99 protein-coding genes, 2 pseudogenes and 1 riboswitch (2 of these 102 cut by a window edge) are annotated in these 115,343 nt (G+C 58.0%); of the genes and pseudogenes, 67 read left to right on the top strand and 34 right to left on the bottom strand.

The annotated features are described in order from the left end of the window. The 5 genes and pseudogenes from IRT44_RS01320 to IRT44_RS01300 all read right to left on the bottom strand — a co-directional run. Positions 1–919, bottom strand: partial view of an MFS transporter gene (locus tag IRT44_RS01320; RefSeq protein ID WP_171565989.1) — the 5' portion only. It extends 365 nt beyond the left edge of the window; only the first 919 of its 1,284 coding nucleotides appear in the window; the start codon lies at positions 917–919; the stop codon falls past the left edge of the window. A gap of 271 nt (positions 920–1,190) precedes the next feature. Then, positions 1,191–1,837 (bottom strand): annotated as a pseudogene (locus tag IRT44_RS01315) (cupin domain-containing protein). 276 nt (positions 1,838–2,113) lie between these two features. Further along, on the bottom strand, positions 2,114–2,344 hold the full coding sequence (locus tag IRT44_RS01310) for a DUF1128 domain-containing protein (protein WP_171565992.1): 231 nt from the start codon (positions 2,342–2,344) through the stop codon (positions 2,114–2,116). 54 nt (positions 2,345–2,398) lie between these two features. After that, on the bottom strand, positions 2,399–4,891 hold the full coding sequence (locus IRT44_RS01305) for a U32 family peptidase (RefSeq protein WP_171565993.1): 2,493 nt from the start codon (positions 4,889–4,891) through the stop codon (positions 2,399–2,401). Positions 4,892–5,049: 158 nt separating this feature from the next. Then, positions 5,050–5,640, bottom strand: coding sequence for a TetR/AcrR family transcriptional regulator (locus IRT44_RS01300; protein ID WP_029098589.1), 591 nt, complete (start codon positions 5,638–5,640; stop codon positions 5,050–5,052). Positions 5,641–5,835: 195 nt separating this feature from the next. Here IRT44_RS01300 and IRT44_RS01295 point away from each other — a divergent pair, with 195 nt between their 5' ends. The 5 genes from IRT44_RS01295 to IRT44_RS01275 all read left to right on the top strand — a co-directional run bounded on the left by IRT44_RS01295 (position 5,836) and on the right by IRT44_RS01275 (position 12,449). Further along, positions 5,836–6,315 carry an N-acetyltransferase gene (locus tag IRT44_RS01295; protein ID WP_171565994.1) on the top strand — a complete coding sequence of 160 codons (480 nt, stop codon included), beginning with the start codon at positions 5,836–5,838 and terminating at the stop codon, positions 6,313–6,315. Positions 6,316–6,516: 201 nt separating this feature from the next. Continuing rightward, on the top strand, positions 6,517–8,601 hold the full coding sequence (locus tag IRT44_RS01290) for a methyl-accepting chemotaxis protein (protein WP_230077307.1): 2,085 nt from the start codon (positions 6,517–6,519) through the stop codon (positions 8,599–8,601). A 181-nt stretch (positions 8,602–8,782) separates the two neighbouring features. Then, on the top strand, positions 8,783–9,523 hold the full coding sequence (locus IRT44_RS01285) for a GTP pyrophosphokinase (RefSeq protein WP_230077306.1): 741 nt from the start codon (positions 8,783–8,785) through the stop codon (positions 9,521–9,523). After that, positions 9,510–10,946 (top strand): dipeptidase PepV, encoded by a 1,437-nt coding sequence (gene pepV, locus IRT44_RS01280; RefSeq protein ID WP_230077305.1) that lies wholly within the window; start codon positions 9,510–9,512, stop codon positions 10,944–10,946. Before IRT44_RS01285 ends, pepV begins: the two co-directional genes overlap by 14 nt. 102 nt (positions 10,947–11,048) lie before the next feature. After that, positions 11,049–12,449, top strand: a complete 1,401-nt coding sequence (locus IRT44_RS01275) for a DEAD/DEAH box helicase (protein ID WP_230077304.1) — start codon at positions 11,049–11,051, stop codon at positions 12,447–12,449. 205 nt (positions 12,450–12,654) lie between these two features. Here IRT44_RS01275 and IRT44_RS01270 read toward each other — a convergent pair whose 3' ends face one another. Then, positions 12,655–14,061 carry an RsmB/NOP family class I SAM-dependent RNA methyltransferase gene (locus IRT44_RS01270; protein WP_171566002.1) on the bottom strand — a complete coding sequence of 469 codons (1,407 nt, stop codon included), beginning with the start codon at positions 14,059–14,061 and terminating at the stop codon, positions 12,655–12,657. A 90-nt stretch (positions 14,062–14,151) separates the two neighbouring features. On the opposite strand from IRT44_RS01270, the gene IRT44_RS01265 reads away from it, so the two are divergent. Beyond that, entirely contained in the window at positions 14,152–14,916 is a 765-nt protein-coding gene (locus tag IRT44_RS01265) for a hypothetical protein (RefSeq protein ID WP_171566003.1), read from the top strand. Between the two features lie 336 nt (positions 14,917–15,252). Beyond that, positions 15,253–16,677 (top strand): hypothetical protein, encoded by a 1,425-nt coding sequence (locus tag IRT44_RS01260; RefSeq protein WP_212132055.1) that lies wholly within the window; start codon positions 15,253–15,255, stop codon positions 16,675–16,677. A 42-nt stretch (positions 16,678–16,719) separates the two neighbouring features. Here the strand turns inward: IRT44_RS01260 and IRT44_RS01255 are convergent, their stop codons facing one another. Beyond that, positions 16,720–17,409, bottom strand: coding sequence for a class I SAM-dependent methyltransferase (locus IRT44_RS01255; RefSeq protein ID WP_171566006.1), 690 nt, complete (start codon positions 17,407–17,409; stop codon positions 16,720–16,722). Positions 17,410–17,677: 268 nt separating this feature from the next. Here IRT44_RS01255 and hppD point away from each other — a divergent pair, with 268 nt between their 5' ends. The 6 genes from hppD to IRT44_RS01225 all read left to right on the top strand — a co-directional run bounded on the left by hppD (position 17,678) and on the right by IRT44_RS01225 (position 25,155). Then, positions 17,678–18,769, top strand: a complete 1,092-nt coding sequence (gene hppD, locus IRT44_RS01250; RefSeq protein ID WP_171566007.1) for a 4-hydroxyphenylpyruvate dioxygenase — start codon at positions 17,678–17,680, stop codon at positions 18,767–18,769. 447 nt (positions 18,770–19,216) lie between these two features. Beyond that, a complete protein-coding gene (locus tag IRT44_RS01245) occupies positions 19,217–20,938 on the top strand; it encodes a sensor histidine kinase (RefSeq protein ID WP_230077303.1) in 1,722 nt (573 codons plus the stop codon). After that, positions 20,913–21,695, top strand: a complete 783-nt coding sequence (locus IRT44_RS01240) for a LytR/AlgR family response regulator transcription factor (protein WP_171566010.1) — start codon at positions 20,913–20,915, stop codon at positions 21,693–21,695. Before IRT44_RS01245 ends, IRT44_RS01240 begins: the two co-directional genes overlap by 26 nt. A gap of 148 nt (positions 21,696–21,843) precedes the next feature. After that, on the top strand, positions 21,844–23,937 hold the full coding sequence (locus IRT44_RS01235) for a carbon starvation CstA family protein (RefSeq protein ID WP_171566011.1): 2,094 nt from the start codon (positions 21,844–21,846) through the stop codon (positions 23,935–23,937). Continuing rightward, entirely contained in the window at positions 23,934–24,146 is a 213-nt protein-coding gene (locus IRT44_RS01230; RefSeq protein ID WP_171566012.1) for a CstA-like transporter-associated (seleno)protein, read from the top strand. Before IRT44_RS01235 ends, IRT44_RS01230 begins: the two co-directional genes overlap by 4 nt. 178 nt (positions 24,147–24,324) lie before the next feature. Next, complete coding sequence (locus IRT44_RS01225) at positions 24,325–25,155, top strand: inositol monophosphatase family protein (protein ID WP_171566014.1); 831 nt, start codon at positions 24,325–24,327, stop codon at positions 25,153–25,155. Between the two features lie 46 nt (positions 25,156–25,201). Here the strand turns inward: IRT44_RS01225 and IRT44_RS01220 are convergent, their stop codons facing one another. Further along, positions 25,202–27,157 carry a glycoside hydrolase family 15 protein gene (locus IRT44_RS01220; RefSeq protein ID WP_230077302.1) on the bottom strand — a complete coding sequence of 652 codons (1,956 nt, stop codon included), beginning with the start codon at positions 27,155–27,157 and terminating at the stop codon, positions 25,202–25,204. 34 nt (positions 27,158–27,191) lie between these two features. Beyond that, positions 27,192–28,211: a LacI family DNA-binding transcriptional regulator gene (locus IRT44_RS01215; RefSeq protein ID WP_171566015.1), complete on the bottom strand. Its 1,020-nt coding sequence runs from the start codon at positions 28,209–28,211 to the stop codon at positions 27,192–27,194. A 455-nt stretch (positions 28,212–28,666) separates the two neighbouring features. On the opposite strand from IRT44_RS01215, the gene IRT44_RS01210 reads away from it, so the two are divergent. The 5 genes and pseudogenes from IRT44_RS01210 to IRT44_RS01190 all read left to right on the top strand — a co-directional run bounded on the left by IRT44_RS01210 (position 28,667) and on the right by IRT44_RS01190 (position 34,618). Beyond that, the gene (locus tag IRT44_RS01210; RefSeq protein ID WP_230077301.1) at positions 28,667–29,944 is read left to right on the top strand and encodes an extracellular solute-binding protein; all 1,278 of its coding nucleotides are present in this window, start codon (positions 28,667–28,669) and stop codon (positions 29,942–29,944) included. A 104-nt stretch (positions 29,945–30,048) separates the two neighbouring features. After that, positions 30,049–30,969: a carbohydrate ABC transporter permease gene (locus IRT44_RS01205; protein WP_230077300.1), complete on the top strand. Its 921-nt coding sequence runs from the start codon at positions 30,049–30,051 to the stop codon at positions 30,967–30,969. Between the two features lies 1 nt (position 30,970). Next, positions 30,971–31,798 (top strand): carbohydrate ABC transporter permease, encoded by an 828-nt coding sequence (locus IRT44_RS01200; RefSeq protein WP_171566018.1) that lies wholly within the window; start codon positions 30,971–30,973, stop codon positions 31,796–31,798. Between the two features lie 19 nt (positions 31,799–31,817). Further along, positions 31,818–32,912, top strand: coding sequence for a glycoside hydrolase family 15 protein (locus IRT44_RS01195; protein WP_230077299.1), 1,095 nt, complete (start codon positions 31,818–31,820; stop codon positions 32,910–32,912). A gap of 333 nt (positions 32,913–33,245) precedes the next feature. After that, a pseudogene (locus IRT44_RS01190) lies at positions 33,246–34,618 on the top strand (peptide MFS transporter). A 297-nt stretch (positions 34,619–34,915) separates the two neighbouring features. Here the strand turns inward: IRT44_RS01190 and IRT44_RS01185 are convergent. The 4 genes from IRT44_RS01185 to IRT44_RS01170 form a co-directional block, all read right to left on the bottom strand. Beyond that, complete coding sequence (locus IRT44_RS01185; RefSeq protein ID WP_171566024.1) at positions 34,916–35,656, bottom strand: amino acid ABC transporter ATP-binding protein; 741 nt, start codon at positions 35,654–35,656, stop codon at positions 34,916–34,918. A 16-nt stretch (positions 35,657–35,672) separates the two neighbouring features. After that, a complete protein-coding gene (locus IRT44_RS01180) occupies positions 35,673–36,371 on the bottom strand; it encodes an amino acid ABC transporter permease (protein WP_171566025.1) in 699 nt (232 codons plus the stop codon). Beyond that, positions 36,358–37,185 (bottom strand): amino acid ABC transporter substrate-binding protein, encoded by an 828-nt coding sequence (locus IRT44_RS01175; RefSeq protein WP_171566026.1) that lies wholly within the window; start codon positions 37,183–37,185, stop codon positions 36,358–36,360. Before IRT44_RS01175 ends, IRT44_RS01180 begins: the two co-directional genes overlap by 14 nt. A 223-nt stretch (positions 37,186–37,408) precedes the next feature. Then, complete coding sequence (locus IRT44_RS01170; protein ID WP_171566027.1) at positions 37,409–38,236, bottom strand: amino acid ABC transporter substrate-binding protein; 828 nt, start codon at positions 38,234–38,236, stop codon at positions 37,409–37,411. A 350-nt stretch (positions 38,237–38,586) separates the two neighbouring features. Between IRT44_RS01170 and IRT44_RS01165 the strand changes: the two genes are divergently transcribed. The 4 genes from IRT44_RS01165 (at position 38,587) to abc-f (ending at position 43,231) form a co-directional block, all read left to right on the top strand. Continuing rightward, positions 38,587–38,988 (top strand): Imm1 family immunity protein, encoded by a 402-nt coding sequence (locus tag IRT44_RS01165; protein WP_171566028.1) that lies wholly within the window; start codon positions 38,587–38,589, stop codon positions 38,986–38,988. Between the two features lie 31 nt (positions 38,989–39,019). Then, positions 39,020–39,958: an AEC family transporter gene (locus tag IRT44_RS01160; RefSeq protein WP_230077298.1), complete on the top strand. Its 939-nt coding sequence runs from the start codon at positions 39,020–39,022 to the stop codon at positions 39,956–39,958. Between the two features lie 104 nt (positions 39,959–40,062). After that, positions 40,063–40,848, top strand: coding sequence for a stalk domain-containing protein (locus IRT44_RS01155; protein WP_171566030.1), 786 nt, complete (start codon positions 40,063–40,065; stop codon positions 40,846–40,848). A 430-nt stretch (positions 40,849–41,278) separates the two neighbouring features. Continuing rightward, a complete protein-coding gene (abc-f, locus tag IRT44_RS01150) occupies positions 41,279–43,231 on the top strand; it encodes a ribosomal protection-like ABC-F family protein (protein ID WP_230077297.1) in 1,953 nt (650 codons plus the stop codon). A 126-nt stretch (positions 43,232–43,357) separates the two neighbouring features. Here abc-f and IRT44_RS01145 read toward each other — a convergent pair whose 3' ends face one another. After that, complete coding sequence (locus IRT44_RS01145; RefSeq protein WP_171566033.1) at positions 43,358–44,527, bottom strand: MFS transporter; 1,170 nt, start codon at positions 44,525–44,527, stop codon at positions 43,358–43,360. Positions 44,528–44,698: 171 nt separating this feature from the next. On the opposite strand from IRT44_RS01145, the gene IRT44_RS01140 reads away from it, so the two are divergent. The 6 genes from IRT44_RS01140 to IRT44_RS01115 all read left to right on the top strand — a co-directional run bounded on the left by IRT44_RS01140 (position 44,699) and on the right by IRT44_RS01115 (position 48,869). Next, complete coding sequence (locus IRT44_RS01140; RefSeq protein WP_230077296.1) at positions 44,699–45,100, top strand: hypothetical protein; 402 nt, start codon at positions 44,699–44,701, stop codon at positions 45,098–45,100. After that, positions 45,097–45,291: a YqgQ family protein gene (locus IRT44_RS01135; protein ID WP_171566035.1), complete on the top strand. Its 195-nt coding sequence runs from the start codon at positions 45,097–45,099 to the stop codon at positions 45,289–45,291. Before IRT44_RS01140 ends, IRT44_RS01135 begins: the two co-directional genes overlap by 4 nt. A 152-nt stretch (positions 45,292–45,443) precedes the next feature. Next, a complete protein-coding gene (locus IRT44_RS01130; RefSeq protein ID WP_311837529.1) occupies positions 45,444–46,067 on the top strand; it encodes a class I SAM-dependent methyltransferase in 624 nt (207 codons plus the stop codon). Then, positions 46,057–46,716: a DedA family protein gene (locus IRT44_RS01125; protein WP_230077295.1), complete on the top strand. Its 660-nt coding sequence runs from the start codon at positions 46,057–46,059 to the stop codon at positions 46,714–46,716. The genes IRT44_RS01130 and IRT44_RS01125 overlap by 11 nt, the downstream gene beginning before the upstream one ends. Continuing rightward, positions 46,685–47,386, top strand: coding sequence for a response regulator transcription factor (locus IRT44_RS01120; protein ID WP_171566038.1), 702 nt, complete (start codon positions 46,685–46,687; stop codon positions 47,384–47,386). Before IRT44_RS01125 ends, IRT44_RS01120 begins: the two co-directional genes overlap by 32 nt. Further along, positions 47,370–48,869, top strand: a complete 1,500-nt coding sequence (locus tag IRT44_RS01115; protein WP_230077294.1) for a sensor histidine kinase — start codon at positions 47,370–47,372, stop codon at positions 48,867–48,869. Before IRT44_RS01120 ends, IRT44_RS01115 begins: the two co-directional genes overlap by 17 nt. Before the next feature lie 27 nt (positions 48,870–48,896). On the opposite strand, the gene IRT44_RS01110 is transcribed toward IRT44_RS01115, so the two are convergent. Together IRT44_RS01110 and IRT44_RS01105 are read right to left on the bottom strand one after the other, a co-directional pair. Next, entirely contained in the window at positions 48,897–49,343 is a 447-nt protein-coding gene (locus tag IRT44_RS01110; protein ID WP_230077293.1) for an NUDIX hydrolase, read from the bottom strand. A 143-nt stretch (positions 49,344–49,486) separates the two neighbouring features. Next, positions 49,487–49,651 carry a hypothetical protein gene (locus IRT44_RS01105; protein WP_212133543.1) on the bottom strand — a complete coding sequence of 55 codons (165 nt, stop codon included), beginning with the start codon at positions 49,649–49,651 and terminating at the stop codon, positions 49,487–49,489. A gap of 106 nt (positions 49,652–49,757) precedes the next feature. Here IRT44_RS01105 and tkt point away from each other — a divergent pair, with 106 nt between their 5' ends. The 3 genes from tkt (at position 49,758) to IRT44_RS01090 (ending at position 54,899) form a co-directional block, all read left to right on the top strand. Next, on the top strand, positions 49,758–51,764 hold the full coding sequence (tkt, locus tag IRT44_RS01100) for a transketolase (RefSeq protein ID WP_171567611.1): 2,007 nt from the start codon (positions 49,758–49,760) through the stop codon (positions 51,762–51,764). A gap of 179 nt (positions 51,765–51,943) precedes the next feature. Then, positions 51,944–54,451, top strand: coding sequence for a transglycosylase domain-containing protein (locus IRT44_RS01095; protein ID WP_230077292.1), 2,508 nt, complete (start codon positions 51,944–51,946; stop codon positions 54,449–54,451). A gap of 100 nt (positions 54,452–54,551) precedes the next feature. Next, on the top strand, positions 54,552–54,899 hold the full coding sequence (locus tag IRT44_RS01090; RefSeq protein ID WP_171567613.1) for a hypothetical protein: 348 nt from the start codon (positions 54,552–54,554) through the stop codon (positions 54,897–54,899). A 126-nt stretch (positions 54,900–55,025) separates the two neighbouring features. Here IRT44_RS01090 and IRT44_RS01085 read toward each other — a convergent pair whose 3' ends face one another. Then, entirely contained in the window at positions 55,026–56,453 is a 1,428-nt protein-coding gene (locus IRT44_RS01085; protein WP_171567614.1) for a L,D-transpeptidase, read from the bottom strand. Positions 56,454–56,519: 66 nt separating this feature from the next. Between IRT44_RS01085 and IRT44_RS01080 the strand changes: the two genes are divergently transcribed. Then, on the top strand, positions 56,520–57,233 hold the full coding sequence (locus IRT44_RS01080; protein WP_212133537.1) for an AAA family ATPase: 714 nt from the start codon (positions 56,520–56,522) through the stop codon (positions 57,231–57,233). An 87-nt stretch (positions 57,234–57,320) separates the two neighbouring features. Here the strand turns inward: IRT44_RS01080 and IRT44_RS01075 are convergent, their stop codons facing one another. Both IRT44_RS01075 and IRT44_RS01070 read right to left on the bottom strand, forming a co-directional pair. Further along, positions 57,321–58,196 (bottom strand): YwqG family protein, encoded by an 876-nt coding sequence (locus tag IRT44_RS01075; RefSeq protein ID WP_230077291.1) that lies wholly within the window; start codon positions 58,194–58,196, stop codon positions 57,321–57,323. Beyond that, positions 58,193–58,432 carry a hypothetical protein gene (locus tag IRT44_RS01070; protein ID WP_371808920.1) on the bottom strand — a complete coding sequence of 80 codons (240 nt, stop codon included), beginning with the start codon at positions 58,430–58,432 and terminating at the stop codon, positions 58,193–58,195. The genes IRT44_RS01075 and IRT44_RS01070 overlap by 4 nt, the downstream gene beginning before the upstream one ends. A gap of 268 nt (positions 58,433–58,700) precedes the next feature. On the opposite strand from IRT44_RS01070, the gene IRT44_RS01065 reads away from it, so the two are divergent. Further along, on the top strand, positions 58,701–60,275 hold the full coding sequence (locus IRT44_RS01065) for an FAD-dependent oxidoreductase (protein WP_230077290.1): 1,575 nt from the start codon (positions 58,701–58,703) through the stop codon (positions 60,273–60,275). Between the two features lie 615 nt (positions 60,276–60,890). After that, the gene (ltrA, locus tag IRT44_RS01060; protein WP_230077222.1) at positions 60,891–62,150 is read left to right on the top strand and encodes a group II intron reverse transcriptase/maturase; all 1,260 of its coding nucleotides are present in this window, start codon (positions 60,891–60,893) and stop codon (positions 62,148–62,150) included. Positions 62,151–62,251: 101 nt separating this feature from the next. On the opposite strand, the gene trmB is transcribed toward ltrA (IRT44_RS01060), so the two are convergent. Next, on the bottom strand, positions 62,252–62,896 hold the full coding sequence (gene trmB / locus IRT44_RS01055; RefSeq protein ID WP_230077289.1) for a tRNA (guanosine(46)-N7)-methyltransferase TrmB: 645 nt from the start codon (positions 62,894–62,896) through the stop codon (positions 62,252–62,254). Positions 62,897–63,359: 463 nt separating this feature from the next. Between trmB and IRT44_RS01050 the strand changes: the two genes are divergently transcribed. Both IRT44_RS01050 and menC read left to right on the top strand, forming a co-directional pair. Beyond that, complete coding sequence (locus IRT44_RS01050; protein ID WP_171567495.1) at positions 63,360–63,863, top strand: C40 family peptidase; 504 nt, start codon at positions 63,360–63,362, stop codon at positions 63,861–63,863. A 160-nt stretch (positions 63,864–64,023) separates the two neighbouring features. After that, positions 64,024–65,139, top strand: a complete 1,116-nt coding sequence (menC, locus tag IRT44_RS01045; protein WP_171567496.1) for an o-succinylbenzoate synthase — start codon at positions 64,024–64,026, stop codon at positions 65,137–65,139. Positions 65,140–65,191: 52 nt separating this feature from the next. On the opposite strand, the gene ilvD is transcribed toward menC, so the two are convergent. Next, positions 65,192–66,868 carry a dihydroxy-acid dehydratase gene (ilvD, locus tag IRT44_RS01040; RefSeq protein ID WP_268255200.1) on the bottom strand — a complete coding sequence of 559 codons (1,677 nt, stop codon included), beginning with the start codon at positions 66,866–66,868 and terminating at the stop codon, positions 65,192–65,194. Between the two features lie 204 nt (positions 66,869–67,072). Between ilvD and IRT44_RS01035 the strand changes: the two genes are divergently transcribed. Beyond that, positions 67,073–67,543, top strand: coding sequence for a PaaI family thioesterase (locus IRT44_RS01035; protein ID WP_212133579.1), 471 nt, complete (start codon positions 67,073–67,075; stop codon positions 67,541–67,543). A 76-nt stretch (positions 67,544–67,619) separates the two neighbouring features. On the opposite strand, the gene IRT44_RS01030 is transcribed toward IRT44_RS01035, so the two are convergent. Next, the gene (locus IRT44_RS01030; protein WP_171567498.1) at positions 67,620–67,997 is read right to left on the bottom strand and encodes a hypothetical protein; all 378 of its coding nucleotides are present in this window, start codon (positions 67,995–67,997) and stop codon (positions 67,620–67,622) included. Positions 67,998–68,201: 204 nt separating this feature from the next. On the opposite strand from IRT44_RS01030, the gene IRT44_RS01025 reads away from it, so the two are divergent. From IRT44_RS01025 to cysC, 8 genes are all read left to right on the top strand, one after another. Continuing rightward, positions 68,202–68,978 (top strand): inositol monophosphatase family protein, encoded by a 777-nt coding sequence (locus IRT44_RS01025; RefSeq protein WP_171567499.1) that lies wholly within the window; start codon positions 68,202–68,204, stop codon positions 68,976–68,978. A gap of 273 nt (positions 68,979–69,251) precedes the next feature. Next, positions 69,252–70,043 (top strand): sirohydrochlorin chelatase, encoded by a 792-nt coding sequence (locus IRT44_RS01020; protein WP_230077288.1) that lies wholly within the window; start codon positions 69,252–69,254, stop codon positions 70,041–70,043. Further along, a complete protein-coding gene (locus IRT44_RS01015; RefSeq protein WP_171567501.1) occupies positions 70,027–71,643 on the top strand; it encodes a nitrite/sulfite reductase in 1,617 nt (538 codons plus the stop codon). Before IRT44_RS01020 ends, IRT44_RS01015 begins: the two co-directional genes overlap by 17 nt. A 22-nt stretch (positions 71,644–71,665) precedes the next feature. Then, complete coding sequence (locus IRT44_RS01010) at positions 71,666–71,899, top strand: DUF3906 family protein (protein ID WP_171567502.1); 234 nt, start codon at positions 71,666–71,668, stop codon at positions 71,897–71,899. 107 nt (positions 71,900–72,006) lie between these two features. Further along, complete coding sequence (gene cobA, locus IRT44_RS01005; protein ID WP_230077287.1) at positions 72,007–73,506, top strand: uroporphyrinogen-III C-methyltransferase; 1,500 nt, start codon at positions 72,007–72,009, stop codon at positions 73,504–73,506. Continuing rightward, entirely contained in the window at positions 73,490–74,233 is a 744-nt protein-coding gene (locus IRT44_RS01000; RefSeq protein WP_230077286.1) for a phosphoadenylyl-sulfate reductase, read from the top strand. Before cobA ends, IRT44_RS01000 begins: the two co-directional genes overlap by 17 nt. A 6-nt stretch (positions 74,234–74,239) precedes the next feature. Next, complete coding sequence (sat, locus tag IRT44_RS00995; protein WP_171567505.1) at positions 74,240–75,382, top strand: sulfate adenylyltransferase; 1,143 nt, start codon at positions 74,240–74,242, stop codon at positions 75,380–75,382. An 18-nt stretch (positions 75,383–75,400) separates the two neighbouring features. Beyond that, the gene (gene cysC / locus IRT44_RS00990) at positions 75,401–76,015 is read left to right on the top strand and encodes an adenylyl-sulfate kinase (protein WP_230077285.1); all 615 of its coding nucleotides are present in this window, start codon (positions 75,401–75,403) and stop codon (positions 76,013–76,015) included. 70 nt (positions 76,016–76,085) lie between these two features. On the opposite strand, the gene IRT44_RS00985 is transcribed toward cysC, so the two are convergent. After that, complete coding sequence (locus IRT44_RS00985; protein ID WP_171567507.1) at positions 76,086–77,339, bottom strand: hypothetical protein; 1,254 nt, start codon at positions 77,337–77,339, stop codon at positions 76,086–76,088. A gap of 183 nt (positions 77,340–77,522) precedes the next feature. Between IRT44_RS00985 and IRT44_RS00980 the strand changes: the two genes are divergently transcribed. From IRT44_RS00980 to IRT44_RS00965, 4 genes are all read left to right on the top strand, one after another. Then, complete coding sequence (locus tag IRT44_RS00980; RefSeq protein WP_212133569.1) at positions 77,523–80,348, top strand: DNA translocase FtsK; 2,826 nt, start codon at positions 77,523–77,525, stop codon at positions 80,346–80,348. A 518-nt stretch (positions 80,349–80,866) separates the two neighbouring features. Continuing rightward, positions 80,867–81,262 carry a hypothetical protein gene (locus IRT44_RS00975; protein WP_171567509.1) on the top strand — a complete coding sequence of 132 codons (396 nt, stop codon included), beginning with the start codon at positions 80,867–80,869 and terminating at the stop codon, positions 81,260–81,262. A gap of 138 nt (positions 81,263–81,400) precedes the next feature. Next, positions 81,401–81,958, top strand: coding sequence for a signal peptidase I (gene lepB / locus IRT44_RS00970; RefSeq protein WP_371808918.1), 558 nt, complete (start codon positions 81,401–81,403; stop codon positions 81,956–81,958). A 99-nt stretch (positions 81,959–82,057) separates the two neighbouring features. Continuing rightward, entirely contained in the window at positions 82,058–83,002 is a 945-nt protein-coding gene (locus IRT44_RS00965; RefSeq protein WP_230077284.1) for a hypothetical protein, read from the top strand. Positions 83,003–83,086: 84 nt separating this feature from the next. Here IRT44_RS00965 and IRT44_RS00960 read toward each other — a convergent pair whose 3' ends face one another. Continuing rightward, positions 83,087–84,040: a DMT family transporter gene (locus IRT44_RS00960; protein WP_409978430.1), complete on the bottom strand. Its 954-nt coding sequence runs from the start codon at positions 84,038–84,040 to the stop codon at positions 83,087–83,089. Positions 84,041–84,191: 151 nt separating this feature from the next. On the opposite strand from IRT44_RS00960, the gene IRT44_RS00955 reads away from it, so the two are divergent. The 5 genes from IRT44_RS00955 (at position 84,192) to IRT44_RS00935 (ending at position 89,280) form a co-directional block, all read left to right on the top strand. Next, positions 84,192–85,097 carry a LysR family transcriptional regulator gene (locus tag IRT44_RS00955; protein WP_171567511.1) on the top strand — a complete coding sequence of 302 codons (906 nt, stop codon included), beginning with the start codon at positions 84,192–84,194 and terminating at the stop codon, positions 85,095–85,097. A 68-nt stretch (positions 85,098–85,165) separates the two neighbouring features. Then, positions 85,166–86,146, top strand: coding sequence for a quinone oxidoreductase family protein (locus IRT44_RS00950; RefSeq protein ID WP_212133565.1), 981 nt, complete (start codon positions 85,166–85,168; stop codon positions 86,144–86,146). A 172-nt stretch (positions 86,147–86,318) separates the two neighbouring features. Then, positions 86,319–86,966 (top strand): pyridoxamine 5'-phosphate oxidase family protein, encoded by a 648-nt coding sequence (locus IRT44_RS00945; RefSeq protein ID WP_212133563.1) that lies wholly within the window; start codon positions 86,319–86,321, stop codon positions 86,964–86,966. A gap of 137 nt (positions 86,967–87,103) precedes the next feature. After that, entirely contained in the window at positions 87,104–87,931 is an 828-nt protein-coding gene (locus IRT44_RS00940; protein WP_171567513.1) for an aldo/keto reductase, read from the top strand. A gap of 605 nt (positions 87,932–88,536) precedes the next feature. After that, entirely contained in the window at positions 88,537–89,280 is a 744-nt protein-coding gene (locus IRT44_RS00935; RefSeq protein WP_212133561.1) for an IclR family transcriptional regulator, read from the top strand. Positions 89,281–89,787: 507 nt separating this feature from the next. Here IRT44_RS00935 and IRT44_RS00930 read toward each other — a convergent pair. Next, positions 89,788–90,375, bottom strand: coding sequence for a hypothetical protein (locus IRT44_RS00930; RefSeq protein WP_230077835.1), 588 nt, complete (start codon positions 90,373–90,375; stop codon positions 89,788–89,790). A 29-nt stretch (positions 90,376–90,404) separates the two neighbouring features. Next, the gene (locus IRT44_RS00925) at positions 90,405–90,827 is read right to left on the bottom strand and encodes a zinc metalloprotease (protein WP_230077282.1); all 423 of its coding nucleotides are present in this window, start codon (positions 90,825–90,827) and stop codon (positions 90,405–90,407) included. A gap of 22 nt (positions 90,828–90,849) precedes the next feature. Here IRT44_RS00925 and istA point away from each other — a divergent pair, with 22 nt between their 5' ends. Further along, positions 90,850–92,073 carry an IS21 family transposase gene (gene istA, locus IRT44_RS00920; RefSeq protein ID WP_230076769.1) on the top strand — a complete coding sequence of 408 codons (1,224 nt, stop codon included), beginning with the start codon at positions 90,850–90,852 and terminating at the stop codon, positions 92,071–92,073. Next, the gene (gene istB / locus IRT44_RS00915) at positions 92,070–92,837 is read left to right on the top strand and encodes an IS21-like element helper ATPase IstB (protein WP_230077281.1); all 768 of its coding nucleotides are present in this window, start codon (positions 92,070–92,072) and stop codon (positions 92,835–92,837) included. The genes istA and istB overlap by 4 nt, the downstream gene beginning before the upstream one ends. On the opposite strand, the gene IRT44_RS00910 is transcribed toward istB, so the two are convergent. The 4 genes from IRT44_RS00910 to IRT44_RS00895 all read right to left on the bottom strand — a co-directional run bounded on the left by IRT44_RS00910 (position 92,827) and on the right by IRT44_RS00895 (position 98,633). Then, positions 92,827–93,156, bottom strand: coding sequence for a hypothetical protein (locus IRT44_RS00910; protein WP_230077280.1), 330 nt, complete (start codon positions 93,154–93,156; stop codon positions 92,827–92,829). The two genes, istB and IRT44_RS00910, sit on opposite strands and share 11 nt — an antisense overlap. 570 nt (positions 93,157–93,726) lie before the next feature. Continuing rightward, the gene (gene acnA, locus IRT44_RS00905) at positions 93,727–96,456 is read right to left on the bottom strand and encodes an aconitate hydratase AcnA (protein WP_230077279.1); all 2,730 of its coding nucleotides are present in this window, start codon (positions 96,454–96,456) and stop codon (positions 93,727–93,729) included. Between the two features lie 439 nt (positions 96,457–96,895). After that, positions 96,896–97,921, bottom strand: coding sequence for a ThiF family adenylyltransferase (locus IRT44_RS00900; RefSeq protein WP_230077278.1), 1,026 nt, complete (start codon positions 97,919–97,921; stop codon positions 96,896–96,898). 4 nt (positions 97,922–97,925) lie between these two features. Further along, positions 97,926–98,633 (bottom strand): molybdenum cofactor biosynthesis protein, encoded by a 708-nt coding sequence (locus IRT44_RS00895; protein WP_230077277.1) that lies wholly within the window; start codon positions 98,631–98,633, stop codon positions 97,926–97,928. Positions 98,634–98,940: 307 nt separating this feature from the next. Here IRT44_RS00895 and moaC point away from each other — a divergent pair, with 307 nt between their 5' ends. The 9 genes from moaC to ltrA (IRT44_RS00850) all read left to right on the top strand — a co-directional run bounded on the left by moaC (position 98,941) and on the right by ltrA (IRT44_RS00850) (position 111,505). Next, positions 98,941–99,423 (top strand): cyclic pyranopterin monophosphate synthase MoaC, encoded by a 483-nt coding sequence (moaC, locus tag IRT44_RS00890; protein WP_230077276.1) that lies wholly within the window; start codon positions 98,941–98,943, stop codon positions 99,421–99,423. A gap of 6 nt (positions 99,424–99,429) precedes the next feature. Continuing rightward, positions 99,430–100,677 carry an MDR family MFS transporter gene (locus IRT44_RS00885; protein WP_171567349.1) on the top strand — a complete coding sequence of 416 codons (1,248 nt, stop codon included), beginning with the start codon at positions 99,430–99,432 and terminating at the stop codon, positions 100,675–100,677. A 329-nt stretch (positions 100,678–101,006) separates the two neighbouring features. Further along, positions 101,007–101,450: a MarR family winged helix-turn-helix transcriptional regulator gene (locus tag IRT44_RS00880; RefSeq protein ID WP_230077275.1), complete on the top strand. Its 444-nt coding sequence runs from the start codon at positions 101,007–101,009 to the stop codon at positions 101,448–101,450. Further along, a complete protein-coding gene (locus tag IRT44_RS00875; RefSeq protein WP_230077274.1) occupies positions 101,447–104,587 on the top strand; it encodes an efflux RND transporter permease subunit in 3,141 nt (1,046 codons plus the stop codon). Before IRT44_RS00880 ends, IRT44_RS00875 begins: the two co-directional genes overlap by 4 nt. Positions 104,588–104,600: 13 nt before the next feature. Then, a complete protein-coding gene (locus tag IRT44_RS00870; RefSeq protein WP_171567346.1) occupies positions 104,601–105,833 on the top strand; it encodes an efflux RND transporter periplasmic adaptor subunit in 1,233 nt (410 codons plus the stop codon). Positions 105,834–105,999: 166 nt separating this feature from the next. Continuing rightward, a riboswitch (SAM riboswitch) is annotated at positions 106,000–106,105 on the top strand. 103 nt (positions 106,106–106,208) lie between these two features. Then, positions 106,209–107,390 carry a pyridoxal phosphate-dependent aminotransferase gene (locus tag IRT44_RS00865; RefSeq protein ID WP_230077273.1) on the top strand — a complete coding sequence of 394 codons (1,182 nt, stop codon included), beginning with the start codon at positions 106,209–106,211 and terminating at the stop codon, positions 107,388–107,390. Between the two features lie 335 nt (positions 107,391–107,725). Beyond that, positions 107,726–108,196, top strand: coding sequence for a hypothetical protein (locus IRT44_RS00860; RefSeq protein WP_171567344.1), 471 nt, complete (start codon positions 107,726–107,728; stop codon positions 108,194–108,196). 200 nt (positions 108,197–108,396) lie between these two features. Next, a complete protein-coding gene (locus IRT44_RS00855; protein ID WP_171567343.1) occupies positions 108,397–109,599 on the top strand; it encodes an aminotransferase-like domain-containing protein in 1,203 nt (400 codons plus the stop codon). 646 nt (positions 109,600–110,245) lie between these two features. Further along, positions 110,246–111,505, top strand: coding sequence for a group II intron reverse transcriptase/maturase (gene ltrA, locus IRT44_RS00850; RefSeq protein WP_230077001.1), 1,260 nt, complete (start codon positions 110,246–110,248; stop codon positions 111,503–111,505). A 90-nt stretch (positions 111,506–111,595) separates the two neighbouring features. On the opposite strand, the gene IRT44_RS00845 is transcribed toward ltrA (IRT44_RS00850), so the two are convergent. Both IRT44_RS00845 and IRT44_RS00840 read right to left on the bottom strand, forming a co-directional pair. Continuing rightward, positions 111,596–112,444: a family 1 encapsulin nanocompartment shell protein gene (locus IRT44_RS00845; protein WP_171567342.1), complete on the bottom strand. Its 849-nt coding sequence runs from the start codon at positions 112,442–112,444 to the stop codon at positions 111,596–111,598. Positions 112,445–112,492: 48 nt separating this feature from the next. Then, the gene (locus IRT44_RS00840; protein ID WP_171567341.1) at positions 112,493–113,107 is read right to left on the bottom strand and encodes an IMEF encapsulin system ferritin-like cargo protein; all 615 of its coding nucleotides are present in this window, start codon (positions 113,105–113,107) and stop codon (positions 112,493–112,495) included. A gap of 252 nt (positions 113,108–113,359) precedes the next feature. Between IRT44_RS00840 and IRT44_RS00835 the strand changes: the two genes are divergently transcribed. Together IRT44_RS00835 and IRT44_RS00830 are read left to right on the top strand one after the other, a co-directional pair. Further along, positions 113,360–113,641 carry a DUF2325 domain-containing protein gene (locus IRT44_RS00835; RefSeq protein WP_171567340.1) on the top strand — a complete coding sequence of 94 codons (282 nt, stop codon included), beginning with the start codon at positions 113,360–113,362 and terminating at the stop codon, positions 113,639–113,641. Positions 113,642–113,704: 63 nt separating this feature from the next. Next, complete coding sequence (locus IRT44_RS00830; protein WP_171567339.1) at positions 113,705–113,851, top strand: hypothetical protein; 147 nt, start codon at positions 113,705–113,707, stop codon at positions 113,849–113,851. Positions 113,852–113,923: 72 nt separating this feature from the next. Here IRT44_RS00830 and IRT44_RS00825 read toward each other — a convergent pair whose 3' ends face one another. Then, positions 113,924–114,277 (bottom strand): S1C family serine protease, encoded by a 354-nt coding sequence (locus IRT44_RS00825; RefSeq protein ID WP_304415196.1) that lies wholly within the window; start codon positions 114,275–114,277, stop codon positions 113,924–113,926. Then, positions 114,217–115,343, bottom strand: the 3' portion of a protein-coding gene (locus IRT44_RS00820; protein ID WP_171567338.1) for a recombinase family protein. 328 nt of this gene lie beyond the right edge of the window; the window shows 1,127 of its 1,455 coding nt (coding positions 329–1,455); the start codon falls outside the window, past its right edge — the gene reads right to left on this strand; it ends in the stop codon at positions 114,217–114,219. Before IRT44_RS00820 ends, IRT44_RS00825 begins: the two co-directional genes overlap by 61 nt.

Genomic DNA, 115,343 nt, shown 5'->3' with positions numbered 1-115,343 from the left:
TGCCGACAGCTTCCAGACCCAATCCGGCGAGAAACCACCGCCCCACTTTTTTGGGGGAGAGCGTCCCGACCAGGATTCCGCCCAGCAGAAGTCCCAACGCGATGGAAGTTTCAAACCAGCCCAACATGCGGGCGTCCCCGTGAAATTCGCGTTGAATCAGCATGGGGGGCAGGACGTTGGTTGGAGCCAGGGCGACATTGGCAAGCGTCCCCAACAGCATGAGAAGCAGCACGATCTTGTTGTTTACCAGCCAGTTCAGCCCCTCCTTGATCTCGCTGTTCACGCTCTTTGCTGACGCGGAAGAGGCCGCAGGCTGGGCCTTGTCGTGGCGAATCCGCTGCACAAAAGCCAGAGACACCAGAAAAGACAGCGCATTGATTTCGATGGTCCCGGCAACGCCGATTATCGCGACCAAAATTCCGCCCAGCGTGGCCCCGATCATCCGCATCAACTGCATGGTTACGGACAGCAGGGCGTTGGCGCTCACCAACTCATGTCTGCCGACCAGATCGGGAATCAGGGAGGTTTGCGCGATGCGAAAGAGCGTTCCGGCCATCGACGCGCAGATCGTGATGACGTAGAGATGCCACATGTGAAACGAACCGCTTGCGATCAGCACGCCCAACAGCAGCATGGCAAGCATTTGGAAAAGGTCGGAGAACTGCATGAGACGTCTTCGGTTCAGACGATCCGCCAACACGCCAAAATAGAGCCCCACGAAAGGCTCGGGCAAAAACTTGAGAATAAACAGCAGTCCCGTTTGCAGGGCGGAATGTGTCTGCTCGTAGACGAACCACATCAATGCGACGCTGTACACATAATCGCCCAGTGCAGATACGGCACGGGCAAGCCAGAGGTTGCGCAGGGAGGAGTTGGTCGCAAGCATTCCGGTAAAGCGGGAGAGCGGCAGGCCATTCAAAACGAAATCACTTCCCCTGTATGGTGAATTTTCTGACACAAGCATCCGCTACATTAAAAATAGTGAAAAATGTGCGATTGTCAAGAAAATATTTCCATACAAGGGATGTTTTGCGGTTGTAGGTGACGCCGGAGAAAGGAGAGGGGACCTCTCCCCACAAAATGATAAGGAGAGAGGTTCGGTGTGCGGCTGCCAATATCCTTGTTGTCAAGCAAAATGGGCTGGGACTCTACATGGTCAGTAATTGAAACGATTTGGCAGCGCTGACACGTTACCAATACGGCTGCTGATGATACGGATGGGGAAGCGGTGCAGGTTGATATCCCTGCGCTTGCGGTGCAGGTTGATATCCCTGCGCTTGCGGTGCATACGGTTGATAGCCCTGTGGTTGATGGCAGCCTGTTGGAGGGCCGATGAAGAGCGAACGTTGGATGGGGGCCAGCGTATTTTTGACGCTGGACTCATTCAGGCAGTATGTGTACGCCCATATTTCGCTGGGTGTCAGTCTCAGGATATCGGACCCCAGGATGACTTCGGGGATGGGTGCGTTGAAGATGGCAAGCAGATGCGTGTTGTCAGCGGTTGCGATTTCCCAGTGCCACCAGCCTTGGGGATGTTGACCACTTGGCCCGGCGTAATCTGATAATGATGAAGGCGATTGGTAAATGGGTTGATGAAGGAAACATTGGCCGCTCCGGAAATGCAGTACACCAGCTCGGCGGCATTTTGATGGTAGTGAGGCTCCACGACGTTGCCCGCGCTGAGGAAGATGTCCAGCAAAGACACGTTGTCCAGCGTATTCAACTGTTGGGTGGAGAGGACGTTGATGTAGTTGCGGGGATCCTTTTGGACGAGCAGGTTATTGTTGACGTCAGAAAAGAATTGGGCTGACGTCGTGTAATCGATATACAAAGTCATGGTGCAATCCACCCCGTTTCCAGTGGAATTTGATTACGAGATATGCGTATGTCTCGGATGTACGGGATGTTCGCCCAAATTAAGCGGGGTGGGACGTGCCGTTTTTGCATCGAGGAAACAAATGAAACACGCCGTACCACTCTGCGGATACGGCGTGTCGTCAATCAGGAAGCAGGGCGAAAGCATGAGCCCCCGCACGGCGCGGTTGCAGCGATCCTCGCGCAGGTTTCCCGGGGGCTGGGCTCTAAGTCTAGGGCCTGACTATTGGGCCCCGGGTCAGGACTGCTTCCGCATGCTGCCCAGTTCTTCGACGATGGCGGTCATTTCGTTGATGCTGAAGCTCGCTTTTTTCTGCACCATGTTGTACAGGTACAGCAAGTCTTCGTAATGGGTCAGGTCGAAATCCTCCGGCCGCATGACGGCGGTGTTGGCCATGTTCAGTTTGGACTTGATGCCTTCAATAATCGTCGCCAGGTTTTCCGGCGTGGGCTGGGAAAGGTCCGCCATAATCAATCTCCTCCTCACAGGGTATGGGTAAGGCCGGGACGGTATCGACCGGTCCTATTTGGTGAGCTGGCCGCGGGTGACGCCCAACTGGTTGGTCGCTTTCAGCGTCCGCCAGACGTGGGTGCCGCTCACTTCGCCGCGCAGCGCCCGGCGGTAGAGGTCGATCACCTCTTTGACTCGCTCCGGCTCTTCCTCCAAAAACTCGACGCGGTAGCTGCCCACGCCCAATTTGATAAATTCATTCAGGTACTCCGCTCCCGACTGGTCGATGGCGTTGTACACCGTGTTGCGGCAGCCGGTATCGACGCGGACCGGATGGGAGAATCCGACGCGGTCGCGCAGCGAGACGCGGTGGGACTCGCACGGCTGGCCGCAGTTGGTATGGTCCGTGCCGGGGCTGAGGAACGTACAGTAGACGCAGTGCTCCGTATGGAACATCGGCAGGTGCTGGTGAATCACCACTTCGATTTTGGACGCATCCGTTTTGCCAAGCAGGTCCACCATTTGCTGGATGTTCAGATCGTACGAGGCGGTTACCCGCTTGAGACCGCACTCCAAAAACAGCGAGACGGCCTTGTGGTTGGCCACGTTGAGCGAGAAATCGCCGATCAACGGGATGTCCATCTCGCCGCGGCGGGACATGTAGTAGTACAGCGCGCCCGTGTTGCGGACGAGGATGGCGTCCGGCTTGCTTCTGGCGATCAGGGCCAGCACGCCGTTTTCATCCGGCATGTGGATGCGCATCGTGGCGATGCCGATGGGTTTGCCGTACCGGTGGGCCAGTTTGACCGCATCCGGATACTGTTTGACGAATTCAAAATCGGCGTACAGAAAGTCGACGTCGGTCTGGGCGGCCGCCTCCACCTGCTCCAGCGAACGGCAGAGTGCGGTCAACAGCGGTTTGTCCACCGGCTGTTTGGCAGGCACGTCGGCGTAAACGTCTACGCGCCGCTTCTGGTACACCGGCATTTTTGTCCGCAGGTGGAGAAGCTGCTCCACCGCTTCCCGCCGCATCCGGTTCAGTTCGCTCACGGGCAGGATCAGGTCGCCGTCCAGATCGGTCGTCAGGTCCTGGGCATTCAGGGAAAACAGGGTGCCCCCCAGCCGGCTCAACTGCTCGTACAGCAGTTCTGAGGTCAGCGGCCGTTTCAGCGCTGCTTCCAGCGGCATTTCCGACTTGACAGTCACGGCGTGGTCGGCCGTTTTGTCCACCCAGGTGACGGACAGCTTTTCGCCCAGCCGGCCGACGACGTGCACCGCGAGCGGGAAGGTGCGGTACGGCTTATCTGTCTCGAATGTTTTGCGCAGCCGTTTGTCCAGCTCGGGGTCGTTCGTCTTCCAGACGCGGTCGCCGACATTGATCCGCTGCAGGTTAACGTCGTTTCGTCCCATGACGATCTCGTAGAGGCCATTCTCCACTTCGCCCTCCACCTTTTTGCCGCGGCTGAGGATGTCGTAGACGCGTCCGCCTTCTTCTTTTTGCGTCGGATCGCCGGCGTCAAAGACGATGCCGTCGCCCCGTTTCAAAGGAGCGTTCAGCTCTACCAGCACCGCGTGCTTCAGCACTTTTTTCACCGTGCCGAGATAGACGCCGCGGCTTTTCGGGAAGGTGCCGTCCAGCAGCGTCTTGTTGTTGGTGCCTTTCAGGAACCCGTGTGTAAAGCCGCGGGAAAAGCTCTGCTGCAGCTCGCGGATGTCCTGTTCGCTCGGCGCTGCCTCCTCGCCGGCGAAGTAGCGGTCGATCGCCGCACGGTATTTGCTGACCACATTGGCCACGTACTCCGGCGATTTCAGCCGGCCTTCGATCTTGAAGGAGGTGACGCCCGCCTCGATCAGTTCCGGCACCAGGTCGATTGCCGCCAGGTCTTTGGGCGACAGCAGGTAGGCGACGTTGCCCATCTCCTTTTGCATCCCGTCCACGATCAGGTCGTAGGGGAGGCGGCAGGCTTGGGCGCATTCGCCGCGGTTGGCCGAGCGGCCGCCCCACATTTCCGAAGTAAGGCACTGGCCGGAGTAGGAGACACACAATGCGCCGTGCACGAACACTTCCATCGGCAGCTTGGCCTTTTCGCCGATCACCTTGATTTCCTTCAGCGAGTTTTCACGCCCGAGCACCACACGCTCCAGGCCAAACGGCTTGGTAAACTCCACCGCTTCCGGAGAGGTGATCGTCATCTGGGTTGAGCCGTGGATGGGAAAGTCGGGGGAAATCTCGCGGATCAGCTTGACGAGGCCGAGGTCCTGCACGATCACTGCATCCACTCCGGCGTCGATACAGGCTTCGATCAGCTCCTGAGCTTCCTTCATCTCATCTTCAAAGACGAGGATATTAAAGGTAAGAAAACCTTTGACTCCGTACATGTGCAAAAACGACATGATCTCAGGCAGTTCGGACATGTGGAAGTTCTCGGCGCGGGCCCGGGCATTGAATTTTTCCACGCCGAAGTAGACGGCGTTTGCCCCGTTGGCGACGGCCGCGCGCAGACACTCCCAGTTGCCGGCGGGAGCCAAAAGCTCAATATCTTCACGCTTGATCCCGTTTCGCATGTGTATGTGAATACCTCCAACGTGTTGAACAGCTTTTCTTCATCATCATAGGGAAATGTCCCCGACTCCGCAAGGAAAAGATGGGCCGCAGGCGGGCAGGCATTTCTTCCAGCGGTCAGCGCATCCAACATGCCAGAAGGGCCGGGCACATGATGAGCTCATGCGTCCAGCCCTTCAAACACGATGGAGACCTTCTCTTCCATGATTTCCTCCAGAGCCCAGGCTCCTTCGCTGCGCACCCAGTCGTACAGGGCGTTGTAATAGATGTTTTCCAGCATGTTTGCCGCGACGAGCGGATTGAACTTCGCCTTCAGCCGCCCTTTTTCCTGCGCTTCTTCGATCAGGTCCGCAAACAGCTGCCGAAGTTCGTAGTAGACGTTCTTTTCGTTTTCCAGGATCTTGCGGTGTTTCATCGAGGACTCGATCAGCACCTTGATAAAATCGTAATTCTGGATGTTGACCTCGTTCATGATTTTATAAATCCGCAAGACCTTCTGCTTGCAACTGTCTCCGTAGTCCCACTCTTCCCGCCGTTCTTCGATTTCCTGCAGCCGTTCGTATCCCCAGTTGGCGAGGATCGCTTCCTTTGATGTGAAGTGAAGAAAGATGGTGCCGCGGGCGACGTCCGCTTCTTCGGAAATCATGTCAATGGTTGTGTTTTCAAAGCCGTACTGCTTGAACAGCTTGATCGCGGCGTTGAAAATCTTGTCGCGCGTTTCCCGCTTTTTTCGCTCCCTGCGTGTCGTCAAAGGGAAACACCTCCGTTCTATTATTGTGATTATAGCACAATTGTTCCATTTAAAAGAAATGCGTTTGTCCGCCCAATAGCAAAATGACGGAAAAAAGGATAGACTTCTCTTTCGACTGGATGTATATTTATATATCATAATGAATAATTATTATGTGGATTGAGGCGTTGAGGAGATGGAGTGGGGGAGTGCAGAATGAGTGTCACAAAGACGTTGACCGTGCGTCAGGCAACCATGAGGGACGTCGACCAGATGCTTGAGATTATTAATCAATATGCACAACAGGGGCTGATGCTGCCGCGGACGAAACTCTCCGTCTGCGAACACCTGCAGTCGTTCGTCGTCGCCCACGACGGGGAAAGCGTCATCGGCGTGGCCGGCCTGCATATTCTTTGGGAGGATTTGGCGGAAATCCGTTCGCTTGCCATCGCCGAGAAAGCCAAAGGCATGGGCGTCGGCAAACAGTTGGTGCTGCATCTCGTGGAGCAGTGCCGTCTGCTGGGAATCAACCGGGTGCTGGCGCTTACCTATCAGAAGGCATTCTTTGAAAAGTGCGGATTCCGCGTGGTAGCCAAGGAGACGTTGCCGCAAAAGGTATGGAAGGACTGCATCAACTGCTCCAAACTGCCGATGTGCGACGAGATTGCGATGATCGTGGAGACGGCGACAGCGTAGGCGTCACCGTTCCCCGCCGGCAGGACGCGTGTGTGCGGCAGGCTGTATCAGCCGTCGTGCGGGCGCGTTTTTTTTTTGCCAATTTTTCTGACACGCACGGACAAAACTGGATATTTTTTTCTAGGTCTATGGTAATATATTTGTACCATTCATAGAATTTAGAATTTAGAAAACACAGGTCGTTTCAAGGGGGCTCATGTCATGAAATTGGGGGCGCGGGTATTGATCGCTTTGCTGCTGACCGGCGTTGTGCCGCTGACGGCAGCGGGGGTGTTTGCCTACACGGAGACCAAGCGGGGCCTGCTGGAGGGCAGTGCGGCGACGCTGGAGGCACTCCGCAACAGCAACAAGGAGCAGGTGGAAAACTACTTCCGCGAACGCTCCAAAAACCTGGAGACGCTGGCGGCGTCCGGTTCGGTGGTGCAGTCGCTGGCCGCCTTTGATGGCGTGTGGAAGCTGGGACGGGAGGCACCTGCCTACCAGGAAGCGGAGCAAATCTGGGGCAAGGAACTGAAGATGGAGGTGTCCCGCTACGGGTTTGCCAACGCGTACCTGCTCAACGCGAATGGCGACGTGGTGTACCAGACGAATCCGCAGGCCGACTTCGGCACCAACTTGTACGACGGTCCGTACAGCGGCACCCCTTTGGGGCAGACGGTAAAACAAGCGGCCAAGGGATACAGTCTGGAACTGTCGGACGTCAGCCGTTACGAACCGTCCGGCGGCGTGCCCGCCGTTTTCATGGCCGTGCCGATCTTTGATCACGGGACGGTGATCGGACAGCTCGCCGCAGAGGTTTCCCTGGACTATGTCTCCCGCCAGTTGAACCGGCGCGAGGGGTTGGGTGAAACGGGGAAAATCTACCTGATCGGGGCGGACAAGCTGATGCGGACCGAATTGGGGAACGGGCAGGAGACGATGCTTAGGCAGAAAGTGGAGACGCCGATTGCCGAACAGGCGCTGTCTTCCGGCAGCAACGCGGGCACAGCCCAAGCTGTCGACTATCGCGGGGAGGAGGTGCTGGTCGCCTACGACCGGGTACAGGTGGGCAAGCTCAACTGGGCCATCCTGGCGGAGATGAACATGACGGAGATCATGACCGGGCCTAATCAGATTCGAAATGCGATTATACTGTTTAACGGCATTGTGCTTGTGCTGGTGATGGCCATCGCCTGGGGGGCGTCTGCCGGTCTGCGCCGCTCGTTCGCTGGCCTTCTGTCCATCGCCGGGCAGATCGGCCGGGGAGATTTTACCGCGCCCTTTCCCGCGAGGTTGCTGAAACGCTCGGACGAGCTGGGCGAGCTGGCCCGTTCCCTGCTTGCCATGCGGGAACAGCTCCATGAGATTTTGCGGCAGGTGCGGCAGGCGGCTGCGTCGGTGACGGAATCGGTTCGCGAGATTCACGGCAATACCGCGGAGATTGCCTCTTCCGGCGAGCAGATCACCCGGGTCGTCGAGGACGTGTCAGCGTCGGCCGACAGGCAGGTAGACAAAATGGGGCACACGCTGCATTTGGCGGAGGAACTGACCGCCAGCGTCCACAGCGTTACCAGCCACGTGGAGCAGGTCACGCTTTCGTCGCGCGAGATGAAGGACGACGCTGAAGCGGGACGGCAGGCGGTGGAGGCGGTCATCGCCAGCATGGAGGAGATCGACCGGGCGGTGACGGCGACGACGCAGACGGTACAACAGCTGGAGCAGCGATCGCGTGACATATCACAGATCATCGCTGTCATCACGGAGATCGCCCGGCAGACCAACCTGCTCGCGCTCAACGCAGGCATCGAGGCGGCACGCGCCGGCGAGCACGGCAAAGGATTTGCAGTCGTGGCGGAGGAAGTGCGCAAACTGGCCGAGGGGACGAACGCGGCGGCGCAGCAGATCGTATCGATGATCAGCGAGATCCAGAAAAGCACGGCCGCCATCGTGGAGCAGATGGACGACGGCACGCGCACGGTGGCGGAAGGAAGGCGGACCGCCGGACAGTCGGATGAGATGTTTCGCCGGATTGAACACAATATCCGCCGCGTCTCTGCGGAAATGGAAGGTGTCAGCCAGGCGTTTGCCCGGATGGCTCCAGACGCGCAGCAGGTGGTGGCGGTCGCCCAGGAAGTATCGGCTGCTTCCCGGGAGGCGGCAGCCGGCGTGCAGGGCATTTCCGCCGCTGTCGAAGAGCAGAACGCGGCGATGGAGCTGATCGCCGCTTCCGCGGACCAACTGGCCGTGCTGGCGGAGCGGCTCACTAGCTCGCTGACGGCGTTCCGGCTGGACGACAGAAAAGAATAGCAGGAGCGGTTGGCAAAGGGACGGCCAAGGTTTTCTTGCCGCATTCCCCAAACCGGGCCGAGCCCTGCGATCCCTGTAAAAAAGACCCGGGAAGCGGGTCTTCTTTCTTTTTATGGGAGGATATCTCATTCAAAATGTTGAATCATAAGGACGATGGAGTTTCGGGCCGGAGGGGACCAGTGTGCACAAACTAGATTGGGAACTATATCTGCTACCGTTCGAACAAGCCGTGGAAGAAATCAAGGTCAAGCTGAAAAACATCCGCAACGAGCTGCGTAAGCGCAAGGAACACTCCCCCATCGAGTTCGTCACGGGACGAGTCAAGTCCATCCCGAGCATTTACAGCAAGGCGAACCGCCTGCAGTTTCCCATCGACGAGAACATCTGCTGGGAGCTCAGGGACATCGCGGGAATCCGGATCATCTGCCAGTTTATCGATGACATTCCGGCCGTCGTGGAAATGATACGACAGCGCAATGACATGCGCGTTTACCTGGAGAAAGACTACGTTTCCAAACCCAAGGAAAGCGGGTACAGAGGGTACCACCTGGCTGTGGAATACCCGTTGATGACGGCGCGCGGACAGGTCACCATCCCGGTGGAAATCCAGGTCCGCACGCTGGGCATGAACTTTTGGGCGACCATAGAACACTCTCTCAACTACAAATACGAAGGAATTATCCCGTCCGCCATCCGGCAGCGCCTGATCGAGGCGGCCAAAGCGTCCTACAAGCTGGACAGCGAAATGAACAACATCCGCGAAGAAATCAAGGAAGCGCAGGTGGAGTTCACCGCGCAGGAGGTGCCGATGGAGTCGCTTATTTCGCTGGTGGAGCTGGATTTGGATCTGGATGCGGCACAGGCGGCAAAAGACGACAGTACGACGACGGAAGGGACGAAATCAAACGATGACAAGGGTTGATTGGCAACAAGAGGCGGAAAAGCGAAAAGACGAACTGCTTGCCGCCGTGCGGGAATTTCTGCAAATCAAAAGCGTGCTCGATCCGACGACTGCCCGGGACGGCGCGCCGTTTGGAGAAGGCATCCGCCAAGCGCTTGACTACGTGCTTACGGTGTGCAAAGAGGCTGGCATGACAGTCAAGGATGTCGGGGGATACGCTGCCCATGCGGAGTTGGGCGAGGGTGAGGAGCTGATCGGCATCCTCAGTCACGTTGACGTTGTGCCGGAAGGGGACGGCTGGAGCTCGCCGCCGTATGCGGCCGAAATCGTGGACGGCAAAATCGTGGCTCGCGGCGCAATTGACGACAAGGGGCCGACCATGGCCGCCATCTTTGCCGCCAAAATTGTCAAGGAACTGGGGCTGCCGCTGTCCAAACGGGTGCGGCTCATCTTTGGCACGGACGAGGAGTCCAACTGGCGGTGTGTGAGAACCTATTTCCAAACCGAAGAAATGCCGACGATGGGCTTTTCGCCGGACGCTGACTTTCCACTGATCTACGCGGAAAAAGGACTGACCGACCTGATGCTGACGCAGACTGCGGCTGCGTATGCGGCGCAGCAGATTACGCCTGTTGACCGGCCTGACGCCAGACTGCTGACGCTGTCTGCAGGCCTGCGCATGAACATGGTGCCGGACAAGGCGGAGGCCGTGCTCGAGCCGCTCTCCATGACCGGCCTGGAACTGGCCGAGCGCTTTGGCGCGTATGTGCGGGAGATGGGGCTGAGCGGAGCGGCGGACGTGCGCGGCGGTCAGGTGCATGTGCAGATGGAGGGCGTTTCCGTTCACGCCATGAATCCGAGTTTGGGCGTAAACGCGGGTACGGAACTGCTGCACTTTTTGGCCGGGCTGACACTGGACGAACGGGGCCGGCAGTTCGCCCGCTTTGCGGATCGTTATTTCCATCGGCAGCACGACGGAAAGGCAATCGGCATCGCTTGCGACGACAAGGAAATGGGACCGCTCACCCTCAACACCGGCATCATTCGCTATGAGGCGGACGGGGATGCCGTGTTTGGCGTCAATATTCGCTATCCGCATTCCCAGCCGTTTGAGCGGTGGAAGGCGATTCTGGAACAGCGGCTGGCGGAAGCGGCATTTTCGTTGGAAGTGGTGGAGCACCTGGAGCCCCATCGGGTTGACCCGCAGCACCCGCTGATCACCACGCTGCAGCGGGTGTACACGGAGCAGACCGGACAGGAGGCCGAGATCATCGCCATCGGCGGAGCCACGTACGGCCGTTCGCTGGACGTGGGGGTGGCGTTTGGACCGCTGTTTCCAGGCCGGCCGGACAGCGCTCACCAGCGGGACGAGCACATTTTGGTGGACGATCTGATCAAGGCGACAGCGATCTACGCCCAGGCCATTTACGAACTGGCGAAATGATTGTGCAGGCGGCGCGTTGCGGAATTTCTGCAGCCGGCCGCCTTTTGTTGTTTTTTTGGCAAGACTGTCATACTATTAAAGGATGTGAAAGGAAGTGACACCATGGCGAAATCGTTTGCGATGTTTGGCTTTCGACCGGAGTTGATGCAGGGCATTCACGACCTGTTTTATAAAGAGCCGACGCCGATTCAGGCGGAGGCGATCCCGCTAATTCTCGAAGGGAAGGACGTGATCGGCCAGGCGCAAACGGGGACGGGCAAGACCGCCGCGTTTGTGCTGCCGATCCTGGAGCGGCTGCCGCCGGGCAAACGGGACATTCAGGCGCTGATCCTGACGCCCACCCGTGAGCTGTCGATCCAGATCGCCGAAGAAGTGGAGAAGCTGGGCAAATACCTGAACGTCAACGTACTCTCTTTGCACGGCGGGACGGATATTGAACGGCAGTTGAGCAAGCTCAAGCATGTTGTCCACATCGTCGTCGGCACCCCGGGAAGGGTGCTGGACCACATGAGGCGGGGCTCGCTTCACTTCGGCCGCATTTCCACGCTGGTGTTGGACGAGGCTGACAAGATGATGGAGATGGGCTTTCTTGAGGAGGTCCATGAGATTATCGAGGGGACGCCGCAGCACCGGCAAACGCTTCTGTTCTCCGCCACCATGCCGGATTCGGTGAAAAAGCTGGCTCAGTACTACATGAAGCAGCCGCCCCACATCCGAATCGAGGCAAAGCAGAAGACGGTGGAGAGCATTGAACAAATCTACTACGTGGTCAATCAGAGCGACAAGATGGATGCGCTGGTGGACCTGTTGGAAAATGAGAATCCGTATCTCTGCATCATCTTTGCCAACACCCAGGCGCGCGTCCAGCAGTTGACGGCCCGCCTGCAGGAAAACGGCTTTTCGGCGGAAGCGCTGTACGGCGACCTGTCGCAAAACAAGCGGGAACAGCTGATGAAGCAGTTCCGCGACATCAAGTTTCAGTACCTGGTGGCAACCGACATCGCTGCCCGCGGTCTGGACGTCGAAGGGGTGACACACGTCGTCAACTACGATGTTCCCAATGACGTGGAGAGCTACATCCACCGCGTCGGCCGCACCGGACGGGCGGGGCAGAAGGGAATCGCCATCTCTCTTGTCTCTCCCCGCCAAAAAAGCATCATGACCCGCTTCGCCAAGGCGACCAAGGCGCCGATTGAGGAAAAACTGCTGGTGGTAGGCCGCCATCTGGACGCCGGCCGCCGCAAGCGGGCAGAGGAGCGGGAAGCGTACTTTGCCCAACTGCGCGAGCAAAAGGCCAAAGAACAGTTGAAGGAAAAGGAAAAGCAGTACGCCCCCATCCGCGAGGCGCTGAAAAAGAAGATCAAGGTGAAGCCGGGCTACAAGAAAAAGCTGGAACGGGAACTGGAATCACTCAAGACCTTGTACGAGAAAAACCGCCGTCGCCAAGAGGCAATGGCGGCCCGCAAAGCGGCAAAGGGCAAAAAACCGCGCGGCAGGGGCTAACATCGGGCGGCAAACCGCCACGCGAAAGGCAGTCCATGTGGTATGGGCTGCTTTTTTGCATGGCCGGCAAACAGACAACGACGAGGCCGTCCAGGCGTAAAAAAGCGGAAAAAACGCAGCAGCCCACCGCGTGAGTGCCTGCTCTCCTGCGGTGGGCCGTTTTCGTTTTGCGGGCCGCGTAGGCTTCCCGACGGGTACTATATGATCACAGCCAGCGCAGCCCTTTGGGATAATGGTTTTTCAACTGGCCGTCCGCCTGCTTGCCCCAGCCGAGCGGAAATCCGTCCACGGTGACCAGCGTCCAGCCGTTTTCGCCGTCACGTGCCAACGCTTCTCCCTTCAAGTAGCGCACGAGCTCGGGGTCATCTGCCGCAAATGCAGCTGTGCGTGCGGCGGCGGCTTGGGGGACGGCCAGCGCCAGGGCGTGGGCAGGTTCCAGCCGATTCTTTTTCACGGTGCCGAGGTGGAGGCCAGCCCGCACCACTTTCAGACCGTCCAGATCAAGGTCAGGCGCCGGGGTGACATACAACTGGTCGCCAAACAGCAGGAAGGCCGCGTCGTCGATAAATTGTTCCGCGATGCCGGGCAGGGACTGGGCCGCAAACGTGCGCCACGCCCCGATCGCTTCCTTCCGTCCGGCTGCCGCCGTTTTCCCGCGCTTCTCCCTGCGCCGTCTGGAAGGGGCGTTCCCTTCGTCGTCCGCCTGCTTGCACAGTTTGGCCAGGTAGTGGCCTTCCCCGTCGAGGCGGTGCGGCCAGAGCCGCGCTGAATGCGTGAGTTCCGGCAGCGGCGGCTCGGCCCACTCGGGGACGCCGGGCGCGAACCACTCGGGATGGGGCAGGGGAGTCAGGGCAAACTCCGGATGGCGAGCGAGGAAGGACGCAATCGACTGTTCGTTTTCCAGCGGCGCAAAGGTGCACGTGGAGTAGACCAGCGTCCCACCCGGTTTCAACATGGCCGCCGCGGCGTCCAGTATCTCCTGCTGGATGCGGTGACACTCCGCCACCTTTTCCGGCGACCAGTCGTCAATCGCTTCCGGCAGTTTGCGGAACATTCCTTCGCCGGAGCAGGGAGCGTCCACCAGGATGCGGTCAAAGAAGCGGGGAAACCGCTCGGCCAACCGTTCCGGCGTCTCGTTGGTGACGATGGCGTTGGCGATGCCGAGCCGCTCCACGTTTTCCGAGAGCGCCTTGGCCCGTACGGGATGAATTTCATTGGCGATCAAAAGCCCCTGACCGCGCAGTGCGGCGGCAAGTTGGGTCGTTTTTCCGCCCGGTGCGGCGCACAGGTCGAGCACGGTCTCGCCCGGCTGCACCTGCAGCGCTTCGGCCGGCGACATGGCGCTGGGCTCCTGCAGATAGTACAGGCCGGCAGCGTGGTACGGGTGTTTGCCGGGGCGTTCCCCTTCGGCATAGCGAAAGCCCTCCGGACACCAGGGAACTGGTTCGAGGGCAAACGGGGAGAGCTGAACAAAGCGCTCCCTGTCGATTTTCAGCGGATTGATCCGCAGCCCCTGGCTGGGCGGCCGGTCAAAACCGGCGGCAAAAGCGGCGTACTCGTCTTTCAACAATGTTTTCATCCGCTCGACAAAAGCGGTGGGCAGTGATCTCATGGTCAGCCTCCGATGTCAGATTTCGACGGGCCCCGAGAGGAATAAGGGAGAATCGTGGCGAATCATAAACAGGATGTGAGGTGAGAACAATTGAGAGAATCCCGCGCAGAACGGCACCGCTCGCGCCGTCGCAACGACTCGGAAGTGAGCCGGTTCTGGATCATGGGCCTGCTCTTCTCACTGCTGGTGCTCGCCTTTGAGTTTCTGATCGAAATTCCCGCCAATGCAGCCTGGCTGCAGGATATGGAGATGGCGCTGTTCAGCGCCAGTTTTACGCTGCTCGCCTTTTACCTGCTGGGCCTGACGTTCGTCTTTTCCCGCCAGCAGGAAGCGGGCAAGGTGAATCATCAGGTCATCATTTACGCGTGGCTGGGAGCGATTTTGTTTCATCTGTTCCTGCTGATCAGCAACATGACCAACCAACACGTCTACAAAGCGGGGATCATTTTATTTTTGGGGCCTTTATTTTTAACTGTGTACCATTTTATCACGTACTTGTCCGCTTTGCGCGCGGCTCGTCGGGAGGAGGAACTGGCCACTGCGACTTCCCGCGAACGGGCGGCATACCAGATCATTCTGGAGGGGACCAAGGTGCACGGGGAGATCACCCGCCTAAAGTCCGCCTATCCTGAGGTGGAGCAGATGCTGAGGGCAAACGACTTCGCCGAAAAGATGGAGCGCTGCGTTCTGGAGATGCAGCAGTATCTGCAGGCCAAAACGATTACCCGCAAGGACGTGGAGCTGCTGGAAAGCCACTACTACTACCTGGAAAACCTGCTCGTCCTGGCCAAACAGCATCCCGGTGTGATGGAGTCCCGCGTGTTTGCGCACCGCGACGACGCTCATACGCTGTAGCGGCCAAAAGCAACAAATGTGAGAAACCAGCATAGAGAGCAAACGAGCACGCGCTCTTCCATACAGGAAGAGCGTTTTTTCGCATGGGTTGTCGCTTGGCAAACGGCGTCTTTGTTTTGCGCAGCACTGCTGTCTGCTTGGTTGAACCGTCCCATTTTTAAGGACAATGAAACAGGGAAGCGATGTGCTGCGTCATACAGAGGAGTGCGTGATCCCGTGGAGTGCGGCTGTTCCGGGGCGTGTATCAAAGGCCAGATGCACTTGTCTCAGCTGCCGTCCAGCGGCGATTGAAGTATGAAAACAGGTGACATGGACTGCTGGCGAAAGGAGGATTCGATGACCAGGTCCCGTATGTTGTTCGCGATCGTGTTGGCGACCTTTCTGTTCACCTTCCTGCTTCCCCCTGATGTCTCCACTCCTCAGACGGGGACTCCAGCGGTGACGGAGGCGAATCTGGTCCGGACATGGGGGACGATGCGCGAAAAAACTTACGATTTTCCCAATGGCGACCGCTACTGGGCCAAACGGTTGGAAGCGGGCGCAAACGACCAGCCGTACACGTTTTCCCTGTTCCTGCCGGGGCGGACGGGAACGTTTCGGTATGTCCGGTACGTCGACGACGACCCGCAAAAACCGGTCTGGAACGTCATCAACCTGGAGGAGACGGCCCAACTGCCCAACGCGCCCGGCTTTCTGGAAACGACCGATCGTCACGTCTGGATAGGGGCGCCAATTGTCTACAAGCCGTTGGGCAGGGGAACGATCGAAGCAAAGCAGGAGCATGTGCTGCCGATAGCCGTGCACAAACAGTGGGGCGGTTTTGCGCTGGAGATCAGGATGCCGGTCCAGGCCGGATTGGTCAGCGAGGTGTGGGCGCTGGAATCCAGTCATCCGCTGGTTCCCTGGGACAGGGAGCAGTTCGCCTCCGTCTGGCTGGCGCTTGATTTGCAGCGCAAGGCAAAGTGGCTGTACGACGGGTACTACTATCAATCTCCGAGCACCTATGTTCCCACTTCTCCAGCCGCGTACTGGCGCATCCCTGAAAACTACGTGCTGCGCTCCCTGCTGTTTACCGGGCAAAGCCGGGTGGCTGAGGATATGGCGTACGTCATGCTGGATGCGTCGGTGCAGAACCAGGAGGCGGAGGGGTACTGGAAGACACTGCCTCGTTCGGAATGGCTGTGGCAGGATTACGGCATCCCGGACGGGTATTATGACACCCGGTTCAACACGGGCGCGGCCGAACTGATGCTGAAGGGCTGCCAGCAGTACAGGGAGGAACGCTTTTGTCAGTCAGTGAAAAAGTACGCGGCATTTTTCCGCGATTATGCGGCCCGCCACCACTTTGTCGTCGACGGCGTCAATGTCGGGTGGCTGGTAGCCGACTACGCCCACCCCGGCGGTAACAAAAAGACCCACGTATCACTCAATCACCAGTTGGCGGAGATCAACTTCCTGCTGAACTTGTACCTGCAGGAAGGCAATCCGACCGACAGGGAACTGGCGGAGATCATGCTCAACGGCGTCGTCAATCTGGGCGCCAAGTGGGTGGCGCCAAACGGCGATCTCCACTATGCCCGATTCCCCGACGGATCGTTTGGCCGTACCGACTATCCCTATCTGACTTACAACGACCTCAGGGAGACGCAGAGATTGTATCGGGCCGTGTACGGCCGGGATGAGCCGGTGCTCGACCAGCTGATACGCAGCAAGCGGGCGTGGATGAACGCCAACGGAGTGGTCAATCCGTTTCCGGAGTAGGTGAGCAACACAGAGGTGCCACGAGGGCACCTCTGTTTTTTCTTAGCCAGGCACTTTCTCCAGCGCAAACAGGGTCAAGAAACTGAGAGCTTCCCGCAGTTCTGCCGAAAGACGGCCGGCCAGCTCGGCGGGTACGCCCTCCTTGTAGACCGGCTCTTCTTCCAGAAGCCGAAAACCGTTTTCCGCGGCCAACTGCTTGGCTTCCCACGGCATCATCGTGTTCTGGATCGTCTCTTCGCCGTACAGTCGCCGATAGCTGTGGGCCCGCGGGCCGGCCGTGGGGCCGAGTATGCCCAAAAGCAGCACGCCGCCGGGGATGAGCAGACGGTGCAGCTCGCGCAGGGCGGTCAGCGGCGATGGCGTAAACTCGGTTACATTGATGCAGAGAATGCCGCCAAAGCTGGCGTCGGCAAACGGCAGAGCCGAGACGTCACCGGTCTGAAACCGGACGGACAAATCCGTTCCGCGCACCCGTTCGTGTGCCAACCGAATCATTTCCTCGGCAATGTCCACGCCTTCCACCCGATAGCCGTTTGCGGCCAGTTTGCAGCTTGCGTAGCCGTCGCCGCAGCCGGCATCCAGTACCGGTCCCGCATCCGGCTGGACATGCCGCATAAACATCGGCAAAACGGTGCGTCGGCTGCCCGTTTCCCACATGGCTGTGCTGCGCGCATGCCAGTCAGCGGCAAATTGATTCCACTGTTTTGCTGCCTCCACGCTCCAGTGACTCATGACTTAACGACAACTCCTTTCACACGCAACGTTACTCCCCTTTGGAATTCGGAAAATTTCCCTACGGTCAAACGCTCTTCTTCTGGCAAATGCTCTTCTTCATTGTATCAAGAGCGGCTGCAATCGCGAACTTTATTGGATGAAAGCGTTTGCGCGTCTGCGCGTTATCCGGTGTTCTTGCGGGAGTAAACGCTTTCCATGTACGCTCAAGATAACGACAAAATCATCTCAATCGCTACAAAATTTTGAAAAATGGAGGGCGAAAGTGATGAGCAGCACCGATTTCTTTCCGATTCAAGACTGGGACTACGTGGAGTTTTACGTCGGCAACGCCAAGCAGGCCATGCACTACCTGACCAAGGCATTCGGGTTTCGGGCCGTCGCGTATGCCGGACTGGAGACGGGTTCGCGCGACAAGGTGTCCTACGTGCTGAAGCAAAACCACATCACCTTTGTCGTGACGGGAGCCCTCACCCCTGACGGACCGATCAGCGAGTTTGTGAAATTGCACGGCGACGGAGTGAAGGACGTGGCGCTGCGCGTCGATGACTGTGAGCAGGCGTTTCGCGAAGCCGTCTCCCGCGGGGCTGTGCCGGTGATGGAGCCGACGGAGTTCCGCGATGAGCACGGCACGATCAAAAAAGCGGTCATCGCCACCTACGGGGACAACGTCCATTCCTTTATCGAGCGAAAACAGTACAGCGGGCCGTTCTTGCCCGGCTACGTCGCCTACGAATCCCCGGTGGAGGCGGAAGGCACCGGCCTGATCGGCATCGACCACATCGTCGGCAACGTGGAAGTAATGGACGAGTGGGTGCAGTACTACCAGAAAGTGATGGGCTTCACCGCCGTGCAAAACTTCAGTGACGAAGACATCTCCACCGAGTACTCCGCGCTGATGTCCAAAGTGATGCAGAACGGCACCGGACGGATCAAGTTTCCCATCAACGAGCCGGCGGAAGGGCGCCGCAAGTCGCAGATTCAGGAATTCCTGGACTTTTACCGGGGACCGGGCGTGCAGCACATCGCCCTGTTGACCAACGATATCATCGACACGGTTTCCAGGCTGCGTGCCAACGGCGTCGACTTCCTCCACGTGCCCGACACGTATTACGAAGAGCTGAAAGACCGGGTCGGGGAAATCGACGAGGATATTGATGCGCTGCGCCGGCTCCACATCCTGGTGGACCGCGACGACGAAGGCTACCTGCTGCAGCTCTTCAGCAAACCGATCGTCGACCGGCCGACGCTGTTTGTGGAAATCATCCAGCGCAAAGGAGCGCGCGGCTTCGGCAACGGCAACTTCAAGGCGCTGTTTGAGGCGCTGGAGCGCGAGCAGGCACGGCGCGGCAACCTGTAAGCCGCATGAACCTGATACCATGCCCCCGAATCTTTCGGGGGCTTCAGTTTGTAGAAAAAGACCGTGGCGACATGTATGATGGTGCCCGCTCGCTCTCTTGACGACCAGCAAAGAAGCGGATCGCGTCCGCTCCAAAACGCGACGCGGGCAGGGGGCAAACATCTGGGTATTTCGAAGAAGTGAGACTTGTGCCCCCTGATTTTCCCCGCGTCTTTCGTTTTTCCGCTGAGCAGGTCGTCAAAGGAGCTCGCCTTGGCCCCATCACTCCATGCCACATCCTTTTTCTCCAACTTCGGTAGATTAATGTGCAGGCCTCCGGCCTGGAATACAAAAAAAGCAGTTTGGGGGCTTTCAATATTTTCAGTCTTGCGTGGCGATTCTATTGACCGGGCGGCTGCCGCTGGCGATAATGTAAGCAACAGTTTGACCGAAAAAGGAGGGACGCCGATGAACTTGTCCCTGATGGTGACACTGGCGGAGCGGACCGCCGTGCTGGTGGTGGCAACGCTGCTGTTTACCCGCGTCAAGGCGTTTCGCAGTTTGCTGAACCAACGGGCCACTGTTAAGGATAAAGCGGTGATGGTGCTGATCTTTTCCGCCATCTCCATATTTGGAACCTACAACGGCATCTGGTACCAGGACGCGATTGCCAACTCGCGCGTGATCGGCACGGTGGTGGCGGGCCTATTGGCCGGGCCCTGGGTGGGGCTGCTGACCGGTCTGGTGGCCGGCATCCACCGCTACACGCTCGGCGGTTTTACCGATCTCGCCTGCGCGATCTCCACGATTAGCGAAGGGCTGCTGGCCGGTCTTATCTACCAGTTCCGCCGCTCCCGGGAGATTCGCTGGACGATGGCGCTGGCCGTCGGGTTCATCGCCGAATGGATGCAGATGGGCATCATTCTGCTGCTGGCCAGACCGTACGAGGCTGCGTTGGCGCTGATCAAGGCGATCAGTGTGCCGATGTCGGTGGTCAATGCGCTGGGCATCGCGATCCTGATCATCATCATCGACCTGGTCAAGACGGAAGAAGACCGGATCGGCGCCCTGCAGGCCCAGCGGACGCTGCAGGTGGCGGACAAGACGCTGTCTTACCTGCGGCAGGGCCTGACCTACGAGTCGGCGAGAAAGGTGGCGGAAGAAATTTTGCGCACGACCCGGGTGGCGGCAGTGGCGATCACCGATACGAAAAAGGTGCTGGCCCACGTCGGTGCGAGTTCGTCGCATCACGTCGTCGGCGAGGAGATTTCGACCAAGGCGACCCGCGAGGTGCTGGCAACCAAAGAGGTGAAGATTGCCCGCACCAAGGAGGAAATAGGCTGCCGCGAGCCCAACTGTTCGCTGCGCTGTGCCATTCTCGTGCCGCTGATGCGGAAGCAAGGGGAAATTGCCGGCGTGCTGAAGCTTTACCAGGACCGCTCCCGCAAGCTGTCGGCGGTCGACCTGGAACTGGTCCGGGGGCTGGGAAACCTGATCTCCACCCAACTGGAGCTGGCCGATCTGGAGAAGCAGGCGCGCCTTTTGGCCGATGCGGAGATCAAGGCCCTGCACGCGCAGATCAACCCGCACTTTTTGTTTAACGCGCTCAACACGATCGTGTCGTTTATCCGCTTTCGCCCGGAGCAGGCGCGGGAGCTTTTGATCCATTTGGGCGAGTACTTCCGCCGCAACTTGCACGACTCCGGCGGCTTTGTGACGCTGGCGGAAGAGTTGGAGCACATCGAGGCCTACCTGGCGATCGAGCGGGCCCGCTTCGGGGAAAAGCTGCGGGTGGAGTACGTCATCGAACCGGGTGTGGACCGCTATCTGGTGCCCGGTCTGGTGCTGCAGCCGTTGGTGGAAAACGCCGTCAAGCACGGGCTGCTGCCCAAACGGGAAGGGGGCGTCGTGCGGATCGCTGCCCGCCTCCAGGACCGGCAGACGCTGGAGCTGTCGGTGGCGGACAACGGCGTCGGGATTGAGGGCGACCCGTTCGAGCCGCCGCCGCCGTCAGACGGCAAGCGCCGCCTCTCCGGGATCGGGCTGTCCAACGTCCGCAGCCGGCTGCAGTCGATCTACGGCGAGCCGTACGGCATCGTGATTGAGAGCGAAAAGGGGAAGGGAACGACCTGCGTCATACATCTGCCGATAGGAGTGAAAGCGCATGCTGAAAGCGTTCATCGTGGATGACGAAGCACCAGCCCGCGCCGAACTGCGCTATCTGCTGGAACAATTTCCGGACGTGACGGTGATCGGGGAAGCGGCGAGCGGTGAGGAAGCGATTGAATCCATCACCGGGGCGGAACCGGACGCCGTCTTTCTGGATATCCACCTGCACGATCGTGACGGCGTGGATGTCGGCCAGGAGCTGTACGAGACGATGCAAAAGCCGCCCATCATCATCTTTGCCAGCGCGTACGAAATTCACGCCGTGCGCGCCTTCGAGACGGACGCGGTGGACTACATCGTCAAGCCATTTAGTGAACACCGCCTGGAAAAGACGATCAACCGGGTTCGCCGGCTGCGCCGACAAAACGAAGCGGTTCAAAGCCACGTTCCCCAGCTGGAGGAGCAGTTGAACACCCTGCTGAAGTCCGTTCTGGCCCACCAGCAGCCGCGCCGCATCCCTGTGGAGAAAAACGGCAAGATCATGCTGATCGATCCGAACGACATCGTCTACGCCACGCTGGACAGTCGGTACGCCACCATTTACACCGAAGCGGACCAGTACGCCACTTCGTTCTCCCTGCAAGAATTGGAGAGCAGGCTGTCCCCGCATCAGTTTTTCCGCACCCACCGGGCCTACATCGTCAATCTGGCGAAGACGGCAGAACTGGTGCCCTGGTTCAAGGGAGCCGTCCACCTGGTCATGCAGGACGCGCGCCGGACGGAAGTGCCGGTCAGCCGAAACGTGGTGAAGGAACTGAAAAAGCGGCTGGGGTTCTGATGGAAGTACGTCTCGTTCATGCGCCATAATCGCCGTTCATGTCTTTATTTGTACTGTTCAGACAATTTTCGTTCTGCGTCCTCCCTCTTCCGTGATACGGTATGGTTAGGTTTTATGTATCTACATGATAGGCAAGGGGGAAGGACTGATGAAAAAATGGCTGCTCTCCGTCCTGATCTGGGGCGGGATTGCCGTGTTGGGCGCGGTCGGGTTTGGCTTTTTGGCGCTCTCCCGGGGCGAACAAGTCAACTCGTTCTGGCTGCTGACCGCCGCGTTCTGTACGTATGCCGTCGCGTACCGGTTCTACAGCCGCTTCATCGCGAAAAAAATCATGGGCCTGGACGACAACCGGGCCACGCCGGCGGAAGTGAACAACGACGGCAAGGACTTTGTGCCGACCAACAAGTGGGTGCTGTTTGGCCACCACTTTGCGGCGATTGCCGGTGCTGGTCCGCTCGTCGGACCGACGCTGGCCGCGCAGATGGGCTACCTGCCGGGGACCATCTGGATTATCGTCGGGGTAGTGCTGGGCGGTGCCGTTCAGGACTTTGTCATCCTGTTCGGGTCGATGCGCCGCAACGGCAAGTCGCTCGGCCAGATCGCCAAAGAAGAGATCGGGCCCGTCGGCGGGGCGCTGGCACTGGTGGGCATCCTGGCGATCATGGTCATCCTGATTGCTGTTTTGGCAATGGTCGTTGTAAACGCTCTCGCGGAATCGCCGTGGGCGACGTTTACCATTTTCATGACGCTGCCGATTGCCCTGTTCATGGGCCTGTACATGCGCTACATCCGTCCGGGACGAGTGCTGGAAGGCTCGTTGATCGGTCTGGCGCTCTTGTTCCTGTCGCTGTGGTGGGGGCAGGAGGTGGCCGCTTCGCCCACCTGGGGGCCGGTCTTTACATTTAGCAAGGCGCAGCTGGCCTGGATGATCATCATCTACGGGTTCATCGCCTCCGTCCTGCCGGTCTGGCTGCTGCTGGCGCCGCGCGACTACCTGAGCTCGTTTTTGAAAATCGGCACGATCGCCGTGCTGGCGGTCGGCATCCTGCTGACACTGCCGCCGCTGCAAATGCCGGCGCTGACCAAGTTTATCGACGGTACAGGCCCCGTGTTTGCGGGCAATTTGTTCCCGTTCCTGTTTATCACCATTGCCTGCGGTGCGGTCTCCGGTTTCCACGCGCTGGTGTCATCGGGGACGACGCCGAAGATGATCGCCAAGGAATCGCACGCGCCGCTGATCGGCTACGGCGGGATGCTGATGGAATCGGCCGTCGCCATTATGGCGATGATCGCCGCCTGCGTGCTGACGCCGGGCATGTACTTTGCCATCAACTCGCCGGCTGCCGTGATCGGCGTGGACGTCGAAGCAGCAGCCCAGGTGATCAACAGTTGGGGCTTTACCATTACCCCGGAACAGATTACCGCGATGGCGAACGACATCCAGGAGAACACGATTTTGTCCCGGACGGGCGGTGCGCCGTCGTTGGCGATCGGGATGGCGACCATTTTCTCCGGCATCCTTGGCGGCAAGGCGTTGATGGCCTTCTGGTACCACTTTGCAATCCTGTTTGAAGCCGTTTTCATTCTGACCACGATTGACGCCGGCACCCGCGTCGGCCGCTTCATGGTGCAGGATCTGTTGGGCAACGTGTTTCCGAAAATGAAGCAGGTGGATTGGCTGCCCGGCAACCTGATCGGTTCGGCCCTGATTTCTGCCGGATGGGGGTACTTCCTGCTGCAGGGCGTGATGGACCCGCTGGGCGGCATCTATACGCTGTGGCCGCTGTTCGGCATCGCCAACCAGATGCTGGCCGCAATCGCCTTTGTCGTCGGGACGACGCTCATCTTCAAGATGGGCAAGGCCAAGTACTCCTGGGTCACGCTGGTGCCGATGGCCTGGCTGACAGCTGCGACGCTGACAGCCGGCTGGCAAAAGCTGTTCCACAGCGATCCGAAAATCGGCTTCCTCGCTCATGCCGAAGCGTTCCAGAAAGCGCTTGATGCCGGCACCCTGCCAAGCGGCGTCAAGTCAGTGGAAGCCGCGCAAAAAATGATTTTCAACGACCAGATTGACGCCGTTGTCTGCGCCATCTTCATGGCCATCACCATCGGCATTATTCTGGACGGCCTGCGCCTGTGGATCAACATCTTGCGCGGCAAGCAGTATCCGCTGTACGAGTCGCCGTACGTCCAGTCCAAAGGGGACAATTACTACGACGGGAAAGGAAATCACGTGGCATGAGACGCAAGTGGAGAGCGATTCGCCAATCGCTGCGCAAGGTACGTTCGACGATCAAGACCATTTTTGGCATGCCGGACTACGACCGTTATCTGCAGCATTGGTACGCGACCCACGCCAAACCGGGCTTGTTCCCGATGACGGAGCGGGAGTACTACATGTACGCGCTGCGGGAACGGTATGAAAAAGGCGGAGTATCGCGCTGCTGTTAGCTTCGCGCGGCCGCTGGCATACAAGAGAAATCGGGAGGTCCGTCTGACGGGCCTCCCGCCGCTTTCCGGCTGTCCGGCGGCAGACAGGCGCATCGACAACCGGGACAGACGAAACGGTGTATCCGCAGGCAAAGTATGGTACACTAAAGGCAAAGTCAAGATGTGGGTGGCGATACGTGTGCAAGCATCAACTCTGACGGCGTTGAAAGAGCTGGCCCTTCACTGCGCCCGAGGCGCGGGTCAGCTGAGCCTCGAGCGAATGAAGCAGCCGTTTACCGTCGAATACAAGACGTCCGCCTCCGACCTGGTCACCGCCGTGGACAAGGAAGTGGAAAAACACGTGGTCGAAACGATTTTGCGCCATTTTCCCGACCACGGCATTCTCGGGGAAGAGAGCACGTTTGCTGGCGATCCTCGCCAGTTTGATACGCTGTGGGTGATCGATCCGATTGACGGCACCACCAACTTTGTCCATCAGCAGATCAATTTTTCCGTCTCCATTGCCGTCTACCACAAGGGGGAAGGACTGGTCGGCGTGGTGTACGATCCTTCCCGCGACGAGATGTTTTACGCGGTAAAAGGAGAAGGCGCTTACCTCAACGACAGGCCGCTGCGCCTGGAGCGGCAGGTGAAGCTGGAGGAAGCGCTGCTGTGTACGAGCGTCTTCTGGAACAAGCGGGCGGAGCAGATGGGCATCGACCTGATCGTGAAAAAACTGGCCGGCAAGGTGCGGGGGATGCGCCTCTTGGGCAGCGCGGCACTGGAAATGGCCTACGTGGCCGCGGGAAGGCTGGACGGTTACGTCAGCCTGTCGCTCAACGCGTGGGATTTTGGAGCCGGCAGGATCATCGTGGAGGAAGCGGGCGGACGTGTGACGACGATGACCGGCAGCCCGCTGCCGTTCGACCGGAAAAGCAGCGTGATGGCTTGCAATCCCGCATTTTACGAAGAACTGCAGCATTACCTTACGCTCACGGAAAACGATATGGCGGACAAAGGCGCGACATGACAAAAACCACTGGAACCCCAGTGGTTTTTTTGTATGGTGAAAATATCTACAACTGTCCGTTCTCCATCAGCAGGTGCACGGTCAGCACAAACATCGCGTGAGACCAGGTGAGCGGCACGACCCAAGCGGGTTCGCCGGTCTGCCTGTCGACCTGCTCCGGCAGCAGACCGAGCGGGTTGGCATGGGCAGCGGCCCACTCCAGATGGCGTTTGGCCTCGTCAAACCGGCCCTGGGCGATCCGAAACTGGGCGAGCCACAGGGTGGTGAGAATCCACGGATTGCCGCCGATGTAGCGGTCGTCCTCGTAGCGGCGGATGCCGCCGACGCCGGGGACGGCGCAGGTGCGTTCAATTGCGTCGGCGGTGCGGGCCATGCGCGGATCGGTTGCGTCCAGCAGGCCAAATGGCACGCTGAGACCGAGCAGACTGATGTCGTAGACCGGATCGTGCTGGACGTAATAGGTGACGTATCCCTTCTCGTCCGTCTCTGTGAATGTACAGAGGCCGGACTCGACGGCGCGCTGGTAGGTGGAGCGGTCCACCTGCAGTTTGAGCGCGCGGTAGAACGTTCCCCGCTGTTCGTCATAAGCCCGCGTCAAAATGGCTTCTTTCAGGGCATTGGCGGATTGTTCCCAGCGGTCGGCCAGGTCGGCTTTCCCCAGTTCCCGAGCCATTGCCGCTGCGGCGCTTATGCCGGCGTGCACGGCGGCGGCAGAATACGTGTGCTCCGCATTGCGCTCCTCCCACAGGTCGCGGCTGGGCAGCGGCAGTCCGGTGTCGCGGTCCAGATAGGAGAGCAGAAACGACGTCCCTTTTTCCACGGCCGGCCACACCTCTTCGAGAAAAGCCCGATCCTGTGTCGCCAGATAGTGCTGGTGCATCCCCCAGAGGATGGAACCGCCCTCGTCGATCTGCAGTCCCCAGGAAGGGGCAAGCCGTCCGTCGTGATAATGGCGCTGCTGAAACGAGCCGTCCGGGTCCTGCGCTGTCAGCGTCCAGCGGTAGAACATCCGGGTTAGATTGCTCAGACCGGCCCGGTCAAAGGCGGTCGTGATGTACGCTGCGTCCCGCCCCCAGCAGTAGGCGTAGCCGCCGCAGCGGGTAAAGGTCTCGTCAAACTCCGGCGCGGCGATCACGCAGCCTGTCTGCTCGTCGGCCATCAGCCGGAAGACGAGCAGGGAACGCTCGTAGACGCGGCGAATCCGCTCGTCGCAGCCGGCAGGGAGAGTGGGCTGTGCGTTCAGGAAGTCGTGCCAGTACTGCTCGGTCTGCTCCAGATGCCGCTCAACCGAGACAGCAAATGCCCGGCACATTGCGTTTACAGCCTCGTCCACCCGACTTCCCGCTGTGAGATAGACAGGAATGGCGGCTGTCTCCCCCGGTTCCAGCGACAACGTCCAGCCGAGTGCTCCGTCCGGCGCCATGGCCACTTTGTTGCCCGGCAAATACCCTTGGGACGCGTGCTTCCAGGCGTCGGCGCAGGTGTACTGGGCGCACCCAAGCGGACTGGCCAGCGCAAACGCGTATTGATGACGAAAGTACACCAGGCCGTCGATCCGGGGGTCATAGGTTACGCAGTTGTACAGGCGGTTTTCCCCGATGGTGAGCGAAGCGGCGCAGAAAAAGCGGAGCCGGATCGGTTTGCGGCCTGTGTTGGTCCATTTGTACAAGCGAACCAACAGCGGCTCGCCAGGCACGGCGAAATCGACGGTTTCCCAGCGCAGAGGCAGACGGCGGGCCGTCCCCGCCGTGCGCAGCACGTTGGTCCGCGGCAGGTAAGCCTGCTCCCATTGCCACTCAGCCGGGTCGTCTGTCCAAACGGTCTCCTCGCTTTCCTCCTCCACAAAGACGCCGGCGCGCATCCGCTCCACGTGCTGCGGGAAGTCAACATGCGGCCACCAGAGGCGGTACAGCTCTCCGTTGTGGCCCAGAGCGGCCAGCATTGACGCGTTGCCGATGACAGCGTCGTTGAGATACGGTTTTCCAGTGACAGGATTCATCATGTGGATTCTCCTTCCCATGAAGCGTCTTCCCCGGTTACGCATCCGGCTGTCGGGCCGATGAGCCGCGGACGATCAGCCGGTGGGGCAGCACGATCTGTGGCTGTGTGATCGTCTCGCCGGCCAGCTTGCGAATCAGCAGTTGGACGGTCGTGTAGCCGAGATGGTAAATGCCGATATCCACGGTGCTGATCGGCGGATTGCTCAGTTCGGACAGCATGATGTTGTTGAAGCTGACCACCGAGACATCGTCGGGGACGCGCAGTCCCGCTTCGTACAGTTGGCGGATAAACCCGAATGCGATCACGTCGTCGATCACGACGAAAGCGGTCGGCCGTTCCGGCTGGCTCATCATCAGGGACGTGGCGTGGAAGCCTGCCTGAAGCATCTCCGCCGTCATTACCCACTCCTGGCGAAACGGGAGCCCCGCTTCGGCGAGCGCCCGCTTGTAGCCTTCCAGCCGATCCTCCGAGACGACCATGTCCGGCGGCCCGCTGACAAAACCGATATGCACGTGCCCCTGGGCGATCAGGTGGCGGGTGGCGTCAAACGCGGCCTGCACGTTGTTGTTGTTGACGCACAATAGATCGTCCCGCTCCAGCGAGCGGCCCAGCAGGACGAAGGGAAAGTCGTGCTCCAGCAACAGATCTACCAGCGGATCCGCCTTGCGGGGGGCCATCAGGATGATGCCGTCCACGCGGCGGCCGAGGATCATCCGGTTGACCGACTCCAGCTCTTCCGGACGGCTGTTGGCCGATGACATCAGCACGTCGTATCCGGCTGTTTGGGCGCAGGCCAGCATGCCGCGCAGCACCTCGGAAAAAAATGGATTGACAAACTCTTCGACGGAACGGGGCAGAACAAGCCCGATCGTTTGCGTGCTTTTGGAGACGAGGCTTTTGGCCATGATGTTGGGGTGGTAGCCAAGCGCCTCCATGGCCTCCCGGACTTTTCGCACCGTCGCGGGACTGATTTTCGGATGATGGGACAGGACCCGGGACACGGTGGAAGGAGAGACTCCCGCCGCGCGGGCCACATCCTTGATCGTAACGGACATACAATCCTCCCAGTTCTGTGCAAACGTTTGTTTTTCAACATCGTACCGGAAAAGCATCCGCTTGTAAACTGTTAATGCGCAAAAATAGGGAATGAATGAAATTTACAGAAAAAAGGCGCGTGCGAGAAAAATTGGCAGAATTATGGCGGAATTCTAGCATAAAAAGGAAAATCGGACAAATTCGGCTGTTTGCAAGCGTTTTCTCGGCTGGAATGTTTCGTGTAGGATGGTAGTACATGCAAGGCGGTTTTGCCGCGCGTTCCATTTGGGGCAGTTTCTGACACAATTTAGTGCAATCGTTTGCATTGAACTTGTGCGCTGACCGGCAACACTTGCCAAAACAGCTTCAGTTTGCCCCAAGCAGCCGCCCTCTCGACGGGGGCACCGCCAGAATGGGCCGCGGCGACACGTCCGGCAGATTAACCTGTATGTCAGGAAGAAAGAGGGGTACATGGATGAAACGCTTTTTCAGCATTTTTACCGCGATGGCGTTGGCTGGTTCGCTGTTGGCCGGCTGCGGCGGCTCCAGCGAGACAGGCGGTCAGCAGGGAGGGCCGGCGCAGCAAACGAATGGGCCGGTCACGCTTACATTCTGGACGACGATGCGCGAATCAGAGACGGTGGCGCTGAAGGAACTGATCAGCCAGTTTGAACAGGAAAACAAAGAGATCAAGGTAAACCTGGAGCTGATCCCGTTCGGCGAGGCGCAGAATAAGTTTCGCACCGCGGCGCAGGCTGGCAACGGACCGGACGTGATCCGCTCCGAAGTGGCCTGGACGCCGGAGTTTGCCAAAATGGGGCTGCTGGAGCCGCTGGACAGCTACTTTGCGGATCAGGACGACTTCCTGGAGGCGCCGCTTTCCTACAGCAAGTGGAACGGACACGTCTGGAGCGTTCCGGAGGTGACCGACGCGCTGGCTCTCTTGTACAACAAGCGGATGCTGAAAGAGGCCGGGTTCAACGAGCCGCCCCGGACGATGGACGAATTTGCCGCAGCCGCCAAGGCGCTGTCCAACGGCAAAGACAGGTGGGGCTTCTACCACCGCCAGACGGAAGCGTACTTCTCGCTGCCGTTTATCTGGGCGTTTGGCGGGGGGCTGATCGACGACAACCTGCAGGTGCTGATCAACACGCCGGGCGCGGTGAAGGGCATCGAGTTTGCCTTGAAACTGCGCGATCAGGATCACGCGTACCCGAAGGATCTGGACGCGGCCAACAGCTACCAGACCATGAATGAAGCCTTTAAAAAAGGGAGCGCGGCGATGATTTTCAACGGCCCCTGGGCGACATCCGACATCCTCGCCGGGGAAGAGTTCCGCGATCCGAACAACCTGGGGATCGCTCCGATTCCGGCCGGACCGGACGGGCATACCGGCTCTCCCGTGGGCGGGCACAGCCTGGCCATCTACGCCGGTTCCAAATCAAAAGAGGCCGCCTACAAGCTGATCGCTTTCCTCACCAGCAAGGAGAGCCAGGCCAAATTGGCGAGCAAAAACGGCACACTGCCGACGCGTAAATCAGCGTATGAGATGCCGGAGATCAAGGAAAACCGGCTGATCTCCGACTTTAAGGCGGTAATGGAAAGCGCCAAGAACCGGCCGGTCATTCCGGAAGGGGGACAGATTTTCGCCTCGTTCGACCCCGAGATCCAGGCGATCTACAAGGGCGAGAAAAAGCCGCAGGAAGGACTGGACGCGGTTGCCGGCGCGTGGAAAGCGCTGCTGGGACAATAGCGAATGAAAACGAAAACCGTATGAAGGCGCGAGGGAGAATGGCCAATGGGCTTTTCTTCCCTTCGCGCTGTCGAAGGACGTTGTTGGAAAAGGGGGCGTGATGGTTGACAATACGCAGCAACAAGTGGATCGCCTGGCTGTTTCTCACGCCTGTGCTTGTGGTGATGGCGCTATTGGTGTTTTATCCGCTGGTGCAGGGAATCATCTACAGCTTTACTGACATGAACCAGTACAACATGGGCAGTAAATTTGCCCCGCCCAGTTGGACGTTTGTCGGACTGGACAACTACGTCGATTTGTTTGCCTCGTTTTTCAAGCCCGATTCGGTGTTTCGCGACGTGATTGTGCAGACGCTGGTCTGGACGTTTGTCAATGTCTTTTTCCATTTCGTCATCGGGTTGGGGCTGGCGCTTCTGCTGAACCGCAACATCAAAGGACGCGGCATCTACCGCATGCTGCTGATGGTTCCGTGGGCGGTGCCGTCGTTTGTCTCCGCCTTTTCCTGGACGTGGATGTACAACCAAACGTACGGCTTGTTCAACATCATCCTGCAAAAGCTGGGATTCTCACCGATTCCCTGGCTGGGCGACAGTTTTTGGGCGATGGTCTCGGTGATCATGGTCAACGTCTGGGTGGGCGTACCGTTCATGATGATCACGCTGCTGGGCGGTCTGCAAAGCATCCCGCCATCCCTCTACGAAGCGGCCCGCGTGGATGGTGCTTCGCCGTGGAGCCAATTCTGGAACATCACGCTGCCGCTGTTGAGGCCGGTGGCGGCAACGGCGACGGTGCTCGGCGTGATCTGGACGTTTAACATGTTTACGATTATTTTCCTGGTGACGCGCGGCGGTCCGGTCCGCTCCACGGAAATTCTCGTCACCTACGCCTACCGGGAGGCGTTCTTGAATTGGAACTTTGGCATGGCCGCCACCTACGGCGTGGTGATTCTCAGTTTTCTGCTCGCCTTTACGGTGCTGTACCGGCGGCTGATCAAAGCCAACAGCAACGAGGGGGTGTACTACTGAGATGCGCACGTCCAACTGGTGGGTGCACCTGCTCTTGATCGCTGCATCCGCAATTGCCGTCTTTCCTGTGTTGTGGATTCTTTCTACCAGTTTCAAGCCGCGTTCGGAAGTGTTTTCGACCGAGCTGGCCATCGTTCCGCAGACGTTTACCTGGGAGAATTACGTTCACGTGCTGACCCGTGCTGACGGCGTCTTTTTGCAGTGGATGGCCAACAGCTTCCTCGTCGCGTTATTGACTGCGCTCGTGGCGCTGTCATTGTCCGCCACCGCAGCCTACGCCTTGTCTCGCTTCCGTTTTTCCGGCAAACGGGTCATCTCCTTCAGCTTTTTTCTCACCCAGATGTTCCCGGGGGCGCTGTTGATCGTGCCGCTGTACCGGATTGTCAACGCGCTGGGACTGTTGAACAGCTACCTCGGCCTGGTGCTCGCATATGCTACGGTAGCGGTTCCGTTTTGCGTGATGATGCTGAAAAACTTCTTTGACACGATACCCTACGAGTTGGAGGAAGCGGCACGGGTGGACGGCTTGTCCCCATTCGGCACGTTTTATCGGATTGTGCTGCCGCTGTCGCTGCCGGGTATTGCTGTGACCGGCTTTTTCGCCTTCATCACGGCGTGGAACGAATTTTTGATCGCGCTTACCTTCATGTCCGAACAGCGCATGTACACGCTGCCGATCGGTTTGCAGCAGTTTGTCAACCAGTTCAATTCCGACTGGCACTACATGGCGGCCGGGGCGATCATCGTCACGCTGCCTGTGCTGATCGTCTTTTTGCTGGCGCAGCGTTATCTGATTGCCGGCTTGTCCGCCGGCGGGACAAAAGGGTGAGCGACGGGAGGAGAGTGCCGTGACGACGAGGTCGCTGATCGACGACAGCATCGACATCATCCTGCGCCATCAGGCCAGGACGGGCGCCTATCTGGCATCGCCGGCGTTTGTTCATTACCGGTACGCCTGGCTGCGGGACGGGGCGTTTGTCGCCTATGCGCTGGACCGCTTTGGCCGCCATGAGAGTTCCCGCCGTTTTTACACCTGGTGTGATGCCGTTGTAAACAAACACGCCGACAAGGCCAAAGAAGCTATCGCCGCCGTTCGCGCGGGGTGGGCAGGCAGCGCGGAGGAGGCCAACAGACGCTTTTTGCACGCCCGCTTCACCGTTGACGGAGACGAGGTGGAGGGCGAGTGGGGAAGCTTTCAATTGGACGGGTACGGGACGTGGCTCTGGGGGCTGTCGGAGCATGTCCGCCGCAGCGGAGAGCGGAGCCTGATCGAGCAGTTTCGTACCTCTGTCGACCTGACGCTTGATTACCTCGGGGCGTGCTGGCAGCTGACCAACTTTGACTGCTGGGAGGAGCACGGCGACCGCATCCACCCGGCGACACTGGCGGCCGTATACGGCGGTGTGCGGGCAATGATGGATTATCTGCCGGAGCGGGCAGAGGAGCTGAACAGCTTGGCTGATGCTGTCCGCCGCTTCGTGCTGGAGCGGGGGACGGAGGATGGCGCGTTTGTGAAGTCGCTGGGCGATCCGTCCGCAGATGCCAGTCTGTTGTGGCTGTCCCTGCCGTTCGGGCTGGTGGACGCAGATGACCCGTTGATGGTCCGGACCGTGACGCGGATCGAGCGGGAGCTTCTGGCCGGCTTTGGCGTTCACCGGTACCGGGGTGATACCTATTACGGCGGCGGGCAGTGGCCGCTCTTGTCTGCCTGGCTGGGCTGGTATTACGTACGAAACGGCCGACACGACGAGGCTGCGGCAATCTGCCGCTGGATCGAGTCAACCTGGACGACGGACGGCCTGCCGGAGCAGGTGCAGGAACATCTGCTGGCGCCAGACCACTACCAGCTGTGGGTGGATCGGGCCGGGATGCCGGCGGTGCCGCTTCTCTGGTCGCACGCGATGTATCTGGTGCTGGTGGATGAACTGCAGGCGGCGAGGTAGGAAAAACAGTAAACGCGGGTACCTTAAAGGGGCCCGCGTTTACTTTTTCAGGGGCTAAGTAAACAGGATCAGAAAGACGGCAATAAACAGCGCCAGGACGATTCCGATCATGGTCACGGAGGCAAAGCAAAACCTCCACTTTTTTACAGAAAGTATAGCAGGTATATGTTTGTTTGCACATAAGAAATGTTGATGTGATGCGGATTTTGTCTGTTTTAACTAAAATATTTTCATTCATATAATACAAATTCAAATTTTTTTAATTTGGGGAGATTCCCAAAAACTGTGATATGATACAAAACGTTAGACGTCAGACATCTAGGAGGGACTTATATGGAGGCAGCTGTGAACACGCGGCAAGGCAAACCAAAACATCCTCCTGGCTTGTACTTGCTGTTTTTCACGGAACTGTGGGAGCGCTTTAGTTACTACGGCATGCGGGCGCTGTTGACCCTGTATCTCACCACCGCGCTTATCAGCGGGGGCTTGGGTTTGAAAAAGGCGTCGCCATGAGCATCTACGGATTTTTTACCGGCGCGGTTTACTTTACGCCGCTGATCGGCGGATACCTCTCCGACCGATATCTGGGCAGAAGACTGGCCATTACCATCGGCGGGATCACGATGGCGGCCGGCAACTTCGTCCTGTTTGCGGAACACAGTCTGTTGGGCTTGTATCTCGGTCTGGCACTGTTGATTATCGGGAACGGATTTTTCAAGCCGAACATTTCCACACTGGTCGGCGAACTGTATCCGGAAAACGACAACAGACGTGACTCGGCGTTCACCATTTTCTACATGGGGATCAATATCGGGGCCTTCTTCGCACCGCTCGTCTGCGGATATCTGGCGGAAGACCTCTTCAAGACCACGGTAAACGGCGTGGTTCAATACGGCTTCAAATACGGCTTCCTGGCCGCTTCGATCGGCATGATGATCGGCCAGCTCATTTTCAATCTATTGGGTAATCGCTATCTCGGCGACATCGGCAAAAAGCCTGTGGGGAAATCGGAGGATAAGGCCAAGGCTGCTGCGGCCAACGCTCCGCTGACCAAAAAGGAAAAACAGCGCACCGCAGTGATTATTATCATCACCTGTTTTGTGGTCTTCTTCTGGGCCGGCTTTGAACAGGCAGGCAGCTCGCTTACGCTGTACACGGACAAGTTTGTGGACAAGCAGGTGTTTGGCTACGAGGTGCCGACGTCCTGGTTTCAGTCGCTGAACCCGCTGTTCATCGTGCTGCTGGCGCCGATCCTGTCCGGTTTGTGGGTAAAGCTGGCGTCCAGCAAACGGGGTGATCTGAAGATCCCGACCAAAATGGGGATCGGCATGATCATGCTCGGCATGGGGTATATGGTGCTGCTCCTGGCGGTTCTGCACACCGGGAGCGACGAAAACCACATTTTGAACAAAGCCAACGTCATGTTCATCGTGATGACGTACTTCCTGCACACGCTGGGGGAACTGTTCCTCTCGCCGGTGGGACTGTCGATGGTGAGCAAGATCGCTCCCGTCAAGCTGGCGTCCCTGCTGATGGGCGTCTGGCTGGCCAGCACGGGCGTAGCCAACATTCTGGCGGGTGAACTGGCTTCTTATACGCAATCGCTCGGTTATCTGGAAGTGTTTGGCTTGATCGGTTTGCTGGCAATCGTGATGGGGCTCTTGCTCCTGCTGGTCTCCCGCAAGCTGGTGCAGATGATGGGATAGCATGGCGTGAGCATAACGCACAAAAAAACCCGCCCGGCTTCAGCGGAGGCTGCGGGCGGAAACATGGAGGACGTTATGTCCTTCGGTAGGGTCTGACATTTCCAATGGTAAGCCACAGATGTTGCGGCAAGATGGAGAAATGATGAAGAATGTGTAAACGTTCCAAAAGCCGCAAGCAAGGCTGCTTCCATGTTACAGCCTGCCGGCTTTCCGGGCCCTGCAACCAAAAAAGGCTCTGTGTTTTGCATAAAACACAGAGCCTTTTTGATTGCTGAACGAAAGCGCCGGGTTAATCGCTCAGCTCAGGAGCTGCAAGAATTGACGCGTGCGCTCTTCCTGCGGGCGGGTGAAAAGCTGCTCCGGCGTGCCGCGTTCCACAATCAGTCCCTGGTCCATGAAGATCACCTCGTCGGCCACGTCCCGGGCAAACGCCATTTCATGTGTGACGATGACCATCGTCATGCCTTCCAGGGCCAGTTCCTTCATGACCTTCAGCACTTCGCCGACGAGCTCCGGGTCAAGAGCGGAGGTCGGTTCGTCAAACAGCATCACCTGCGGGTCCATCGCCAGCGCGCGGGCGATGCCGACACGCTGCTGCTGCCCGCCGGAGAGCTGGGCGGGGTAGTGGTCCAGTTTGTCCGCCAGCCCCACCTTGGTCAGCAGGGAGACCGCCTTGGCCCTGGCCTTGTCCGGTGATTCCTTCTTTACCGTGACGGGCCCTTCCATCACGTTTTGCAGGGCGGTCATGTGCGGGAACAGGTTGTAGCCTTGAAACACCATGCCGGTCTGTCGGCGCAGCCGGGCGATCTCCGCCTTGTCCACTTTGCCGCGGGCGGAGAAGTCCAGCTTTACCTCGCCGATTTGGACGCTGCCTTCGGTCGGCAGTTCCAGCGCGTTGAGGCAGCGCAGCAGGGTGGTTTTGCCCGAGCCGGACGGTCCGATGATGACGACCACCTTGCCTTTTTCCACCGTCAGCGAGACCCCTTTCAACACATGCAGGTCTCCAAAGCGTTTGTGAAGATTTGAAATGACGATCATCCAACATTCTTCCCTTCTAGGCGACGTAACGGTCCAGCCTGCTTTCGATCCGGTCCTGGATGAAGGAGAGGATCAAGCAGATCATCCAGTAGATGAACGCAGCCTCTGAATAGACCAGCAGCGGTTCGTAGGTGGTGGCGGTAATCTCCTGCGCCTTGCGGAACATCTCCGGCACCAAAATGGTGGCGGCCAGCGACGTGTCTTTCACCAGGCTGATGTACGAGTTGGACAGCGGCGGCACCGAGACACGGGCTGCCTGCGGCAGGATGACGCGCTGCAGCGCCTGCCGGTAGGTCATCCCCAGCGAATAGGCGGCTTCCCACTGTCCCTTGGGAATGGACAGAATCGCGGCCCGCACCACTTCCGACGCGTACGCCCCGACGTTGAGGGAAAAGCCGATCACTGCGGACGGAAACGGATCGATGGTCAGACCGACGCTGGGCAGGCCGTAAAAGAGAATGAAGAGCTGCACCAATAGCGGCGTGCCGCGAATGATGGAGACGTAGACGCGGGCGATGGCCACCAGCGGCTTGCTGCCGGAGATGCGGGCAAGCGCCGTCAGGACGGCGATCACCAGGCCGATGGCAAACGAAATGATGGACAGCGACAGCGAGTACGTCAGTGCTCCTTTCAACAGGGGAAGAAACGAGCTCTGTGCGATCTCAATCCATCGCTCCAGGCGTTCAGGGTTGTCGAACAAGCTATTTGGAAACATCTGCACCAAACCATTTCTCGGAGATTTTTAGATACGTGCCGTCTTGCATCATGTCGTCCAGCGCCTTGTTGAAGGCGTCTACCAGTTCCTTGCTGCCTTTGCGGAACATGAAGCCGTTTTTGGCGCTGTCCGGATGCTTGGCGACGACTTTGATCGGCGTGTCCGGCTTCTGCTTTTGATAGTCCAGGAAGGACAGGCCGTCGTTGATGGTGACGTCCACCCGCTTGGAGACGAGCAGGCCGATCGCCTGGTTAAAGCCTTCCACGGCGACGATTTCCGCGCCGTTTTCTCTGGCGATGTCGGTCAGGTTGCTGGTCAGCGTCTGCGCCGCTTTCAATCCCTTGATGTCCGAAAAGCTGGTGACGGTGTTGTTGTCCTTGTGGGTCACCAGCACGGCGGTGGATACGGTGTACGGCTTGGAAAAGTCGTACGTTTTCAGGCGGTCCGGCCGGATGCCCACCTGGTTGGCGATCACGTCAAAGCGCTTGGCATCAAGACCGGCAAACAGCGCGTCCCACTGTGTCTCTTGAAAGACAGGCTCGACGCCGATGCGTCTGGCGATCTCCGACACCACTTCCACGTCAAAGCCGGTCAGCTTGCCCGACGAATCGTGGAACGTAAAGGGAGGATAGGTGCCTTCCGTGCCGATCACCAGTTTCCCTTCCGCTTTTACTTTTTCCAACAGGTTCTGCTCGGCCTTTTGCTCGGCAGGGGCGGAGGCAGTGTCGGCGGATGGAGATGGACTGGCGGAGCTGCAGCCGGCCGCTCCCAACAGCAAGGTGGAGATGAGTGCGAAAACCAATCGTGTTTTCATGGAAAAATCCCCCTGAAACAATATGACTGGTTGGAATATTGAGACCATACTAAAAGGGTTGATCCGTTTTGTCAATGCGCCAGATTTCACTCCGTCACAAACGGGATGGAGGCCGGTCAAGCCTCCGTTTTTTGGCTGTAATTTCTTGGCTGTAAGAAGAAAAGTGGCCGACCTCCACTCCGACCGGAATCAGAGGCCGTGCCACCTGGCAAGCCAACCTGGGTTATTGGCTGATGTCTTTGCCAAACCATTTTTGGGAAATTTGCTTCAGCGTGCCGTCCTGCTTCATGCTCTCCAGCACCTTGTCGATCTCTTGCACCAGTTCGTCGCTGCCTTTGCGGAACATGAAAGCGCACGGGACGCCTTCCTGGTTCTCCTTGACGATCTTGATCGGCGTGTTCGGCTTCTGTTTCAGGAAGTCGAGGACGGACAGGTTGTCGTTGATCACGACATCAACGCGCTTGGTGGAAATCAGATCGATGGCGTTGTTGAAATTGTCGACGGCGACGATTTCGGCGCCCAGTTCACGTGCCATGTCAGCGTAGTTGCTGGTCATCGACTGGCCGGCTTTCAGGCCTTTGATGTCCGAGAAGTCCTTCACTGTGTTGTTGTCCTTGTGCGTCACCAAGACAGCGCGGGATACGGAGTACGGCTGGGAAAAATCGTATTTTTCCTGGCGGTCCGGCTTGATGCCTACCTGGTTGGCGATCACGTCAAAGCGTTTGGCGTCGAGACCGGCGAACATCGCGTCCCACTGTGTCTCCTGAAAGACTGGCTCCACGCCGAGCCGTTTGGCCACTTCGGTAATGACGTCCACGTCGTAGCCGGTCAGTTTTCCCGATTGATCGTGGAACGTAAACGGGGCATAGGTGCCTTCCGTGCCGATGACCAGTTTGCCTTCTGCCTTTACTTTCTCCAGCAGGTTTTGCGTGGAGGCCTCACCGTTGGAAGCACCAGATTGTTCAGGCTGGGCAGGCGTTGTGGACGTGCCGCAGCCGGTAATACCGAGTAGCAAACTTGTAATTAAAGCTGCACAAACCCATTTTTTCATCGAGAAACCCCCACTAAGTTGATATGAATTTCATGGGATCATACTAAAAGGCTTTGCCGTATTTGTCAATGACCAGAAACAACCGGCCTCCCATTTTTTTAGGATACCCAAAATATGCGGAACATGATGGCTGTGGACCAGATTGGCAGATTGGCTTTGCCTGTACCGTTACGGCAGTGAAGTTCGTGGTTGAGTCTGCATACGAAGAGGCGTACAATAGGAACGAAGTGAAAGAGCCCCCCTTTCCCGGAAAGCGGGGGCTGCTGTTTCTGGCATCATCACACCAATGAATCACGGACTCCGGCGGCACTCGTGGCGATTCGGCCGGAGAGAAAAAAGGAGATTTTACGATGTTAAACGACTGGCGCATGTATACAGACGAAACCGGCACGGAGCAAAACCATACAGCCTGGCACGAGGTGCTGAAGGCGATCGCCCAACTGGACGGCACGACCAGGACACTGGTGCACGCCGCGTACGGCGACCACGTGGATTTGGTGGTGGCCGGCGGAAATCAGGGACTCGTCCTGGTGCAGTGGAAAGAACACGAGCCAGTCGAGCGCCATTACGTGCTGGCGCAGGACAAGCCGGCAGCCGTCATGACTACCCTGACGATCGAAGGCAGCGAGGTGGCTTTTCCCGCCGCTTGGTGTGTACCGCTGGAGCAGGCAATTCCCGTCTGCGGCGACATTTTGCGCACCTGCGAAAAAGGAGAACCGAACGGCCTCACCTGGCAGCCGGTAGAGATGTAGCACAGGGACGAGGCACCGGAGGTCGTCGACGATGGAAATGAACACGCTTATTCAATCGATCCTGGTGATGGCGGCGATCATCGGCATCGGTGCGGTGATCGGCATCCGCCAGCCGCTCGCGGCCGATTCCCGCCAGCTCCTGATCACGATTATCGTCAATGTGGCGATGCCCTGCATCATATTAGACGGGGTATTTCAAACGCCGATTGACGATCGTCTCATGTTGCAAATCTTCGGAATATTCGCTGTTTCTGTACTATTAAACTGCCTGGGCATTCTCATCGGCTGGCTGGGGGCGCGAACGCTGCCGCTATCTGCCAAAAAGCGGCGTGAACTGGCTATTCTCTCCGGTTTGGGCAATACTGGATTTATCGGCCTTCCCCTGTGCGCTGCCCTGTTTGGGCCGAAAGGGGCGGTGCTCGCCGCCGTCTTTGACGCCGGACTTGATTTTGTCATGTGGACCGTGGCGGTGATGATGCTGCAGGAGAAAGCGAGGTTCTCGCTGAAGGGACTGAAAGCGATGGTCAACATTCCGATGATCGCCATCGTTGCCGGTCTCGGCTTTGCGATGTCCGGCCTGACGCCGCCCGAACCGGTGAAGCAGTTGGCTGCAGCGCTGGCCCGGCTGGCTTCTCCTCTGGCGATGCTCTACATCGGCATGCTGCTGCCGCTCCTCCTGCGCAACAAGCGGCAGGTGTCCCTGCCGTTGTTGGGCGTGCCGCTTATGTTCAAGCTGTTTGTGTTTCCGCTCTCGGCAGCGCTGCTGTTGTCCCAACTGCACGTGGACGAGGAGATTACCCGCGTCGCGATTGTTCAGGTGGCCATGCCGACGGTGGCGATGGCGTCCATCCTGTTCGCCCGGTACGCGGCCGATGAGGAGATGGGGGCGATGACGACGGTCTTTTCCACGCTGCTCGCACTCTTGACGATTCCCGCCGTGCTGATGGTGGGCAGTATGTTGATCCGCTGACTATGGTCGAAGCGGTTTTGGATGTTCATGAAACATTTCCCATCTCCAAGCAGTCATACAAGGTAAACAGCAACACATGATGTAACAGATTGGAGGAATTGCGCATGAAATGGAAGAAGGCTGTGGCCTGCGCCGTCGGGCTGCAACTGCTCCTCACCGTTCCGGCTGTGGCTGATGTAACCGCCAAGATCACAGTGAACGGTCACGCCGTGCAATGGAAGCACGAGGCGATTACAGTCAACCAGCGAACCTATGCGGCTGCGGCGGATGTGAGCGAGTTTCTGCAAGCCGCCTGGAAGGTGGAGGGCAATACAGGGGTGCTGTCGCTGCCATCAAACAGGACTCTTGCTTTCAAGCTGAACACCGGCGAGGTGGCCGTCGACGGGAAGTGGACCACAATCGAGCACGGAGCCCGGGAGTACAACGGCACTGTCTATCTGCCGCTTCGCTGGGTAATCGAACAGGCGGGGCTTTCGATTCAATGGAACCCAACCACGAAGGAGGTGGATATCGTGAAGCCAAAAGGAGACGATGATGCGTTCAAAGTGCTTGAGAACGGGCAATTGAGCGCAGAGGAGAAAGCATTTGTCCAGAAGGTGAAGGAGCAGCGGGGCGTGCACAACCTGGGTGACTTGTACGTGATCGCCCTCGGTCAGGCGCCCAATCCCGGTTACGGTTTGAAGGTGACCGGTACGGAGTGGAGCTTGGAGCAGCTCAAGGTGTACGTCAAGCAGACCAAGCCGGAACCGGGCAGGCTCTACGCCCAGGTGATCACCTATCCGTATCTGGTCGCCCGGGTGAAACTGCCGCCGAACACGACCATCCAGTTTTACGATGCCGATACGAAACAGCCGTTGTTTGAACAGCAGAAGATCCAGCCGGGCCGATGAGGGTCCGGTTTTTTGTTGCCTTTTCCAAACCGGATACTGTAAAGTAGGAAGTATAGAAACGATTGGTGCGATTATCTTGGGTAAGGAGGTGCAGGTACGTGTTTGGGGCCGTTCAAGCGTGGTTTGTGGTAGAAGTTACCAGCATGACGCATGAGGAATTCCGCCAAGGGGGTAGTCTGCCCTTTTTTAGCCATACAATTGAGCGGAATCAACCAAGGCGTACCATGCATCGATAACCCATCGTCTGTCCGATTGTGCAACGATGCCGCAGGTGTAGGCCTGCGGCTTTTTTGCGTCCAAAAACGGCCGACGGCGCCTGTGTGGCCCGGAGGAGGAGGCGATATTCACGTTTCCTGAGCGGGAGCGGGCCCGCTTGGCCGGACCTGTTTGTCGGGCAGGGCGGTGGCACAACCCAAGGAGGCGTATTTTCATGATCATCATCGCAACCCAACACGTGCAAAAGTCGTTCGGAATCGACCCCGTTCTGCGGGATGTCACGCTGGAAATCAAGGCGGGGGAGCGGATCGGCATCGTCGGACCGAACGGCGCCGGCAAAACCACGCTGTTCAAGCTGTTGGCCGGCCTGGAGCAGCCCGACGCGGGAGAGGTATTTCGGGCGAAGGGCATCCGCTGGGCCTACCTGCCGCAGTCGCCGCAGTATCCGCCGGAATGGACGGCGCGGGACGTGATCGCCAGCGCCTTTGGCGACGTCCTGGCGATACAGGAAGAGATGCGTTTTCTGGAGCAGGAGATGAGCCGCGTCAGTGAAGCGGATCGTGAGTTGGAGCGGCTGATCGGGCGCTACCAGACGCTGCAGTCCGAGTTTGAGCGGCTGGACGGCTATCAGTGGGAAGCCCGAATGGCACAGGTGACGGACGGCCTGGGTCTCTCCGAGGCATTTTTGTCCACGCCTTTTTCGCGGTTGAGCGGAGGGGAACAGACCAAGACCGGGATGGCCAAACTGCTCTGCCAACAGAGCGACGTACTGCTCCTGGATGAGCCGACCAACCATCTCGACCTGGAGGCGATGGAGTGGCTGGAGGGATTTTTGCGCGACTATCCGGGAACGGTGCTGATTATCTCGCACGACCGCAGCTTTCTGGACGCTGTGGTCAGTTCCATCTACCACCTCGACGGAGGCGTGGTGGAACACTACACCGGCAACTACAGCGCCTTCGTCAAAGAGCGGGAGGAGCGGCTGCTGTACCAGTTTGCCGAGTACCAGGAGCAGCAGAAAAAGATCAAAAAGATGCAGGAAGCGATCAAACGGCTGAAGGAGTGGGGCAACCGCTCCAATCCGCCCAACGAGGCGTTTCACCGCAGGGCGAAAAGCATGGAAAAGGCGCTGAACCGGCTGGAGCGGATCGAACGGCCCCGTCTGGAAGCGAAGCGGATGGGCCTGGAGTTTCACAAGGCGGAGCGGAGCGGCGAAGAGGTGTTGGTCGCGGAGGGTGTGAGCAAGTCGTTCGGGGGAAAGCAGCTGTTTGACGGCGCCTCTCTTCTGCTGCGGTACGGCGAACGAAAAGCGATCCTCGGGCCCAACGGCTGCGGCAAGTCGACGTGGATCAGGATGATGGTGGGCGAGCTTCCGCCCGACGCGGGTACGGTACGGATCGGAAGCAGTGTAAAGCTCGGCTATCTCTCCCAGCGGGCGCTGGAGGGGGACCAGGAGCGGCGGGTGATCGACGTGTTTCGCGAGACGGCGGCCGTCTCCGAGGCGGAAGCGCGTCACCGGCTGGCGGCGTTTATGTTTTACGGCGAACAGGTGTTCAAAAAGATCAGCCAGTTAAGCGGCGGGGAGCGGATGCGCCTGCGGCTGGCGCAGTTGATGCACCAGGACATCAACCTGCTGGTGCTGGACGAGCCGACCAACCACCTGGACATCGAGGCGCGCGAAACGCTGGAGGAGGCGCTGGCCGACTTTCAGGGATCACTGCTCATCGTCTCCCACGACCGGTACTTTTTGCAAAAGATGGTGGACGGCGTTTACTGGGTGGAAAACGGCCGGCTGGTCCACTACGAGGGCACCTTTGAAGAAGCGCGGGAAAAACGAAGACAGCGGCTCAGCGGGGCAGCCAGCCGGACAGCGGAGAACAAGCGGAAAGCGGTGGAGCCGCTGCAGCGTGAACAGAGCCCGCATTCTGAAACAATGCCGCACACGATGAAACCGGCCAGTTCCCGCAAGCGGCCCAACCTGTACAAGCTGGCGGAACTGGAACGGGCGATTGCCGCGCGGGAAGCCCGGCGGGATGAGGTGACGGCCCTGCTGTCCGGCGGCGAGACGGACTACCGGAAACTGATCGACTACCAGCAGGAGCTGGAGCGCTTGACGGAGGAGATCGACGCTCTGTACCGCGAGTGGATGGAGCGGCAGGAGGGCTAGACGGGAGAGCAGGCAAACGCTGCTCATTATGCTGGTCATTAAAAAACAGCTGCGGGGAAGGCACGGACTTGACCAGGCCTTCCCCGTTTTCACAGGGTATTCGATTACAAAAGGATGGTAGTCATCTTACGCTTGGGCGCTGGGCTCCGGCAGCCGGTGGTAGCGGGCGCGGAACAAGATCAGCATGACGACCATCAAGATGCCGCCGAGGAGAAACGGACCGCTTTGGTACCATTCGTAGACGGCACCGCCGGCCAGCGGACCGAGGATGCGTCCCAGGCTGTCGATGGAGCTGATCGTTCCACTGGTGACACCCTGGCCCTGGGTGGTCCGCTGCGTGATCATTGCCGTACCGGTAGCGCGAATCATGCCCTGCCCCGCTCCGAACAGGGAGAGCGTGAGTGTCAGCGCCCAGAAATTGGCGGCCAGCGGAATGGCAAAGAAACCGATGCCGTAGAGGATCAGGCCGATGGCCAGGACGAGCGGCTCGCCCAGCGATTTCACCATTTTGCCGATCAGTCCACCTTGCACGAAGGCGGAGATGATCCCCATGACGAGAAACATGTAGCCGAGGTCTTTCGATGAGTACCCGTACAAATCGTTTATGTAGAGGGCAAAGGTCGTCTCCAGACCGGCAAAGGCAAACGAGACGATGAACATGATGCCGTACAAAAGCGAGAGCGGTCCAAACAGGGCAGTCAGCGGATTCCCCCGCTTGACCCGGGAACTGCCCGTCCGCTTCTCCCGCGGCAGGCTTTCCGGCAGCGCAAACAGAATGATCAGAAACGTCAACAGCGCCACGCCGCCGGAGACGAAAAACGGAACGCCAAAGCCCCATCCGCTCAACAGGCCGCCGAGAACGGGACCAAACACGAAGCTGAGGCCGACTCCGGCCCCGATCACGCCCATACCTTTCGCCCGTTCATCAGGCGGAAACAGGTCGGCCACCATCGCCGTGACCGTCGGCATTGCGGCAGCTGAGACGATCCCGCCGATGATCCGGTAGGCCAGCATCTCGGCATAGCTTTCAGCCAGGCCGAACAGGATGAAGGTGACGGAAAATCCGAACAAGCCAAAGGCGATCAACGGTTTTCGCCCGATCCGGTCGGACAGCATGCCCCAGATGGGAGCGAACAACAGCTGCATGATGTTGTAGCTGGCAAACAGAATGCCGATCTGCAGTGAAGAGGCGCCGACGTCTTCGGCGAAATACGGAAGGATCGGTATGATGATGCCAAAACCCAGCATGGTGAGGAAGGCGACCAAAAACAGCAGGGAAAGGTACTTCTTTTTCACGTGAACCATACCTCTTTCCAAACAGTTTGTCATGCTGTATCCACCTTACGGGATGGTTTTGTCGAAGTCAAGCGATTCGCCGGGGACGACGATGCTCCGCCGACGTGATATACTAACAGGAAGTTACACATTAAATTGAACTGCGATCTATCTGCACATAAGGGGTTGTCTATGATGTCTACTGGACTGATCTACTACCTGGCATGGGAAGAAGACGACTGGCTTGACGAACTGCTTGACCGCTTTCCCGAGCTGAACGCGCTGGTGCCTTCAGCCAAGACGTTTCAGATGATGCAGGAGATGCGCCGAACAGGCGAAGTGGAGCGATGCGTCATCGTCCTCAACGCCGCTGTCGAACAGGAAAAGTGCCATCAGTTTTTACGGCTGCTGGCGAAAGACGAGCAATTGTCCCGCGATCCGCTGTACATCGTCGGGCTGAAACCGGAGGAGCAGGCCGCCTGGCAGGAAGCGTACCCGCACGCCAACATTATCGTTATCACCGGGTTTGCCGTCGAGTTTGACTACGATGCCGTGCTGACCCGCATGGCGGCCGATCTGGAGGGAGAGCGTTGAAGGAACGGCCGGACGACTTCGACCTGAATGCCTTTTTGCAGCGATATGGTCTGTTCATCTACACCGGCGACCCGGAGGGGGACCTCCTGTTGATCGAAGACGAAATCCGTGAACTGTATCAGCTCGGCATCATCGACAAGGAGGAGATGGTGCAGGCGCTGGCAGCCCTGCGCAAGAGGAAAACAGTCTAGAAAGACTGTTTTTTCTTATGACTGGAGAAGTATGCAGCAAGATCCGCTTCAGGCCACCGCCGGCAATCTTCAGAAATTCTTAAGCATTTCTCTCTCTTTTTGCTAAGGTTTCCGCGATAGGATAGGGACAACAAAGAGAGGGAGTGACAGGAATGATGAAAGGCACGTCTGAACGGATAGGCATGCCGACGTCGGGACGGGGGCCGATTGCGGACGGGCTGCTGTTTGCCGGCAAGTTTTTGCGCTCGCCCCGAACGGTCGGCAGCATCATGCCAAGTTCCCGCCAGCTTGCCCGGCGGATGCTGGCGCCGATTGACTGGACGACAGCGACAGCCGTGGCGGAGTTGGGGGCGGGCACGGGCGTGTTTACCCGGATGATCCGTGAGCTGAAACAACCCGGCTGTACGGCGCTGATTCTGGAGAAGGATGACGGGATGCGCCGGCAGTTGGCCGCGCGTTATCCGGACCTGCATGTCGGCGGGGATGCGCGGGAGCTGACCGGGATCATGGAAAGATGCGGCATCGAACGGCTGGACGCGGTGGTGTGCGGGCTGCCGTTTGCCAATTTTCCGCAGGAACTGCGGGACGCCATCATGGACCAGGTGGAAGCGGCGCTGAGGCCCGGGGGCGTGTTCGTCTGTTTCCAATACTCGCTGCAGATGAGAAAGCAGCTGGCGGCGCGGTTTGGCCGCGTGGAGATCCGCTTTGTGCCGCTCAATCTTCCGTTTGCGTTTGTCTACGTCTGCCGGAAGCGGGGGAATCACGATGCCGGCTGACTTCCTGACACAGATGGTGGAACAATACGGGTATTTCGCGCTGTTTTTCTCCTTGTGGCTGGGCATTGTCGGCATGCCGATTCCCGACGAGATGATCGTCATGTCGGCTGGGGCCCTTACTGCCCAAGGGTGGCTGGACCCGCTGCCGGCGTTTGCAGCCGTCTATCTGGGTGTTGTTTCCGGATTGTCACTCGGGTACGTGCTGGGGTATAACGTAGGTGCACCGATTCTGCAGTGGGTCGTTCGCAAGGGCAAAGGCAAGCGCTATCTGACCAAAGCGGAGCAGCTGATAGAGCAGTACGGCAGTTGGGCGCTCTGCCTCAGCTACTTCTTTCCGGTCGTGCGCCATCTGGTGCCGTATCTGGTGGGCATCCAGCGCATGCCGCTGCGCCGCTACGCGATCTACGCCCTGCCCACCGGATTCGTCTGGACCATCAACTATTTTTGGGCCGGCCGCCTGTTTGGCCGCCATCTGGACGTGATCGCCCAAGGCGTGCAAATGTACGGCCGGATTACCTTGGCCGCGCTGTTGTGCATCGGGGCGGCGTACTGGCTGATCAGGCAGAAGCGCTGGACCGTGTCCGTCGAAACAGAATCAACCACGGGGGGAAATGAGAGTGGAGGAAATCACTGTGCTGGTCGTGGATGACGACGAGGAGATCCGCAACCTGATCGCCATTTACCTGCAAAACGAGGGGTATCGCGTGCTGAAGGCGGCTGACGGTATGGAAGCGCTGGAGGTCCTCAAGCAAAACGAGGTGCACCTGCTCGTCCTGGACATCATGATGCCGCGGCTGGACGGCATTCAAGCCTGTCTGAAAATCCGCGAAGAACAGCACATGCCGATCATCATGCTGTCCGCCAAATCGCAGGACATGGACAAGATCTACGGCCTTAGCACCGGAGCGGACGACTACATGACCAAGCCGTTCAACCCGTTGGAACTGGTGGCCCGCGTCAAGTCGCAGCTGCGGCGATACCTGCGGCTCAATCAGGGATACACGGCCCGGGAAGACGAAATCGAGATCGGCGATTTGACGATCAACACGGCGACGCGCGAGGTGAAAGTGAACGGCCGGGACGTGAAGCTGACGCCGACCGAATTTGCCATTCTGGAGCTCTTGGCCCGCAATCGGGGCGTCGTATTCAGCACGGAACAGATCTACGAGCGGGTGTGGAAGGAGCCGTTTTGCCAGTCGGACAACACGGTGATGGTTCACATCCGGAAAATTCGCGAAAAGATTGAGGAAGATACACGTAAGCCGCGATACATCAAAACCGTGTGGGGAGTGGGGTATAAAATTGAGAGCGTTGTTTAGAGGGCTGTCGCCGTTTAACGTGACTCGCCGCCTGTACCGCTGGACGATGAAAGCCGTTCGGCGCGCCGTGGAACACTTTCGGCGGAGCCTGCGCCTGCAGTTGATCACCACCTTTGTTTTTTGCCTGCTGGCTGCCCTCCTGGCGGCGACTCTCGCCCACGGGATGACCGAGACGCTGTATAAGCGGCCGTACGTCGACTACACCCTAAGCATGCAGCGGATGGACTGGGAGACAAGGCATCTGGCCACGATCATCCGGGATCAGAGCGAAACGGACATATCGGCCCTGCAGCCGATGCTGGACAACTTCGAGCAGGATGTCGGGCTGCGGATGCTGTTGGTCAACCTGGATGGCAAGGTGCTGCTCAAGTCCGCCAAGGCCACAGAGAGCCAGGTCGATTTGTACAGCGTCATCAGCAGGGCGATGGAGCTGCGCCTTGATCTCAACGTGTTCCACCCCCAAGAGTTTGTCGCCTTTTACCCGGTGGAGTTGGCCGGACAAAAAGGCTACCTGATCGCCCGCGGGATGCCGGAGGCGAACATCCGCTATGAGAGCACAGGGGTCAACATGATTTCTGTGCCTGTGTTTTTAGTTGTCCTCATTTATCTGTTTTATCGGTTTACCAGGCGGAAAACAGGCTATATCGAGGAATTGGCCGACAGCCTGCTCGTCATCTCGCAGGGGAAGCTGGATCACCGCGTCGAGGTGCGGGGCGAAGACGAACTGGGCTCGCTTGCCCGCAACATCAACCGGATGGCGCAGGATCTGCAGGAAAACATCGAACGGGAACGGCAGGCGGAGAAGACCAAAAACGAACTGATCACCAACGTCTCGCATGATTTGCGCACGCCGCTCACCTCGGTGCTCGGTTACCTGCGCCTGCTGAAAGACCACCCTGCAGGAGGGCTGGAGCAGCAGGAGTACACGCGGATCGCCTATGAGAAGGCGGAACATCTGAAGCGGCTGGTGGAGGATTTGTTCGAATACACCACGCTCAGCGGCCAAGGGGTCCAGCTCTATCGGCAGACCATCTGCATGAACGAACTGGTGGAGCAGTTGGTGGAGGAGTACGTGCCGCTGGCGGAGGAACAGCAGCTCAGCTTTTGCAAAGCGCTGCCCGACGAACGGCTGTACGTCAGCGTGGACCCGGAAAAGTTCGTGCGCGTGCTGGAAAACCTGTTCAGCAACGCGATCAAGTACGGCAAAAAACCGGGCAGCATCGGCGTAACGCTCGCCCGAGAGGCAGACGGCATCCGCTTGTCGGTGGCCAACAGGGCAGATGAGATGGCCCCGGAGGCGCTGAACCGACTGTTTGAACGCTTTTACCGGGTGGAGCAGTCCCGCTCGCGCAAAACAGGCGGTTCCGGGCTGGGGCTGGCCATCGTCAAGAGCATCGTCGAACTGCACGGCGGCAGCATCCAGGCAGACTACCGCGACGGCGTTCTGTCGTTTCACATCTGGCTGCCGGTCCCTGGCTCATAACGGTCAAGGCCCGGTGAGGAGCGGCGTCTAGCCTTGCTCGTCCCATCCGAAGCTGTCAAACCACTTGCCCGCGCGGTAGTTGTGAATCGCCTGACGGACGTACGGGATCACGTTGGCGGGCAGGTCGTCCATGTCGCACCAGCGCAGCTCGTCGCATTTATCCGGCTCGGCGTTGACGATCTCGCCTGACCACGTGCTGGCGGTGAGAAAGAAGTCGATCCGCTCGTCCGTCGATTTGCGGTGCATCACGCCGACCACGTCCAGATCGGCCGGGTCGATGTCGATGCCGCATTCCTCTTTTGCTTCCCGAATGGCCGCTGCCTTTACTTCCTCTCCGCCGTCCAGATGTCCGGCAGGGACGCTGTAGTTGCCGTCCTCGTAGCCCGTATTGAAGCGGCGCAGCAAAAGCAGCTCGTTTCCCCGCCGGAGAAACAGATGGACGGCGACGGGCATGGTGAACCATTTTCTGCTCATGCAAACCTCCAACGTTTTACGACATGATTGCAAACATTTTAATTATTCCGCCAAGTTTTCCCATCTGTCAACGAAGCGGCTGAAGAAGCCGCTTTCATTTATTTTGAGTCAGCGTGCCGGCCGAGCTGTTGGGAAGAGCGCAGTCACTCCCCCTGCACTTCTTTTGCCCCCCGGTGCTGCTCCGCGCTTTTTTTCCGCAGCGCCTGATCCCGTTTTTGCTTCAGCGGGGAGTTTGACATGGCGTAAAACAGCATGCCGAAACCGGCCAGTCCCAATACGATGCCGATGATCAGATACAGGGTCGACATGAACTCGACCACCTCCTTTTTCCACGTCGGACATGATTGTGCCGCCGAACTGTGCTATAATTGGTTCGTCGTTTACCCGTAAAAAAACGCAGGGAGGATTTGCTTGATGACTCAGCACACGTCTGTCGATCAACTGGCGATCAACACGATCCGCACGCTGGCCATTGACGCTATCGAAAAAGCCAACTCCGGCCACCCGGGGATGCCGATGGGAGCGGCACCGATGGCGCATGTCTTGTGGAGCCGTTTTATGAAGGTAAACCCGCGCAATCCGCAATGGATCAACCGGGACCGCTTCGTGCTGTCTGCGGGACATGGTTCAATGCTATTATACGCCATGCTGCACCTGATGAAATACGATGTTTCGTTGGAAGACATACATAACTTCCGCCAATGGGGCAGCAAGACTCCAGGCCATCCGGAGTACGGTCACACGCCCGGCGTGGACGCGACGACCGGTCCGCTGGGTCAGGGGATTGCCATGGCTGTCGGGATGGCGATGGCGGAGAAGCACTTGGCGGCTGTCTACAACCGCGACGGGTTTGACATCGTCGACCACTACACCTACGTCATCTGCGGCGACGGCGATTTGATGGAGGGCGTCTCCAGCGAGGCCTCTTCGCTGGCCGGCCACCTGAAGCTGGGCAAGCTGATCGTGCTCTACGATTCCAACGACATTTCGCTTGACGGCGAGCTGTCCCGTTCCTTCTCGGAAAATGTGGCGCAGCGCTACCAGGCGTACGGCTGGCAGTACCTGCGCGTCGAGGACGGCAACGATCTGGCGGCGATCGAGGCGGCCATCGCCGAAGCGAAGCAGGATCTGGATCGCCCGACCCTGATCGAGGTAAAGACGGTGATCGGTTACGGCAGCCCGAACAAAGGCGGCTCCAACGCGTCCCACGGCGCACCGCTGGGCAAGGAAGAAGTGAAGCTGACCAAGGCAAACTACCAGTGGCCGCATGACGCAGAATTCCACGTTCCTGCGGAAGTAGCCGACTACTACGCCAAACTGGCGGCAGCAGGTGAACAAGCGGAAGCGGCATGGCGCGAACGCTTTGCCGAATACGCCAAGGCGTATCCGGAGCTGGCCCGTCAGTTCCAGACGGCTGCGGACGGTCAACTGCCGGCTGGTTGGGACAGCCAACTGCCGACCTACGAAGCGGGAACCAAGCTGGCCACCCGCGCTGCATCCGGCAATGCGATCAACGCGTTGGCCAAAACGGTTCCGTACCTGTTCGGCGGTTCCGCTGACCTGGCTCACTCCAACAACACCATGATCAAAGAGGCGGGGAACTTCCTGCCGGGCAGCTACGACGGCCGCAACATCTGGTTTGGTGTGCGCGAGTTTGCGATGGGAGCTGCCCTCAACGGGATGGCGCTGCACGGCGGACTGAAGGTATACGGCGGCACGTTCTTCGTCTTCTCCGATTACCTGCGTCCGGCCATCCGCCTGTCCGCGCTGATGAAGCAGCCGGTGGTCTACGTCTTCACGCACGACTCGATCGCCGTCGGGGAAGACGGACCGACGCACGAGCCGATCGAACAGCTCGCTTCGCTGCGGGCGATGCCGGGTCTCACAGTGCTGCGTCCGGCCGACGCCGTGGAGACCAATGAAGCGTGGAAGTACGCCATCTCCCGCACGGATGAGCCAGTCATCCTGGTGCTGACGCGTCAAAACCTGCCGGTGCTCAACGAAACGATCGAGAAGGCTGCTGAAGGGGTAGGCAAAGGGGCCTACGTACTGGCCGACGCGCCGGACGGCAACCCGCAGCTCGTCCTGATCGCCACCGGTTCCGAAGTCTCCCTCTGCATGCAGGCTCGCGAAGTGCTGGCCGCCAAAGGCATTCAGGCGCGCGTTGTCTCCATGCCGAGCTGGGAGCTGTTTGAACGGCAGCCGCAGGAGTACCGCGACGCCGTGATCCCGCCGACGGTAAAAGCCCGTCTGGCTGTGGAAATGGCCTCTCCGCTGGGCTGGGAGCGCTATGTCGGCGACGGCGGCAAAGTGCTGGGCATCAACCAGTTTGGCGCATCCGCTCCGGGCGAACGGATCATGACAGAGTACGGTTTTACCGTGGACAACGTGGTGGCAGAAGCGGAAAAGCTGCTCAAGTAACGATCCCTTTTTGTAAATACTCTTATTGCGTGAAAAAGCCTGTTCTCCTTGGGAGACAGGCTTTTTCCAGTGACAAACGGGCGCAGATATGGAATCATAGACGGGGGGCGGACAGAAACTTTTTTGAAAAGGTTCCGTCTATATGATGTGGGAGAGAGAAAGTAACCAGGAGGTCATTCATGGCAACAAAGGCCAAGCAACGAGGGAAGAAGAAAAAGAAGAAATTGCTGATGTTTGCCGTATCCTTTACGGTCTTTCTAATCTTCAGCGTCATCGGCGGATACTTTGTCTTGCTGTACGCCGGTGAAAAAATGATTGAAACGCAGATACAGAAACTGGAGGCACTGAAATCGGAGCCTACGGTGATTTATGACAAAGACGGTAATGAAATCACGAAACTGCTGCGTGAAAAGAACACCAAATACGTACCGCTCACCCAGATGCCGGATCATTTGATCAACGCCTTTATCGCAACAGAAGACCGTCGCTTCTTTGAGCACAAAGGCGTGGACATGTTCCGGATCGGCGGCGCGATCATCAACGACATCCGCAAGGGGTCGCTCGCCGAAGGGGGCAGTACGATCACGCAGCAGCTCGCACGACGAGTATTCCTCTCCCTGGAACAGACGTTTTGGCGCAAGACGAAGGAAGTCTGCATCGCTATGGCCTTGGAACGCCGATATTCCAAGGATCAGATTCTGGAGATGTACCTGAACCAGATTTACTTCGGGGAAGGCGCCTACGGCGTGGGTGACGCCGCCCAGCGCTATTTTGACAAAGATGTAACCCAGCTCGATCTGCACGAGTCGGCCATGCTGGCGGCCATTCCGAAAGCGCCGACCACCTACTCGCCGTTTAACAATCCGGACAAGGCGAAATTGCGCCGCGACACCGTGCTGCGCCTGATGAGCGAGCAAGGCTTCATCACCCAGGAGCAAAAGGTGACGGCCCAAGCCAAACCGGTGCCGGAAGAGACCGATGAGACGAAGGCAGGCGGCGGGTTGAAAAAAGGCTACCGGGCGTTTTACGACTACGTGATCCGTGAGGCTGAGGCGAAGTACGACGTTACGGAAGAGGATCTGTACCGCGGCGGCTGGAAGATTTACACCACGTTCAACCCGAAAATGCAGGACGCCATGGTGGAGGCGTATGACAACCCGGCCAACTTCCCGAAACCGGGGCCGCAGCGGGCCGTGGAGTCAGCGATGATCGTCATCGACGCCAAAACCGGCGGCATCGCCGCAATGATGGGCGGCCGCGATTACAAGCCAAAAGGCTTCAACCTGGCGACCGACATGCAGCGCCAGCCTGGGTCGTCGTTCAAGCCGCTGGCCGTTTACGCGCCGGCAATCGATTCGGATTCCAAATGGGGCCCTAATTCGTCGCTCTCCAACAAGCGGCAGGATTTCAACGGCTACGAGCCGCGAAACTACAACAACAAGTACAGCGATTCCGTCAGCATGACCCGCGCTGTGATTGATTCGTTGAACGTGCCGGCGGTCTGGCTGCTGAACGAAATCGGCATCGGGACCTCGTTGAAGTATCTGGAAAAATTCGGCATTAACCTGTCGGAAAAAGACCGCAACCTGGCGATCGCGCTGGGCGGTCTGGACAAAGGGACGTCGCCGTTGAAAATGGCGCAGGCGTACACGGCTTTCCCCAACAGCGGGGTGGTGTCCGAAGCGCACGTGATCGAGCGAATGGAGAACGAACGGGGCGGCATCCAGAAAGTTTACCAGCCGAAACAGGAGCAGGTGATCAAACCGGAAACGGCATGGAAGGTACACACCATGTTGGAGCGTGCGGTCAAGGAAGGGACGGGACGCAACGCGCAGATTTCCGGCCGCCACGTTGCCGGAAAAACCGGGACGACGCAGTCCCTCATCGGCAACAGCAGCGTCAACAAGGACGCCTGGTTCGTCGGGTACACGCCGGAGTACGTAGGCGCGGTCTGGATGGGCTATGACAAGGAAGATGCCCAGCACCTGATGCGCGAGGGCAGCAGCCTGACGGCCAAAATGTTCGCCACTGTCCTGAAAAAAGGCCTGAAAGGAGAACCGGTACGGGATTTTGAACCGCCGGCAGGCATGAAGCGGTACGAAGAGGAGAAAAAAGAGGCTGCTTCCGTGCACCTCTCCGCCGACCTGACCCTGGAAGGCAACTCGCTGAAAGTGATATTGACCTGGACTGGCGGGGATGACGACTATACGTACGACGTGTACCGCGTATCTCCGGACAATCCGGACAATCGCCAGTTGATCGCCGCCGGAGTGAAGGATAACAGGCACGTGGATACGCTGGACTCGCCGGTCATGTACAAGTATGTCGTCGTTCCCCGTGATGCGGATGGCAGGGAACTGGAGCCGTCCAACATCGCCGAAATCAACACGAAGCAATTGGAGCAGCTGCTGCAGGAAGGGGAGCACCACGACGACAGCGGCACGCATGAGGACGACGGCACGGTCGAGGGAGGAAACGGCCAGTACCCGTCCACCGGAACAGAGGGACAGGACGGAACCGGTCAGCCTGCAGACGATCAGCCTTCTGGCGGCGAAACGCCGGTGATTCCGCCGGATATCGTCCAACCAAACGGCCAGCAATTGCCCCCGAACGGCATTGAGCTGCCGCCGCCGCCCGAAGATGCGGGAGGCGGCAGGCACTCGCCAGGAAACGGCCGCAACCGCTGACAGTGGAAATCTGCTGAACAGTTAGCATATTTTCGACTATTTGCACTTCCTCTCCCGCGTGGTACAATACACATAAATCGGGAGACAGGAGGGACGGTCTATGACAGACTTCGCACAAGTGGATTTGCAGGCGTTTTTTGTAGAGCAGTTGCGGCGGGCCAAGGTAAATTTTGAACGTGCTCTCGACTGTAAACACACCGATTTTGACGATTTGTATCCGTATATGAACGAACAGCCCCAGTTCTTCTGGTATAAACGCTACGTGGCGTGGTCCGAACTGCTGACTGTCGTCCGTCTGGCCGAAGAGTTGGGGATCGCGTGGACGAACGAATTCAGCAGCCAGCAGGTGGAGTTTATCAAAGGCAAAGTCCTGCAGGGCAAAGTGCTGGATCAGTGGAATCCGGAAGAAGAACAGGAAGAAGAATCCCTGAGCCATATGGAAGAATAAGCAAAGCGCGTTCCCGCAGCGGGAGCGCGCTTTTTTGCCGACGGTTCGCCTGTTTTCTGTCCACCGGATGCAGGAGAGCCTCTGCCCCCATTCCGGATTGGGACAGCAGCATGTTCGTCCATCCTGTTAATGAAGCCAATGATAGACGACGCGGGGCGTTTCCTCGTCGCGGCCGGCCGGCAGGACAAACGCTGCCGGGTTGGCCCACCGGGGCACGGGAGCGGCATGGGCGGAGATGATCACTTCCGTTCCTGGCGCGACAAACGTATACAGTTCCTCGACGTCCCGGTTGTGCAGACGGATGCAGCCAAGCGAGACCGACTGGCCGATGCTGGCGGGATGGTTGGTGCCGTGGATGGCGTAGCCGTTCTGCTGAAAAATCAGGCCGCGCGTTCCGTAGATATCATCGGGACCGCGGGGATTGCTGATTTTTTGCAGTACGGAAAAGTAACCTGCCGGCGTCGAGCCGTTTTTGCCGATGGCGATCGGATAGCGCCGGACGAGGTGCGGTCCGCTGGTCAGCGTCATCGCGTGCGAGTCCAGGTGGACGTGGATCTGCAGCGGCGCGAGCGGCACCGACGGCTCCGGATAGCCGCGCAGCGGGACGACGTGGCGCATGCTTTCCCAGGCCGCTTCCCGGCGAAATGCAGCCGGCTGGTATGCCCAGTCCGTGGCTCCGTACCAGGCGGGCGTCGGAGGAATGTCCGGCAGGGCGTTGCCGGGATAGGCGCCAGCCAGATCGCTCAGCTTCTGGGGCAGGCTCCCTTTTCGTTGGTAGTGGCGGTACAGGGCGCTGCGCAGGATCAGCAGGTGTTCCAGCGTGCGCTGTTCTTCTGCGAGTTGGAGCTTGGCCGTCCGCACCGCCGGATGCTGATCGCAGGCGCAGGGACGGTCAAACCACTGCTGGCTCAAGACGGTGCGGCTGACGGGGTCATACCGCAACAGACCGTGCAGTTCTCCCGGCCGGTAAAACAACAGCGGCGTAAACAGCGGCGCTCCCGTCACTTCAGGGACAACCAGCACCGTGTACGGCTGTTTGAGCGCTGTACGCCGCCCGCTCACATAGTCGTACACGTGATGGCGCAGCTGCTTGCCGTCCGTGCCGGCCGGTACGGCGATCACTTCCACGTGCGGCCGCTCCTGGCCGGATGCGTTCTTTCCATTAGTAAATGCGGCGCCTGTCGAAGCAGCCTTATCCGGCTCAGACAAAAGCCCCGGTGAAAAGGCAAATTGAGCGTGGAAAAACAAAAGGGAGGCGAGCAGCAGGCGGATTCTGCCGGCCCACAACCCCCGCCGGCGTTTGCGCAGCAGGTCCTGATAGGCCGCGGCCGCTTCTTCCGAGTAAGGGCCGTGTTTGGCGTGCAGCGCCTGGCGGTACGCGGCCAGCGCCTCGTCTATTTCGTTTCGCATCTCCCGTTCGCGGCCGAGATGGTACCAGCCAATGGCAAGGTCGGGATGCCGTTCGACGAACCATCGGTAAAAGGCGAGGTCACTCTTGTCCGGATAGGTCATGTGAAACGCGCTTTTTTCCTGGAGAAATTGTGCCTTGTTCACCGCACTCCCTCCTTACTGGAAGTATCGGCCAGGAAGCGGGGAAACGTGAGAGTGGAGGAGAGATATATGTATTTGCATGCCATTATCCTGCGCAGGGAGCTGTTTCCCGCAAAAGGGGGGTACCCGTTTAGCCTGCCTGCGTACCAGGGTGTGGAGGAAATCCCTTTGACCAGCAGCGTCACCTTTTTTATCGGCGAAAACGGCTCCGGCAAGTCGACGCTTTTGGAGGCGGTGGCTTACCAGTGCGGTTTTCACACCGCCGGCGGCAGCCGTAACAACCTTTACCACGTAGACCGGGCAGAGGCGGCTCTGGGCGATTATGTCCGCCTTTCCTGGCGTCCAAAGGTGACCAACGGCTTTTTTCTGCGCGCGGAGAGCTTTTACCAGTTTGCCAGCCACATCGACGAGGTGGAGAAAGACTATCCCACCGGGTATCGCAGCTACGGGGGGCGGTCGCTGCATGAGCAGTCGCACGGGGAGTCGTTTTTCTCGCTGTTTGCCCACCGCTTTCGCGGCAAAGGCATCTACCTTTTGGACGAGCCGGAGGCAGCCCTCTCGCCGATGCGGCAGATCGCGTTTTTGTACCTGATGCAGGAGTTGGTGGAGGAAGGAGCCCAGTTTCTCATCGCCACCCACTCGCCAATCCTGATGGGCTTCCCGGGCGCCCGCATCCTCAGCTTCGACACATCACCGCTGACAGAGGTCCGCTATGAAGAGACGGAGCACTACCAACTGACCCGCCGCTTTCTGGAGAACCCCCGGGCCTTTTGGGACATCTGACGCGATTGCCCCGACAGTGTCTGTTTTCGCGGGGGCCGTTCGACGGCCGGTCCCCACTGGCGGGGCAGCCTGTTACGATCGTCCAGCTTAGTGGTACTGATCGATGCAAACGACGAGGGAAAAGTCGGCCCGCTCCAGCGCCTCTTGCTCGATCCAGAAGTAGAGGCGGCCGATGTCCCCCCACATCATCCCCGTCTTTTCCTCTTCCGAATCCACCTGGAACAGCAGCCGCCAGCGCACAGCCTGCCGCAGCAGGGCCGCCTTATCGTTTCTGTCCGTGGAGGGATAGGCCATAAGCTGACATTCGTGCTGCATGTCCCCCTGTATCTGGTCGGGGCAGCCGAGCAGGCGATTTTTCATGTCGTCCGGATGAAGCAATTGTTCCCAGACACGCTTTCTGAACTGCTCCCAGTATCGGTCGAAATAGTCCCGGTTTTTGTTCCAGCTCATGCCTAGCTGTTCGATGTCGCTCGATTCGGCGGGCGGTACGGTCCACTCCACACGATAGTCGAGGGAGCAGGGAGAGAAACGGACGGGCGGATCGTAATCGTCCAGCTCGTTTGGCGGCGCGGTCCGCTTCAGGTCAGCGCTGTCCGTTTCCGCTACAAACAAGACTTTTGCTTTCTCCACGCTGTGGTAGAACTCATCGTCGTCGAACATTGCCGCCGCGGCGAAAAAGAAGAGGAGCAATCCCCGCTCCGGCAGTATCTTCTCCGGAAAAGGGGGCAGCTCGGCCAGGTTGATCTGCCCCAGAAACGACAGCGGATACGACTTCCAATACGGCCAGGGTGTTCCCGCCGGCAGATCGGGGCAGCCGCCGATTTTGGATGTGCCAAGAGACAGAGATTCCTCGTCCACAGGATGCGTGAATATTCGGAATGAAGGGCGGATGAGCGGTTCAAAGCGCTCCGCGTAGCGGGACAGTCCCGCCTCATGAAGCAGTGACAAGATTTGTTTTTTCATCGGTTCTCATCAACCTGTTCGTTTTTGAGGCGCCCGACATTCGTCTCACGCAGCAAGCTGATCAGCTCGCCCAGCTTGGCGTTGCGTTCCCGGTCGCTTTCCGTTTTTTGCTTCATGAAGCGGAGCAGGCTGACGAGAACGTACACGATGAACCCGTAAAAGGCGAGCGTCAGCAGCAGGGGGACGATCATGAAAAAAGAATGGTACTCTAACGCTACTGCTCCAAAATCCATCAAGATATTCCCTCCTTTTTTTGAAAAAAACGGCAAAAACCACGAACTATTTTATCATTACTTCGCACAGTCGGCAAACGAAAGCAGGCGCGACACTTCCTGTCTGTGTCCGTTTGTGAAGCATTCGTGAACAGACGCTCGTTTGGCGGCATGTTCCTGTATGGTTGCCTTGCCACCCGGAAGCCCATCTCATACAATGGAAAAATAACAAATTATTTCAAAAGTGGAGTTAAAAGCAATTTTGTGAACGAAGCGGAAGGAGTGCAGGCACATGATACGGGAACTTCATGCCGACCTGGTCATCATCGGCGGGGGCGTGGGCGGCTGTGCGGCTGCCTTGGCCGCTGCCAAACTGGGCAGAACCGTCGTCATGACGGAAGAAACATCCTGGATCGGCGGGCAGCTCACCAGCCAGGCCGTTCCGCCGGATGAACACCCCTGGATCGAACAGTTCGGCTGTACCCGCAGTTACCGGGCGTTTCGCGACGGCGTGCGCCGCTATTACCGCGATGTTTATCCGCTTACGGAAGCGGCGAGAGCCGTCCCGTACCTCAACCCGGGAAACGGATCGGTCAGCCGCCTCTGTCATGAACCGAAAGTGGCGCTGGCCGTTCTGCACCAGATGCTGGCTCCGTACGTCAACAGCGGCAGGGTGACCATACTCGTCCGGCACAGGCTTGCGGCGGCCCGCACCGTGGGAGACCGGATCGTCTCCGCGACCGTCACCCATCTGGAGACGGGGGATCGCGTGGAACTGGCGGCTCCTTATTTTCTCGACGCGACGGAGTGCGGCGACCTGCTGCCGCTGGCCGGTGTCGAATACGTGACCGGAGCGGAATCCGTCAGCGAAACGGGCGAACCCCATGCGCTGGAAGGGAACCCGCAGCCGATGGACATGCAGTCGTTCACGTATGTGTTTGCGATGGACTATCTGGAAGGGGAAGACCATACGATCGACAAACCGGCCAGCTATGAGTTCTGGCGGAACTACCAGCCCGATTTCTGGCCGGACAAGCTGCTGAGCTGGACAGGCGTCAAGCCGGATACCCATGAACCCGTTCGCTACGAGCTGTTTCCGGGGACGGACCGCTTCTCGCTGTTTCGCTACCGGCAGATTGCGGACAAGGACAACTTCACTGCAGGTTTGTACCCGAGCAGCGTCACGCTGGTCAACTGGCCGCAAAACGACTACTGGCTCGGCCCGATCATCGACGTCAGCGAGGACGAGCGGACGCGCCATCTGCATCAGGCGAAACAGCTCAGCCTGTCGCTCTTGTACTGGATGCAGACGGAAGCGCCCAGGCCCGACGGCAAACAGGGATATCCCGGACTGCGCCTGCGCCGGGACGTCCTTGGAACGGACGACGGATTTGCCATGTCCCCCTACATCCGCGAATCCCGACGGATCCGGGCGGAGTTTACCGTGCTCGAACAGCACGTCAGTCCGGCGTGCCGCCCAGACGGCAAGGCGGAGACGTTCGAAGATTCCGTCGGCGTGGGCTGCTACCGGATCGACCTGCATCCCAGCACGGGCGGCCGGAACTACCTGTACATTCCCTCCCTGCCGTTCCAGATTCCGCTCGGCTGCCTGATTCCCCTCCGGATGGAGAATCTGCTGCCGGCCTGCAAGAATGCGGGGGTCACGCACATTACCAACGGCTGCTTCCGGCTCCACCCCGTGGAGTGGAATATCGGCGAAGCGGCCGGCTTTCTGGCCGGCTACTGCCTCGAGCGGGGGATTTCCCCCCGCGCTGTCCGCAACATGCCGCAGGATTTGGCCGATTTTCAGCGGCTCCTGGTGCGGGAAGGCGTCGAGCTGGCCTGGCCGTCGATCGGCCCGGTCTGAGCACCAATCAAAAACAACAAGCGCGGGAAAGCCAACGCTGACCCGCGCTTGTTTCGGTGCGCCCGGCATGGGCGGTAGCTATAGGGTGAAAGTCCCGAACGGGGGTTGGCTGTACCAACCGTTAGCTTAAGGCAAGGTGTCCGCCGTGAGGCGGAATCTGAAGGAAGCCGGCGGCAAAGTCCTGACCTGAGGTACACGAACCCAATTTGAGGCTGTTGTACTCGGGCGAGCCTGCCGAACAAGGTGAAGCCCCATACAGCCAAGGAGTGCAGCAGTAAATTGGGCAGGTACATGGGACGAAAGTTACCGTCCTTACCCGGGGAGGTCTGCATGATACGCCTACTACCGTTGGCAACCGTCTCCGCGAGGGGGCGCTGAACATGCAGAAGTCAGCAGAGGCCATAGTACTCCGATAGAGGACGCTCGAAGGAGGAAGGGCCGAACATCAAGTCAACACATGTTCTAATCCCTTTCGATACGGTGCGTCGAAGCAGAATTCCGAAATGGAACTTCCTCTGAATAGTAGGGGTGAAGCCCCGAGGGTACAGAGAAGGGCTGAGCATCGTACGGCAAGCTTAGCAACATGTGTGCGAAGAGAGGAGTATCGTCAGGGGCATGCTGGAGAAAGTGCTGTCACGGGACAACCTCATGGCCGCTCTCAAACGAGTGGAGGCCAACAGAGGTGCTGCGGGAATCGACGGTGTTTCAACCGAACAACTGCGCGACTACCTTCGTCAGCACTGGGCGACCATCCGGTCGCAAATCGAGAAGGGAACCTACAAGCCGTCTCCTGTCCGCAGGGTCGAAATCCCGAAACCTGACGGGGGAATACGGTTGCTAGGCATCCCTACCGTGGTAGATCGCTTCATCCAGCAGGCCATCCTGCAGGTATTGACTCCCATATTCGACCCAGAGTTCTCCGACTCCAGCTTCGGGTTCCGTCCAGGCCGCCGTGCTCACAGTGCTGTGCGGAAAGCACAACAGTACATCAACGAAGGATTCCGGTATGTGGTCGACATCGACTTGGAGAAGTTCTTCGACCGGGTCAACCATGATATCCTAATGAGCCGGGTTGCCCGCAAGGTGAAGGACAAGCGCCTTCTTAAACTAATTCGCGCTTATCTGCAATCCGGAGTCATGGTCAACGGAGTGTGTGTCACGACGGAAGAGGGCACGCCGCAAGGTGGCCCCTTAAGTCCGCTGTTGGCCAACATTCTGCTAGACGACCTGGACAAGGAGTTGGAGAAAAGGGGACACCGTTTCTGCCGCTATGCGGACGACTGCAACATCTACGTCCGCTCCAAACGTGCGGGTGAACGTGTAAAGGCAAGTGTGGAGCGATACTTGACTAGGGTTCTCAAACTCAAGGTAAATCAACAGAAAAGTGCGGTGGACCGCCCGTGCAACCGGAAGTTCCTCGGCTTTAGCTTTATTCCGGGAAAGGAAGCGCGGATACGTCTGCATCCCAAATCGATCACCCGGTTAAAAGGACGAATTCGCCAATTAACCAACCCACATCGAAGCATGGCCATGCAGGAGAGGATTCAAAAACTCAACCAATACCTCATGGGATGGATCGGGTATTTTGCGCTGGCCGAGGCGAAAACCCATCTTCTGCGAATAGAGGAATGGATTCGCCGAAGGCTCCGGCTCTGTCTATGGACGCAGTGGAAACGAGTTCGTACGAGGTACCGCGAACTTCGTTCGCTTGGATTTTCTCACAACAGAGCACTGGAAATCGCAAACACCCGAAAGGGGGCGTGGCGGACAACAAAATCCCCGCACATGCACAAAGCCCTTGGTATTGCCTACTGGCAACAACAAGGGCTGATGAGTTTGATACAGCGATATTTCACACTTCGTCAAGCTTGGTGAACCGCCGTATACCGGTCGGTACGTACGGTGGTGTGAGAGGACGGGGGTTAACCACCCCCTCCTACTCGATTCTGTTTCTGATTGTCGGCTGCCGGCGCGTGCTACTCCGGCAGGTAAATGGCTTCCATCCGGTAGATGCGCTGTCCGCGCGAGGAGAAGCGCTCCTCGTACTCGGTCATCACATTGTCCTCGGCAAATGGCGAATGGTGCAGGTCAAATGTGATGTGGCGCAGCTGAAAACGCTGGTCCGAAAATTGGTTGAGCGAGAACTCAAACAACTGTTCGTTGTCCGTTTTCAGGTGAATCTCTCCGTACGGCTTCAGCACCTGTTTGTACCCCATCAGAAAGTTGGCGTGGGTGAGGCGCCGTTTGGCGTGCCGCTTCTTCGGCCAGGGATCGCTGAAGTTGAGGTAGATGCGTGACACTTCGCCCGGTGCGAACAGGTCAGACAGGTTTGCCGCATTGTACTGGACAAAGGCCAGATTGGGGATTGCCCGCTTCTCCGTCCGCTGGGCGGCGCGCAGGATTACCTCCGCCTTCAATTCCACGGCGATGAAGTTGATGTCCGGATGTTTTTCGGCCAGCGTGTTGATAAACCGCCCTTTGCCACAGCCAATTTCCACATGAATGGGACGGTCGTTGCCAAACCGCTCGCTCCATTTGCCGCGATAGGAGTCCGGGAAGTCCACAAACGTGGGATATTCGCGCAGGGCCTCTTCGGCCCCAGGGATGTTGCGCAGTCGCATGAAAACATGAACCTCCTCTTTACCCGACACGCGCGCTTTCTCAGCACGCTGCCCATGACAAGCTCCTATATACTGTACGACGAGTCGGTCCAGGTTGCAAGCATTCATCCAGGCAGACAGGCGTCTTACAAATAGTTCCAGTAATTCTGCGATCAATATGGAATGTGTTGGGAATCATCCGGGACAAAAGCCGTATGGCGGTTGAACAAATGAAGATTACGCTGGACAAAATTGGCATACAGGGGTAGCAGTTTTTGGAAAACGGGAATGAAAAAAGGAAGCAGGATTCCCCGCCGCTATGGGAACGACAGTGTCAAGTAGAAATAGCTGACAGCCACGATCGGCGGAATTGCCAGGAATTTGACAATTATCAACCGGTGACGCGATGGTAGAGTAGAGGACAAGCGTGAAATCGGCGATCGATTTTTCAACAAGGATTTTGCAACAAGGGAGGGGAAACAGCATGAAACTTCGCAAAACGCTTGTCGCCATTTTGTTGGGTACAGCCCTCGGCGTCACCGGGGTGGTGGCTCCACTTCCCGGCAACCACGGTGTGGCTGAGGCAAAATGGACCCAATCCCGGGCGGATAAAGTCATTCAAGTGGGTACCAAATATCTCGGCACGCCGTATAAATTCGGCTCGAAAAGCAGCACGACGCGCACGTTTGACTGCTCGTCGTTTGTTCAGCGCGTCTACCGTGAAGCGCTGGGAATCAGCCTGCCGCGCACGTCCCGTTCGCAGGCGAAAGTCGGGGTCAAAGTATCCAAGAGCAGCTTGAAAAAGGGCGATCTGGTCTTCTTCCGCTCGTCCGGCAGCAAACCGACATCCACCTATATCACGCATGTGGCGATCTACGCCGGCGACAACAAACTGCTGCATACCTACGGCAAACCGGGCGTGACGTATACTAAATTCCGCGGCACGTCGTGGGAGAAACGCTTCGTTACGGCTCGCCGCGTCCTGTAACAACCGAATCGGGAAATAATGATGCGGTCATAACAACAAGTCGTCTGATTTTGGAAAATTTGAAATTGAATGATTCCCCGCCAGACCTCCCTGTGGTATAAAGAGAGTGCAATCACCAGCAGGCTGTCAAATACCACTGGGGGAAAGGAAGTCTGGTAGCATGAACGCCGAAAAGATCGTGCTCCGCAAGATGAGCATGCAGTTAAAAGCGCCGTTTCAAACCAGCTTTGGCACCGAGATCATCCGCGATTTTATCCTGGTGGAGGTTCACACCAAGGATTTTGTCGGCTACGGGGAGTGCGTCGTTTCCGGCAAACCGCTCTACAGCGAGGAGACGGTGGGAACGGCATGGCACATGATGGAGGATTTCCTCGTGCCGATGCTGTTTGAATACGGGGAGATCGCCCATCCCGACGAGGTGGGGCGCCTGTTTGCCCCGATTCGCCGCAACAACATGGCCAAATCCGCTCTCGAAGGCGCGTACTGGGACTTGTACGCCAAACAGCAGGGGATTCCGCTGGCCCGAGCGCTGGGCGGCACCAAGGACAGGATCGAGGTGGGCGTCAGCCTGGGGATCGAGGCGGACATCAACGATTTGTTCCGCAACGTGGAGAAATACCTGGAGCTGGGCTACCGCCGGATGAAAATCAAGATTGCGCCGGGCAGGGACGTGGAGGTGATCCGCGCGCTGCGCCAGCGATTCGGCGACATTCCGATGATGGCCGACGCCAACTCCGCCTACACCCTGAACGACGTGGACGTGCTGAAGCAGTTGGACGAGTTTGATCTGATGATGATCGAACAGCCGCTGGCCCACGACGACATCATCGACCACGCCAAGCTGCAGCGGGAGCTGAAGACGCCGATCTGTCTGGACGAAAGCATCCACTCGTACGAGGATGCGCGCAAAGCGATTGAACTGGGCAGCACGCGGATCATCAACATGAAGGTGGGCCGCGTCGGCGGACTGTCGGAGGCGAAACGGATTCACGACCTCTGCGTGGAAAAGGGGATTCCGCTCTGGTGCGGGGGTATGCTGGAATCGGGCATCGGCCGGGCGCACAACATCGCCGTAACCACCCTGCCCAATTTTACGCTGCCTGGCGACACGGCGGGCTCGTCGCGCTACTGGCAGGAAGACATCATCGACCCCTGGGTGGAAGTGGCCGCCGACGGCACGATCGCCGTTCCCGAGGCGCCGGGGATCGGATTTGCGCCGGTGCCGGAGCTGTTGGACAAGTACACGACGGCGGTCCGTGTGCTGACGAGATCTTGATCAAACGTACGGGCACCTCTTTGTGAGGTGCCCGTGTTGTTTTGGACCGAAATCAGATTTTCAGCACGCCGCCCTGGCTGGCGTTGGTCACCAGCTTGGAGTAGCGGGCCAGGTAGCCGGTTTTTACCTTTGGCTCGAAGCCGTTCCAGTTGGCTCGGCGGCGCTCCAGTTCCTCGGGAGAGACATGCAGGTGGATGGAGCGCTCCTCCAGGTCGATGCTGATGATGTCCCCGTCCTGGACGAAGGCGAGCGGTCCGCCTTCCGCCGCTTCCGGCGAGACGTGGCCGATGCTGATGCCGCGGGAGGCGCCGGAGAATCGGCCGTCGGTGATGAGGGCCACTTCTTTGCCCAGCCCCATGCCGACGATCTGGGAGGTCGGCGCCAGCATTTCAGGCATGCCGGGGCCGCCCTTGGGGCCTTCGTAGCGGATGACGACCACGTGGCCCGGCTTGATCTTGCCGCCCGCGATGCCGGCCAACGCTTCATCCTGCGAGTCGAAACAAATGGCCGGTCCCTCGTGCCGCTTGATCGACGGGTCCACGCCGCCCGTCTTGATGATTGCGCCCTGCGGCGCCAAATTGCCGAACAGGACGGAGAGGCCGCCCGACTCGCTGTACGGGTTGTCCAAACGGCGGATGACCTTGTCGTCCTTGATCTCCGCCTCGGCGATGTTTTCCCCCAGTGTCTTGCCGGTGACGGTGATGCGCTCCAGGTGCAGCGTCCCGGGCTTTTTGGCGATTTCCTTCAGGATGGCCGATACGCCGCCCGCGTTGTGGCAGTCCTCGATGTGGTAGTCGGAAGCGGGGGCCAGCTTGCACAGGTGCGGGACGCGTTTGGCCACTTCGTTGATGCGCTCGATCGGGTACTCGATGCCCGCTTCCTGCGCGATGGCGAGCGTGTGCAGCACCGTGTTGGTGGAGCCGCCCATCGCCATGTCCAGCGCGAACGCGTCGTCGATCGCTTCCAGCGTGACGATGTCGCGCGGTTTGATGTCGCGTTCGATCAGCTCCATCAGCTTTTTCGCTGACGCTTTGACCAGTTCCCGGCGCTCCGGCGAGACGGCGAGAATCGTGCCGTTTCCGGGGAGCGCGAGGCCCAGGACTTCCGCCAGACAGTTCATCGAGTTGGCCGTAAACATCCCGGAACAGGAGCCGCAGGACGGACAGCCGTACTGCTCCAGTTCTTCCAGCTGCTTGTCGTCGATCAGGCCGGCCTGGTAGGCGCCGACGCCTTCAAAGACGGACGAGAGCGAGATGGAGCGGCCATCGCTGGTTTTACCTGCTCTCATCGGGCCGCCGGTGACAAAAATGGTGGGAATGTTGACCCGCAGCGCGCCCATCATCATGCCGGGTGTGATCTTGTCGCAGTTGGGAATGCAGATCATGCCGTCAAACCAGTGAGCGGAGACGACCGTCTCCAGGCTGTCGGCGATAATTTCCCGGCTGGGCAGGGAGTACCGCATGCCAATGTGTCCCATGGCGATGCCGTCGTCCACGCCGATCGTGTTGAATTCAAACGGTACGCCGCCCGCCTCCCGCACGGCTTCCTTGACGAGCTGGCCAAACTCCTGCAGGTGCACATGGCCGGGAATGATGTCGATGTACGAGTTGCAGATGGCGATAAACGGTTTGTCAAAATCCTCTTCTTTTACTCCGGCCGCGCGCAGCAGACTGCGGTGGGGGGCGCGGTCAAAGCCTTTCTTGATCATGTCGCTTCTACGTTTGACCACTAAGAAAAACTCCTTTCCAGTCAAAAACCTGCCGTGTTTTGAACTATCTTATCACTTTTTCACAAGTACAAACAACCGTAAGAGTCTGAACATTCGCTCAGAAAGACGGCTGCTCAGCGCGGGTGAAAAAGCGGAACGTGAAATCGCGTCGGCGTTGTTTTAGAATAAGGAAGTGAATGCTATTTTTGCGTGGAGTGAACAGAGATGAACGAAGAGTGGAAAGCGATCTGGGAAGAAGGGAGTGACGAGGAGCGGCAGATACTGGAACTGGCCCTGCAGGCCATCCGGCAGCGGCGGGAGCGGAACAGCGCCTTTCTGTCCGGATTTCTCGGCTTGAAGGGCGAATTTGTCGATGCAAACACGTACCGTTTTGATGTGCCGCTGACGCCGTTCATGCACAACTCGCTGGGCGTCGTTCACGGCGGCATCCTGGCGACGCTGATTGACTCGGCGATGGGTTCCCTGATCAACCGCAGCCTGCCCCCCGACCGGTACGCGGTGACGACCGAACTGAAGACCAACTACCTGCGTCCGGGCAAAGGGCAGCGGCTGCGTGCGGAAGCCAGTTTTCTGCATCGCGGGCAGACGCTGGTCGTGATGCAGGGCAGCGTGTACGACGAACAGGACCGGCTGATCGCTCACGGCACCGGCACGTTCATCGTCCTGAAACGGTAGGGACATGCAGGCGAAAGCGGGCCGCGAAAAACGAAGCATCCCTGGGCACGCCGGGGCGGCATAGAGGTGTTTTACGTTACGTGATCGCCACGAGCCCGCTGTATTGGGCGATGTACGACAGCATTTTGGCAGAGAGCGGGACGATGAACTCCATGTTTTCCCGTTCGACGACGCCCGAGCGGGTGACGATGCGGGCCCACTTTACGGACAGCTTGTAGTAATCGGAGCCAAACGCGGATTGAATGACTTCGTTTTGGCGACGAAAGGAGATCGGTGAGCTGTCCAGCTTTACCGGCACCATGCTGACGATGTCATGCAAAAACAGGTGGTAGGTCATGTGCGGCTTTTGAAATACCAGTTCTTTGCTGGTGACGGAGCAGCCCAGGTTTTTGTTCATCTGGGTCAGCTTCAGTTCGCCTTCCAGATTTTTCAGACGAATAAAATCGTTGTTCATGTGGTTTCCCCTCCTGCGGCAGAAGGACCCGTCTTGTAAGCAGGGAACGGGATTCCGCCCGATATTGGCTTGCGCGGGCGCAAAGGCGACCGCCAAGCGGCTGTTGGGGCCTCGAAAACGGGTGTCTCTTAATCATAGGAAAAAAACCGGGAGAAGCGCAAGGGAAAACCATGGATGAGGACAGAGAAAAGGAGATGGAGCATCATGCTGGACATTGCCAAGGAAGCCGCAAGCCAGGCGGGCGCGTATTTGCAGGAGCGGTTTTTGGAGCGTCTCGTGCCCGATGAGGAACTGCACAACGACGTCAAGCTGCCGGAAGACAAGGAGAGCGAACGGCGCATCATCGAGGTGCTGCGCCGTCATCTTCCCGGACATGCGATCTATTCCGAAGAGATCGGCATGGTGGAGGGCGACGAGGAATACCTCTGGATCGTCGACCCGCTGGACGGCACCAACAATTACTTTATCGGCTTTCCCTACTTCTCCGTCTCGATCGCCCTGCAGCACAGGGGCGAAGTCGTGCTGGGAGTGGTGTACAACCCGGTGGCCGGCCAGATGTTTTGGGCGGAAAAGGGCAACGGGGCGTTTTTAAACGGCAGACGACTCGCCGTCAACGAGCGGGACGATTTGACGAGAGCGGTCGGCACGTACATTCGCGGCCGCAACACGGTGACCAAGGAGGAAGAGTGGGCGTTTACCCGTCCGTTCGCGCTGAACACCAAGCGGCTGATGCGCAACATCGCTCCCGCCCTGGACTGGTGTCTCCTGGCAAACGGATGGCTGGACTACATCGTCATGCAGCGCTCCGGCATCATGGATGTGGCCGCCGGCATCCTGATTGCCCAAGAGGCGGGGGCGATCATAACCGATTGGGAAGGGAACCCGTACCGGCACGCGTCGTTCAGCGCTGATCATTTCCCATCGCTGGTGGCCAGCAACGGCCGGATTCACGAGCGGATATGCGGTTTGATTGGCGGATAGGCGGCGCTGATCAGCTACTAGGTGCGCAAAAGAAAAAGCTGAACAGGGCGGCGGATTCATGGAGACGATCGGGAATCGGCTGCCGGCCGGTAAAGTGTTGAATGGTTGTGACAAAACGCCGTGTGTGTATAGGCTTCTGCGAACAAAGCATGCGGTGCCGTTCGCGTTGGGCCATGCATGCCCGGTCTTTTTTTGTTGACGGCCGGAACGAATGACACTATAATTCCAAGTAACTATATAGGAATTATACATCATTGAGAAAGGGGGATTTGCATGACCGATGCGGCCGTGCTGGTCATCGCCCACGGCTCGCCCGACCCTCATTGGATGGAACGGGTGGAAGAAGCGGTCCGTCCCTACTGCCGCCAGATGTTGATTCGAGTCGCCTACTTGGACGGGGTGGAGGGGCGTGGCATTGCCGATGAGGTAGAGCGTCTGGAGCGGGCAGGGGTGGAAACGATCGCCGCCGTGCCGCTGTTTGTCACCGCCGGGAGCACCCACGTCAGCGAAATCAGGGGGATGCTCGGGCTGGAGCCGGATGCCATAACGCCAAACGTCAAGCCTGTCGCCACGCGGGCTCGGTTTCTCTGGTGTCAGCCGCTGGAGGACCATCCGCTGGTGGAGCAGATCGTCTGCGAGCGGCTGCGGGCTCTGTCCGTCGATCCTCACCGCGAAGCGCTCCTGCTCGTCGGACACGGTAGCGACCTGCCAGGGTATCGGGAACGCTGGGAGCGCCTTTTGCACCGCTTGACGTTCCGCCTGCAAAACCGCTTTTACTTCTCTGCCGCGGGCTATGCCACGCTGCGGCCGGATACGGTCGCGACCCGCGCCCGGCAGCTTGCATCCTGCGGGGAGCTGGTCGTGCTGCCGCTGTTTGTCAGCCAGGGGTATTTTACCGGCCGTGCTCTGCCGGAGCGGCTGGCAGGGGTGTCCTACCGGTACGACGGCAGCGCGTATCTGCCTCACCCGCTGATTGGCGAATGGATCGTACAGTCGGCAAAGACGGCGTTTTTGTTGGACTATCAAACGCAAAGGAGCGTGATTGGCGATGGCCAAGCAACGTAAATGGAAATGGGCGGATGATCCCAATCTGAACAAAGTGGAGCTGACCAAGCTGGAAAAAGACGGGTTGGACGTGATCGAGACAATTATCAACACCTATTCCAAGCAGGGGTACGACTCCATCGAAGCATCCGATTTCGACCGGTTCAAGTGGGCGGGCGTCTACCAACAACGGCCCAAAGAAGGCTATTTCATGATGCGGGTGCGCATTCCCGGCGGGATTTTGACCAGTGAACAGGCCCGTGTGCTGGCCGGCATCGCCCGCGATTACGGCCGCGATCTCGTAGATGTGACGACGCGGCAGGCCATTCAATTTCACTGGCTGACGGTGGAGTCGCTCGCCGACATCTTCGAACGGCTGGGCGCCGTTGGTCTTTCCTCGTTTGAAGCGTGCGGCGACTGTCCGCGGACGATCATGGGCAACCCGCTCGCCGGCATCGATCCGCATGAAGTGATTGACACGCGTCCGATCGTCAAAGAATTGGAGCAATTCTTTTTGCTCAATCGGGATTTTTCCAACCTGCCGCGCAAGTACAAGATGTCGATCTCGGCCAACGTGTACAATGCGGCTCACGCGCAAATCAACGACCTGGCGTTTACCCCGGCGAAAAAGACGATCGGTGGAGAAGAGGTGATCGGCTTCCACGTCTGGGTCGGCGGCGGCCTGTCGGCCAAACCGTACCTGGCGCAGCAGTTGGATGTCTTCGTCCGCCCGGAAGAGGTGGTCAAGGTGGCGGCCGGCGTCACCACGCTGTTCCGCGACTACGGTTACCGGTACAAACGGACCCATGCCCGGCTCAAGTTCCTGGTCGCCGACTGGGGAGCGGAGCGGTTCAAGGAAGAGCTGCTGAAGCTGACCGGCGAACTGGAGACGAGAGGAGAAGACCTGCTGAAGGGCTGGAACGCCGGTTACTTTTACGGCATTCACGAGCAGCGGCAGAAAGGCTTTTACTACGCTGGGCTGTCGGTGCCCATCGGCCGCATGAACGCGGATGAACTGCTGGAACTGGCCCGGCTGGCGGACGAGTACGGCGACGGAACGATTGGCACCTGCAACACGCAAAACGTGCTGATCCGCAACATTCCGGCGGAAAAAGTGGAGGCGTTCCGGGCTGAGCCGATCGTGGTCAACCGGTTCAAGCTGGAGCCCAACACGTTTGTCGGGTATGCCGTCTCCTGCACGGGGATCGAATACTGCAACCTGGCGATCGTGGAGACCAAGGAACGGATGCGGGCGCTGGCGGAGTACCTGGATGCGACCGTGCCGCTGGATACACCGCTGCGCATCCACATGGTGGGGTGTCCCAACTCGTGCGGCCAGCGGCAGATCGCCGACATCGGTCTGCAAGGGGCATTGGTGAAAACGCCGGAGGGCATGGTTGACGCCTTTGACGTCCACGTCGGCGGCACGCTGGAGGACCCCCGTTTTAACCAAAAGCTGAAGGCGCGCATTACCGCCGACAAACTGGGACCGTTCCTGGCACAGCTCATCACCGCCTACAAGAACGAGCGGCTGGAAGGGGAGCCGTACTGGCGTTACGTGGAACGCGTCGGCATCGAGGCGATTCAGCGGCAGGTGGACGAGATTTTGCAGACAGCGTAAGCGGTGCCGAGGAGGAGACGAGATGGCGGAAGAGCAAGCGGAAACGTTTTTGTACAAATTGGAAGCGGAGCTGGCGGACCGGCTGTTGACGATCGTGGTTGTCGCACAGTCGGACGAACGGGCGTTTAGCGCAGCGGAGAACAACATTCTCCGGCACACGGTGGCGCCGCCGCAGATCAAACAGCTCAGCCTGGTGGAAAAAAAGCCGTTGGGGCGGCAGGGCGTGGGCTATGTGATTGAAACGGCGCAGTTTTGACAGGCAAAGGCGCGGCGGTTGCGGCCCGCCGCGTTTTGAGGGAGCAGTGATCAGCGGCGCGCCTTGCCGCGTCAGACAAGGAACGGGTACAGCTAGGAGGGCGGTTGATGAAAAAGACAGGCAGCGTCATGTTTGTGGGGGCTGGCCCGGGTGATCCCAAGCTGCTCACGATTAAAGGCAAGGAGGCGATCAAACGGGCGGATGTGGTCGTGTACGACCGGCTGGCCAATCCGCTGCTGCTCGCCCACGCCAAACCAGACGTCCGGCTGATCTACGTCGGCAAGGAAGCGGATCGTCACTCGCTTCCCCAGGAGGAAATAAACCGGCTGCTCGTACGGGAAGCGCAGCAGGGCAGCCTGGTCGTCAGGCTGAAAGGCGGCGATCCGAGCATTTTCGGTCGGGTTGGCGAGGAGGCGGAAGTGTGCCGGCAGGCAGGGATTCCGTTTGAGATCGTGCCTGGCATCACTTCGGGCGTGGCAGCTCCGCTGTACGCGGGGATTCCGCTGACGCACCGGGAGTACAACTCGGCAGTAGCGTTTCTCACCGGCCATCAGTGCGAGCAAAACGCGGGCAGGGAGTTGGACTGGGCGGCGCTGGCCGCGATGGAAACGCTGGTGATTTACATGGGCGTTAAAAACTTGCCGCACATCCGGGAGCGCCTGCTGGCGCACGGCAAACCGGCCGATACGCCGGTTGCAATGGTGCGTTGGGGCACGCTCAGCGTGCAGCAGACGCTGGTCGGTCCGCTCTCCACCATCGATCGGCAGGCGGCGGAGGCGAAGTTTCACGCGCCGGCGATCATCGTCATCGGCGAGGTGGTCAGACTGCGCGATACACTCGAGTGGTACGAAACAAAGCCGCTGTTCGGCTTGACGGTGGCCGCGGCCGCCGGCGATCCGGAGCAGGAAGACCGTTTGTTGGCGGAGTTGGAATCGCTGGGGGCCGACGTCCTGCCGGTGGCAGTCGAAGCGCGGGCAGCGGAGGCTGATGCAGACGCGGAACGCCTGACCGATGAGCTTCTGGCATGCCGGTGGCTGGTATTTGCCGACGAGCGGCAGGTGGACTTCTTTTTTCGCACGCTTCGCGAACGGCGGATCGATCTTCGCCGGATCAAGGCTCGGATTGCTGCACGCGGCGAGCGGACTGCCCAGGCGCTCGAAAGCCGGGGGTTGCCGGCAGAGCGGCTGTTTGCCGCAGACGAACCGCTTGCCGCCGTCTCCCAAAACCTGCCGCTCGACCAGGGAGACCGGGGGCTGTGCCTGAGCGGCGGACCGAGCGGGATCGCTGCGTCTGCCGACGGGGTGGTTTGGCGCACGGCTTCCGCAGGCCGGCTGTCATGGGTCGACACCCATCCTGCTGCCCCGCTGCTGCGGGCCCGGCGATTTGACTGGCTGGCTGCGGATGATCCGTACCATCTGGAGGCGCTGGCGCAGTTTGCCGGGGAAGAGTGGCAGAATCAGCCGCTGCTCTGTGTCGGTGAAGAGACGGCTGCCCGTGCCCGTTCCATGGGCTGGAGGCAGGCAGTGTCATGTGAGCGGGGAGCAGCGTGCGTCGTGAGAGCAGTTCGGTCAACGAACAAGGAGGAGGCATATGAACTGGAATTATGAATCGGTGACGGATGCCGAGCTCGTCAAGGTCAACCGGGAGATGGAGGGCAAAGACGCGCTGGACGTGATCAAGTGGGCGTACGGCACGTTCGGCGATGACCTCGTGTACGCCTGCAGCTTTGGCGCGGAAGGCATCGTGCTGCTTGACCTGATCAGCAAGGTGAAGCCGGATGCTTCCGTTTTTTTCCTCGACACCCATCTTCATTTTGCCGAAACGTACGACCTGATCAAACGGGTCCGGGAGCGCTTCCCAACGTTGAAGATCACGATCAAGGAACCGGCGCTTTCCTTGGCCGAACAGGCGGCCGCTTACGGGGAGGCGCTGTGGGAGCGGCAGCCCGACCAGTGCTGTCACCTGCGCAAGGTGGAGCCGTTGGCGTCAGTGCTGGAGGGGGCGGTCGCCTGGTTGTCCGGTCTGCGGCGGGAACAGTCGCCGACGCGGGCCCACGTCCAATACATCAACCGTGACGATCGCTTCCGTTCGCTCAAGGTGTGTCCGCTGATTCACTGGACGTGGGAGGAGGTATGGCTGTATATCCGCACGTTTGACCTGCCGTACAATCCGCTGCACGACCAGGGATACCCGAGCATCGGATGCGCTCCCTGTACGCGCGCGGTTCGGGAAGGCGAGGATGCGCGTGCAGGCCGCTGGGCCAATACGGGCAAGACGGAATGCGGCCTGCACGTCGCGCCCGCTTCGGCAACTCGATCGAATCCAAAGGAGTGAAGAACCATGACAACAAGCCAACCACACGGCGGCACACTGATCAACCGGTTCAATCCGGAAGCAGACCTCACGCTGGCAGTGCGCGAGGTGGAACTGGATGCGTTTGCGCTGGCCGACCTGGAGTTGATAGCCATCGGGGCGTACAGCCCGCTCACCGGCTTTATGGAGCGGGGGGATTATGAATCGGTCGTAGAGCGGATGCGGCTTGCCAACGGGCTGGTGTGGAGCATTCCCGTCACGCTGCCCGTTGCGGAAGAGGATGCGGCCGGACTGAAGGTCGGCGATTCCGTGCGGCTGTCGCACCAAGGAACCGTATACGGCCTCTTGGAAGTGCGCGATATCTACCGTCCGGACAAACAGGTGGAAGCCCGTCAGGTGTACGGCACCGACGAAATCAAACACCCGGGGGTAAAAAAGCTGCTGGAGCGTCCGAATGTGTATCTCGGCGGTCCGATTACACTGGTGAAACGGCCTGACAAAGGCGTGTTCGCCGCTCATACCCTTGACCCGGCCGAGACCAGAAAGCGGTTTGCCGAGCGGGGCTGGAAGACCGTGGTCGGCTTCCAGACGCGCAATCCCGTTCACCGTGCGCACGAGTACATCCAAAAGTCGGCATTGGAAATCGTCGACGGCCTGCTCCTCCATCCGCTGGTCGGCGAGACAAAGGCGGATGACATCCCTGCCGTCGTCCGCATGGAGAGTTACCAGGTGCTGCTGCGCCACTACTATCCGCCTGAACGCGTGCAGCTCGCCGTGTTTCCCGCCGCAATGCGGTACGCTGGACCGCGCGAGGCGATCTTTCACGCGATGGTGCGAAAAAACTACGGCTGCACCCACTTTATCGTCGGCCGGGATCATGCCGGTGTAGGGAATTACTACGGCACGTACGACGCGCAGCGCATCTTTCTGAACTTCACGCCGGAAGAACTGGGCATTACGCCGCTGTTCTTTGAAAACAGCTTCTACTGCCGTGCCTGCGGCAGCATGGCCTCCAGCAAGACCTGCCCGCACGGAGCAGAACATCATGTGGCGTTGTCCGGCACCAAGGTGCGGGAGATGCTCTCCCGCGGAGAAGCGCCGCCGCCGGAGTTCAGCCGTCCGGAAGTCGCCAAGGTCCTGATCGAAGGACTGCAGGCGCTGTCCGTCTGACAGAGGGGAGGAAATGCGATGAGCAAAGCGGGCACCCATGTGGTTTGGCATCCGACGACAGTGACGAAGGCGGACCGCCAACGGCAAAACGGCCACAAAAGCTGTATCCTCTGGTTTACGGGACTGTCCGGCGCGGGCAAATCGACGCTGGCCAACGCCGTGGATCAGCAGCTCCACGAGCGCGGTCTGAAGAGTTACGTGCTGGACGGCGACAACATTCGGCACGGCCTGAATCACGGGCTGGGGTTCAGCCCGGCTGACCGCAAGGAAAACATCCGGCGGATCGCCGAAGTGGCCAAGCTGTTCGTCGACGCCGGCGTGATCGTGCTGACGGCCTTTATCTCCCCGTTTCGCGAGGACCGCGAGTTGGCGAGGGGACTGGTGGAGCCGGACGAATTTGTGGAGATTTACGTCAAATGTCCGCTGGAGGAGTGCGAACGGCGCGATCCAAAAGGCTTGTACCGGAAGGCGAGAAGCGGAGAAATTGCCGAGTTTACCGGCATCACGTCTCCCTACGAAGAGCCGCTCTCCCCGGAGCTGATCGTGGAAAGCGGCACGCAGTCGGTAGAGGAGTCGGTCCAGATCGTCCTGCGCTATCTGGAAGAGCGGGGGATCATTCCGGCAAGCCGGTAGGCTGATTATAAAATATAATGAAAAAACAGGCATGGCGTTTTCGGCGCCATGCCTGTCATACGTTATCCGCTTACTTTTTCGTCTCCTGTTCCATTGCCTTGAACTGCTCCAGGGCCTGGTGCTCTTCCAGCGCTTTTTCTGCGAACACGCGCAGGAAGCCTTTTTCACGGAATGCGTCGAGCGCTTTTTTGTCTTGTTTCAGCTGGTCGAGCGTTACAGCGGCGTCTTTGGACGGAACGTCATACTTGGTCGCTTTGTTGAAGTTGTAGCTGTACTGATCCGATTCCAGCCCGATGGTCAGCGGCTGTTTCATTTCCGGAACCTGGAAGGTAACGTTCAGCGTGCTCTTTTGACGAACCGGCAGTTTTTCTTCGGTGATGTAGAAGTCCATGTTCAACGTCACGCCATGGAAGCCATTTTGTTTAGCCTTTTCCAGAAGTTGTTCCGGTGTCTGCTTTTTGCCCTCGGTATCCAGCCATTGCTTGGCTTTTGCCAGACCGGCGGTTACCATCGCTTCGGCGACTGCGCGTTTTTCCGCTTCGCTGGTTTTCTTTTCCGGGTTGAGCAGTTCTTCATTCAGGCTGTTGGAGAGCACCATCATTTCGATGGCGAACTTTTTGACCTCCTGGTTGGTTACCGCGTCGTTGGCGGTGTAGAAGAACATGTTGATCAGTTCTTTGGCGTCAAGATTCACGGCTACGTGGGTTGCCTTTACCTTTTCGCCGTTGGGCAGCTGCACGGTTTCGGTGCCCAGGTTTTTCGCATTGGACAGCTTGTAGCCGTATGTAGCGAAGTACTTCTTCATGAAGTCAATCGCCAGTTTGTTCATCTTGTCCTGATACTCTTTGATTTTGGCGGCATCCACTTTGACGTTTTCGCCAAGAGCAGCCGCGTTGATCACGTTGGTGTCAAACAGCAGGTACTTTTGATCCAGCGGCGTTTTTGCAAACAACTTGCCGTCGTTGATCACCACTTCCAGCGCGGCTTTTTTGTCGCCGGTCCAGAACTGTTTTTCGCGAAGCAGTTTGTCGTCGTTCACTTCCACATTGAACTTCATGTTTTTCGTGTCAAGCACTGTGCCTTTCACGGTTACGCCTGCTTGTACAGCGGCCAGGATTGCAGCAGATTCCTTGTCCTGCTGCTGTTTTCCAAGGGCGGCCGGCAGCTTGTCAATGTCGCCGGTCAATTTGATTGTTCCTTCAAAGTCGTAGTTATGTTTCTCCAGCGATGCCACCATGGCGTCACGCACGAGCGATGCTTCACCGGCGCAGCCGGTCAGCAGCAGCATCAGGGCGAGAAGCAGGGCACTGCCCTTTTTCCACATGTTTCTCATCCTCCCTTAGATTGTCTTTTCATTCCCAATATCTACTACGTTTTATGAAAAAAAAGGTTGCGGAATTTTAGAAAAAAACATTGGGCGTAAAAACCAGCGGATGATTCATGCTAATATGAAAGAGAAAATCACTCGATACAAAAGGTAGGTAATGAAAGAAAGGAACGTTGCAACATGTGGTCGTGGCTGCAAAAGATGATCCGATATGTGCTGGGAGAAGAAGAGCAGGAGCGAGAGCTGGAGCGTGAAACCGTCCGTTATCGCCCGCCTGCCGGACCAGCCGCCGGTCAACTCCGGGCAAAGACAAAGAACATTTACCCGAAACAGCGGGGCGACGAGCAGGAACCGGAGTTTCCGAGAAGGGAGAGGCAACGCCATTTTCGCTTTCCCGTGATCTCGGACGAGGAGCTTCACCGGCCGAAGAAGAGAGAGCCGGTGGAGATGGACAAGCCCGGGCGGGGTGACAGTGTGTACTCAGGGCCTGATCTGGTCTTTCGCAGCGGCTCATCCGCCCGCAGCATCGCCGACGGTATGAAGGCCGGCGAACAAGTGAAGCCGGAAGTGATTCAAGAGAAGCGGGGGGCTGAGCATACCCCGCGCAAAATAGATCGCGTTAAAACAGAAACGGTCCGACGTGAGGAGAGAAAAGCCGAGCCGTTGCGCCCGGCGGGGGCTGCTGCGGAAAAACGTACATATAAGCCGTCGGAGTTCATCTCCCCGGTATACGGAAAAATGACGCCGTCCACGCGGGAGACGGAGCACCGGATTCACACGACGTCCGGGATCTTCTACGCCGGAGCGGACAACAAGCGGGAATTTGTAAACACGGAGGAGGCTGCGGACCGTCCCGAGTTGACGGCTAAAGCGGAGACAGACGCTGTTTCGGCGGAACTGCAGCCGAATGAACCGGCGGCAGAGACGGCTGCAACGCTCCCGTGGACCAAACAGGAAGTGCCCGCAGCAAAGAACGGTACGGATGCGGGGGAAGCTGCTGAAGCACGGGACGTTTCGGAGGTACAAGCAGAATCGGCGGCCTCCGATGAGCTGACAACACGTGATGTGGTGTTCAATAACACGGCAGCAGCCGAGGCTGTGATGAATACGGAGACGGTGTCCGAGACGGCGCATGAGATGGAACCGGGGCCGGAGACAAAGATGGTGCCGGAGACAGACGCGGTACTTGAGACAGAGTTGGTGGCAGAGACAGAAACATTGCCTGAAACAGAGACGGTGCTGGAAACAGAGACGACGCCGTCGGAAAAATCAGAGGCGCCGATGGATGTCGCGTGCGAATCGCCGGCAGTGCCCGCCCAAACAGCGGACGAAGATGCAGACGAGGTGCCGACAGAACCGGGAGAAACGCAGGCGCCAGCGCTGTCGGACGAATCGGCGGCCAAGCCGCTCTCCCCTGCATGGGAGGCGTCCGCTCCCGAATCGACTGCTTGCGACCTTGCGGAACAGCCTCAAGCCGCCGAGTTGGAAGCTGCTGCAGGATGGACAGTCCGGGAACAGGAGATGAGCGCAAAAGAAATTGCCGCCTCTGCCGCCGTGCAGGAAAGGGCATCGTCGGCTGCAGGAACTGCGGAACCGTCTTACGAGCTGCCGTCGCTCGATCTGCTCGACCCCTGCCCGCCGATGAGCGAAGACGACGACGAACACACGCAGATTCAAAAAATGCTTTTGGAGGAGACGCTGGCCAATTTCAACGTCAACGCCCAGGTGGTGGGCATCGTCAAGGGGCCGTCCGTCACGCGTTTTGAACTGCAGCCGGCGCCTGGGGTCAAGGTGAACAAAATCACCAGCCTCATTGACGACATCAAGCTGAACCTGGCGGCCAAGGACATCCGCATCGAGGCGCCGATCCCCGGCCGCAACGCCGTCGGGATTGAGGTCCCCAACCTGACCAGTCAGCCGGTCCTGATCAGCCGGATCATCGGCTCGGCGAAATTCCGCGAGCATCCGTCACCGCTGGCCGTGGCGCTCGGCATGGACATTGGCGGGGAGCCGATCGTCGCCGACATCAAGAAGATGCCGCACGGACTGATCGCGGGTGCCACCGGCTCGGGGAAAAGCGTCTGCATCAACTCGATCATCGTCAGCCTCTTGTACAAGGCGACGCCGGAACAAGTGCGGCTGCTGTTGATCGACCCGAAAATGGTGGAACTGGCTCCGTACAACCATCTGCCCCATCTGGTGACGCCAGTGGTGACAGACGCCAAGCAGGCGACAGCCGCCCTGAAGTGGGCGGTGGAGGAGATGGAAAAACGCTATGCGCTCTTCGTCGACGCGGGTGCGCGTGACATCGAACGTTATAATCAGACCGTCGACCAGCCGCTGCCGTACATCGTAATCGTGATCGATGAATTGGCCGACCTGATGATGGTCTCGCCGCAGGATGTGGAGGAATGCATTATTCGCATTGCGCAAAAGGCGCGGGCTTGCGGCATTCACCTGCTGCTGGCCACGCAGCGGCCGTCCGTGGACGTGATCACGGGCAACATCAAAGCCAACGTGCCCACCCGTCTCGCCTTTGCCGTTTTTTCACAGGTGGATTCCCGCACCATCCTCGACCAGTCGGGCGCGGAGCGGCTGCTGGGACGGGGCGACATGCTCTTTTTGGAGAGCGGGGTCACTCCTGTTCGCCTGCAGGGGAACTACGTCTCGGACGACGAAATCGAGCGGATCACGCGCGCGATCAAACAGCAGCGAAAGCCGTCTTACCTGTTTAGCAAAGAGGAACTGGAGCAGCAGGTCCAGTCGTACGACATGGGCGACGATCCGCTGTACCACGAGGCGCTGCTCTTTGTCGCGGAACAGGGACAGGCTTCCGCCTCTGCCCTGCAGCGCCGCTTCCGCATCGGGTACAACCGGGCGGCCCGCCTGATCGAGATGATGGAGGCGGACGGCTACGTCGCCGGTCAGAACGGCGGCAAGCCCCGCGCCGTGCTGATCACCCGCGAGGACGCGGAGGCGCTGGCAGAAGGATCGTCACTGTTCTAGCATATCAGGAATGCTGCAAAGGTCTTGCCGATTGGGCAAGGCCTCAGCGTGTAGACAATGTTCGCGGCGCATGGGAGATCGGGCCCGCTCGCTCGCTTGACGCCCAGCACAGAAGCGGATGAAGTCCGCTCCAAAACGCGACGCGGGCAGGGGACAAACATCTGGGTGTTTCGATGAAGTGAGACTTGTGTCCCCTGTTGGTCCCCGCGTCATCGTTTTTCCGCTGAGCCGGTCGTCAAAGGAGCTCGCTTGGCCCATCTCTCCATGCGATGTACGTTGTCTACAGTTTCGGTTGATGAATGGTCAGGCCTTTCGGCCTGGAAATCATTTTCTTATGGACGCTTATACAATGAACCGTTTGTCTTCAGTCTGAGGTCTTGCCGATTGAGCAAGGCCTTTTTTACGCTTGCGGGGACAGCCAGGTCGTGAGTGTGCACAAACAGACAGACAGATCTTGCTGAAACACCCATTGTCGTTTTATTCTGAAAAATATCACGAAAAGAAACGGAGGTACGCACATGGACCCGCTGAAAAAGAAGTACCAACCGATTGACGAACAGATTGTCCTGTTCAATGACGAGTATTACCTGAGTGTGCAAAGGCTTGACGTGTCGGAATTGGACGCGAACGCGAGAGAGTCGCTGTTCAACCATCTGTTTGCATTTGACAGCAGTGATATCGAACTGGAGATTGACATTTCCGAGGAGCAGCGGGGGGTCTGGTACCTGCAGCTGCTCGTTCCGCACGTGTTGACGCTGCCGGATGCGGCGCGTAAACGGCTGGAGAGAGGGGCAAAACAGCTTGCCAGCTATCTGATGCAGCAGCCGCATCGTCCGGCGTCCAGCGGGGTGGGCGGAGACGATCTGCTTTGGTATGTGCGGCGCTACAACCCCGATGTGGAGGTAATCGCTTGACGGTTGTCCGGGGAAATTCACGGGGATTTCGCGGGCTGCCGTGAAGGAGAGAGGGGGAGCGAGCTGGCCCGGTTAATTTGCAGCCGAGTTTGTGCTATCATACGTGGTAGACAAACTTGTACGAAAGGCGGGCTGCTTGTGAAGCTCAAAGAGATTTGGGATTGGATTAGTTCCATCGTCTTCGCGGCATTGCTGGCGCTGGTTCTGGGCGTCTTCGTTTTCCAACCGTTCAAGGTGGAAGGCCACTCCATGGACCCGACGCTGCATGATCAGCAGAGGATCTACGTGTCCAAACTCTCCCACACCTTTTCGTACCTGCCAGATTACGGCGACATCGTCGTGATCGACAGCCGTGTAAACCGAGAGCGCACAATCCGGGATGACCTGATGAACCATCCGTTGATTCACCTGATGCTGGGCAATCAAAAGGAAGATTTCATGTACGTCAAGCGCGTAATCGGCAAACCGGGCGACGTCCTGGAATTTAAGAATCACCAGGTGTACCGCAACGGCAAGCCGCTGGACGAACCGTACATCAAGGAGACAGCCCAGTACGACGGCTTGGAAAAAGTCGTCGTGCCCGACAACCACATCTTCGTGATGGGGGACAACCGCAACAACAGCCGGGACAGTCGGGACATCGGCTTTATTCCGCTCGACCACGTGATTGGCACCAAATTGGAATGGCCGTTCTGAAGGCGGATTTGAAGGCGGATTGACAAGCGGCCGCACTGCTGCATTCGATGGTCATGGAGAAGCGAACGACGAAAACGGAAGCGGCCCCAGATAGGGGACTTGCTTCCGTTTCGTGTTTTTCAGCCGCACGTGTGCGGTAAACGCCGCCGCATGAGCACGAGTGGCGGGCGCGATCACATAATCCTATCAAGATTGGAGGATTTTATTGTGAAACAGCTGAAGAAAGTTTTCACAATGGCCACCCTGTCCCTGCTTGTAATCACGGGTTGCACGCCGGATCATCGTGATGCTTCTTTGCACATTACCAGCAGGGAAGGAGAAACCGTGACAGCAATAACAAACGTAGACGATGCCGTAAAGGCTTCTGACCATGTCGTGATTGGCGAAGTAGTGGATGAAGCGAAATTCAGCAGCACCAACACCTACCGATACACTGTCGCTGTGAAAACGGAATTGAAAGGGAATGTAAACGCGAAGTCAATTGATGTGTATGAAGCGAAAGATGCGTTGAAAAAAGGGAAAGAGTATTTGTTGTTTCTGGAATACTGGGAACATGAGCTGTATCCCCGGCCTGTCTATACGCCGATCGGAGAGGAGACGATCATTGAAATCGACAAGAATCAATTACGTGGCAATGAAAACATTGTGATGAACAGAAAGAAAGACGACATGGTGACCTACATTCAAAATTCTCCGGAGGCAAAGCGGCTGACGAAAAAGAACGTTCACATCGTAGAGAAGGCGAGCAGTACGGAAGAATTGATAGATCAGTCCGATTTTGTGCTTCATGTCATGCCTGTGGAAGTCGTGCATGAAAACGAGTATGTAAAGACCGTTACGGCAGACATTTTGCAAGCGTACAAAGGAGAGCTCGATCAGGACAGTGCCATCATCAATTTGCCGGCTGATGTGGAGGTAGGCAAGGAATACCTGGTGTTCTTGAAGGGAGAAAAGGATTTCCGGCTGACGACTAGACAGGGAAGTGTCATCTCCAAAGACCATGAATCACAATGGAACGATGTATTGAACAGCATCAACAAATAGGTATTGAAAAGACCACCTTGACGTCAGGTGGTCTTTTTTGCTGCACGGACGAGGATGGTGCTGCCCAATGCAGCGAACGATTTTTTATGAGGTTGCGCGGGCGGCCGCGGCGGACAGCTTGAGCTGTCTGCGCTGATAAAGGTTGTTGGCGATCAGCGCCGCGATGATCAGGAGCGTTCCCCCCACATCAAACAGGGTGAGGCGGTACCCCTGCATCACGGAGATGACAAAGGTGGTGACGGGCACGAAGTTGATAAACAGGATGCCGTTGATTGGCGTCAACAGCTTCACGCCCGCATTCCAACTGACCAGTGCCAGCACGCCGGCGACCAGGATCATGAAGCCAAGCTCGGGGCCGGCCGACCAGATCGACGGCAGCGCAGGGACGGACAACATGCCGAAAGCAGACAGCACGAGAACGATTGCAAGCGAAGTGGCGGTGCCCAGCACGCAGCTCAGTGTGGAGTAGCGGAGTACGGACCACTCGGCGAAAACATTGCCGCCAATCGTGTAGATGACCCAGCCCAGGACGCCGACAAAAATCACGAGAACCGGAAACAGCCGGTCGGTTCCCAGGAGAAATGCGTGCAAATCCCCTTTGGTAATCACCAGAAAGCAGCCGACCAAGGCCACCGCGATGCAGCCGACAGTAAACGGCGCCGGCCGCTTCCGGCTCCAGATCCACAGCACCAGCACCGAAATCATCGGCATCAGCGCTTCCATCACCGAAGCGAGAATCACGCCCGACGTGCCCAATCGGTTTTGGCCCCAAAAGATTAACAGGTTGTAGACGGTAAACGCCATCGTGCCGAAAAACCAGAGCGATGCGCCGCGGCCGTCAAAGCAAAGCGCCCGCCCGCCTTCCTTCAGCCACAAGAGGACCAACAGGATGACGGAGACGGCGGAGTAGCGGATGACGGAAAAGAAAAACGGATCGAGATGAGCAAACGCGCTTTCGGCCACGGGAAACATTGCCCCCCATGCGACGCTCGCGATCAGGCACAAAAATGCCCCTTTGAGAATGTGGTTGGTATTCATGTTGCTGTGATTGCCTGCCTTTCCATTGCTTTGACTCATTCACGATCTCCATCATATTCCGGAATTTTTATCATGTAAAACGATTGAAAATGATTGTACTCATCATTATGATTGATATCAGATGGAAGAGAGAGGAAGGGGGAGGAGCGGCGTGGAACTGAGTGATCTGCGCATTTTTCAAACCGTCGCTCAACACGGCAGCGTCAGCCGGGCGGCCCGGGCGCTTAATTACGTGCAGTCCAACGTGACGGCGCGCATTCAGCATATGGAGCGAAAGCTGGGAACGCCCTTGTTTTACCGGCATTCGCGAGGGGTGACGCTGAATCCCGAGGGCAGAAAGCTGCTTTCTTACGCGCAGAAGATTTTGGCGATGATGGACGAGATGGAAAAGGCGTTTCAGGACGAGGAGAATCCGTCCGGCCCGCTGTTGATCGGCTCTGTCGAGACGGTCTCCGGCTTGCCGGCGATCCTGTCTGTCTACTGCGGTCGGTATCCGCGCGTCGATCTGTCGCTGGTAACCGGGGTGACGGAACACCTGGTGAACGATGTGCTGGCCTATGAGTTGGACGGCGCGTTTGTCAGCGGACCGATCGAGCATCCGGAGATTGCCCAGGAGCTGTTGACGGAAGAAGAGCTGGTCCTGATCGCGAGCGGCGACGGTGCTTCCCATACACTTGACGAATGCAAATCCAGACCGCTGCTCGTGTTTCGCTCCGGCTGCGGCTATCGGGCCCGGCTGGTGCAGTGGCTCGCGGCGGAAGGGATTACACCGTCGCGGATCATGGAGTTTGGCACGCTGGAGACGATTTTGGCCATGGCCGCCTCCGGATTGGGGGTCTCGCTCGTGCCTAGGGCAGCTGTTGCTCACCTGGAGGAGGCGGGACGCATCCGCTGTCATTCCATTCCGCACGAGTTTGGCCGCGTCTCCACGGTGTTCATTCGCCGACGCGACGCGATTTTGTCCAGTTCGATGCGGAAACTGCTTGAGACCATTCGCCAGTTTCGTGACGAAGGGGGCACGGGTACGTCCCAGCCGGAAGCAGCTGCCCGCAGCTGACTGGACGAAACGAACATGGAAGCCCTGAAGAAATAAATAGAAAAACGGCCGGTGGGGGGAATGAAGGGATGAAAGCGATCGTGGTCACGCAGTTTGGCGGACCGGAAACGATGATCTACACGGACGTGGAATTGCCGGAGATCCATTCTGGACAAGTATTAATTCGTGTCGAAAAAACCAGCGTAAATTTTGCTGATATTAAATCGAGGTACGGGAAAAAGGGGACAGGCACGCTCCCGTTCATTCCCGGCCTGGATGCGGTCGGAATTGTCGAGCGGGTGGGGGCCGACGTAAAGCGTGTCAAGGTGGGCCAGCGCGTGATTGCGTTTCCGCAGCACGGATCGTACGCGGAGTATGCGGTCGCGGACGAACAGCTCACCTTTGCACTCCCCGACGAGGTGGATGTGGATACGGCAGCGGCCTGTCCGGTCGTTTCCTTCACATCCTACAAACTGCTCGCCGATGTGGCCAGACTGGAACCGGGCGAAACGGTCCTGATCCATGCCGCGGCAGGCGGCATTGGCACGACGGCGATCCAGTTGGCCAAAATTCTGGGCGCTGGCCTCGTCATCGGGACGGTCGGCAGCGAGGCAAAAGCGGCGGCCGCTCTGGAAGCCGGTGCGGATCACGTCATCTGCTACGAGCGGGAAGACTTTGCGGAAAAGGTAAACCAGCTCACAAACGGGGAAGGGGCCAATGTCATCCTGGATTCGATTTCCGGATGGGTCTCGGAAAAAAGCATGACCTGCCTCGCTCCGTACGGCAGGCTGGTTCACTTCGGAAATGCAGGCGGGGCCGTCGGGACGTTTGCGACAAAAGACTTGCACGCAAGCTGCCGCTCCGTGCTCGGATTCAGCTTCGGCACGACCCGGAAAATGCGTCCCCATCTCTTGCATGATACGGCGGAGCAGGTGTTTCGCCTTCTGGCCGACGGGCGTCTGCGCATCAGGATCGGGAGGCGGTTTCCGCTGGAAGAAGCGGCCAAAGCCCACGAGTGGGTGGAGAGCAGACAAAGCACAGGGAAAGTATTGCTGGAAGTCAGGGGATAGCCATGACAGCCTGTCCCAGACCGGCAGACTCCGATACCCGCTTCGCGTGATGAGCAGCGTGATGTGCGGGGGATTTCGCGTCCCATGTCCCACGTGTCATTGACGCAAACGTTGGACGATTTTGTGTGGTAGTCGAAAGCAGCATGGAAAAGTTGAGCTGGAGGTGTACAGGATGGATAACAAGACGATCTTTAAGGACGTGGTGACCGCCGAGGCGGAGCTGCGTGAACTGTTGGGCGAACCGAGGGAACTGGTCCGGCGCAAGGCGATTGACCGCCTGGACGGGCACTGCCGTGCGTTTATTGCCAAATCGCCGTTTCTCGTGCTGGCCACGGCAGACGCCGCCGGAAACTGCGACGCCTCGCCGCGCGGGGACGGGCCGGGCTTTGTGCACGTGCTGGATGACTTTCACCTGGTCATTCCCGAACGACCCGGCAACCGGCGGATGGACTCGATGCGCAACATCCTGTCCAATCCCCGGGTAGGGGTGATCTTTCTCATCCCCGGTCTGGAAGAGACGCTGCGCGTCAACGGCCGGGCCTGCGTCATCCGGGACGCCGACATTCTGAGCCGGATGGCGGTAAATGGCAAAGTGCCGGCCGTTGGCATCGGGGTGCGGGTGGAGGAGTGCTTCGTCCACTGTGCCAAGGCGTTCAAGCGCTCTGGCCTCTGGCAGCCGGAAGCGTGGCTGGACAGGGAGCAGCTGCCGGCCATGGCCCAGGTGCTGGCCGACCACATTAACATGAACGCCCCAGGGATTACTACCGGCAAGCAAGTGGAGGAAGCGCTGCAGGAGAGCTATACAAAGCGGTTGTACTGATGAAAGAGAAGGCATCCGGTGAGGTCGCCCATCTCCGGATAAAGCGGATTCCAAACAGTTACCGCCTTTTTTTGGAAGTATGGTTGTGTTACACTATATACGCTTATACATATTGGAAAAGACGGGAGGAGATCCAAATGGCAACGCATATCGGAGACAGCACTGTATTGAACAACGGAGTCAGCATGCCGTGGCTGGGTCTGGGCGTCTACAAGGCAAAAGAAGGGGAAGAAGTGCAGCGGGCGGTTCGCACCGCCATCGAAGTGGGCTACCGCAGCATTGACACGGCGGCCATCTACGAAAACGAGACCGGCGTCGGCACAGCGATCAAGGACAGTGGCATCGCCCGCGATCAGCTGTTCATCACGACCAAGGTGTGGAATGCTGATCAGGGGTACGAGACGACATTGAAGGCGTTTAACGAGAGCATGAAAAAGCTCCGCCTGGAATACCTCGATCTTTATCTGGTGCACTGGCCGGTCAAGGAAAAGTATTTGGAGACGTGGAAGGCGTTGGAGAAGCTCTATCGTGAAGGATACGTGCGGGCGATCGGCGTAAGCAACTTCCAGGTGCACCATCTGGAGGAGCTGCGCAAGGTGAGCGAGATCGTGCCGGCCGTAAACCAGGTGGAGTGCCATCCGCTTCTGACCCAGCGGGAACTGCGCGCATACTGCAAGGAAAACGGCATCCAGCTGGAAGCGTGGAGCCCGTTGATGAAAGGCAATCTGGACCTGCCGCTGCTGACAGAACTGAGTGAGAAGTACAGCAAGACGCCCGCACAGGTCGTCCTGCGCTGGCATTTGCAAAACGGCGTGGTTATCATCCCGAAATCGGTCACGCCGGAGCGCATCCGTCAAAACGCGGACGTATTCGATTTTACGCTGAGCAGCGAAGACATGGAGCGGATCAGCGCGCTGAACCAAAACAAGCGGTTCGGTCCCGACCCCGACAATTTCGATTTCTAACAAGCGCCAGACATTCCCGTACCGATGGACATACACAGGCAGCCGCTTTCAAGGCGGCTGCCTCAGCGTGTAGACAAAGTTCGCGGCGCATGGGAGATCGGGCCCGCTCGCTCGCTTGACGTCCAGCACAGAAGCGGATGAAGTCCGCTCCAAAACGAGACGCGGGCAGGGGACAAACATCTGGGTGTTTCGATGAAGTGAGACTTGTGTCCCCTGTTGGTCCCCGCGTCTTCGTTTTTCCGCTGAGTCGGTCGTCAAAGGAGCTCGCTTGGCCCATCCCTCCATGCGATGCACATTGTCTTCCGCTTCGGTTGATGAATGGGCAGGCCTTCCGGCCTGGAAATCATTTTCTTATGGACACTTATTCAATGAACCGTTTGTCTTCAGTCTGAGGCAGCCGCTTTCAAGGCGGCTGCCTTTTGCTGTTGGGGGCAGTATGGCGGGTCCCCTGCAGGAACGATGCGGCCGTCCATCGTTTTACTACCTGGAACGGCGCTTTTTTTCGCTTTACGTGTGTCCGCCTTTTTTCTATACTGAAGAGTAGAACCATATTTCATCTAGTGAAACGATCGGTGACATTCCAACATGAAAGCGGGTGAGAACAGATGGAAGAGGCAAAAACGAACGTGCGGGCGGTGGAGCGTGCGCTGGACATCCTGCTCTGTTTCACGGATTCGACTGATCTGGGCCTCAGCGAGATCGCAAGCCGCCTTTCCCTGCATAAAAGTACGGTGCATCGGCTGCTGGCGACCCTGGAAAACAAAGGCTTCCTGATCCGCGACGCACAGACGGAGAAATACCGGCTCGGCTTTCGGATCTGGGAGCTTTCGGCCAATTTGACCCATTCGGATGACCCTGCCACCGTTCTGCTGCCGGAGATGGAGCGTTTGCGCGACCTGGTGGGCGAGACCATCAGTCTGTACGTGCGGGACGGCAACGAGCGGATTCGCATCCAGGCGGTGCAGAGCAACCAGCCGATCCGCCGGGTGGCGCCCATTGGAGCACGCATGCCGCTTTTCGTGGGCGCGTCCAGCAAGGTGCTGGTGGCGTACGCCGAGCCGGAGGTGCTCCAGGCTGTGCTGAACGATCCCAACTGGCCGGACTCGATCGATCGGGAGGCGTACCTGGAGCAGTTGGAGCAGATTCGGGCGCAGGGGTTTGCCACCAGCGTGGAGGAACGGGAATTGGGGGCCGCCGCCGTAGCTGCCCCGATATTTAACCGCAACGGCAAATTGGTGGCAGCCATTGCCGCGTCCGGGCCATCCAACCGGTTGACGCCGGAAAAAATGCGCGAATTTGCCCGTCCGATCATGGAGGCTGCGTACCGGATGGGCAAAATGATGAAATAGCACACGACGAAAGCGATTATGTTCAAAACGAAGCTGCGCGCTGTCGGGTACGTCCGGCAGCTTTTTTGTTGCCGAAAAAACAGGCGTCTGTAGGCAAACAGACGCCTGTTTTTTATATGGGATGGTTTTTTCTAAAAAAACAGGCAAGTATTCGCTTGCCTGTCAAACTGTACTTTTAATCATTGAGTTCTGCCTGGAAACCGTTTCCGGTCGGAAAGACCTGCACATTGATAAACCGAAGGTGGAGAAAACGTACATGGAGTGATGGGCCAAGCGAGCTCCTTTGACTACCTGCTCAGCAGAAAAACGAAAGACGCGGGGAAAAACAGGGGGCACAAGTCTCACTTCGTCGAACTACCCAGATGTTTCCCCTTGCCCGCGTCGCGTTTTGAAGCGGACCCTGCCAGCTTCTTTGCTGGTCGTCACGAGAGCGAGCGGGTCAGATCACCCATGTACGGACTTTGACTACAAGCTGAAGGCACTTCATGAAGAAGTGCCTAGAAAGAATTACTTTAGTGAATCAATTGCATCCAATAGATCTGCCTCGTTTATTGAAGGAAGAGCATCGTCCTCTGTGATATTTTCAAATTCAGTGTTATTTGATTTCCAGGAGGCCAACCTACTGGATTTTTCCGCTTTAAATAGCTGATTTGGCGTGTTGGGTATAAGAATTAATTTATTTAGATTATCGTCGAATTGTCCGTTAAGAAATAAGAGGTATTCTCCTTCGTGGAGGGATTGATATTTAGGTGCAACAATATTCGCCATATCTTTACCATCCTTGCTTTCTACACCGACGAGGCGGTACATCTCGACAGTTTCCCCTTCTTTAATCTCTTGATCGGTGAGGTTGTTATACAACTTGATAACCTGAACATCATAAACATGAAAAACGATTTCACCTACAACTTCTTTTCGATATTCTTTGGGTACTTTACCCTTTATGATTACTTTAGCATCTTTCACAATATCGTCTATCGATGAGAATGTTTTAGCCAATGCAACACTATGATTGCTTGCACTGTTCAGTTCTTTATAGGCTAATCCCGCTCCAACACCTGCAACCATTGCGGCTACAGTCACAGTCGTTATCATTTTTTTCACTGATAACACATCCTTTCAAATTATCGACCGTAGAGTTCGCGAATATTTTTCTTGTCGTAACTTGTTGGTCCGTCTATATCCCAGTCAAATACGTCTGCATAGTCCATAATAGAATCAATTTTTCTACTATCTATATGTGCAAGCCCAAGAACATGACCAAATTCATGGGTAATCATGTTAATAGTGTCATCCTCGTCCAGTTTGTCACATAAATATCGTACAATAACAACATCGGCTGATGCATATGGAGAACGGTTCTCTCTTCCTCTGTCATCATAGGGGATTGCGTAACCATAAGTGCCACTCCAGCCAAGATAATTATCTTCTGCTCTAGGTAGATGTTTTACTGCAACTGTCACCGCCGGGATATAATTGACCCAGGTTCGCCGGAAAGAAAATGACCCACCCTTAGCGAATATATCCCCTTCGGTATTAACGGCCAAGTTAATCTTCGGAGGGAGACACATGCTAAGGAGTGGGATAGTGATATCGTTACATACCATGAGGGCAGAAGGCAAGAGTATTCGTGAAATTGCCCGTCTAACGGGGCATTCTCGAAATACAGTTCGCCGATATCTCCGGGGTGAATTCTCCCCCGAAAAGGGAACCCGTAAATCTCGTGGTTCCAAGCTTGATCCGTATAAACCGTTCCTGCAGGAACGTCTTCAAGAAGGTATCTATAACTGCGAGGTTTTATTCGATCTTCTACGAGAAAAGGGGTATACCGGGGGACGTACCATCTTGAAAGACTATGTGAAGGACTTCCGTCCTCCCAAACAAGTTCCCGCTGTTCTTCGTTACGAGACGAAACCTGGTGAATACGCACAGGTCGACTGGGGACTGTGTGATTACGTAGATTTGGACGGTACAGTCCGAAAAGTGCCGGTATTTGTCATGGTATTGGGGTACTCTCGTTCCACCTATATAGAGTTCACTAAGCGTTGTGACATTCACAGCTTTCTTCGTTGCTTGATTCATGCTTTTGAATATTTTGGGGGCATCCCAAAGGTAATGCTGACCGACCAGATGAAAACCGTCGTACTGGGCATGGAAGATGATCGAAAACCTCGCTGGCATCCGCTTTTTGCCGACTTTGCTGCAGCGATTGGGCTTGTTCCAAAAGTATGCAAAGTTCGACGCCCCGAAACAAAGGGAAAAGTGGAACGAGGCGTTCAATACGTAAAAAACAACTTTCTTCCTGGCAAACGCTTCGTTGATTTACAGGATCTCAATCAACAAGCCCTACACTGGTGCGAGCGGATTAACCGCCGTATTCATGGAACAACCGGCGAACGTCCCTTTGACCGACTCCGTGAGGAAAAACTGTCGCCCATCCCTTCAGCTGAACGGTGGGAAAAATACTTGCATGAACCAAGACAGGTCAGCCGAGACGGATTTGTTAGCTACGATGGTGTACGATATGGAGTTCCATGGAGGTACAGTGGACGTGAGGTAACCGTTCGAGAAGTGAATGGGTGGGTGGAAATCTGGGCCGACGGCACATGTATTGCTCGACACCAAAAGGTCTATCGATCCCGCACAACTGTTTTTTGCGAAAACCAGTATGCAGGTCTTTCGACCGCTCAAGGATATGCCTATCCACGTCCGCAAGCCCGACAGATTTCATCGCAGCAAGTGGAAGTACGTTCGCTGGATGTCTATGAGCAGCTAACAGGGGTGGGAGCATGATTGAACTGGAACAAGCACGGCTACGCCTCGAGGAACTTGGGCTTCAGCAAGCAGCTCTCCTCTTGGATGCTCACTTGGAAGCGGCAAGTCATGGACAGCCCACCTATCTGTCCTTTCTTAACACGCTCCTTGATGCCGAGATAGCGGAACGTCAAAAACGGAATATGGAGGTACGCACCAAACTTGCACACTTGCCTTACCGAAAAACACTAGAGGAGTTCGATTTTGCTTTCCAACCCAGCATTGACGAACGGTTGATTCGAGAGCTGGCCACGATGACTTTTGTAACCCGACACGAGAATGTCTTGTTCTTAGGGCCTCCCGGAGTAGGAAAAAGTCATCTGGCGGTGGCGTTGGCTGTAGAAGCCATCTCGCAAGGGATATCCGTTTACTTTGTCAGTCTCTCGCAACTCATCGAAGATCTGCGAAAAGCTTACACGGAAAACAGGCTGGATAAACGCCTACGCATCTATATTCGACCAAAGCTCCTGATTATTGACGAAATTGGTTACTTACCGTTTGACAGTTTGGCAGCCAACCTCTTTTTCCAGGTAATAAGTGCAAGATACGAGAGAGGGAGTATTCTGTTAACCAGCAACAAGAGTTTCGGTGAATGGGGGGAACTGATGGGTGATCCGATACTTGCTACGGCTATCCTGGATCGGCTCTTACACCATTCCCACATCGTCAACATTAGGGGGAATAGTTACCGGCTTCGTGAGAAGATGAGGACTGGAGCCTACGGCTCTCCCTCTACCACCTAACCAACAAAAAATCGCCGGGTGGGTCGATTCTAAACCGGCGATGGTGGGTCAAAATAAAGTCGGCGTTGACAGCAACATAACCAGTTTCATCCGAATCAGCAGGTGAAAGATCAAAACTACTACTAATTCCATTCCATTTATCAACAGCAGTCCAAAGAACGCGAGAGTACTTTTTCTCTAAATTAATGTTTTCATAAATAATGTTTGAGATCTCCCACTTCCCCCCTAGGAAGTTTGCAAATGCACTAGTAGTAAAGAAAGAGAGTGAAGCAACAATCGTAAATAGACCAGCTGCAACTTTAACCCTTTTGCGCGACATAGAGTTTCCTCCTTCTAAAAATTTACATCAATTCAAATACACACCTAAAAACCAATAATTGTAAACAGAGGTATTTTGTTAAATGAATGTGATTAAGAACACTAGAACCTATGTGATGACGGATTTTTCAAAAGCTGGCGAAAGAGCTGAACTCTCCGGATGTGAAAAAATTTACCGAGAATAAGAATAACGGAGGGTTGTGCCGGCTTTCTAATGCCGTCCCTCAGCTGACGTACGAATCCGCTGATTTGGTCGTTTTTTGTTTTGCCCCGTCCAGCTGTGCACAAAAAAAGGCACTCCATCATGAAGAAGTGCCTGGGGCTGAAGACAATGTGCCTTTTTATCAAGAAGGTTCCAAAGCAACCGATCTACCATCGTTTCCAGGCAGGAAGGCCTGCACATTGATAAACCGAAGGTGGAGAAAAAGTATATGGCATGGAATGATGGGCCTCAATAGAGCGAGAGAGCCCGATCACCCATTCGCCACGGACTTTGTCTACACGCTGAAAATGAAAACAGGCAAGCATTCGCTTGCCTGTTTCATGCGGGTGCTGTAAGGAATGTTATTGGTTACGCCGTTACCGGTTTGCCTTCGTCCAGCAGTTGACGCAGGACGGTTTGCAGGATGCCGCCGTTGCGGTAGTAGTCGACATCCACCATCGAGTCGAGACGGACGATGACGTCGAACTCGAACTGGCTGCCATCCTGACGGGTTGCTTTCACTTTCAGGCGTTGGCCAGGCTGTACGTTGTCGTTCAGACCGACGATGTCAAACGTTTCCGTACCGTCGATGTTGAGCGACTTCCAGCTTTGGCCGTCGGCGAATTGCAGCGGGAGCACGCCCATGCCCACCAGGTTGGAGCGGTGGATGCGCTCGAAGCTTTCTGCGATGACCGCCTTGATGCCGAGCAGGAACGTACCTTTTGCGGCCCAGTCACGGGAAGAACCGGTACCGTACTCCTTGCCGGCCAGTACCACCAGCGGCGTGCCGTCTGCCTGGTACTTCATGGATGCATCATAGATGGACATGATTTCGCCGGTCGGCAGGTACTTGGTTACGCCGCCTTCGGTGCCCGGAGCGATTTGGTTGCGGATGCGGATGTTGGCAAACGTACCGCGCATCATCACGTCGTGGCTGCCGCGGCGAGCACCGTAGGAGTTGAAATCTTTGCGTTCCACGCCTTTGGACTGCAGGAACAGACCTGCCGGGCTGGTCGGCGAGATGTTGCCCGCCGGCGAGATGTGGTCGGTGGTGACGGAATCACCCAAGAGAGCCAGTGCGCGTGCGCCGGTGATCTCTTCGATGTGACCGACATCGCCGGTAAGGTCTTTGAAGAACGGCGGCTCCTGGATGTAGGTGGAGTTTATATCCCACTCGTACAGGTCGCCCTTCGGTGCGTCGATTTCGTTCCACGCTTGGTTTTGCGTAAACACGTTCGCGTATTGGGCGCGGAACAGTTCCGGATTCATCGCCTTGTTCATCGCTTCCGCCAGCTCTTGCGGCGTCGGCCAAATGTCTTTCAGGTAAACCGGCTGGCCGTCTTTGCCAGTGCCGATCGGATCTTTTGTCAGGTCGATGTCCACGGTGCCGGCCAGGGCGTACGCGATAACCAGCGGCGGGGAAGCGAGGTAGTTCGCTTTTACCTGCGCGTGGATGCGGCCTTCGAAGTTGCGGTTACCGGACAGAACAGCTGCCACGGTCAGGTCGTTGTCGGCGATTGCCTTGCTGGTTTCTTCCGGCAGCGGACCGGAGTTACCGATGCAGGTGGTGCAGCCGTAACCGACCACGTTGAAACCGATCGCGTTGAGCGAATCCATCAGGCCGGCGTCGATCAGGTACTGGGTTACGACGCGGGAACCCGGAGCCAGCGAGCTCTTTACGAACGGCGGTTTTTTCAGTCCTTTTTCCACAGCTTTTTTCGCCAGGATACCGGCGCCCAGCATTACGCTCGGGTTGGATGTATTGGTACAGGACGTGATGGCTGCGATGACGACGGAACCGGTTTTCAGAGTTGCCGTCTCGCCGTTCGGGTAGGTGACAGTTGCTTCTGCCTTGATCTTTTCTTCGGAGAGGCCGAAACCGCCTTTCTCGATCGGCGTGCGCAGGCTGTTGTTGAAGGATTCCTTCATGTTGGTCAGTTCGACGCGGTCTTGCGGACGCTTCGGACCAGCCAGGCTGGGCACGACGGTGGACAGATCCAGTTCCAGAGTCTCGGTGAAGACCGGATCCGGCGTGTCGTCGGTGCGGAACAGGCCTTGCGCTTTGGTGTAGGCTTCCACCAGGGCGATTTGCTCTTCACTGCGGCCGGTTTGACGCAGGTAGTTGAGCGTTTCGGCGTCGACAGGGAAGAAGCCCATCGTTGCACCGTACTCAGGTGCCATGTTGGCAACGGTCGCGCGGTCTGCCAGCGAAATGTTGGACAGGCCAGGGCCGTAGAACTCAACGAATTTGCCGACCACGCCTTTTTTACGCAGCATTTGTGTAACAGTCAGCGCCAGGTCGGTTGCGGTTGCCCCTTCTTTCAGGGTGCCGGTCAGCTTGAAGCCGACAACTTCCGGAGTGACGAAGTAGAGCGGTTGGCCAAGCATGCCGGCTTCCGCCTCGATACCGCCAACACCCCAGCCCAGCACGCCCAGACCGTTGATCATGGTGGTGTGGGAGTCGGTGCCGACGAGGGAGTCCGGGAAGGCCACCAGTTCGCCGTTTACTTCGCGGGTTGCCACCACTGTTGCCAGGTACTCCAGGTTTACCTGGTGCACGATACCGGTTGCCGGCGGAACAGCGCGGAAGTTGTCAAACGCAGTTTGCGCCCAGCGCAGGAAGCGGTAGCGCTCCTGGTTGCGTTCGAATTCCAGCTTCATGTTGTTTTCCAGCGCCTTGTCGTTGCCGAAGTCGTCAACCATGACGGAGTGGTCAATAACCAGGTCAACCGGAACGAGCGGATTGATCCGTTTGGGATCGCCGCCGGCACGCTTCATCGCAATGCGCATCGCTGCCAGGTCGACGACGGCCGGTACACCCGTAAAGTCTTGCAGAACGATACGGGCCGGCATGAGCGGAACTTCCTTGTTTTCGTCGCGGCCTTTTGTCCAGTTGGCCAGTTGTTGCACGTGTTCCTTGGTGATGGCGCGGCCGTCAAACTGACGCACAGCCGCTTCCAGCAGCACTTTAATGGAGAACGGCAGCTTGGAAACTTCGCCGATTCCTTGCTCTTCCAAGCCTTGCAGGCGGTAGTATGCGTACGTCTTGCCGCCCACTTGCAGGGAAGACTTCACGTTGTAAGCATCGTGTTTAGCCAAAGTGCACAACCTCCCTTTTTTACTTGGAGTTTCATCTGATGAAACGCAGTTTCGTTTCTTCGATACGCCCCTATTATACTCGATTTGCTGCTCGGCTTCTACCCCAAAATTCATGATGGCTGCACAAAATCAGTGAAAAAACATGGTGCAGCGTTATGCATACGTTCGAAGAAAGTTCCAGACTTACTATAACCCCATCAGGTAAATGTAATGCGCCATGAACTCCCTTGGCTGGGATTATTCTCCTCGGTCAGCCTGAAAAAATGGCCGCCATCCGTATGACAGCGGCGGGGGAAGTTATGCAATCGCTTCCTTATTATTTTATGGCTCCGTTATATGGCTGCGGGCTGCCGACCACGAAAGCCGGCGATCCCTGCCGCGCAGGCATAAGCCAGCGGTGGCAGGTGGCAGCGAAAGGATGGCTGGTTTTCGCCGCCTTTTACGCACCGATGTACCGCGCATGCAGCGTCCGGGCCAGACTGATGTCGTCTGTACCCTGCACCAGCACACGTCCGTCGGGGAAGACGACCAGCGTGTGCGGGTCGACGTGAAAGCGGAGGAGAAATCTGTTTCGCTCGATGTGCCCCAACGGCGCCAGCCGTTCCGCCAGTTGGTCCAGATCGAGCTGCGCGTCGGCCGCAGGCGAAATCTGCACCGTGTTGCGACCGCACAAGGAGACAGCCTGTCCCTCCTGAGTGTCCGGCATCAGACAGGTAAACTGACGCTGTCCGCAGGTCGGGCAGTCGGCTCGCCGCCCGTTTTGTACGCGGATCTGCTGGTGACGGTTGGCCCAGATGTCGAAGTGCTCCAGATGGGGATTGAGCGCTTCCTGATTGTCCACCAGCAGTTTCAACGCCTCCGTCGCCTGGTAAGAGGCGACGATGTGAATGATAGGACCGATTACGCCGGCCGTGTCGCAGGTTGGCATTTCCCCCGGATTGGGCGCTTCCGGAAAGAGGCAGCGCAGGCAGGGGGTAATCCCCGGCCGAATGGCCGTAAACGTGCCGGTGGCGCTGACCGCTCCGCCGTACACCCAGGGAATGCCGTGCTTGACGCAGACGTCATTGATCAGATAGCGAACCTGAAAGTTGTCTGTGGCGTCCAGCACGAGCTGGACGTCGGCCAACAGCTTTTCCGCATTGTGAGCCGTCAGGTCGGCCACCACCGGCTCGACTGTCACTTCCGAATTAATCTTCGTCAGCTTGGCGTGGGCGGCTATCGCCTTGGGCAGGTGCTGGCGGGCGTCGTCTTCGTCGTACAACATCTGCCGCTGCAGGTTGCTTGGCTCCACAAAGTCGCGGTCAATCAGGCGGACAAAACCGACCCCGGCCCGGACCATATGGTTGGCCAGCACCGTTCCAAGCGCGCCCATGCCGACGATCGCCACGCGGCTGCGGAGAAGCCGTTCCTGACCGGTCCGGCCAATCGGAGGAAACAGGATTTGCCGGGAGTATCGCGTGTTCACAACTCTATCTCCTTTCTGACTCGTCAGGAAGCGCCAGCGGGTTCCACGGTCCCTGCTGGTGCCCTTTCCACTCGCTGCCGTCTTCCCAGACTTCCTTTTTCCAGATGGGAACAATCTGTTTCAGCCGTTCGATCGCGTACCGTCCCGCTTCAAACGCTTCGCTGCGGTGCGGCGTGGCGACGGCGGCGACGACGGCAATCTCCTCGATTTGCAGGTCGCCGATGCGGTGATGCATGGCCAGTTCCGCTCCCGGCCAGCGCTCGGCCACTTCTCTGGCGATTTGCTTCATCTTTTCTACGGCCATCGGTTCGTACGCCTCGTAGGTGAGGGAGACGGTCCGCTGTCCGTTGGTAAATTCGCGAACGGTTCCGACAAAGGTAAGCACAGCCCCGGCTTGGGGATTGGAGACGAGCCGGACCAGTTTGTCCGCGCTGAGCGGCTCCGTCGTTACGGCAAAGCGCGGCTCTTCGCCGCCGCTCACCGGGGGAAGAATCGCCACTTCGTCGCCTGGTGCCAGCGCTTTGTCCGGTTCGGCATATTCCTGGTTGACGGAGACAAAGCAGCTCCCCAACAGCGGCGCCAGCGCATGATACTGCTCTCCGACTGCCTGCAGCAGGTCGCGGACGAGAGCTCCTTCCGCTACGCTCACTTGAATCTCCCGCTTACCGGCCCTCTCGGCGAGGCCGGCAAACAACAGCACGCGTATTTGCATCGATGCACTCCTCATTTCCCGGTTTTGAACAACCTGACGCCGGGTATCTTTGTACAGGGGAAGCGGCGGCAGGTTGAATGGCTTTCTACCGGAAACGATAACACACCAAAGCGGATACTGTCTAATGAGTGTAACGCTTTGCGCAGTTTCTGCATTGATTTTACAGAGCGCCAGCGGTAAGGTTAGAGGTGATGAGAGATACGACGGGCGACATTCGTCCACCTGGCCCAGGCGGCTTGGACCGGCAGGGTGGACGGCAATACGCCCATTTCCCTCCAAGGGGGGATCAATCGAGGAGGAGCGCAGCATGAGCGATACATTAACCCATTTTAACGACCAGCAGCGCGCCCGCATGGTGGACATCTCCGACAAAAAGGAGACCCGGCGGGAAGCGGTGGCGAAGAGCAGAATTACGATGAAACCGGAGACGCTCGACCGCATCCGGCAAGGGCGCGTGTCCAAGGGAGACGTGCTCGCGGTGGCCCAGGTGGCCGGCGTGATGGCCGCGAAAAAGACGTGGGAGCTGATTCCGATGTGCCATCCGCTGCCGCTGACCGGCGTAGACATCAGCTTTGCCTTTGTCGCCCCCGACACGCTGGAGGTAGAGGCGACAGTCAAAACCACCAGCAAGACGGGTGTGGAGATGGAAGCGCTGACCGCCGTCAGTGCAGCCGCTCTCACTGTCTACGACATGTGCAAGGCGATGGACAAGGGGATGGTTATCGGCCCCACCTGCCTGATGAGCAAAACGGGCGGAAAAAGCGGAGATTATCATCGGATTGAGGAGTAACCAGACATGAGCGGAATATGGAACATGTATCCGCGCAGCATACGGGTTCTCGCCGTCGTTGCCGCCATGACTTCCACGGGCATGGCGTGCATATGGCCGCTGGTCACCATTTACATCCACGATTACCTGGGCCAACCGCTCACCGTAGCCGGACTATTGCTGCTGTTGAACCAGGGAGCCAACCTCGTGGGGAGTGTGGCAGGCGGCATTCTTTTTGACCGCTGGGGACACAGGCGGACGTTTGCGGTCGGTTCTGTCGGCGCGATCGCTGTTTCTGTCGCGCTTGGCTTGACGACCGACTTCACCGCCTACACCGTGCTGCTGTTATTGAACGGATTTTTCTTTGGCACGATCTTTCCTGTACTGAATGCACTGGCTGTCCGCCTCTGGCCGGAAGGCGGGCGCAGAGGGCTGAACGTGATTTACGTCGCGCTCAACATCGGGGTGGCCGTCGGTTCGGCCTTGTGCGGCGTTTTGGCCAGCGTGTCGTTCGCCTGGACGTTTTTCGGAAACGCGATTGCGCAGGCTGTGACGCTGGCGATGTTTCTTAGGTGCCTGCCGCAGCATTTGGCGGATCAACCAAATGAACAGGTTCACGCGGCGGAATCGGCCGAGACAGAGGCGAAGCAGGCTGCGGCGGGAACAAACCATCGGCCGGTTGCCTGGGGGGCGCTCGCCGTGCTCTGCAGCGGCTTGTTGGTCTGCTGGATCGTCTACGTGCAGTGGACGACGGTGCTTTCCGCCTACATGCAGACGCTGGGCATTTCGCTTCGGCAGTACAGTCTGCTCTGGACGCTGAACGGAGCGCTCATCTTGTTTGGCCAACCGCTGATCTCCTGGATCATCAACAGCTTCGCCCGGACGTTGAAAGCGCAGCTGCTGCTCGGCGGGTACGTGTTTGCACTGTCGATGCTCATCCTCTCGCAATCGACGGCCTACGCCGGATTTGTTGCGGCCATGTTTGTGATGACGATCGGCGAAATGCTGGTGTGGCCGGCTGTCCCCACCATCGCTGCCGATCTGGCCCCGGCCGGCCGGGAAGGGATGGTCCAGGGCATTGTCAGCGGTATCGCCTCTGCTGGAAGGATGGCGGGACCGCTCGTGGGGGCGATGGCCTTCGAGGCGCTCGCTCCGCAAGGGATGCTTTACCTGATGGCGGTGTTGGCACTGGTGGCGGTAGGCTGTTTTGCCGCGTACAGCTCGTTCGTCAAGCGGACGGAGACGCAGCCGGCGGTAAGCGTGCCGGAGAAATGAGCCGGGGGAGAGGCCTTTGTCTCCGACTCCGGATGTGAAGCAAATGAAATAGATAAAATGAAATAGGTAATAGGGTCTAATAACATACGCTTTTACGGCAGCGTCCCTCTCGTGCGAGGGGCGTTTATTCATGGTAGACATGGATTGCCCCAGTTCATATTGAGTTCATAAACGCGTGGCATGGTAAGGGGTGAGCCGTGTTGGAGGGTGGTCTGTTGAAAAAATGATACATTTTACCACGAAAATTTCTTGATGCGAAATATGTCCTGTGTCATAATGTTTCGTGACGCGAAATAACAGAGGTGTGGCCTATGAATCCTATGAGGCGCATGTCGAAGCAGTTGATCCAGATGAACAAGGTCTACCTGGACGTCATCGCCCAGGAATTGACCCAATGCGGATTGACCATTCCGCAGATGTTCGTCCTGGGTCCCGTAATAGAGGCGCCCAGGACTATTGGGGAAATCAGCCGGCTGATCGACCTCTCCTACAGCACAGTATCCGGCATCGTCGACCGGCTCGAACGGGACGGCTATGTCAAACGGGTGCGGGACGAAAAAGATCGGCGCATCGTCTGGGTGGAACTTGCCGACACCCCGGAAGCGATCACGCAACGGATTCCCTTTATGCAGGGCGGCTACTTTGACAAGCTGTTCGACGGCATGTCCAGTCAAGAGGTGGAAGATGTGTGCCGATCGCTGACGATCTTGACACACTATTTGGAAAAACGGCAACAATCGTTTCCGAAAAAGGGAGGTAGCTGTACACGATGAATCTTTCCCGCTTCTCCATTCAACGCCCCGTTACCATCCTGATGATGACGGTGGCCCTGCTCATCTTCGGCTTCGTCTCCCTGCCCAAGCTGGCGGTTGAGCTGTATCCGGAGCTGAATCTGCCGGTGGCGGTGGTCGTCACCACCGTCGAGGGCGGCACGCCTGCCGAAGTGGAAAAGCTGGTGACCCGTCCCATCGAGGAAGCATTGGGAACGGTGCCCAACGTAGACAAAATCATGTCCAACTCCATCGAAGGGGCCTCCCAGGTCATCCTGCAGTTCAACTGGGGAACAAACATGGACCAGGCAACGTTGGACATGCGTGACAAGGTGGACTTGATCCGCGGAATCCTGCCGGACAACGCCAAGTCCCCCCGCATTCTGAAATTGGACCCCAACAGTCAACCAATCATGACCTTTTCCCTGACCGGGGAAGAAGACATCGTCAAGCTGAAGGCGATCGCCGAAGACACGATCAAACCGCATTTGGAGCGGATTGACGGTGTTGCCTCCGTCGGCGTCTCCGGCGGCCAGGAGAAGATCGTCGAGGTCGTGCTCGACCCGAACCGGCTGGCCGCTTACGGGATCGGCATTGACCAGATCCAGCAGGCTTTGATGGCTACCAACGTGTCCGGTTCGTCCGGTGTGATTCGCCAAGGCGACACCAAGCTGAGCATCCGGGTCGATGGCGAATACGATACCGTTACCGACATTGGCGAGACGCCGATTCATGTGCAGAACGGCAGCATCGCGCTGAAAAACCTGGCGACGGTCAACGAGACGTACAAAGACGTGACGCAGAAGGCGTACATGAATGGAATGCCCAGCGTCGGCCTGACCATTACCAAAGCCTCGGGCGGTAATACGATTGAAGTGGCAGACGCGGTAAACCGGGAGTTGGAGGCGCTGAAACAGATGCTGCCTCCCAACGTCAAGCTGACCACGATTCTCGACTCGTCCACGTTTATCAAGGATTCCATCTACACGGTCGGAGAGCACGCGCTCTTGGGCGGGGTGTTCTCGATCATCATCCTGTTCCTGTTTTTGAACAGCTTCCGTTCCATGCTGATCGTCTCCATCGTGATTCCGATCTCCGTGGTGGCGACCTTCTGCCTGATGTACTTTACCGGACAGACGATCAACATGATCTCGCTTGCCGGGTTGACCCTGGGGCTGGGTTCCCTGGTAGACTTCGCGGTCGTGATTCTGGAAAACATTTTCCGCTATCGGGAGCAGGGCAAGGGCATGATGGAAGCGGCCCGACTCGGTTCCAGGGAAGTGGGCACGGCGGTGATGGCCTCCGCGCTGGCGCAAATCGCCGTATTTGCTCCGATCGTATTTGTCGAAGGGCTGGCTTCCGAGCTGTTTGGCCCGCTGGCGCTGACGGTCGTTTACTCGCACATCGCCGCGCTTTTGGCTTCGCTGACGCTGGTGCCGATGCTTAGTTCCCGCTGGCTGAAACGAGTGCCGCACACCGAGGGAGAGGCGGTGGCCAACTACCGGGGCCTCAATCCGGTGATGTGGTTCAACAAAGGATTTAACAAAATCGCGCGCGGCTATGGCCGTCTGCTGAAGTGGGCGCTTGGTCACCGCAAGACCGTGTTTGCCCTGACGATCGCCTTGTTTGTCGGCGCAATTGCCCTCACCGGCGGAGTTGGCGCGGAATTTATTCCGAAGATGGACCAGGGACAGATTTCCATCTCCATTAAATTGCCGAACGGCACCATGCTGCAGGAGACGGAAAAAGTGGTCGCTGAAGTGGAACAGCGCGTAAAAGATCTGCCGGAAATGGAGCAGCTGTACACCTCGATCGGCTCCTCCGGCGGCCCGGCGCTCATCGCCAGCGCCATGTCCAACCAGGCGCAGCTGCAAATCAAGCTGGTGCCCAAGGACCAGCGCTCCGTCAGCACCGAGCAGGTGACGGAACAACTGCGCGAACGGCTGGCCGACATCTCGGGGGCGGAGATTGAGGTAACGGAATTGGACCAGTCGGGCTCCTCGATGGGGGCACCGCTGGAAGTGAGCTTGCGCGGGGATAACCTCGACGTGCTGGAAGACATCAGCTCGATCATCGCCGGCGAGATCAAACAGGTGCCGGGCACGCGCAACGTCACCACCTCGCTGGAAGAGACGCGCCAGGAAGTGCAGGTGCTGGTCGATCCGCAAAAGGCGAGCCTGTACGGGCTGACCACCAGTCAGGTCCTGTCCAACGTGCGCACGGCGTTTGACGGCATGACGGTCACCACCTACCAGACGGGGGATGACCAGATTGACGTGAAGATCATGCTGCCCAAGTCGTATCAGGACGACATCAGCTACCTGCAACAGCTCCGCATCCCGACGGCGAGCGGCGCGCAGGTCGCCCTCTCGTCTGTCGCCGAGATCGTCAAAAAGGACGTGCCGCAGCTGATCAAACGCTCCAATCAGTCGCGGGAAGTAACGATCAGCAGCGAAATCGTCGGACGCGACCTGAACTCGGTTTCCAATGACGTGATGGCCAAGCTGAACGCCCTGTCACTGCCGGACGGTTACACGCTGGAATTCGGCGGTCAGAGCAAGGAGATGGCCGAGTCGTTCGGCAGCCTGGGACTGGCGATCATTCTGTCGATCGTGCTGGTCTACATGGTGATGGCCAGCCAGTTTGAATCCCTGTTTACACCGTTTGTCATCATGTTCTCCATCCCGCCGACGTTCATCGGCGTGGTCGTGGGCCTGCTTACGACCGGCTATCCGCTGAGCGTTCCGGCGCTGATCGGGTACATCCTGCTCATCGGGATTGTCGTCAACAACGCGATCGTCTTGATCGACTACGTCAACCAACAGCGCAAGCGGGGCGTGGAGCGGAACGAGGCCATCCTTCAGGCGGGGCCGATCCGTCTGCGTCCGATTCTGATGACGTCACTTGCGACGATTCTGGCGATCATGCCGCTTGCCTTTGGCGGCGGGGACGGGAACGAATCGATGGCGCCCATGGCTGTCGTCGTCATCTTCGGTCTCAGTTTCTCCACACTGATTACGCTTGTGCTGATTCCGGTCGTCTACACCTGGTTTGACGATCTGGGGCAAAAGTGGCGCAATCGCAAAGAAAAACGCAAGCAGAAAAAAGCGGCCGGCCAGGAAATGCCGACGTTGGGATAGGAGGCTACACGGTATGAAGATGAACAAGGGAAGTCTTGGGCTGCTGCTGGCCTTGGCAGTTGCCCTGGCAGGTTGTACGGCTCCGGATGCGGCCACGCAGCAGACGCAAACGGATAACAAGCCGGTGCCGGTACAGGTCGATACAGTGAAAAAGGGAAGCGTGTCGACGCGCGCGGGGGTAACCGGGAAACTGGCCCCCAACAAGGAAGTCACCTTGGCTCCAAAAGTGGGCGGCAAGATTGTGCAGCTGAACGTAAAACTGGGGCAGTATGTCAAACAGGGACAGGTGCTTTTCAGCCTGGAGAAAACGGATCTGGAGAATGCAGTGCAGCAGGCGCAGGCGGCGTACGATCTCGCCGTAGCCAACCTGAAGCAGAGTAATGCCGCCTCCGACCAGGGGCTGCAGCAGGCGAAAAACGGTCTGGTGCAGGCCGAGCAGGCGCTGCGGGACGCGGAACGCGACTACCAGCGCATGTCTGACCTGTTCAAACAGGGAGCGGTGTCACCGCAGCAATTGGAACAGGCACAGGCGGCCCTCACCAATGCGAAGACGGCGTATGCCAACGCCAAGGAAGCGCTGGAGATGGCTGAAAAGCAGACGGGAGTGGCAGTCACTCAGGCATCCGTGGAACAGGCCCGCATCTCGCTGCAAAACGCGCGTGAACAGTTGGCCAACGCGACGGTGACCGCCCCGATCTCCGGCTTCGTCTCCGCCGTCAACGGCCAGGTAGGGGAAATGGCTTCGCCGCAAGCGCCAGTGGTCACCATCGTGGATACCGATCCGCTAATCGTCAAGGCAAACCTCTCCGAAGAGGAAGTAACGTCAGTGAAAAAAGGGGACAAGGTGAAGATTCAAATCTCTGCCATCTCCAAGGAGCTGGACGGCACGGTGAGCGCGATCAGTCCCGTGATGGATCAGACGCTGCGCGCGTATCCGGTGGAAATTGCCCTGGCCAAGCAGGACGCTTCGCTAAAGGCGGACATGGTCGTCAGCATCCAGTTTGCGCATCAGCAAACCAACAGCATGCTGGTGGTGCCGCTCAAGGCCGTCTTTGACGAGAACGGCAAGCGGTTCGTCTACAAGCTGGAGGGAGACACGGCGAAAAAAGTGGAAGTGCAGACCGGGATCGAATCCAGCGATCTGGTGGAGGTAAAGGCAGGGCTGAAAGAAGGCGAGCAAATCGTCGTGCGCGGACAGACGCTGCTGAAAGACGGCGCCAAGGTAAACGTCCAGCCGACATCTTGACACTGTTCGCTTGCTAAAGTAGTATGAAAGAGATATCCAACCAGCACAGTCGGAATGCTGCGGCGGCCCTGCAGGGACGTCGCTGCGGGGGGCGACACGGTCGCTGACCCGCCGGATGCTGCTGGGATGGAACGAGACTGCAAACGAAACTGAATAGCATGCAATCACCTTATCAAGAGAGGCGGAGGGACTGGCCCGATGAAGCCCGGCAGCGGATCTGCCTGTGCAGATGCTGTGCCAATTCCAGCAGGAGCATTCCTGACAGATAAGAACGTGGAGATGTCGATCTGCCCCTTTTTCTGTACAGGAAAAGGGGCTTTTTGCTTAGCCGCCGACGTCTGCACGATTTACCCGAGGGAAAGGAACGAGAGACTGATGCGCATCCAACCGTCCGCCATGATTGACCGTCTGCCGACGCAGTTTTTTGCCTCGCTGGTGGCGAAAGTGAACAAGGCCATCGCCGCCGGCCATGACGTAATCAACTTGGGGCAGGGCAACCCCGATCTGCCGACGCCGCCGCACATTGTCGAGGAACTGCAGGAACATGCTGCCCGTCCGGTTCACCACAAGTACCCGCCGTTCAGCGGTCGTGTGGAACTGAAACGGGCTGTCGCCCACTGGTACAAGCAGGAGTTTGACGTCGATCTGGACCCGGAAGAGGAAGTGGCCATCCTGTTCGGCAGCAAGACCGGACTGGTGGAAATCTGCCAGGTATTGCTCAATCCGGGCGATGTGGCTCTGGTGCCGGACCCCGGCTATCCCGATTACTGGTCGGGAGTGGCCATCGCCGACGGGCGGATGGTGATGATGCCGCTGCGCGCCGCGAACGGTTTCCTGCCGGACTACGGCGAGCTGGCCCGAGAGGATCTGGACAAAGCCAAGCTGATGTTCCTGAACTACCCCAACAACCCGACCGCGGTCAATGCGCCGTACGAATTTTTCGAAGAGACGGTCCGCTTCGCCCGCAAGCACGAAATCGTCGTCTGTCACGACTTCGCCTACGGAGCGATCAGCTTCGACGGCAAGAAGCCGGTCAGCTTCCTGCAGGTGCCGGGAGCCAAAGAAGTGGGCGTGGAATTTTACACGCTGTCCAAAACGTACAACATGGCCGGCTGGCGCGTCGGCGCGATGGTCGGCAACCGGGAACTGGTCCGGCTGATCAACCTGATCCAGGACCACTACTTCTGCAGCCTGTTCGGCGCCATCCAGATGGCGGCGGTCCGGGCGCTGACCGATTCCCAGCAGTGTGTCCGCGAGTTGGTGGCCGTCTACGAAAGCCGGCGCAACGCGCTGTTTTCCAACCTGCACCGCATCGGCTGGGAGGCGGCACCGTCGCAGGGCTCGTTTTTCACCTGGCTGCCGGTGCCGAAAGGGTTTACCTCTGCCGAATTTGCCGACTTGCTGTTGGAAAAAGCCCATGTCGCTGTCGCACCGGGCGTAGGTTTCGGCCCCACCGGCGAAGGGTACGTGCGCGCAGCGCTTTTGGCCAGCGAAGAGCGGCTGGCGGAAGCAGTGGCGCGGATTGAGCGTTTGGGTATTTTCTCCCCGTGCAACTAGCAATATATCGTTCATGTGATTGAGAACTGACCGCCAGTGTGTTCGCAAAACGCCCTGGCGGTTTGATTTTTTGGGAAGCGAGGCGGAGGCCGGGGCAGTGCCGCGTCCGGGATGGGCCCCGCCCAAAATAGGCGAGTGCCGCATAGTCCAAAACCGGGCGGGCGAATACTATAAAAAAGCGCGGCGGGCGCGATCACGAATGACGCGCCCATGCAAAAAAATCCATTCTCAGTAAAAATCATTCTCAGCATTGACAGATAATGATTTTCATTATACGATGGGTGTGGTAATGATAATTGATCTCAATGATCACGTTTGTTCGGCAGGAGGGTATCATGCGCTACCAGATCAACGGATATACGGACATGTATACGGTCATCTCCAATGAGCGCAAGATAGGCGGCGCCGTAGAAGCGGGTCTGATTCGCCTGCGGTCCGGCGAGGAGTTTGCCAACGCCGTGCTCACACGGTTGGAGATGTCCGGCGCACAGTTTTGCTCGCTCGGTTTTGTCACGGAGGAGGGCAAGCGGCTCATTGTCCATATCAATGACATCAGCATGATCGCCGACGCGGTGCACGTAAACGTGTGTGACCTGCGCAACGAGGTGATGCGCGCGGAGAAGATGGCGGAGCGGCTTAAGCGCTTGAAGCGGCTGTGCCAGTTGAACGAAGGAAGCTGCACGCCGACGTTCCGTGAAGAAGCGCTGTTGCTTGCTGAAGACATTGGCTTCGATGTGGCGCGCGAACACGTCGATCTGTCATTCCTGCCGCAGACGGAAAATGCCCGGGTGGTTCGCATCGCATAGGGAACCCGAACCCTGAACCCTGGCGCGCGATACAAACGAACACGATCCAGAGAATGAGACGGGAAGCGGTTTACGCTTCCTTTTTTGCTTGTCCAAGAGAACAATAGCCAAAACCTATTCCGTCTATAGCAAGCATAGATTGGACTTCTCCCGGCGTGAGTGATACAACAAGGATAAACTCAATCAAGGGGGAACGGAACATGGAGTACGCTTTTTCACAATCGGTTGGCGCACTGAGCTCCTCGGCCGTGCGGGAAATTCTGAAATTGACGCAGGGGACCCCGGTGCTGTCGCTGGCTGGCGGACTGCCGGCAGAGGAGTTTTTTCCGCTCGAAGAAATGAAGGCTGCATTTGACCGCGCGCTCAGTCAAGGGCCGAAATCGCTGCAATACGGTCTGACGGACGGGTACCTGCCGCTGCGCGAGTGGGTGGCATCCCGGATGAAACAAAAGAACATGAACGTGGGCGTGGAAAACATGCTGCTTACCACCGGCTCCCAGCAGGCCGTCGACTTGCTCTGTCGCGTCTATCTGGACGAAGGCGACGTCGTGCTGGTAGAAAACCCCACCTATTTGGCTGCTCTGCAGCTGTTTCAGTTCCGCGGCATTCGCGCTATTCCGGTGGAGGGGGACGACGAGGGCATGGACATGGAGGATCTGGCCCGCAAGATCGCCCAGTACCGTCCCAAAATGGCCTATGTGATTCCCACGTTTGCCAACCCGACCGGCAAGGTATGGAGTCTGGAACGGCGTCTTGGCCTTTTGCGCCAGTGCCGCGACAACAACATCCTGATCCTGGAAGACGACCCGTACGGCGAGATTCAGTTTGACGGGGAGGCGCCGTATCCGACCATCTTCTCGCTGGATCAGCACCCCGAAGGTTCGGCGGTCGTCTACACCAGCACCTTTTCGAAAACGGTGGCGCCGGCGCTGCGGATCGGCTGGGCGATCGGAGACGCTCAGGTGATCCAGACGATGGTCAGAGCGAAACAGGCCGTCGACCTGCACTCCAGTTCCATTGACCAGATTGCGCTGCATCAACTGCTGTCCCGCTTCGATCTGGACGCCCACATCAGCAAGATCCGTGCCGCCTACCAGGAGCGGATGGAATGGATGCACCAACTGCTGGCCAGCAAGAATTGGAGCGGCATTACCTGGAACAAGCCGCGGGGAGGCATGTTCCTCTGGGTGAAGCTGCCGGAACACATCCATTCGGAAAAACTGCTCGCGCAGGCCGTGCGGGAAGGCGTCGCGTTCGTACCAGGCATCCCGTTTTACGCAGCCGAGCCGCAGGTGAACACGATGCGGCTCAACTACACCCTGTTGAACAGGGAAGATACCAAGCTGGCCATCGACCGGCTGGACAGCGCCATTGCCGCCTACACCGCCGTCGTGACGCAGTAGGCAGCAGACCGTGCAACAGCAGCTGAAAAGACGTGATTCTCATACGAAAGAAGAGTCCTCTGTGATGAGGACTCTTCTTGTTTTCGGTGCGCCCGGCATGGGCGGTAGCTATAGGGTGAAAGTCCCGAACGGGGGTTGGCTGTACCAACCGTTAGCTTAAGGCAAGGGTGTCCGCCGTGAGGCGGAATCTGAAGGAAGCCGGCGGCAAAGTCCTGACCTGAGGTACACGAACCCAATTTGAGGCTGTTGTACTCGGGCGAGCCTGCCGAACAAGGTGAAGCCCCATACAGCCAAGGAGTGCAGCAGTAAATTGGGCAGGTACATGGGACGAAAGTTACCGTCCTTACCCGGGGAGGTCTGCATGATACGCCTACTACCGTTGGCAACCGTCTCCGCGAGGGGGCGCTGAACATGCAGAAGTCAGCAGAGGCCATAGTACTCCGATAGAGGACGCTCGAAGGAGGAAGGGCCGAACATCAAGTCAACACATGTTCTAATCCCTTTCGATACGGTGCGTCGAAGCAGAATTCCGAAATGGAACTTCCTCTGAATAGTAGGGGTGAAGCCCCGAGGGTACAGAGAAGGGCTGAGCATCGTACGGCAAGCTTAGCAACATGTGTGCGAAGAGAGGAGTATCGTCAGGGGCATGCTGGAGAAAGTGCTGTCACGGGATAACCTCATGGCTGCTCTCAAACGAGTGGAGGCCAACAGAGGTGCTGCGGGAATCGACGGTGTTTCAACCGAACAACTGCGCGACTACCTTCGTCAGCACTGGGCGACCATCCGGTCGCAAATCGAGAAGGGAACCTACAAGCCGTCTCCTGTCCGCAGGGTCGAAATCCCGAAACCTGACGGGGGAATACGATTGCTAGGCATCCCTACCGTGGTAGATCGCTTCATCCAGCAGGCCATCCTGCAGGTATTGACTCCCATATTCGACCCAGAGTTCTCCGACTCCAGCTTCGGGTTCCGTCCAGGCCGCCGTGCTCACAGTGCTGTGCGGAAAGCACAACAGTACATCAACGAAGGATTCCGGTATGTGGTCGACATCGACTTGGAGAAGTTCTTCGACCGGGTCAACCATGATATCCTAATGAGCCGGGTTGCCCGCAAGGTGAAGGACAAGCGCCTTCTTAAACTAATTCGCGCTTATCTGCAATCCGGAGTCATGGTCAACGGAGTGTGTGTCACGACGGAAGAGGGCACGCCGCAAGGTGGCCCCTTAAGTCCGCTGTTGGCCAACATTCTGCTAGACGACCTGGACAAGGAGTTGGAGAAAAGGGGACACCGTTTCTGCCGCTATGCGGACGACTGCAACATCTACGTCCGCTCCAAACGTGCGGGTGAACGTGTAAAGGCAAGTGTGGAGCGATACTTGACCAGGGTTCTCAAACTCAAGGTAAATCAACAGAAAAGTGCGGTGGATCGCCCGTGCAATCGGAAGTTTCTCGGCTTTAGCTTTATTCCGGGAAAGGAAGCGCGGATACGTCTGCATCCCAAATCGATCACCTGGTTAAAAGGACGAATTCGCCAATTAACCAACCCACATTGGAGCATGACCATGCAGGAGCGGATTCAAAAACTCAACCAGTACCTCATGGGATGGATCGGGTATTTTGCGCTAGCCGAGGCGAAAACCCATCTCCTGCGAATAGAGGAATGGATTCGCCGAAGGCTCCGACTCTGTCTATGGACGCAGTGGAAACGAGTTCGTACGAGGTACCGCGAACTTCGTTCGCTTGGATTTTCTCACAACAGAGCACTGGAAATCGCAAACACCCGAAAGGGGGCGTGGCGGACAACAAAATCCCCGCACATGCACAAAGCCCTTGGTATTGCCTACTGGCAACAACAAGGGCTGATGAGTTTGATACAGCGATATTTCACACTTCGTCAAGCTTGGTGAACCGCCGTATACCGGTCGGTACGTACGGTGGTGTGAGAGGACGGGGGTTAGCCACCCCCTCCTACTCGATGCGGAAGTGCCTCCCCGTACTTATTCCTCCGTTTCTTCCAGCGTGCAGATGGCGCTCGGCCGCTTGATGCGGAGCACGACGCACTCGTAAACGCGGAAGAAGCTGTTCATTTGCTCGTCGCCGAGGAACGCGGTGTCGAAGTCTTCGGCGATTGCCAGGTCCAGATTGTGCCGGCCGGTGGCAACCAGCACGCCGGTGCGTCCCTTGATGGTGGGGGATTGGTACACCCCGTCGGTCACCAGATTGCGAATGTGCTCGATTTCCAGGACGTTGGTCCCCTTGTGGACGCGATGCAGCAGCGAGTACAGTTCCGGAGAGACGACCAGCGCGTACGGGCCGCTGTGTCCCATCTTCAACAGCTTGTTGCGGGCCTCGACGATGTCAGCAAATGCGTTGCCGGATTCCATCCAGTCGCTTTTCAAGTGGGTGAGGCGCCCCTTGACGTTCATCAGGCCGGGCAGATCAAACTCCTTGGAGCCGTTGAAAATCAGGTCGTCTTCCATCAGAGCGCATCCTGCGGCCGCATTGGCTGCGGCGCTCATGTCCAGCGGCATCCCCAGGGTGCGGGCCTGGGCGACGTCGCGCCAGTACAGCACGAAGTCTTTGTACAGGATCGGGATGGTCAGGCTGACCCGTCGGCTCGGCTGGGTCAGCTCCAGGGATTCGCCGCGCAGGCTTAAGCCCCCGAAGCGGGATTCCTCGTAAATGTCGTTGGTAATCGTCTGGATGCCTTCGCCAAGCGGTCCGTAGATATCGATAAAGCGGCGTCCGACCAGTTGGCGGCGGGCCATCTCGACGACGGTCTCGTCCAATTGGTGCCACTCGTCTTTCGTCAAGGGAGAGTCGGGAAACTTGCGGAGCTTGTCCATCGTTGCTACCTCCAATTCGTTCAAAAATGATGAAGAAGAAACGGCCCTTTACAACCCCTTCAAACTGCCGACGGTCAATCCTTTTTTGGCTGCCGGGGCGGAAACGGCATGTGCGGCTCCCGGTGCTTTTCCGGCGTGTGCTGAACCGATTTGGGCCGCGGAAGCCTGCAGGTGATCCACCTGGTGAATGTCGTGCCCCTCGTCATGGTCGGTCAGGTCAGGACGGCGGTCGTCGTCGGAAAAGCGTTCGCTCAGCGCGGCAATGATCTCCTTGACGCGGAGGTAATCTTCCTGGGTCGCTTCGCGCATGCTGCTCAGGACACTGCGCGTCTCCTCGTCCTGAAACTCGTACAGGGAGAGTTCCAGGTGTTCGCGGAAGTTGTGCAGGCCGAACCGTTCCAGATTTATGTCGGAAAGCAGGCGGGAAAACTCCCGATCGCTGAGTTGTTTCGCCTTGTCCCCGTCGATGAGGGAGTCGAGGTAGGGAATCAGCTCGTTCAGGCGGCCGAGGCGCTGTTCTTCTTCCTCCAAGATGTGGTGATAGTACAGGCGGGTGTGTTCATCCTGCGCCGCGTCGATAATCGGCTGGATGATGCCCATGAAGCGCTCGATAAAGCCGCTGGTGCGGGTAAATATGGCGTGCAGTTGTGACATCTCTTGCACCCAACGCTACCTCCTCACTGGTAAGTGTCTTTTCATTATATCATATCGCTGGAAAAAGGCACCGGACAAGAACAATGCAGGATCGGTCTTAGTATTTCTGCTGACACAAAAATGTTACCTCGGAGAGTATTGTCAAAGCTAATTGGGAATGATAATATTTATCAATAATAGTGAGATTCATTATCAATTAGAAAACAAGCGAGACACAACATACAACGATTCAGCAAACCATTCAAGTAGGAGGGAATTACCATGTCGTCCATTCTCGTCATCGGCGGTGACCGCCTGGGCAATATCGTTGATTTTTTGCAAAATCAAGGATTTACCGAGATTCATCACGTGACCGGCCGGAAAAGCTCGCAAACCGGCGTGAAAATCCCGACCGGCGTCCACATGATTTTGGTGCTGACCGACTTCGTCAACCACAATCTGGCCAAGACGGTGAAAAATCAGGCAAAAGACCGGGAACTGCCGATTGTGTTCTGCAAACGTTCTTGTGCAGCCATTGCCAAGGCTCTTCTGCACGTGGCGTAAATACATAACCTCCTGAGTGGGCAGACTACATTTCGAGTCTGACAACAAACGGAGGAATGGCACGTGAAACAGAACCGGCTCGACGAACTGCCGATTGCCCGCTTGACAGAGGCCCAGCTTCAGCAGTTGAAGCAGGCGGAACAACAGATCAATGAACAGGGCAGCGGCGTGTATTTGATTGCCTTTGAAAAACAAGCCCCGTCACGGTAGACGGGGTTTTTTGTTGGGGGCGAGAGCCGGTGCGGCAAGTCAGCATCACCTGCGAGGCGGGAGGGGCTTAGCTTAGGTGAACACGAACTGTGCCAACCGCTCCTTCAGCGCGTCAATGCCGATGGCAAATCCGAGACATTGACTGGATTGAATAATGAACGCGTTTAGTCCGATCACTTCTCCGTTCAGATTGATCAGCGGACCGCCGCTGTTACCGGGGTTGATCGCCGCGTCTGTCTGAAAAATATCCTCGTACATCCGCCTGGCCACCTGCAGGCGCCGGTTTTTGGCACTGATGATGCCGGCCGTGACGGAGTTTTCCAGACCGAGCGGGGAACCGTCTGCTCCCGTAGGGGCAAACTGCCTCAGCGAAACGCGAGCAGCGTGAGGCGCACGGCCAGACCGGAGCCGGACGCTGACGGACACGTATCCGCTTCCAGACGGCGGAGCAGAATGTCGGCCAACTGCCGGCGCTCTTCCCGCGTGGCACTCTCCCAGATGGAGGACCAATCAGCCAGCATTTCCTGCCACTCGTCCGAAACGGCCGCAAGAGGGCGGCACTGCGCTGCGGCCAGCGCCTCCTGTTCCGCCTGTTTCAGCTCTCCCAGCTTGGCGCGGTACTCTCCCAGTGTGATGAGCCCTTCGGCATAGGCGTCTTCCCAGCGTTTCCGCCTTTGCCGGCATTTTTTCAGCAGCGCTTCCGCTGCCGCCATTTCCGTTTGAGCTGCCCCGGACGCGACAGCTTCGCGGCAGGCCGCACGCAGTTCCTCCCCGTAGCGGTGGAGGTGGCTGATCACTTCCCGGGCCAGCCGATCTTCGCGGATCGCGGCGGCCTGACACCCGCCCTTCTGCCTGTTTTTGCACAGGTAATAGTGGTGCGTGTAGCGTTTGCCGTTGGGTTTTTTGGTCCGGGCCGTCTTGCCGCGCATCGGTGAGCCGCAGCGGGAGCAGTACAGGAGGCCGGAAAAGATGAACGGCGAAGAGAGGACCCGGGGATGAAGAGACCGCCGCTCCGCAAGTCGCTGTTGGACGGCTGCAAACGTGGAGGCATCGACGATGGCCGGATGTGCCCGTTCGACGAGCATCCACTTTTCCGGCCGGTTGAGCCGCTGGCCGCCTTCTGCGTAGTTCCATCGCAGGGCTCCGTAGTATACCGGATTTTTCAACAGGCGGGTCACCGCGCCGGGGCTCCAGCGGGCACCGTGTTTACCGCGAAAGCCCTCATGGTTGGCCCATTCGGCAATCTGCCGGGGTGTCCATCCGGCCAGAAAATGCCGGAACATGCCGCGAACTGCCTCTCCCTCTGTCGGATGCACCACCAGCCGGCCGTCCTGCCATTCATAACCGTAGGGCGGGGGGCCGCCCGGCCGTTTTCGCTCCCTCACCATCTGCTCCATCCCCAGCTTCACTCGTTCCGCCAGGTTTTCCCGCTCCCATTGGGCCAGAGCCGCCACCAGCGTGATGAACAGCCGGCCGATTGCCGTCGTCGTGT

The organism is Brevibacillus sedimenti, from assembly GCF_020923495.1.
GTDB classification, from domain to species: Bacteria; Bacillota; Bacilli; order Brevibacillales; family Brevibacillaceae; genus Brevibacillus; species Brevibacillus aydinogluensis.
Note: the sequence above shows the minus strand (reverse complement) of the source record. Positions and strands in the feature narration are given on the sequence as shown.

Coding starts and splice junctions, on each gene's coding strand:
- IRT44_RS00950 (WP_212133565.1), top strand. CDS start 85,166: ATGAAAGCGATCGTGGTCACGCAGTTTGGCGGACCGGAAACGATGATC.
- IRT44_RS00985 (WP_171567507.1), bottom strand. CDS start 77,339: ATGTGGAAAAAGGGCAGTGCCCTGCTTCTCGCCCTGATGCTGCTGCTG.
- IRT44_RS01035 (WP_212133579.1), top strand. CDS start 67,073: ATGAACGAAGAGTGGAAAGCGATCTGGGAAGAAGGGAGTGACGAGGAG.
- IRT44_RS01305 (WP_171565993.1), bottom strand. CDS start 4,891: ATGCGAAACGGGATCAAGCGTGAAGATATTGAGCTTTTGGCTCCCGCC.
- IRT44_RS01175 (WP_171566026.1), bottom strand. CDS start 37,185: ATGAAAACACGATTGGTTTTCGCACTCATCTCCACCTTGCTGTTGGGA.
- pepV (WP_230077305.1), top strand. CDS start 9,510: ATGACAAGGGTTGATTGGCAACAAGAGGCGGAAAAGCGAAAAGACGAA.
- IRT44_RS01245 (WP_230077303.1), top strand. CDS start 19,217: ATGAACTTGTCCCTGATGGTGACACTGGCGGAGCGGACCGCCGTGCTG.
- IRT44_RS01110 (WP_230077293.1), bottom strand. CDS start 49,343: ATGAGCAGAAAATGGTTCACCATGCCCGTCGCCGTCCATCTGTTTCTC.
- IRT44_RS00880 (WP_230077275.1), top strand. CDS start 101,007: ATGTCGAAGCAGTTGATCCAGATGAACAAGGTCTACCTGGACGTCATC.
- IRT44_RS00865 (WP_230077273.1), top strand. CDS start 106,209: ATGCGCATCCAACCGTCCGCCATGATTGACCGTCTGCCGACGCAGTTT.
- IRT44_RS01270 (WP_171566002.1), bottom strand. CDS start 14,061: ATGAGATCACTGCCCACCGCTTTTGTCGAGCGGATGAAAACATTGTTG.
- IRT44_RS01075 (WP_230077291.1), bottom strand. CDS start 58,196: ATGAAAAAACAAATCTTGTCACTGCTTCATGAGGCGGGACTGTCCCGC.
- IRT44_RS00870 (WP_171567346.1), top strand. CDS start 104,601: ATGAAGATGAACAAGGGAAGTCTTGGGCTGCTGCTGGCCTTGGCAGTT.
- IRT44_RS01030 (WP_171567498.1), bottom strand. CDS start 67,997: ATGAACAACGATTTTATTCGTCTGAAAAATCTGGAAGGCGAACTGAAG.
- IRT44_RS00930 (WP_230077835.1), bottom strand. CDS start 90,375: ATGATAACGACTGTGACTGTAGCCGCAATGGTTGCAGGTGTTGGAGCG.
- ltrA (WP_230077001.1), top strand. CDS start 110,246: ATGCTGGAGAAAGTGCTGTCACGGGATAACCTCATGGCTGCTCTCAAA.
- IRT44_RS00945 (WP_212133563.1), top strand. CDS start 86,319: ATGGATAACAAGACGATCTTTAAGGACGTGGTGACCGCCGAGGCGGAG.
- IRT44_RS01310 (WP_171565992.1), bottom strand. CDS start 2,344: ATGGCGGACCTTTCCCAGCCCACGCCGGAAAACCTGGCGACGATTATT.
- IRT44_RS01200 (WP_171566018.1), top strand. CDS start 30,971: ATGCGCACGTCCAACTGGTGGGTGCACCTGCTCTTGATCGCTGCATCC.
- IRT44_RS00860 (WP_171567344.1), top strand. CDS start 107,726: ATGCGCTACCAGATCAACGGATATACGGACATGTATACGGTCATCTCC.
- IRT44_RS01090 (WP_171567613.1), top strand. CDS start 54,552: ATGACAGACTTCGCACAAGTGGATTTGCAGGCGTTTTTTGTAGAGCAG.
- IRT44_RS01255 (WP_171566006.1), bottom strand. CDS start 17,409: ATGAGTCACTGGAGCGTGGAGGCAGCAAAACAGTGGAATCAATTTGCC.
- IRT44_RS01160 (WP_230077298.1), top strand. CDS start 39,020: ATGGAAATGAACACGCTTATTCAATCGATCCTGGTGATGGCGGCGATC.
- IRT44_RS01140 (WP_230077296.1), top strand. CDS start 44,699: ATGATGTCTACTGGACTGATCTACTACCTGGCATGGGAAGAAGACGAC.
- IRT44_RS01260 (WP_212132055.1), top strand. CDS start 15,253: ATGACCAGGTCCCGTATGTTGTTCGCGATCGTGTTGGCGACCTTTCTG.
- IRT44_RS01230 (WP_171566012.1), top strand. CDS start 23,934: ATGAGACGCAAGTGGAGAGCGATTCGCCAATCGCTGCGCAAGGTACGT.
- IRT44_RS01165 (WP_171566028.1), top strand. CDS start 38,587: ATGTTAAACGACTGGCGCATGTATACAGACGAAACCGGCACGGAGCAA.
- istB (WP_230077281.1), top strand. CDS start 92,070: ATGATTGAACTGGAACAAGCACGGCTACGCCTCGAGGAACTTGGGCTT.
- IRT44_RS01235 (WP_171566011.1), top strand. CDS start 21,844: ATGAAAAAATGGCTGCTCTCCGTCCTGATCTGGGGCGGGATTGCCGTG.
- IRT44_RS01010 (WP_171567502.1), top strand. CDS start 71,666: ATGGCGGAAGAGCAAGCGGAAACGTTTTTGTACAAATTGGAAGCGGAG.
- IRT44_RS01185 (WP_171566024.1), bottom strand. CDS start 35,656: ATGATCGTCATTTCAAATCTTCACAAACGCTTTGGAGACCTGCATGTG.
- IRT44_RS01025 (WP_171567499.1), top strand. CDS start 68,202: ATGCTGGACATTGCCAAGGAAGCCGCAAGCCAGGCGGGCGCGTATTTG.
- IRT44_RS00855 (WP_171567343.1), top strand. CDS start 108,397: ATGGAGTACGCTTTTTCACAATCGGTTGGCGCACTGAGCTCCTCGGCC.
- IRT44_RS01290 (WP_230077307.1), top strand. CDS start 6,517: ATGAAATTGGGGGCGCGGGTATTGATCGCTTTGCTGCTGACCGGCGTT.
- IRT44_RS00980 (WP_212133569.1), top strand. CDS start 77,523: ATGTGGTCGTGGCTGCAAAAGATGATCCGATATGTGCTGGGAGAAGAA.
- menC (WP_171567496.1), top strand. CDS start 64,024: ATGAACGCCGAAAAGATCGTGCTCCGCAAGATGAGCATGCAGTTAAAA.
- trmB (WP_230077289.1), bottom strand. CDS start 62,896: ATGCGACTGCGCAACATCCCTGGGGCCGAAGAGGCCCTGCGCGAATAT.
- IRT44_RS00960 (WP_409978430.1), bottom strand. CDS start 84,040: ATGAATACCAACCACATTCTCAAAGGGGCATTTTTGTGCCTGATCGCG.
- IRT44_RS01065 (WP_230077290.1), top strand. CDS start 58,701: ATGATACGGGAACTTCATGCCGACCTGGTCATCATCGGCGGGGGCGTG.
- moaC (WP_230077276.1), top strand. CDS start 98,941: ATGAGCGATACATTAACCCATTTTAACGACCAGCAGCGCGCCCGCATG.
- IRT44_RS01210 (WP_230077301.1), top strand. CDS start 28,667: ATGAAACGCTTTTTCAGCATTTTTACCGCGATGGCGTTGGCTGGTTCG.
- IRT44_RS00910 (WP_230077280.1), bottom strand. CDS start 93,156: ATGTCGCGCAAAAGGGTTAAAGTTGCAGCTGGTCTATTTACGATTGTT.
- IRT44_RS01295 (WP_171565994.1), top strand. CDS start 5,836: ATGAGTGTCACAAAGACGTTGACCGTGCGTCAGGCAACCATGAGGGAC.
- istA (WP_230076769.1), top strand. CDS start 90,850: ATGCTAAGGAGTGGGATAGTGATATCGTTACATACCATGAGGGCAGAA.
- cobA (WP_230077287.1), top strand. CDS start 72,007: ATGAAAAAGACAGGCAGCGTCATGTTTGTGGGGGCTGGCCCGGGTGAT.
- IRT44_RS00935 (WP_212133561.1), top strand. CDS start 88,537: ATGGAAGAGGCAAAAACGAACGTGCGGGCGGTGGAGCGTGCGCTGGAC.
- tkt (WP_171567611.1), top strand. CDS start 49,758: ATGACTCAGCACACGTCTGTCGATCAACTGGCGATCAACACGATCCGC.
- IRT44_RS01220 (WP_230077302.1), bottom strand. CDS start 27,157: ATGATGAATCCTGTCACTGGAAAACCGTATCTCAACGACGCTGTCATC.
- IRT44_RS00940 (WP_171567513.1), top strand. CDS start 87,104: ATGGCAACGCATATCGGAGACAGCACTGTATTGAACAACGGAGTCAGC.
- IRT44_RS01020 (WP_230077288.1), top strand. CDS start 69,252: ATGACCGATGCGGCCGTGCTGGTCATCGCCCACGGCTCGCCCGACCCT.
- IRT44_RS01180 (WP_171566025.1), bottom strand. CDS start 36,371: ATGTTTCCAAATAGCTTGTTCGACAACCCTGAACGCCTGGAGCGATGG.
- abc-f (WP_230077297.1), top strand. CDS start 41,279: ATGATCATCATCGCAACCCAACACGTGCAAAAGTCGTTCGGAATCGAC.
- IRT44_RS01155 (WP_171566030.1), top strand. CDS start 40,063: ATGAAATGGAAGAAGGCTGTGGCCTGCGCCGTCGGGCTGCAACTGCTC.
- IRT44_RS01130 (WP_311837529.1), top strand. CDS start 45,444: ATGATGAAAGGCACGTCTGAACGGATAGGCATGCCGACGTCGGGACGG.
- hppD (WP_171566007.1), top strand. CDS start 17,678: ATGAGCAGCACCGATTTCTTTCCGATTCAAGACTGGGACTACGTGGAG.
- ltrA (WP_230077222.1), top strand. CDS start 60,891: ATGCTGGAGAAAGTGCTGTCACGGGACAACCTCATGGCCGCTCTCAAA.
- IRT44_RS00975 (WP_171567509.1), top strand. CDS start 80,867: ATGGACCCGCTGAAAAAGAAGTACCAACCGATTGACGAACAGATTGTC.
- IRT44_RS01170 (WP_171566027.1), bottom strand. CDS start 38,236: ATGAAAAAATGGGTTTGTGCAGCTTTAATTACAAGTTTGCTACTCGGT.
- IRT44_RS01215 (WP_171566015.1), bottom strand. CDS start 28,211: ATGTCCGTTACGATCAAGGATGTGGCCCGCGCGGCGGGAGTCTCTCCT.
- IRT44_RS01275 (WP_230077304.1), top strand. CDS start 11,049: ATGGCGAAATCGTTTGCGATGTTTGGCTTTCGACCGGAGTTGATGCAG.
- IRT44_RS01000 (WP_230077286.1), top strand. CDS start 73,490: ATGAACTGGAATTATGAATCGGTGACGGATGCCGAGCTCGTCAAGGTC.
- cysC (WP_230077285.1), top strand. CDS start 75,401: ATGAGCAAAGCGGGCACCCATGTGGTTTGGCATCCGACGACAGTGACG.
- IRT44_RS00845 (WP_171567342.1), bottom strand. CDS start 112,444: ATGGACAAGCTCCGCAAGTTTCCCGACTCTCCCTTGACGAAAGACGAG.
- IRT44_RS01050 (WP_171567495.1), top strand. CDS start 63,360: ATGAAACTTCGCAAAACGCTTGTCGCCATTTTGTTGGGTACAGCCCTC.
- IRT44_RS01095 (WP_230077292.1), top strand. CDS start 51,944: ATGGCAACAAAGGCCAAGCAACGAGGGAAGAAGAAAAAGAAGAAATTG.
- sat (WP_171567505.1), top strand. CDS start 74,240: ATGACAACAAGCCAACCACACGGCGGCACACTGATCAACCGGTTCAAT.
- IRT44_RS01080 (WP_212133537.1), top strand. CDS start 56,520: ATGTATTTGCATGCCATTATCCTGCGCAGGGAGCTGTTTCCCGCAAAA.
- IRT44_RS01125 (WP_230077295.1), top strand. CDS start 46,057: ATGCCGGCTGACTTCCTGACACAGATGGTGGAACAATACGGGTATTTC.
- IRT44_RS01105 (WP_212133543.1), bottom strand. CDS start 49,651: ATGTCGACCCTGTATCTGATCATCGGCATCGTATTGGGACTGGCCGGT.
- IRT44_RS00885 (WP_171567349.1), top strand. CDS start 99,430: ATGAGCGGAATATGGAACATGTATCCGCGCAGCATACGGGTTCTCGCC.
- IRT44_RS00835 (WP_171567340.1), top strand. CDS start 113,360: ATGTCGTCCATTCTCGTCATCGGCGGTGACCGCCTGGGCAATATCGTT.
- IRT44_RS01015 (WP_171567501.1), top strand. CDS start 70,027: ATGGCCAAGCAACGTAAATGGAAATGGGCGGATGATCCCAATCTGAAC.
- IRT44_RS01240 (WP_171566010.1), top strand. CDS start 20,913: ATGCTGAAAGCGTTCATCGTGGATGACGAAGCACCAGCCCGCGCCGAA.
- IRT44_RS00875 (WP_230077274.1), top strand. CDS start 101,447: ATGAATCTTTCCCGCTTCTCCATTCAACGCCCCGTTACCATCCTGATG.
- IRT44_RS00895 (WP_230077277.1), bottom strand. CDS start 98,633: ATGCAAATACGCGTGCTGTTGTTTGCCGGCCTCGCCGAGAGGGCCGGT.